The sequence below is a fragment of the Shewanella sp. SW1 genome (genome assembly GCF_025653545.1).
GTDB classification, from domain to species: domain Bacteria; phylum Pseudomonadota; class Gammaproteobacteria; order Enterobacterales; family Shewanellaceae; genus Shewanella; species Shewanella oncorhynchi.
The window spans coordinates 115,343-196,483 of record NZ_JAKKSG010000008.1 but is presented as its reverse complement, the minus strand read 5'-3'; the positions used below and the strand labels follow the sequence as shown (position 1 = coordinate 196,483).

At 44.7% G+C, this 81,141-nt stretch carries 69 protein-coding genes and 1 rRNA gene; 42 read left to right on the top strand and 28 right to left on the bottom strand.

Annotated features, from left to right (window positions below; all coding sequences use genetic code 11):
• Positions 1-206: ribosomal RNA gene (locus L5M71_RS09505) — 16S ribosomal RNA — on the bottom strand; the annotation flags it as partial.
• A 697-nt stretch (positions 207-903) separates the two neighbouring features.
• On the opposite strand from L5M71_RS09505, the gene L5M71_RS09500 reads away from it, so the two are divergent.
• Complete coding sequence (locus L5M71_RS09500; RefSeq protein ID WP_113941557.1) at positions 904-1,365, top strand: RNA-binding protein; 462 nt, start codon at positions 904-906, stop codon at positions 1,363-1,365.
• A 36-nt stretch (positions 1,366-1,401) separates the two neighbouring features.
• Here L5M71_RS09500 and murI read toward each other — a convergent pair whose 3' ends face one another.
• Positions 1,402-2,226, bottom strand: a complete 825-nt coding sequence (gene murI, locus L5M71_RS09495) for a glutamate racemase (protein ID WP_263207118.1) — start codon at positions 2,224-2,226, stop codon at positions 1,402-1,404.
• A 222-nt stretch (positions 2,227-2,448) separates the two neighbouring features.
• Here murI and trmA point away from each other — a divergent pair, with 222 nt between their 5' ends.
• The gene (trmA, locus tag L5M71_RS09490) at positions 2,449-3,546 is read left to right on the top strand and encodes a tRNA (uridine(54)-C5)-methyltransferase TrmA (RefSeq protein WP_263183154.1); all 1,098 of its coding nucleotides are present in this window, start codon (positions 2,449-2,451) and stop codon (positions 3,544-3,546) included.
• A 107-nt stretch (positions 3,547-3,653) separates the two neighbouring features.
• Here trmA and fabR read toward each other — a convergent pair whose 3' ends face one another.
• Positions 3,654-4,268 (bottom strand): HTH-type transcriptional repressor FabR, encoded by a 615-nt coding sequence (gene fabR / locus L5M71_RS09485; protein WP_105251021.1) that lies wholly within the window; start codon positions 4,266-4,268, stop codon positions 3,654-3,656.
• A gap of 144 nt (positions 4,269-4,412) precedes the next feature.
• Here fabR and L5M71_RS09480 point away from each other — a divergent pair, with 144 nt between their 5' ends.
• The 3 genes from L5M71_RS09480 to mnmH all read left to right on the top strand — a co-directional run bounded on the left by L5M71_RS09480 (position 4,413) and on the right by mnmH (position 7,779).
• On the top strand, positions 4,413-5,519 hold the full coding sequence (locus L5M71_RS09480; protein WP_263183156.1) for an acyl-CoA desaturase: 1,107 nt from the start codon (positions 4,413-4,415) through the stop codon (positions 5,517-5,519).
• 95 nt (positions 5,520-5,614) lie between these two features.
• Positions 5,615-6,673 (top strand): selenide, water dikinase SelD, encoded by a 1,059-nt coding sequence (gene selD, locus L5M71_RS09475; protein WP_198573330.1) that lies wholly within the window; start codon positions 5,615-5,617, stop codon positions 6,671-6,673.
• Positions 6,673-7,779 (top strand): tRNA 2-selenouridine(34) synthase MnmH, encoded by a 1,107-nt coding sequence (mnmH, locus tag L5M71_RS09470; protein ID WP_263207114.1) that lies wholly within the window; start codon positions 6,673-6,675, stop codon positions 7,777-7,779. The genes selD and mnmH overlap by 1 nt, the downstream gene beginning before the upstream one ends.
• A 79-nt stretch (positions 7,780-7,858) precedes the next feature.
• Here mnmH and L5M71_RS09465 read toward each other — a convergent pair whose 3' ends face one another.
• The 11 genes from L5M71_RS09465 to L5M71_RS09415 all read right to left on the bottom strand — a co-directional run bounded on the left by L5M71_RS09465 (position 7,859) and on the right by L5M71_RS09415 (position 26,323).
• Entirely contained in the window at positions 7,859-9,721 is a 1,863-nt protein-coding gene (locus L5M71_RS09465; RefSeq protein WP_263207112.1) for an MFS transporter, read from the bottom strand.
• Positions 9,712-10,323, bottom strand: a complete 612-nt coding sequence (locus L5M71_RS09460; protein ID WP_219251748.1) for a TetR/AcrR family transcriptional regulator — start codon at positions 10,321-10,323, stop codon at positions 9,712-9,714. The genes L5M71_RS09465 and L5M71_RS09460 overlap by 10 nt, the downstream gene beginning before the upstream one ends.
• A 316-nt stretch (positions 10,324-10,639) precedes the next feature.
• Complete coding sequence (locus L5M71_RS09455; protein WP_263170315.1) at positions 10,640-11,083, bottom strand: GNAT family N-acetyltransferase; 444 nt, start codon at positions 11,081-11,083, stop codon at positions 10,640-10,642.
• Between the two features lie 7 nt (positions 11,084-11,090).
• Complete coding sequence (gene cysQ / locus L5M71_RS09450; protein WP_011848162.1) at positions 11,091-11,903, bottom strand: 3'(2'),5'-bisphosphate nucleotidase CysQ; 813 nt, start codon at positions 11,901-11,903, stop codon at positions 11,091-11,093.
• 304 nt (positions 11,904-12,207) lie between these two features.
• Complete coding sequence (gene nudE / locus L5M71_RS09445) at positions 12,208-12,789, bottom strand: ADP compounds hydrolase NudE (protein WP_212601707.1); 582 nt, start codon at positions 12,787-12,789, stop codon at positions 12,208-12,210.
• A 235-nt stretch (positions 12,790-13,024) separates the two neighbouring features.
• Positions 13,025-21,004 (bottom strand): Ig-like domain-containing protein, encoded by a 7,980-nt coding sequence (locus tag L5M71_RS09440; RefSeq protein WP_263207109.1) that lies wholly within the window; start codon positions 21,002-21,004, stop codon positions 13,025-13,027.
• Positions 21,005-21,193: 189 nt separating this feature from the next.
• The gene (locus L5M71_RS09435; protein WP_263147043.1) at positions 21,194-21,844 is read right to left on the bottom strand and encodes a phage tail protein; all 651 of its coding nucleotides are present in this window, start codon (positions 21,842-21,844) and stop codon (positions 21,194-21,196) included.
• Between the two features lie 220 nt (positions 21,845-22,064).
• Positions 22,065-22,511 (bottom strand): GNAT family N-acetyltransferase, encoded by a 447-nt coding sequence (locus L5M71_RS09430; RefSeq protein WP_263207107.1) that lies wholly within the window; start codon positions 22,509-22,511, stop codon positions 22,065-22,067.
• Between the two features lie 41 nt (positions 22,512-22,552).
• Positions 22,553-23,713: a sulfotransferase domain-containing protein gene (locus tag L5M71_RS09425; RefSeq protein ID WP_261271933.1), complete on the bottom strand. Its 1,161-nt coding sequence runs from the start codon at positions 23,711-23,713 to the stop codon at positions 22,553-22,555.
• The gene (locus L5M71_RS09420; protein WP_263207104.1) at positions 23,713-25,758 is read right to left on the bottom strand and encodes a phytanoyl-CoA dioxygenase family protein; all 2,046 of its coding nucleotides are present in this window, start codon (positions 25,756-25,758) and stop codon (positions 23,713-23,715) included. Before L5M71_RS09420 ends, L5M71_RS09425 begins: the two co-directional genes overlap by 1 nt.
• Complete coding sequence (locus L5M71_RS09415) at positions 25,736-26,323, bottom strand: aspartyl/asparaginyl beta-hydroxylase domain-containing protein (RefSeq protein ID WP_263202613.1); 588 nt, start codon at positions 26,321-26,323, stop codon at positions 25,736-25,738. Before L5M71_RS09415 ends, L5M71_RS09420 begins: the two co-directional genes overlap by 23 nt.
• Before the next feature lie 160 nt (positions 26,324-26,483).
• Between L5M71_RS09415 and yrfG the strand changes: the two genes are divergently transcribed.
• A complete protein-coding gene (gene yrfG / locus L5M71_RS09410) occupies positions 26,484-27,146 on the top strand; it encodes a GMP/IMP nucleotidase (RefSeq protein WP_105251004.1) in 663 nt (220 codons plus the stop codon).
• 141 nt (positions 27,147-27,287) lie between these two features.
• Here yrfG and L5M71_RS09405 read toward each other — a convergent pair whose 3' ends face one another.
• From L5M71_RS09405 to gspC, 12 genes are all read right to left on the bottom strand, one after another.
• Entirely contained in the window at positions 27,288-28,049 is a 762-nt protein-coding gene (locus L5M71_RS09405; protein ID WP_263202612.1) for a type II secretion system protein N, read from the bottom strand.
• A 14-nt stretch (positions 28,050-28,063) separates the two neighbouring features.
• Positions 28,064-28,540 carry a type II secretion system protein M gene (locus tag L5M71_RS09400; RefSeq protein ID WP_105251002.1) on the bottom strand — a complete coding sequence of 159 codons (477 nt, stop codon included), beginning with the start codon at positions 28,538-28,540 and terminating at the stop codon, positions 28,064-28,066.
• Position 28,541: 1 nt separating this feature from the next.
• Positions 28,542-29,729: a type II secretion system protein GspL gene (gene gspL / locus L5M71_RS09395; protein WP_263179884.1), complete on the bottom strand. Its 1,188-nt coding sequence runs from the start codon at positions 29,727-29,729 to the stop codon at positions 28,542-28,544.
• Positions 29,730-29,866: 137 nt separating this feature from the next.
• Positions 29,867-30,865, bottom strand: a complete 999-nt coding sequence (gene gspK / locus L5M71_RS09390; protein WP_105251000.1) for a type II secretion system minor pseudopilin GspK — start codon at positions 30,863-30,865, stop codon at positions 29,867-29,869.
• On the bottom strand, positions 30,862-31,638 hold the full coding sequence (gspJ, locus tag L5M71_RS09385; RefSeq protein WP_131525235.1) for a type II secretion system minor pseudopilin GspJ: 777 nt from the start codon (positions 31,636-31,638) through the stop codon (positions 30,862-30,864). Before gspJ ends, gspK begins: the two co-directional genes overlap by 4 nt.
• Positions 31,619-31,987, bottom strand: coding sequence for a type II secretion system minor pseudopilin GspI (gene gspI / locus L5M71_RS09380; RefSeq protein WP_105250998.1), 369 nt, complete (start codon positions 31,985-31,987; stop codon positions 31,619-31,621). The genes gspJ and gspI overlap by 20 nt, the downstream gene beginning before the upstream one ends.
• On the bottom strand, positions 31,974-32,549 hold the full coding sequence (gene gspH, locus L5M71_RS09375; protein ID WP_113941577.1) for a type II secretion system minor pseudopilin GspH: 576 nt from the start codon (positions 32,547-32,549) through the stop codon (positions 31,974-31,976). Before gspH ends, gspI begins: the two co-directional genes overlap by 14 nt.
• Position 32,550: 1 nt before the next feature.
• A complete protein-coding gene (gene gspG / locus L5M71_RS09370) occupies positions 32,551-32,985 on the bottom strand; it encodes a type II secretion system major pseudopilin GspG (protein ID WP_105250996.1) in 435 nt (144 codons plus the stop codon).
• Between the two features lie 63 nt (positions 32,986-33,048).
• The gene (gene gspF, locus L5M71_RS09365; protein WP_105250995.1) at positions 33,049-34,272 is read right to left on the bottom strand and encodes a type II secretion system inner membrane protein GspF; all 1,224 of its coding nucleotides are present in this window, start codon (positions 34,270-34,272) and stop codon (positions 33,049-33,051) included.
• A gap of 3 nt (positions 34,273-34,275) precedes the next feature.
• On the bottom strand, positions 34,276-35,841 hold the full coding sequence (gene gspE, locus L5M71_RS09360; RefSeq protein ID WP_263173768.1) for a type II secretion system ATPase GspE: 1,566 nt from the start codon (positions 35,839-35,841) through the stop codon (positions 34,276-34,278).
• Positions 35,834-37,960 (bottom strand): type II secretion system secretin GspD, encoded by a 2,127-nt coding sequence (gene gspD, locus L5M71_RS09355; protein WP_263173767.1) that lies wholly within the window; start codon positions 37,958-37,960, stop codon positions 35,834-35,836. The genes gspE and gspD overlap by 8 nt, the downstream gene beginning before the upstream one ends.
• Positions 37,961-37,984: 24 nt before the next feature.
• Positions 37,985-38,914 (bottom strand): type II secretion system protein GspC, encoded by a 930-nt coding sequence (gspC, locus tag L5M71_RS09350; protein ID WP_131525237.1) that lies wholly within the window; start codon positions 38,912-38,914, stop codon positions 37,985-37,987.
• A 253-nt stretch (positions 38,915-39,167) separates the two neighbouring features.
• Between gspC and hslR the strand changes: the two genes are divergently transcribed.
• From hslR to L5M71_RS09330, 4 genes are all read left to right on the top strand, one after another.
• Positions 39,168-39,566, top strand: coding sequence for a ribosome-associated heat shock protein Hsp15 (gene hslR, locus L5M71_RS09345; protein ID WP_011848177.1), 399 nt, complete (start codon positions 39,168-39,170; stop codon positions 39,564-39,566).
• A gap of 14 nt (positions 39,567-39,580) precedes the next feature.
• Positions 39,581-40,441: an Hsp33 family molecular chaperone HslO gene (gene hslO / locus L5M71_RS09340; RefSeq protein WP_105250990.1), complete on the top strand. Its 861-nt coding sequence runs from the start codon at positions 39,581-39,583 to the stop codon at positions 40,439-40,441.
• A gap of 198 nt (positions 40,442-40,639) precedes the next feature.
• Entirely contained in the window at positions 40,640-42,181 is a 1,542-nt protein-coding gene (locus L5M71_RS09335) for a phosphoenolpyruvate carboxykinase (protein WP_263207102.1), read from the top strand.
• 254 nt (positions 42,182-42,435) lie between these two features.
• A complete protein-coding gene (locus L5M71_RS09330) occupies positions 42,436-43,995 on the top strand; it encodes an AbgT family transporter (RefSeq protein WP_263207100.1) in 1,560 nt (519 codons plus the stop codon).
• Between the two features lie 115 nt (positions 43,996-44,110).
• Here L5M71_RS09330 and L5M71_RS09325 read toward each other — a convergent pair whose 3' ends face one another.
• On the bottom strand, positions 44,111-45,580 hold the full coding sequence (locus L5M71_RS09325) for an OmpA family protein (RefSeq protein WP_263207098.1): 1,470 nt from the start codon (positions 45,578-45,580) through the stop codon (positions 44,111-44,113).
• A 628-nt stretch (positions 45,581-46,208) separates the two neighbouring features.
• On the opposite strand from L5M71_RS09325, the gene L5M71_RS09320 reads away from it, so the two are divergent.
• The 31 genes from L5M71_RS09320 to L5M71_RS09170 all read left to right on the top strand — a co-directional run bounded on the left by L5M71_RS09320 (position 46,209) and on the right by L5M71_RS09170 (position 78,557).
• A complete protein-coding gene (locus L5M71_RS09320) occupies positions 46,209-46,475 on the top strand; it encodes a Flp family type IVb pilin (RefSeq protein ID WP_263207095.1) in 267 nt (88 codons plus the stop codon).
• A gap of 90 nt (positions 46,476-46,565) precedes the next feature.
• A complete protein-coding gene (locus tag L5M71_RS09315; protein WP_263207093.1) occupies positions 46,566-46,877 on the top strand; it encodes a Flp family type IVb pilin in 312 nt (103 codons plus the stop codon).
• Positions 46,878-47,001: 124 nt separating this feature from the next.
• Positions 47,002-48,384 (top strand): hypothetical protein, encoded by a 1,383-nt coding sequence (locus tag L5M71_RS09310; protein ID WP_263207091.1) that lies wholly within the window; start codon positions 47,002-47,004, stop codon positions 48,382-48,384.
• Complete coding sequence (locus L5M71_RS09305) at positions 48,385-49,251, top strand: hypothetical protein (RefSeq protein WP_263207089.1); 867 nt, start codon at positions 48,385-48,387, stop codon at positions 49,249-49,251.
• A gap of 3 nt (positions 49,252-49,254) precedes the next feature.
• Positions 49,255-49,926, top strand: a complete 672-nt coding sequence (locus tag L5M71_RS09300) for a hypothetical protein (protein ID WP_263207087.1) — start codon at positions 49,255-49,257, stop codon at positions 49,924-49,926.
• Positions 49,927-50,118 carry a hypothetical protein gene (locus tag L5M71_RS09295; protein WP_263207085.1) on the top strand — a complete coding sequence of 64 codons (192 nt, stop codon included), beginning with the start codon at positions 49,927-49,929 and terminating at the stop codon, positions 50,116-50,118. It abuts the gene before it with no gap.
• A 14-nt stretch (positions 50,119-50,132) separates the two neighbouring features.
• Entirely contained in the window at positions 50,133-51,029 is an 897-nt protein-coding gene (gene cpaB / locus L5M71_RS09290) for a Flp pilus assembly protein CpaB (protein WP_131525714.1), read from the top strand.
• Positions 51,026-52,336 carry a type II and III secretion system protein family protein gene (locus tag L5M71_RS09285; RefSeq protein WP_131525713.1) on the top strand — a complete coding sequence of 437 codons (1,311 nt, stop codon included), beginning with the start codon at positions 51,026-51,028 and terminating at the stop codon, positions 52,334-52,336. Before cpaB ends, L5M71_RS09285 begins: the two co-directional genes overlap by 4 nt.
• Before the next feature lie 21 nt (positions 52,337-52,357).
• On the top strand, positions 52,358-54,085 hold the full coding sequence (locus tag L5M71_RS09280) for an ATPase, T2SS/T4P/T4SS family (RefSeq protein WP_263207081.1): 1,728 nt from the start codon (positions 52,358-52,360) through the stop codon (positions 54,083-54,085).
• Positions 54,078-54,929 carry a type II secretion system F family protein gene (locus L5M71_RS09275; RefSeq protein WP_263207079.1) on the top strand — a complete coding sequence of 284 codons (852 nt, stop codon included), beginning with the start codon at positions 54,078-54,080 and terminating at the stop codon, positions 54,927-54,929. Before L5M71_RS09280 ends, L5M71_RS09275 begins: the two co-directional genes overlap by 8 nt.
• 14 nt (positions 54,930-54,943) lie before the next feature.
• Positions 54,944-55,807 carry a type II secretion system F family protein gene (locus L5M71_RS09270; RefSeq protein WP_263207077.1) on the top strand — a complete coding sequence of 288 codons (864 nt, stop codon included), beginning with the start codon at positions 54,944-54,946 and terminating at the stop codon, positions 55,805-55,807.
• Positions 55,797-56,153 carry a DUF192 domain-containing protein gene (locus L5M71_RS09265; RefSeq protein WP_263207074.1) on the top strand — a complete coding sequence of 119 codons (357 nt, stop codon included), beginning with the start codon at positions 55,797-55,799 and terminating at the stop codon, positions 56,151-56,153. Before L5M71_RS09270 ends, L5M71_RS09265 begins: the two co-directional genes overlap by 11 nt.
• Positions 56,138-56,623 (top strand): tetratricopeptide repeat protein, encoded by a 486-nt coding sequence (locus L5M71_RS09260; protein ID WP_131525709.1) that lies wholly within the window; start codon positions 56,138-56,140, stop codon positions 56,621-56,623. The genes L5M71_RS09265 and L5M71_RS09260 overlap by 16 nt, the downstream gene beginning before the upstream one ends.
• Positions 56,620-57,303: a TadE family protein gene (locus L5M71_RS09255; RefSeq protein ID WP_263207071.1), complete on the top strand. Its 684-nt coding sequence runs from the start codon at positions 56,620-56,622 to the stop codon at positions 57,301-57,303. The genes L5M71_RS09260 and L5M71_RS09255 overlap by 4 nt, the downstream gene beginning before the upstream one ends.
• A gap of 77 nt (positions 57,304-57,380) precedes the next feature.
• The gene (locus L5M71_RS09250; RefSeq protein ID WP_263207069.1) at positions 57,381-61,346 is read left to right on the top strand and encodes a hypothetical protein; all 3,966 of its coding nucleotides are present in this window, start codon (positions 57,381-57,383) and stop codon (positions 61,344-61,346) included.
• Positions 61,339-61,782, top strand: coding sequence for a hypothetical protein (locus tag L5M71_RS09245; RefSeq protein ID WP_023265420.1), 444 nt, complete (start codon positions 61,339-61,341; stop codon positions 61,780-61,782). Before L5M71_RS09250 ends, L5M71_RS09245 begins: the two co-directional genes overlap by 8 nt.
• A gap of 149 nt (positions 61,783-61,931) precedes the next feature.
• Positions 61,932-62,621 (top strand): hypothetical protein, encoded by a 690-nt coding sequence (locus tag L5M71_RS09240; RefSeq protein WP_263207062.1) that lies wholly within the window; start codon positions 61,932-61,934, stop codon positions 62,619-62,621.
• Between the two features lie 245 nt (positions 62,622-62,866).
• On the top strand, positions 62,867-63,259 hold the full coding sequence (locus L5M71_RS09235; protein WP_263207060.1) for a hypothetical protein: 393 nt from the start codon (positions 62,867-62,869) through the stop codon (positions 63,257-63,259).
• A gap of 23 nt (positions 63,260-63,282) precedes the next feature.
• Positions 63,283-63,537: a hypothetical protein gene (locus L5M71_RS09230; RefSeq protein ID WP_263207058.1), complete on the top strand. Its 255-nt coding sequence runs from the start codon at positions 63,283-63,285 to the stop codon at positions 63,535-63,537.
• A gap of 166 nt (positions 63,538-63,703) precedes the next feature.
• A complete protein-coding gene (locus tag L5M71_RS09225; RefSeq protein ID WP_263207056.1) occupies positions 63,704-64,384 on the top strand; it encodes a hypothetical protein in 681 nt (226 codons plus the stop codon).
• Between the two features lie 84 nt (positions 64,385-64,468).
• Positions 64,469-64,975, top strand: a complete 507-nt coding sequence (locus tag L5M71_RS09220) for a hypothetical protein (protein ID WP_259544504.1) — start codon at positions 64,469-64,471, stop codon at positions 64,973-64,975.
• A gap of 284 nt (positions 64,976-65,259) precedes the next feature.
• Positions 65,260-67,737, top strand: coding sequence for a hypothetical protein (locus tag L5M71_RS09215; protein ID WP_263207053.1), 2,478 nt, complete (start codon positions 65,260-65,262; stop codon positions 67,735-67,737).
• A 19-nt stretch (positions 67,738-67,756) separates the two neighbouring features.
• Positions 67,757-69,286, top strand: coding sequence for an IPT/TIG domain-containing protein (locus tag L5M71_RS09210; RefSeq protein ID WP_263207051.1), 1,530 nt, complete (start codon positions 67,757-67,759; stop codon positions 69,284-69,286).
• A 51-nt stretch (positions 69,287-69,337) separates the two neighbouring features.
• Entirely contained in the window at positions 69,338-69,754 is a 417-nt protein-coding gene (locus L5M71_RS09205; protein WP_131525707.1) for a hypothetical protein, read from the top strand.
• A 39-nt stretch (positions 69,755-69,793) separates the two neighbouring features.
• Positions 69,794-70,582, top strand: coding sequence for a hypothetical protein (locus tag L5M71_RS09200; protein WP_263207049.1), 789 nt, complete (start codon positions 69,794-69,796; stop codon positions 70,580-70,582).
• 2 nt (positions 70,583-70,584) lie between these two features.
• Positions 70,585-71,049, top strand: a complete 465-nt coding sequence (locus L5M71_RS09195) for a hypothetical protein (protein WP_263207046.1) — start codon at positions 70,585-70,587, stop codon at positions 71,047-71,049.
• A gap of 83 nt (positions 71,050-71,132) precedes the next feature.
• Positions 71,133-73,268: an IPT/TIG domain-containing protein gene (locus L5M71_RS09190; protein WP_263207044.1), complete on the top strand. Its 2,136-nt coding sequence runs from the start codon at positions 71,133-71,135 to the stop codon at positions 73,266-73,268.
• Positions 73,269-73,315: 47 nt separating this feature from the next.
• Positions 73,316-73,789: a hypothetical protein gene (locus L5M71_RS09185; protein ID WP_263207042.1), complete on the top strand. Its 474-nt coding sequence runs from the start codon at positions 73,316-73,318 to the stop codon at positions 73,787-73,789.
• A gap of 228 nt (positions 73,790-74,017) precedes the next feature.
• Positions 74,018-74,977, top strand: a complete 960-nt coding sequence (locus L5M71_RS09180; RefSeq protein ID WP_263207040.1) for a hypothetical protein — start codon at positions 74,018-74,020, stop codon at positions 74,975-74,977.
• A gap of 143 nt (positions 74,978-75,120) precedes the next feature.
• Positions 75,121-76,443, top strand: coding sequence for a hypothetical protein (locus tag L5M71_RS09175; RefSeq protein WP_263207038.1), 1,323 nt, complete (start codon positions 75,121-75,123; stop codon positions 76,441-76,443).
• A 374-nt stretch (positions 76,444-76,817) separates the two neighbouring features.
• Positions 76,818-78,557, top strand: coding sequence for a hypothetical protein (locus L5M71_RS09170; protein WP_263207036.1), 1,740 nt, complete (start codon positions 76,818-76,820; stop codon positions 78,555-78,557).
• A 75-nt stretch (positions 78,558-78,632) separates the two neighbouring features.
• Here the strand turns inward: L5M71_RS09170 and L5M71_RS09165 are convergent, their stop codons facing one another.
• Positions 78,633-78,989, bottom strand: coding sequence for a hypothetical protein (locus tag L5M71_RS09165; protein ID WP_263207034.1), 357 nt, complete (start codon positions 78,987-78,989; stop codon positions 78,633-78,635).
• A gap of 531 nt (positions 78,990-79,520) precedes the next feature.
• Between L5M71_RS09165 and L5M71_RS09160 the strand changes: the two genes are divergently transcribed.
• Positions 79,521-80,771 carry a dicarboxylate/amino acid:cation symporter gene (locus tag L5M71_RS09160; RefSeq protein ID WP_105250986.1) on the top strand — a complete coding sequence of 417 codons (1,251 nt, stop codon included), beginning with the start codon at positions 79,521-79,523 and terminating at the stop codon, positions 80,769-80,771.
• The last annotated feature ends 370 nt before the right edge of the window (positions 80,772-81,141 follow it).

Below are 81,141 nucleotides of genomic sequence, written 5' to 3'. Positions count from 1 at the left end.
GTCCCCTCCTTTCCCCCGTAGGGCGTATGCGGTATTAGCAGTCGTTTCCAACTGTTATCCCCCTCGACTGGGCAGATCCCTAGGCATTACTCACCCGTCCGCCGCTCGCCACCTCAGAAGTAAACTCCCTTGTGCTGCCGCTCGACTTGCATGTGTTAGGCCTGCCGCCAGCGTTCAATCTGAGCCATGATCAAACTCTTCAATTAAAGTTTTGTTGTTTGACTGACGTCAAACGGCTCAATGAATTCTACTGTTTTGATTCGCTTTACTTACTAAGAAGCATCGCATTTCAATTCATACATTACTGTATGTACATATTACTATGAACACTCAATCACGCTTCTCGTTGAGGAGAATGACTTGAAAACATTGATTTAAATTTTTGACTGCCAACCCGAAGGCTAAGCAGTTTCGATTAACTCAACACCTGTGAGTGTCCACACAGATTTGCTTGATAAATTGTTAAAGAGCGTTGACCACACACTGAGTTTTCAGCGGGTCAGGGCTGCGTATTCTACGCATTCCCGTTAGTGCGTCAAGTAGTTTTTTCAACTTTCTCAACACTCATCGTTTAGCTCGCTAACCGATGAACTGCATCGCTTTCTTTGCTTAACTTACGTTTCGCTGTCTGCCGTGTCAGTGGATGCGCATTATAGGGAGATTGAGAAAGTCCGCAAGGGCTTTTTATCGATCATTGAATCGCACGTCGATATTTTAAACGTTATGACCATTTTTTAGCTTATAAGCTCTATTTATCGGAGATAAGTAAGGTTTTTTAGCTAATAATTGATAATTCACGCTCAATATTTCAGCAATGGTCTAGTGTAAAAGTAAATAATTCATTACCATATACTTGCTGTTAACAGTTATTTATCAATTTCCCATTCATCAGAGAGCATTCTTATGCAAAAGTCATTTCTTATTGTCTTGATTGTCGCCATTATTGGCGCAGTAGCACTATCTCAGTTCGCAACGCCATTATCAGCTATTGCTTTTGTCGCTGGCGCTATCATTGCAAGTCTTGTTTTTAAATTTGTTCCAGAGACTTCATCATCTCATGCTTCAGAAGAACAATATGTTGGCCCTACTATGACCTTATATGTAGGTAACCTGCCTTATCGTGTTCATGAGGGTGAAGTAAAAGTATTATTTGGCGAATTTGGTCCAGTAAACTCTGTGCGTTTAGTCAGAGATCGTAAGACGGGTCGTCGTAAAGGTTTTGGTTTTGTGGAGATGTCAGAATCAGGCGCTCAGAAAGCCATGGTTAAACTGAATGACTATAGTTTCCAAGAAAGAACCTTAAAAGTAAGAGAAGCAAAAACACAAGATTCGGAAGCTGCCGACCGTACAGGGACAGACGAGTAGCATTATCGCTTAAACTGTTTTGCTTTATTTTGTAATTTAGTTGGTTGTGGTGATTCGTTCGATAGTTGAAAAGCCACAATCAATTAATGTTGTTGTTAACCCTTCGCTGATTCCCACCTTAGTATAGAAAGCTTGCATCACTGACCCCCTTACTGCTGCTCTCTCATCTGTTACTCTGTGCTCTTCCACAATAAGATTCTGTTGCGTTAAAAGAGTAACAACTCGCTTTGCAATAGCAGCGCCAGAATCCATTAGTTTTACGCCAGCACCGAGCACTTGTTGTAATTCAGCTTTGATCATAGGGAAATGAGTGCAACCTAGTACCAGAACATCCAATTGTGCGGCAACGACTGGTGCCAGTAATTGTGCCAATCTATGCATATCCAACATTCCAGTCGCCACTTTTTGTTCTGCCATCATCACTAATTCAGAACACCCAAAGAGTTCGACATGGCAATCATCAGCAAATTGGCTGATGAGTTCATGGGTATAATGACGCTTAACTGTGCCTGGTGTAGCCAAGAGTCCAATACGTTTACTCTTAGACATTAGAGCGGCGGGTTTAATGGCGGGGACAACACCTACGACAGGGACTGTAAGATGTGCACGTAATGCCGGTAACACAACAGTACTTGCAGTATTGCAGGCAACGACCACTATCATTGCATTGGTACGAGCCACTAGATCGCATACTAATTCGACACAGCCAGAAATTAATACCTGCTCTTCCAGCTCACCATAGGGCAACCTAGCGTTGTCGAAAAGATAGCAATAGTCGCTATGGGGCAAACTCTTGCGGATTTCAGCCAGTACAGATAGACCACCAATCCCAGAATCAAACACTAATATAGGTCGCGACAAGCGAATCTCCAGTTTCGGATATATAAATAAACTATACAGATTGAACGCATTAACGATTCGATGGCTGCTTTACCGACGGAATCCAGCCAAATACCATAGAACCACATTCAAGTGCGCGGATTTTCCCATAGCTTTGCGAAAACCGCAAAAGCAAGATACTGGACATTCGTGTCACCTAGTATAATATTTGCGCCCCAATTTACAGCAACGGTGAATCAAACAATGAACTTAGCAGCAATGGACCCTCAGACTTATGATGCGCAGTTAGAACACAAGCGTATCAAGCTAGAACAAGCCTTTGCCCAATTTGAAACACCGAGTGTTGAAGTTTTTGCCTCAGAGCCAGCTAACTACCGTATGCGCGCCGAATTCCGCATGTGGCATGATGGTGACGACTTATACTATTACATGTTCGATAAAGTATTGAATGAGAAAGTACGTTGCGATCAATACTTACCAGCTAGCGTACTCATCAATCAAATGATGTCGGCCTTAATCGCCGAGCTGAAACCGAATCCGAGTCTAAGGCACAAATTGTTCCAAGTGGATTTTTTGTCGACTTTAAGCGGCGAGATTTTAGTGTCTTTGCTTTATCACAGGCAGCTTGATGACCTATGGCGCGCCGATGCGACTGCACTGAAAGCCAAGTTAAGTAGCCAGTTTAACGTCAATATCATCGGCCGTGCCCGTAAGCAAAAAATCGATTTAGATAAAGACTTTGTGGTCGAGTCATTACAAGTAAATGATAAAACCTTCTTATATAAGCAAATCGAAAACAGCTTTACTCAACCCAATGCCAAAGTTTCCGTAAAAATGCTGGAGTGGGCTATCGATGCGACTCAAAACAGTAAGGGGGATTTACTCGAGCTCTACTGTGGTAATGGCAACTTCTCTATCGCACTAGCGCAAAACTTTAATCGCGTATTGGCCACCGAACTCGCTAAGCCTTCAGTCGATGCGGCGCAATACAATATCGAAGTGAATGGTATTGATAATCTGCAGATTATTCGTATGTCAGCCGAAGACTTTAGCGATGCCATGGCGAAGAAACGCAGCTTTAGACGTTTAGAAGGTATCGATCTTGACAGCTATGTTTGCAACACCATTTTTGTTGACCCACCACGCGCGGGGATTGATCCTGATACGCTGGCGTTAGTCCAAGGTTATGAGCGGATTTTGTATATATCCTGCAACCCAGAAACCTTAAAAGATAACCTGCAACAACTGAACGAAACCCATAAGGTGACCCGCTTTGCCTTGTTTGATCAGTTCCCTTATACAGATCACATGGAAACGGGTGTACTACTCGAGCGTCGTTAATCACTTCAGATAAACTGAGCTCGACTGCAGAACACTTCAACGTAAATTCGCTAAAAATAATGGAGCCTTAGGCTCCATTATTTTAGTAAATCTGCATCTCACTCAGATTAGCGGTGTTCAACCTTATGCTGCAAAGCCTCGGCGCCTTTGGCGACCATGCGCAATTGCATGACTAATTGATCGGCAAGAATTTTGCGGTCAGCCCGTTTCATATCTAATGCGGAAGCGCCAGCATTAAACACCAGTGTCACTAACGCTTCAGCCTGTGCACGGGCTAGCAAGGGGGTTCGACCCGCTTTAGCTTCGGTATAATGAGCCAATTCAGAAATAAAATGTTCAATTTCGCGGGCAACTGCCGCACGGAATGCTGCCGAGGTTCCAGAGCGTTCATGCAACAAAATACGGAATACGTTTGGATTCGAATCAAGCACTTCCATAAAGGTATCAACGGAAATACGGATCACACTGCCACCCACTTCAGCTCGCTGACGGCCTTTACGCATCATCTGCCTTAGGGTTAACCCGCCCTCGTCCACCATAGTAAGACCGAGTTCGTTCATATCTTTAAAATGGCGATAAAAAGATGTCGGCGCGATATTAGCTTCCCGAGCAACCTCTCGTAAACTCAGACTTGAGAAACTGCGCTCAGCACTTAGCTGATTAAAGGCCGCATCGACTAAAGCTCGACGAGTTTTCTCTTTTTGCTGTGCTCGAATACCCATTCTTAAATCCGCTAACTGAATGTAATAACGCGATAATACCGCTTTTAGGCATTAAACACAGCCCCATCGTCCTTGACCAAACAATATAGCTAAGCTAAATTAGCTTACAGATGTACGCTCAAAAGCGAATTTTGGAAACCTATAATGAAAAAACCCCCTATCATCTGGCTTAATGTCAGTCTGTTTGCCATCACTTTTCTCAGTGCGGTAATTTTAGTTCCATGGCGCGGTATTGTTCATGGCTATGGTGCCAGTGAATGGATCGCTTTTATTGTTTTAGCCTTTGCCAGTGGCCTGTCAATCACCGCAGGTTATCACAGACTCTGGTCACACAAGGCCTATAAAGCCCATCCGGCGGTGCGTTTTATATATGCCCTTGGTGGTGCTTTAGCATTACAAAACAGTGCATTGCACTGGGCATCTGATCACAGAGTTCACCACAAACACGTAGATGATAACGACAAGGACCCGTACTCAGCCAAAATGGGATTCTGGTACAGCCATATCGGTTGGATGCTGCGTGAGTATCAGTCGCAACGCTATCACGATTATCAAAATGTGCGTGATCTGCAAAATGACCACATTGTCATGTGGCAACACAAACATTACCTCGCACTCGTGTTGCTGATGAACATTGGACTGCCTGCACTGCTTGGTTGGCTCAATGGTGACGTGCTGTCTATGTTATTGATGGCGGGGTTACTGCGTTTAGTGGTGGTGCATCACTGCACTTTCTTTATCAACTCTTTAGCCCACGTGTGGGGCAGTCAGCCTTATACCGATAAGAATACCGCCCGCGATAATGGCTTCTTGGCCATGTTGACCTACGGTGAGGGTTATCATAATTTCCATCATATTTTCGAAAATGACTATCGTAATGGCATTCGATGGTGGCACTACGATCCGACCAAATGGTTGATTAAGTCATTATCTTGGTTGGGATTAGCTAAGGATTTGCGTACGAGTCCACAGGAACGTATCGAGAGCGCACGCTTACAGATGCAGTTATTACGTACCAAACGGAAAGTTAATAACCTGCCTAATGCCGATGAAATTATTGAAAAAATCCAAGCAGAGTATGAGTTATTAAAGCTGCACTTAATGGATTACTATCAAGCACAGAAAACCTTGCTTGAGGCCAAGCGTAAGCAACTTGTCGATCAGCAACTATTGCAACAAGTTGAAGAGCTAAAGGCGCGTTTCTTAGTCCAGCAAAAACATTGGCGCAGCCTGACCGCAACTTATAGCTAAACCACAATTCTGCCCGAAAGTCATACGGCCACCTTGCATGGTGGCCGTATCTGATTATGATGATGCCTTAATCACTTAAATAGGCTGTTGAGATCATGTCAGATTCCCCAGTTACACTCCCAGAATCAATCAAGCTAACAGAATATAGTCATGGCGCAGGTTGTGGCTGCAAAATATCCCCTAAAGTGCTCAGCACTATCTTAGCCTCGCAATTACCTGTATTTACCGATCCAAATCTGCTGGTTGGTAATCAGAGCCGCGACGATGCTGCAGTGTACAAACTCAATGATGACATAGGCATCATTAGCACTACCGATTTTTTTATGCCAATTGTTGACGATCCATTCACCTTCGGTCGTATCGCAGCGACCAATGCGATCAGCGATATTTATGCCATGGGCGGCACGCCTATTATGGCGATTGCAATTTTAGGTTGGCCAATCAATAAACTACCCGCAGAAATCGCACAGCAAGTGGTCGATGGCGGCAGACAAGCCTGCATGGAAGCGGGGATCATGCTAGCCGGTGGTCATAGCATAGACGCACCCGAACCTATTTTTGGTCTCGCGGTTACCGGGCAAATTGCCTTAAGTGATTTAAAACAGAATGATACCGCTAAAGCCGGCGATCGTTTATATCTCACTAAACCTATCGGCATTGGTATTTTAACCACAGCGCAAAAACAGAAAAAACTCCGCGATGAAGATAGTCTCATTGCGGTAAATGCCATGTGCCAACTCAATACTATAGGCGCGACCATTGCAAAAATTAGCGGTGTAAATGCCCTGACCGATGTCACAGGTTTTGGACTGGCGGGACACTTACTCGAAATGTGCCAAGGCGCCAACCTCACTGCGAAGCTTAAATTTGATGCAGTGCCATTGTTACCACGCGCCTTAGATTATTTGGCCTTAGGTTGTGTTCCTGGCGGAACTCACCGTAATTACGACAGTTATGGCGAGCATCTCCCCGAGCTCAGCGAGCATCAAAAAGCGATACTGTGCGATCCGCAAACCAGTGGTGGTCTGTTAGTTGCTGTCTCGGCAGAAGCTGAAGCGGAATTAATCGCCCTACTCGATGCGAACCACATAGCCCCAATCTGCATTGGGTCACTGGAAACACCGACCACTGCAGCGAATGTGGTGTTGTGCTGATGCCAAGCGCTATTATAGCCGCAGAGCAATATCGGGAAATTTTCCTCAATCAACATCCGATGATGGATGTGCGAGCGCCCATAGAGTTCACTCGGGGCGCGTTTCCCAACTCGACCAACTTGCCCTTGATGCTGGATAGTGAAAGGGAAAAAGTCGGTACTTGTTATAAGCAATTTGGTCAGCAAACCGCGATTGCATTAGGTCATTCACTGGTGAATGGTCCCATCAAGCAACAGAGAATCGAGGCTTGGGCTAGCTATGTTAAAGCCAATCCTAATGCTTACCTTTATTGCTTTCGCGGCGGCCTGCGCTCGCAACTCACTCAGCAATGGCTCAAAGAAGCGGGTATCGAAGTCCCTTATATTCAGGGTGGCTATAAGGCCATGCGCCAATATCTGATTGGCGTGATTGAAGCGGCACCGACTCAACAGCCGTTATTGAGTTTGAGCGGGATGACGGGCTGCGGTAAAACCGATTTTCTACTACAGCGTAAAGAAGCGGTTGATCTTGAAGGAATAGCTAATCACAGAGGCTCTAGTTTTGGAAAGAATATCGACCCACAGCCAACGCAGATTAACTTTGAAAATCAACTCGCTATTGCCTTGCTACAGCACCAAACAAGTGGCGCTGCGTGTTTACTGCTCGAAGATGAAAGCTTCCTGATTGGGCGTTCGGCGCTGCCGCAGACATTTTACAATGCCATGCAAGCCGCTAATGTTTTAGTGCTAGAAGAGTCGGATGATGCGAGGCTCGAACGCTTACGCTATGAATATGTGCATAAAATGTATAGCGGCTTCTGTGAGCGCCTTGGGCCGGAAGCAGGTTTTGCGGCTTTCAGTGAATATCTATTACAGAGTTTAGTGAGCATTCGCAAACGTCTAGGCGGAAAACAACATCAAGAACTGCAAGATTTGATGCAACAAGCCCTCGATCAGCAAATTAACCAGAATGACACTTCGCAGCATTTAGTCTGGATAAACCTGTTATTGCACAAGTATTACGATCCTATGTATCAATACCAATTACAGAAAAAGTCCGAACGTGTTCTTTTTAAAGGCTCACATCAAGCGATGCATGAATGGTTGGATAGTTATCAAACTCGATAAATTGCCCACGCATAAATGAGATAACCGCGAACATTAGATCCGCGGTTATCACTTCACTTTATTTCATGCCTTAACGAATTTAAGACTTGCCCAGCAGGCTCGCCACTTGGACTCTCAAAGATTCCTTATTCGCAAGCTTACCATCGACGGCATCCGTTAAATCCACCGACACCCTTGACCAAAAACGCTTGGGCATTTTAGCCAAAGCATGTCCGCCCTTGTGGCTAAAGTAAGAACCCCATAATCCGTGCAGCGCCATAGGAATGACTGGCACTGGATCTCTGGCCAAAATCTTATCAATTCCGGGACGAAAATCGCCAAGTTCACCATCAGGTGTGAGTCGACCCTCAGGGAAAATACATACCAACTCGTCATTGGCGAGCGCTTCATGAATCGCCTCAAAGGCACGATTATAGGTCTCTTCACTTTGCTTAGGCGAACAGATAGGGATCACACCTGCATGGCGGAACAAATACTTCAACAGAGGAATTTCGCTGATGGATTTATCCATCACAAAGCGGATTGGCCGTGTCGACGCTCCCATAATAATCAATGCATCCACATAACTCACATGGTTACAGACTATGATGCCAGCCCCTTCCTTTGGAATTTTCTCTCGGCCTGTGACTGTCACTCGATACATAACATGACTGAGTAAGTAACTGATAAATCGTTGTGTAAATTCTGGTACTTGTGAATAAACATAGAGCGCGACTACAGCATTCATCACGGCGAGTAGCAGAAATAACTGTGGAATAGTCCAACCTGCAACGCCCAGCAACAGCATAGATAACAGTGCCGAAACCACCATAAACAATGAGTTCATAATGTTATTGGCGGCAATCGCCTGAGCACATTCACCCTTAGCCGAACGCGATTGAATAAAGGCATACAGAGGTACAATAAACAAACCGCCGCTAACGCCGATCATAAAGAAATCCAGCATCACCCGATAATGTTGCGACTCGCCAATAAAGGCCTTTAATCCATAGACAAAACCAGCATCTACGGGCGCTGGTGGAATAGCCCAAAGCAAATCGACACCAAAAATAGTTAACCCCAATACCCCAAATGGCAGTAAACCGAGTTCTACATGGCCGTAGGAGAAACGTTCACAAACGAAGGAGCCAACAGCAATCCCGATGGAAAACATGCCTAATAATAATGACACCACAGTCGCACCAGAATGCAAATGCAGCTTAGCAAAGTTAGGAAACTGAGTCAGATAGGTCGCACCTAAAAACCAAAACCAACTGATAGCGAGGATAGCCATCCAGATTGAAGGCGTTTGACGGGCTTTTTTGATGCTACGCCAAGTGCCCGATAACGGCCTGAAACGTATTTTTTCGATGACGCCCTGCGGGGGTAATGCAGGAATCGCTCGGCTCGATAAATATCCTGCAAAGGCTAATACAGCAACAGTAATCGCCGACCAAAGCGTACCGTTTTCATCAGAAACCAAGATCCCCGCACTCAAAGTGCCCACCAGAATAGAGAGAAAAGTGCCCATTTCAACCCAAGCGTTGCCTGTGACTAACTCGTCCTCTTTCAACGCTTGGGGCAACAAGGAATATTTAACCGGACCGAAGTATGCAGACTGGCTACCTGTTAAAAATAACAGTAATAACATCATCATGTAGCTCTCGCTCAGAATCGCAATCGCAGCGCTAAACATGATGATGACTTCGAGTAATTTCAATCGGCGAATGAGTTTAGCCTTATCCATATTATCGGCGACCACACCCGCATGGGCCGAAAAGAGGAAAAATGGCAAAATAAACACCCCAGCCGCCAAGTTCACAAACATATCGACGCTTATGGGTAGGTCTTTCACTTGGCTAAAGGTCACTAATAACAGCAACACATTTTTATAGATGTTGTCATTCAATGCGCCTAAGCACTGAGTCGCAAAATAGGGTAAAAAACGTTTTGTTAGCAGCATGATAGTTCCTTCTGGTAACCCATTCCTTGTAAATAAGCTTGTACGTGACTCTCGAGTAAATCCCGCAGTGATAACGACTCAGCGAAGAGCTTATTATCGAGTGACAGAGAGGTCAGCCCATGAATCCCCCCCCATAATACCCGGCTCATACTGAGATGCTGCACCGGCGTAACCTCGGGAAATAGTTGCGCCAATTCACGCTCAATCAGAGTAAATAACCCCGCAATCAATTGCCCTTGTGATTCAGGCAAGGGTTCAGAATCGAGTAATTGCAGCTCAAAAACCAGCTTGAAAGCTTGGCGCTGCTCATGGGCGAATTGACTATACTCCCAAGCCATTGCAATAATTTTACCTAAACTGTCGGCCGCACGAACACCCGTCAATCGGTCGTGCAAAGTCCTAAGCGTTGACTCAGAAACCGCCAGTAATAAATAGTTGTAGCTGCCGAAAATATTGATCAAGGTACTAGGGACATAACCAATTTGGCTGGCCACTTTGCGTAAGCTGAGCCCTATGGCACCTTGATCTATCAGTAACTCAGTTGCCGCTTGTATTGCCATCGCGCGAATTTCATCATGGCTGTGTTCTTTTCGTCTGGCCATAGGTCTCATCCCCTGTTGAATAGCAAGAGACTAACAGTAGTTAAAATAAAAAACAACGTTCAAAATAAGTTTGTTTTACGTACAGAAGAGGGTAAATAATGAAGGATATTATTGAAGATGATGGATAAAGATAGGCACTCGAATTAGATTCCCTCAGCAAGCCAAACTGGATCCGTGGGATGACATCACCTAAAAGAGCATAAAAAACGGCGCGCTCAGTCAGCACACCGTCCATTATCTTGATTTAAAAATCATTCTTAATTCAAAGGTGATTTTTATTTGAGGATAATCTTTGGTTCAAAGATAAGCACGCGATTTAAGGCCTGCGATAAGTCATCACAACCCTATCTGCGCCATCGCCAAAATAATCGGCCTCAAAAGTTGAATCAATGAAACCTAAATGCTGATATAAACCATGGGCAGGGTTACTCGGATCAACGGTTAAACACACCCGCTCAACTGACACGGGCAACTCGGCTAAACATTGTTGCATCAAACGTTTGCCGAATCCCTTCCCGCGAGCATTTTCACTCACTGCGACAGATAATATCCACATGCAGTTAGGATCGCTACTCTGGGCACTGAGCAAATAGCCTTGTAGCTGATTATCTGCATCCACGGCCACTAAAAATTGCTCTGGCCAACAATCAAATCCCTGACGGAAGAAGAAATCAGGATAGCTGTGCTCACCAAAAATGGCCTGTTCGAGCTGATAAACCGCGAATAACTCTGACTTTAATACCGGACGTATAGACTGCATTTGAAAATCATTCACCTATTAAAATCTTATCCCACTCTAAGTTGGGTGCACCAACTACGATGAAATTAGGGTTTTCTAAGCTCTCGCGCTCATTGTAGGTTAACGGTTGCAGCTCAGTATCCATCAACTGTCCACCCGCTTCCTCGACGATAATTTGCGCGGCTCCCGTGTCCCACTCACCCGTTGGTCCGACTCGTACATAACAATCAGCACGACCTTCGGCGACAAGACAACTCTTTAACGCTGCGCCACCCATCACGACTAACTCGCAGTGTTTGGGATGGTTGAATAGGGTCAACACAGATTGGGGGTCCTGACGGCGACTTACGGCCAATCTTAGGGATACCTTTTCACGGTGCTCAATTTGGCGACTGCTAATACGCACTTCTTGTTTATCCGTGCGTTTGTACGCCCCTAAACCAGCAATAGCGTAATAACACACTTGCGTCATAGGCACATAAACCACGCCCATCACAGGACGATTGTGTTCCACCAGCGCGATAATGACTGAAAAATCACCACTGCCTGCGATAAACTCCCCCGTACCATCGAGCGGATCCACCAACCAATAGCGCTTCCAAGATTCACGCACACTCAACGGAATGTCAGCGGCTTCTTCAGATAACACTGGAATATCAGGCGTTAAGGCGGTTAATCGGTCACAAATGATCTTGTTCGCCGCTAAATCTGCGGAAGTGACAGGGGTATTGTCAGACTTCATTTCTCGCTCAAAATTACCTTTGAGATAAATGTCACGGATAGTTATCCCTGCATCGGTCGCAATCGCAATAACTTCGTCGATCAACTCTTCTGGCTTCATAACAACTCCAATCGCCTGCTGAGCGAATGTTTTGCAAGCGTGCAAACTCTGAACGCTTAAAAGGAAAAAGATTATTTAAGTTATATACCCAAGCTACCTGAAGATACGAGTTTCAGAGCGCCTAGGGTGCTTCAATTCAAGGCGCATCAATGACAGAATGTCGGCCACCTTTTAAATTGATGCAACGCCGAAGTGGAGTGCCCTAGGCGCTCCGTCCCGGCGGGTTTTAACGCACTTTATGCTGTGTTGGTTATTTTTAACTTAGCCCGCTAGGTCTGCAAATAACCGCCTTGCCTAAAGTGCGTTAAACTCCCGCTGAATCCTGCATCTTCAGGTTGTTTGGGTATAAATATTTTTGCGCCAAAAACAACGCGCTCACACTACGGGATTCAGAAAAATCGACATCATCGAGCAAGGCTTCCCAATCGGCGAGCGCCCAAGGCACCACATCAATTGGCTCAGGCTCATCACCTTCAAGGCGACTCTCATACAGATCTTCTGCAAGAAAAATTTGCATCTTACTAGAGAAATAACCCGGAGCTAGGCTGAGTTCTTTCAGTAAGGTGAGCTTATTCGATCCAAAGCCAATTTCTTCCTGTAATTCACGATTAGCAGCTTCTATTGCTGTCTCACCGGGATCGATCAAACCTTTTGGGAAACCGAGTTCGTAATTATCAGTTCCTGCAGCATATTCGCGTGCCAGTAGCATTTTCCCTTGATGAATAGGCACTATCATCACAGCGCCACGACTACCGCCTTTCATGCGCTCATATTGGCGCTCTACACCATTGGAGAACTTAAGATGCACTTGCTCAATTTGAAATAATCGGCTTCTCGCGACAACTTCGGTATGCAATATTTCCGGCTTATTCTGCCGTTGCGACATAACTGCCTCTGGATAAAAAAGCGATAAATTAAATAAGGTAAGTGACAATCTTACTATCCTGTCTTTAATCTACAACCTGAATTTATTACATGCTCCTAATGGTAAGCCACAAATCCTTTGCGATATGCATCACAAACCCAGCCCAGCCTTAAGTGAACACCTTCAAAATATTCTCAAATACGATGTTTTATTGGATAGTAAAAAGGGGCGAATGCCCCTTTTGATATGCTAACGCTTAAAATTGATATCGTAGATTGAGCTGGTAACAGAGGAAATCATTAGGCTCGATATCCACATATTGATATCCCAAACCTACAGACCATGAATCACTAAATTGATAGCTAAAACGCACGCCCGCATACCAATCTGTACCCTCAAGCTCTGTAGTTAAACGGCTATTGCCCATAGTGCTACTGATATCCGCTTGCCACCTAAACAATCCGATGGGTACTTCGAACCGCCAAGCTTCATGTTGGAGTAAAGTGAAGCGTAATCCCAGCATGACACCATCGGCCAGAACTGGCGTCACGGCTTTGACCTGCTCATGATATTGCTCAGGGGTGAGACTTGCGCCCTCAATCCTCGCAGTCCCATTACCAAAGTCGGCATAGCCTAATTCGATGGCAACATAGGGAGTCCATTGATAACCGATACTCACACCCAAAGCAGTATCTTTATCATCAACCGATGTTACAAAGCCTGCCCCCGCTTGTGGCTGTAGATCTCGCCTGCTGCTATCAACCTGAGCTTGCCCGACAAATCCCTCGACATACCAGTTATCAGCCGCATTTGCTTGATTAACGGAGCCTACGAGCAACACAGTGCCCAAGACTAATTTATGTAATTCCTTACGGCGAATTAAACCCATTGTAAGAATCAAACCTAATGCCCATAAGGACATACTGCCTCCACCCGACTTGTTATCTATCACCACATCTTGGTATGCCTTAACTGTGATTAACGCTTGCCCAGTTGCTTCGCCGCCCAATCCATCACTAATCTGATAACTCACAGTATCTACTCCATCAAATCCAGTTTTAGGGATATAACGTAGTTTATTAGACTCAACAGAAACCATTCCTTGCTGCGCGGTTGCGCTGACTAAGGTTAAAACGTTGCCATCGGGATCACTGTCATTACTCAACACATCGAGTAACAAGCTCGTTCTGTCATCTATGGCAGCACTATCGTTCACTGTCGTAGGTGCCGTATTGCCATTAACAATCACAGTCAACTCACTACTCGCAGTACCACCTTTACCATCGGTAATGCTATACACCAGCACATCTGTACCGATGAAATCGGTTGCTGGCGTGTAACTTAACTGCTGATTAGCCAAGATAACTACGGTTCCGAACTCGCTGGTGACTTGTGTTACCGTCAAGGCATCACCATCGCTATCCGTATCATTGGCGAGCACATCGACATCGAGACTCTGATTCCAAGGTAAAGATACCGTATCTGGGTTCGCCACAGGTAAATGGTTACCATTGAGTATCACTGACACGCCACTTGGGTCGACAATGGTTCGGTTAGCGACGCCATCGTCATCGTTTGGTCCACCATCTTCTATGGTTAACTGCACACACCAATGGCCTTCAGTTAATCCAGAAGTCCAACGATTATCTCCAGGAGGGGGGCAGAAACCACGTTCGCCTTCACTACTGGCGACACTATTGCGCGCATCAATCACAAAATCCTTCCAACCATTTTGGGCTTGATACTTACGATATACCGCATTGGCAGGAACTGGCGAACGTTGTGGTATCACCAGACTGTAACTCTGCCCTTGTTGCGGTAGCCCTGTAGCAATGAAGTCAAAAACCCCCCCCACATTAGCCGCGATACTGTCTTCAGGAACCAGATTAGGTAATAGTTGAATACCACTTTGCTCTTGCATCAGTGCAATATTACCTAAGCGTAAGCACACGCCCGCTTGCCCCTCTGCCAAGAAGTATACAGGCTGCAACTCATCTTCAGGCATCACGTTACACTCATTGATTGCATCCAAGTAATCTGGAATGCCATCGCGGTCTGTATCGGTAAATCCCTCTTGGTTATCAGGGACCAAATCACCGTCGGTATCAGTCCCAGTCAGAGCCGGCAGAGATGGGCGCACAACAATATAAACTTTCTCTGTGGTAGACAGCGCGGGTAAACCGCTATCCGTCACAGTCAGGCTTACAGGATAAATGCCCGGCAAGACCTCTGTCGGCAAGAAGAACATCCCAGCATCATCGGACTGCAAGTTCAGCGCGCCACTCGACCATACAGATGTCAAAGTATCGTTCATGTTGGCATCGCTAATCTGCGCATGAATATGAACCTCGCCACCATTTTGTGCCACGATCAACTGACGTTCACCCGCTTGAGTCACCTCAAGAGTCACACTCGGGGCAATGTTAGCCTCAGTGATCGACACTTGTGTTTGCTTCTTACTGCCTAAATTCAAACTTGGATCTAGGCTGATCAACACCTCTTCTTCAGCCTCAACTTCCCCATCCTCTATGGTTCTAAAGTGAATATGGGCCAATGTACCTGAAGTAATCTCCACTACCGCATCGACTAAGTCATGATCATTGCTATCCGCGGAACCTGCAACCGTATAAGGAACTGATATTGGATACTCAGGCGCTACACCGTTTAAGTGAATACTAACAACAACCTCATTACCCTCACCCACGACTTGATCTTTACTCAAGGAAATTAATGGATGCACTTTTACTTTCTGAGCCTTAGTCGCTTTGTTGCCATCACGATCTACGGCTTGCCAGTAAGCAAGATAACTACCAGGGGCAAAGAATAAACGCTTATCGACCAAAGAAACGGGCAGTGGACGACCAGTACGATCGACGGCCTTCGCAAACCCTAGATCCACTCGAGTGAACAAGCCTGTTGCATTAACTTCAACATCATTAGGTACAGTAATAACAGGTAAATTGTCAGCCTCCCCACCTTCTACCAGTAAGTTGACTTTTGCACTTGCGCGCCCTTTCTGACCATCACTAATGGTATAACGAAGTGCGACCGGACCAACATAAGCTGCAGGGGCAGTAAATATGAGTCCATCAGCAGTAATCTGTACACTACCTATGTCTGCTGCCGCGCCATCGATAGTCAAAGTATCACCGTCCACATCAACATCATTCTCTAGCGCAGGTAGTGTGTATTTATCATCCGCGGTGCTGGCTAGAGTGTAATTATCATCTACAGCTTGTGGGTCATCATTCACTGGCGTGACATTCATGGTGATAGTCGCAGGCTCAGAACTCAGTTCAGCATCCTTAGCAATAAAGCTTATCTGATCTGCACCGTTGAAATCTTTCTCCGGTGTGTATAACCACACAGTTCCATGCTGCTCCAAAGTGCCCGATTCAGGTTGGCTCACCACTTCATAGGTAAGAGAATCACTATCTGCATCCTCCCCAGTAAGCGTGATCATCACAGAGCTATCTTCCTCTAAGGTCACACTTGCACTCGTCGCAACAGGCGCATCGTTAACGTTAGTCACTGTGATACCAAAGCTTTGCTCAGCCGTTAAGCCATCCGTGTCCGTCACACGTAAGGTGACCGGGTGACTGCCCACATCAGCATTGCCAGGCGTGCCGCTGAGTAAACCCGTCGCCGCGTTGAAACTCAACCAGCTCGGTATAGTCACTGCACTCAATGTCAGTACGTCGTCCACATCGACATCTGTAGCGGCAAAGGTATAGCTGTAAACAGCCTCTTGCACAGCGGCCGTAGTTGCTGTTGAAGTGATGGTAGGTGCGTCGTTGCTATTAGTGACTGTAATACTAAACGATTGATCTGCTGTTAATCCGTCAGCGTCCGTCACTCGCAGTAACACAGCATGACTGCCCACATCCGCATTGCTCGGCGTACCACTGAGTAAACCTGTCACCGAGTTGAAACTCAACCAGCTCGGTTTGGTCACTACACTGAGGGTTAACACAGCACCCACATCTAAGTCGGTAGCTATCACTGTGTAACTGTAAGCTATATCTTGAGTTGCTGTAGTGATGGCTGGAGAGCTAATCACAGGTGCATCGTTGACGTTGGTCACAATAACCATGAAGGATTGGTCAGCCGTTAAGCCATCAGTGTCTGTCACCCTCAGTGTCACTGGGTGAGAACCCACATCAGCATTTGTAGGCGTGCCGCTTAATACACCAGTCGCGGCGTTGAAGCTTAGCCAGCTAGGCTTAGTTATCGCGCTTAACGTAAGTACATCGCCCACATCAGTATCCGCAGCCGCAAAGATGTAGCTATACGCTGCATCTTGGGTCGCTGCAGTCATAGCCATAGAACTAATCGTCGGCGCATCGTTGACGTTCGTCACTGTGAGATTGAAAGCGGGCAGGCTCGCGGATAAAGCGCCATCAGAAACGCTGATAACAATTCCGTTAGTCACACCAACATCTTGATTTAATGGAATACCAGACAACATACCTGTCGCGGTATTAAACGTTGCCCACGTAGGTTTATTACTAATACTAAAGCTAAGTGTATCTCCCACAGAGTCAGACGCTGTTGGCGTAAACTGGTACGAAGCATCCTGATTCACTATTAATATCGGCGAACCACTAATAGTCGGTGCACCATTTGGCGTCACAGAGTTACTCGCACTTGAAGCATTACCACTTCCCACAGTATTCGCCGCAGTAACACTAAATGTATAGGCCGTACCATTTGAAAGCCCTGTAACTGTAATTGGAGATCCTGCTCCCGAACCCGTAAAACCACCGGGGCTAGATGTCACTGTATAAGCTGTAATTGATGAACCGCCATTAAATATCGGTGCAGTGAAGCTAACAACCGCTTGGCTATCCCCAGCGATTGCGGCTCCTATGGTTGGCGCTCCAGCCACGACAGCATTTACCGCAAAGGTTCTGCTCACCTGTGTAGCAGGTAAATAGCTACTATTACCTGCTTGATCTGCATTAATAGTACAGCTACCTGCCGTCACAAAGGTCAGTGCACCACCGGAGGTAATAGTACAAACGCCCGTAGTGAATGAAGTAAAGACAGGTGTTAAGCCTGAATCAGCTGTAGCCGTTAATGTTGGCGTAGTACCAAAGTTTTGCGCTCCAGGATTAGCAAAAGTAATGGTTTGGATTGCTGCCGGAGTAATCGAGTTGGATGCGCCCGATGCAGGGCCAGTACCCGCCACATTATCGGCAGTTACGGTAAAGGTGTACGCTTGGCCATTGGTTAAACCGGTCACCACAATCGGAGATGAACCACCGTGTACTGGAACGACATCTGCCGGGTTTACCGTCACGATATAACCGGTAATCGCCGAGCCACCAATATTCACTGGGGCAACAAAGGCAACACTTGCCTGGGTATCACCGGCGATTGCAGTCCCTATGGTTGGTGCACCGGGAACTACGGGGCTAACGCTGAAAGACTGGCTCACCTGCGGTGCAGCCAGGAAAGACAAATCGCCCGCTTGATCCGCATTGACCGTACAGGTTCCTGTCGTTATAAAGGTCAACACACCGCCACTGGTAATAGTACAAACACTGGTGGTAGATGAGGTGAAAGTGACAACATAACCACCACCTGCCGATGAGCTTGCGGTCAGCGTTGGCGAAGTACCAAAGTTCCGTGTTCCTGGATTAGCAAAGGTAATCGTCTGTGGTGATGCCGGAATGATCGAGTTGGAAGCTGCCGATGCTGCACCCGTCCCCGCCGAGTTGGTCGCGGTCACTGTAAAGGTATAGGCCACTCCGTTAGTCAACCCAGTCACAGTAATCGGCGAACTTGCTCCTGTACCCGTGAAGTTGCCTGGGTTAGCGGTGACTGTGTAGCCTCCGGCAAGGATCGGTGCGCCGCCAGTGCTTACCGGTGCCGAAAAGGTCACAGTGGCCTGAGTATCACCAGCAGTTGCAGAACCAATCGTTGGGGCACCGGGAACTATCGCATTCACAGTAAAAGTTTCGGTTGCAGTAGTGGCTGCATTGGTAGCCGAGTCACCCGCCTGATCTGCATCAATGGTACAGCTACCCGCTGTTACGAAGGTCAGTGCACCGCCGCTGGTGATAGTACAAACACCAGTGGTGGACGAGCTGAAAGTGACAGTTAAATTATCAGTTCCTGTGGCAGAGTCTGCTGTCGCTGTAAGGGTTGGCGTAGTGCCAAAGTTTTGTGCCCCGGGGTTCGGAAAGGTAATGGTTTGATTACCTTTAGGGGTTGCCTCGTTGGAGGCAACGGAAGCAACGCTGTCACCGACCCCATTGGTTGCTTTCACTGTAAAGGTATAGGCAGTACCGTTAGTTAAGCCAGTCACCACAATCGGCGATGTTGTAAAGCCATTGCCACCGGCAGTGATATTTCCCGGGTTAGAGGTCACGGTATAACCTGTGATTGCCGAACCACCATTATTCACAGGGGCCATAAAGGCTACAGAAACCTGCCCGTCTCCCGCTGTTGCCGTACCAATCGTTGGCGCATCAGCTACTGTTGGAATTGCAACTGTATGGGATGAGCCACTGGTAAACGCTGCCGGACCAATATTACCTGCCCCATCGGCAATATTGGTTGATGCATTGAGGTTTACTTTGATAGTACCGTTGCCAACAATACCACTCACAGTAACCGTGAAACTGGAACCAGACCCGGAGACACTGGCAATAGTGCCATTGGCTGTTCCGGTAATTCCTAACGCAAAGTCGTCGGTTGAAACGCCGGTCACCGATTCATTAAAGGTCACAGTGAAATTCACACTGGTAGCGGCCGCCGTTGGACTCCCGCTTACCACAATGCTGGATACCGAAGGTGCAACACCATCAATAACCAAGGCTTTATTGTTACCTAATGAATTGGCTGCACCCGGTGAAGCCAGGGTCAAGGTCGCGTCATTACCCGCAGCGTCCCTGATAGTTCCCCCGCCCAATGCCAGCGAACTGGTAGCTACATAATCAAGGTCACCGGAAATATCCCCAGCCTGAACGGTATAGTTAAATGTCAGCGTAGAGGTGCCACTACCGCTCGCATAGTTGATTGTCCGGTCGGTTGCACCCGTCTCCAATGTTAGTTGTGGAGTGCCGGTCACGGTTACGGCTTCACTGAAGTTGACCTGCACATCAATCGAATTCCCCGTGTTATAGGTTCCATTAGCTGTACTGGAATTTACTGATGTCACTGTGGGCACCACGCCATCAATAACCAGCGCTTTATTATTACCCAGTGAATTTGCAGCACCGGGGCTAGCAAGTGTGAGGATGGCATTGTTGCCTGCTGCATCGCGAATAGTACTGCCATTCAAAGCCAGGGCAGTGGTCGTGGTGTAATCCAAATCAGCAGTGACATCACCCGCCTGTACGGTATAGGTAAACGTCAGGGTGCTGCTGTTGGTGCCGCCGGTATAGTTGATCATTCTGTCGGTAGTACCTGTTTCCAGGGTTAATTGCGGAGTGCCGCTGGCCACAATCACGTTTTCACTGAAATTCACCTGGATGCTGATTGGATCACCCACTTTATAGGTGCCATCTGAAGTACTGGAGGTGACGGAAGTTACCGTGGGCGGTGTAGTATCAGGCATGCGTGGGCTGGTAATTTCTATGTCATCTACGGCAATCTGCCTACCAGTATTGACCGTAATTCGAACACCATATATGCCGTCAAAATCTGTATTACTGGATACACTGAAAATTCTTAAGTTGTTATACGCAACACTATTTAAAGTAACTGCAGCCCCTGTCGGAGCAAACGAACTGTCAAGCGCTTGCAAAGTGAAATTATAGGTGGCGTTGGCGTTGTCGTTGCTGCCGACTTTAATGGAAGTAAGATCAAATATTCCTTGATTGGCACGTAATTCGAGCCACTCTGGCGTATAACCGTTAACCGCCCCTATGCGCACAAAAGGAGCGCTGGTAGCACCTGTCATCCCTGTCGTCTGGTTGCGCATGGTAAAGTTCTGTGAACTGGGGTCAGAGTTGTTCTTCGCGTAGATGTCAAAGCCACTACTTAAATGGTTAGTTACGGAGATCAGACCACCAGGAGTCTGACCAGTGGTTGCACCTGCAATAATTCCGTTGCTTATGATTGCATCCCAACCGATAGTGCCGTCAACACCGTTATTTACCAGCGTCGCGAAAGCAGCTCGCGGCGTTAGTAACATCATCACGATGGCAAGCCAAAATAATTTATGCCATTTATTGTGGGAGGTGTTGGCAAATGGTTTGGTCTTATCAAGGTTGGTACGCAACATGGTATTTCCTTAAAATTCATTAACGATATTTACATTACAAAAATTTCCGAATCGCATTAAGCAGCTCACTTATCGATCCAGGAACTTACCTTCCGCACTCTTTAACCGTTTGCTTTAACAAATTGCACAAGCGCCTGTGCAAACACTCTAAAGAACATTTACACAGATGCTTTTAACTCATACTTTTACTTAATTACGCGATGGGAATATCCCCTCAACCGCAATAATGAAGCTAACACCCAAATAAGGCTGAGCGATTGAAAAGGGAAGACCGTTACCTGTTGCGCCCACAGTAACCGTACCTGCTGGCGTTACAGTACCACCGCCATGAACTCCACCCAAGCTACCTGTAGCACCACTTGCCGGCGCAGTGCTGGTAAATAGCCCATGGAAATCAACAGTATCACCAAGGTTGGTGGCGGCGGTTACGGCAGTTAGATAAGTGGTTGAACCATTGGTGGGATTAGCTAATGCGTTTGCGGATGATGTGCCCACATCAATCGTCGGGGCACCAACCTGGCTGGCACTTCCCTGGAAAACTGCCGAGTGGTTGTGAGTCGGCAACTGGTTGATGGTGAGCGTAGTAGAGGGAGTACCTGCAACTTCTCCCAGAACAACCGCAGGAAGACCAGGCCCTTGCCCTTGCCCTGTCGGCACACGGCCACGTAGATCCGGTAACCCAAAAGTCGCTTGACCATCACCACCATAGGTAGTGCCCAGAATTGCAAAAAGCGCAGAATTTTGCGAAATGGACAGTAATTGCCCATTGCAAAAGGCCCAACCACGGGGAGCGAAATTACCAGCGAACATAGAAATTTGACCGATAAATGGATCTGACATTGTTTTTCTCCTTAAAATAACGATTTTGTCTAGTTAACGATTTAATTACTCACGACATTTAATCGACAGCGAGTTCCTTTAGCTGATTGCAACATCATCCACATCAATAAGAGGACCACTTAGATTGTAAAAACAAGAATAAAACAAAATAATTACAATTAAACATACATTAAAAATTGATAAACACAATCGGGCCCCAAAAAAATCAAGGTAAATGCTTTCACGTCAGTCCATCCCATCGCATCAACTCGTGGGTCTCAGAACAACTTTCAAACTTGAATCCATGCTGTAGGTAAAGCTTCTTCGCTCGCGTATTTTCCGCCTCCACTGATAAACCGACAGGTAAATGGCGTTTAATCGCCTCTTGCTTAATGTTTGCTAGCGTTGCCGAGCCAAAACCTTGTCCTCTCATGCTAGGTATCATAATTAAATCAACAAGATGGATTCTATACTCACTGATATCAAGCATCACTTTCCCGATGGTTTGCTGTTGATAGAACAAGATATAAGTGTTGGCATTTGGATATTGTTCCCGATAAGAGGCTTGCTGCAGTTGATATTGTTGCGCCAACATAGTGTCAACCACTTCACGGGGTAAACCCAGTCCATAAAAGAAAGGTTTTTGTAGAATAAAAAAGCTGTGCCATAAATGGGTTGTCGTTTGCATTAGCGGCTTTAGCACTTAAACCTATTCGTGAATTGAACTCATCAAATATCATGCTTTTTATCCCAATATAAACGCTGCAACAGTTGGTTATAGGTCATAAATAATTGCTGCCACGATGGGCTTTGCAATTCACGAAGAGGGACTGGTTCATTTGATACAACAGGCGTAAATAGTTGCCCCTGCTGTTTTGCATCAAAACGCCAATGGTGTTGCCAGCGCTCAATCTCACCTTCAGATAATGGCCATCCTAAGATGGTAGAGAATGTTGTGGGTTTAAAATCTTTTAATTGATGATAATCAAGTAGAATAGCTCGAGAAGATTGGTATAAAGCGGCAGATAATTGCGCAAAATGCTGTAAGACGGTGGTACGAAATTCATCTAAGCTAGGCTCAGTATTTTCCATCTGTTGAGTATGCAGTTCAGTTGGAAGTAAACTTTGCCCTCCAGCCATATGTCTCCCTGCAACTCGTTGATGAGAAAACATAATATCCTTAGGATTGCGTATCAAGCATAACACTCGGCTCTTAGGGTAAAGTTCGAGTAACATGGGCCAGCAGGCCAGATCCCATGCATTCCACTTGATCACTAACTCACGCTCGCCCAGCCTCAATCGCCCCTGTAGTCTTAAGCATAAATCGACGAGCTGAGGTTTTAGTTCCAAAGGCCAATGGTCATCATGCATAACATCGCTGCATAGCATAGGTTCGGAGAGCACTCGGCAAGTTTCGAGCAGGGCAAAGCTGCTCGACACTAGTGTCGAACCACAACGGGACCAGTGAAAAATCATCAAACTTGGATTTACGATAGGCAAACTTTCGCGTTGGGATAATAGGGGTTCGAGCAAAGTTTTAGGTTGGATAAAACTGGCGAGCAAACAACGACGAGCATCACTGATATCGTCCTCTAAGAAGGGTTTAGATAGCCTATGAAATGCCGGAACCCAACTCACCGTTTTATGTTGTGAGTGATAACGACAAGGGAACCAGGCTTGACTGAAGCGATCTAAATCTGGAATAAAGCTATCTTGCTGCAAAGCAATAAATGCGAGCATGTGTTCCAAATTAAGCTCTGGCCAAGCAAGAAAATCCGTCATCAGCGCGATAAAATGCTCTACATCATTCGCTTGATGCAGTAAAAACAATGACTCAGGTTGATGCAACAATTGCCAATAGCGTTGCTGTTGTTCTTTAAAATCAACCATTAGGAAGCCATAGGGTAAAAGTTAATGTATTGCACCATACGCGGTAACGTCCCACGATTAGGACTGGCGCCGTGGGGCAAGGCATGGTGCCAAATGATTAAATCGCCCGCTTTAGCCGCTATAGGTTTTACTTGCCAGCGATGCCAATCCTGTTGCTGAAGCTCAATATCAGGCTTGTTCTGTTCGAGAAGCCACTCCTCTATCTTGAGATGAAATCCGGGGACACAACAGAATGCGCCTTGTTCGGCACTGGTATCGGTTAAATAAATTAACCCTTGAGTCGCAAACTCAACGGGGAGCTGTAGCGGCATATCCCAGTGCATATCCGGACCGGGGAAATGCCAAGTTGGCGTTTCAGGTGAATTAAAACTGACTCTATCGGTTGTCATAACTAAATCAGTTCGCTGCCACAACCGTTCAAACACTTGACGGATTTTGGGGACTTGTCGATTCGCGTCCAGTTGCGGATGGCGAAACAGTTGCAGCATGATTTTCTGCATAAACTCATGAGGTTGATACCAAGTGGTGGGATCTTGTTCATTGGCTCCTAACTGCTGCCAAATAAAATCTCGTGTTGCGGCGCATTGCTCTGCCGTGAGTACTTGCGGGATCACTAAGTAGCCTTCACTTTGCCAAAAATTGAGTTGTGACTCGCTGAGGACTGCCGCCGGATTTGAGTCTTCAACCTCTGTAGAATTTAAGTCTTCGACTTCTGGTACAGTGACCGATGGCGTTAATCCATGGGAAATAGCGCCTAATTGCTGATTAATCCCTGCAATATCCGCGGCTGTCAGCTTGGCTATTTGCTGAATGTAAGCGATAAAAGCTGACTGATGATCGTTTTGATATAAAGCTCTTAGACCCGGCTCTAGCCCTATTCCACAAAGATCCAGCAAGGTTTTATCTAAGTGCCATTCATTAGCCAGTTCAGTGAATGGCACTCCCCGTTTGCGTTGCTGTATCTTTTGCCAAAGCCGCTGCAAATGATAAATGCCTAAGCAGCTCAGATCGTCACTCGACACCAGCACTGGTTTTTGCTCTATAACATCAAACACAAAATCGGGATGAGTACCCTGCTCATATCGAAAAGCAAGGCATGAGAGTGGCTTAAGCCAATGCTCGCGTCGATATCGAGGTAACGTGAGTTGAGATTGGTTTTCGCTCAACTTCGATTCACCATAAACTTGAATGCTGGTAGTAAACTTAAGCGTTACTGCACTCGGGCTGAAATCGGGTAATAGTAATGTACCAGCCAAGAAACTGCGGTCTCCACTGGCAAGCAAGCGTGCTGTTTGTAGGTTGAGCGCGAATAACGGCCCTAAATAATGCGTCTCCACAAAATCCTGCACAGTACGACACTCAAGCCAAGCGTCTAACTCAATATTTTGCGGGATGAGCACACCATCATCGGCAAGATACGCCTGTAAATGGGTAAAAATTTGCACTTGCGGCTCCTGTTGCAACAAGTGCTTCATGGTTTCGGAAAGAATCACATCAAACTTTACGACTGTATTTGGCTGCCAAAGCGTGGCATCCGCACAGACACTCTCCACCATACGATCAGCTAAATCAAAGTGTTCAATAAGCTTGGTAACTTTATCTAACGAGGCTTGATGAATGTCGAGCAAGGTCACTTGAATTTGACTCGCAGAAAATAACGGCAGCAGAGGTAATAATAACCAAGCAAAAGGCCCAGTCCCCGCATATAAGATGTTCACAATCTGCCCGGGATGAGCCTTTAGACGATCTTGTATTGCTTGATAAATACCTTGTATAAAGACTCGGCCCCGCTCGGGATCTTCGGCACACTGCGCCGCGGTAGTGAGTGACACCGCCTTACCAAAAGGCGTATGGCTCGCCTCAGTATCCAAAAAAGACTCGGGGTGTAACTCCACTGCCGCTATTTGGCACAACTGCTTCAGCATGGGATCAATGAGCCGTTTAGACTCCCCTGCTGAGGTTGACAGCAGTAGCGCATTAGCAAACTGAGTTAATACAGCTATATCCAAACTATGCCCTAATTCAAGCGCTGATCTTTGCAGCATCGATTAACTCCCTTAACCAAGTATTGACCTCGCAATCAATCACTAAATTGATCCGCGCATCCTGCCCTTTATTTTCAACCCAATGGACTTGGTCGGCATTGATATACCAGAGCTCTCCGGCCTGCATGGGTACACGTTTATCGTCCACGTAAAAGTTGAGTTGCTCATTCGTTTGCAGTGGCAAATGTAATCTTGCCTCGCCTTGTTCTAGGCAGAGTCCTTGATCTCTATGGGGTTTGATTTCTGCCCCCGCATGTAAGCGCATCAAACGCACGGATTTCACTGGGCAGGCTAAAGATTGCAGAAAATGGCATAACGCAGGGCTCGATTCGAGTTGAGGCAAATCTTGCCAGTGCTGACCAGTAGAAATTGAGAAGGCTTGCAAGATAGGATGAGCACCGCGATACTCTGCAGCACAGCGTAAGACGAGAACATCCCAACCCCCCATATAATCACGCTGATTTACATGGGGTAACCAGTCTTGTTGCAGCAAAGCATTCAACTCTTGCTGTAAACTAAGGGAGTTTGAAACTTGAGCTAATAGGGCAAAAGAACAGATATCCATATCCAACCGCTTAATTTTCAGACTAAAAATAATTAATCATCCAAGACTAGCACAAAGATTTAAGCATACAAGTGACTCGAATCATCGTCATCACTGAGTATTACGCAGTGCAACAATCAATGCTAAGCGTGATTCAGTTTTGCAAAAATAGGAAATACCCATGTTTAACTGGAAGACTATCGATACGGTTCTGCTCGATATGGATGGCACCCTATTGGATTTGCACTTCGACAATCATTTTTGGCTGAATTTAGTACCGCAGGAATTGAGTCGACAGCAAGGTGTGAGCCACAACGAAGCGCAGCAATTAGTTGTGAACGCCTATGAGAAAGTCGTAGGCACGCTCGATTGGTACTGTCTCGATTATTGGCAGGAGCAACTGCAGCTCGACATTATGGGCTTGCACCGCACTTTAGTGGATCGCATTCAACTGCGCCAAGACAGCATGCCATTTTTAGCGGCCTTGGCCTCTGCAGGTAAACGGCGCATCTTAGTGACCAATGCGCATCCCAAGAGTCTTGCCCTAAAGCTTGAACATACCGAGCTGGCAGCAGGGCTCGATGACATGATTTCTAGCCACGAGACAGGTTACCCTAAGGAACACCCACAATTTTGGCTGACCTTGTTTAAGCAATTCAACCTTGAACCAAGTCGCTGTCTCTTTATCGACGATAGCGAACCCATACTCAAGGCCGCAAAACTTGCCGGTGTGGGTCATCAATTAGGAATTGCTAACCCTGACAGTAAAAAACCAATCAAAGTCTTTCACGATTTCCCCGCGATTACCGACTATCACTCACTACTGACTGATCTAACGCGATAAAAGGCTATAAAAAAGGCACCTTAGGTGCCTTCGTTTCTATTCATAGCGTGTTTTAGGATCGAACGTTTAATCGCAACTCTCGCATTACGGCCTTCACATCTGAGCACTCACATTAAGTTTAAGTGCTCATCTAAAACAGCGCTATAACCCAGGGATCCGCCCCTGATATACCACAGGGAAATAACCATCCGCACCACGCTTACCTAAAATATTCAGCGACTCACGCATATCTTCCGGTTGCTCTGCCGTTTCTTTAATCTTAGCCTCAACCTTCACCATATTGCCTTCATCTAACTGTAAGGTACCAACAATACCAAGCTGGTTCTTGGTTTCATCTGTGGCCAATTGCGCTTTGCCTTCGACACAACTCAGTCCGAGTTCAATATTACCTAGAGGATAGTTACCAAACTGATTCTTAACATTGGTTTGATTCAAAAACAGCTTACCAGACAACTGTTCACACCAAGGCTTACCTTGCTCTAGCGTCTCGACCAACAAACTGACTTCACCGGTGATTTCGGTTTTAAAAGGCAGTTTTGCATTGCCGAGTAAAAAACTATCCGGCGCTTCGAAACGTAGCCCCTGCGCACTTAAGCCTCCCATAGACCAAGAAATTAATCCCTTAGCACTGACAGGTGTTGCGCGGCTGCCCACTTGAAAATCCACTTTCACTTTACCTAAAAATAGCGCCCAAGGACTCAGACCCCAACGCACTTGCTCTACCTGACGCTGCGGCATACTTAAGGTTTCTATGCTGCCAGACCAAATACTGCCACTTACACCCGAAACACTGATATTCGCGGGCAATGGGGCTAACGCTATCGCAATCTTAGCGGGGAATAGAACGACTAAAAACATTAAATAAATCAGTACGCCTATGATGACTTTTTTTATCAAACTCACAGCTACACCTTAATTTATTGCGCTAATTGGATACGTCTCACTTTGACATAGCCAGGTACATCAGCCTCAGCCAAATCAACACTTTCGAGCGAAAGTCCTTTCTTCTGCACTAACTCACTCAAATAACCTAACAAGGCATCAAAAGGAACATCGTCCATCCACACTTGGATCTTATCGCCTTGGGGTTGCATGCGAGTAATCACTAACCCATAATTGCCCGCAGTTTGGTTAACCACTGAGCTTAAACTGCCCGACGTAGTTGGCTTAGCACCGTTCTGCTTAAGACTCGCTATTTTATTCGCCGTTTGTTTTACATAGTTCAACGTCTGTTGCTGTGCATTGAGGTTACGTAATGCATCGGCTTCAGCATTGGCAATCGGCGTCCAAACACCCCAATAAAAAATACCAATGACTAAAAATACCGAGCAAAAGCCTACTAACTGCTGCTCGCGCGATGCGAGCCCTTGCCACCAAGTCCGCAAATTATCCATCTTATTTGCTCCTCAAGGTTAATGTACTGGTGACTTGCTCTTCACCGCTATTCATAGTGCCGCCATCGAGTTGAAAACGACGACCGACAATCTCTTTAAACTTCTCGATCTGCGCGTAATTTTTCGCACTCACTTGCATACGGATCTCGTTACGCGCGCTTTCGAATCTTAGGCTATTAGGTTTAAGTTCAGGCACTTGCTTAAAGGCATCCTGTAAACCATCGAGCATGGCAAAAAACTCGGCACCACTGCCCTGTCCCTGCAATGCACGTAACTGACTTTCCATCTGCGAACGTAGGTTAACAATGCGCGAATTTCCCGGGATCACTTGCTGATAAATGGATTCACTCTGGGCTTTAAGATCGGCAACCTGACCATTGACTTGATGTATAGTCAGCCCTTTATTCACTAAGGCCAGCACGCACGCGATGGCGATAACGATGGCAGCGCTCTTCCACATCACCAACTGTTTGCTGTATTCACGCTTCGGCGTGTAAACGCCGCTCAGTAAATTCACTGGCGCATGCAAAATACCGCGGGCTAACACTAACATAGGTAGCTCGAGTGACTGCGGCTTAAGCTCGACACCCTCGAGTTGCATCTCGGTATAACTGGCGACAGAGACTTCGCCCTGTGCAGGCTTAAGTTGTTCTAACGCAATTGGCAACCAAGGCAGAGGTAAGCTCTGGCCCGAAGCTAATCCGGTACGCAGCAATAGCTCATTGCCAAAATTCATTGCCGCCCATTGGCACTCTTGCAATGGCAAGGCTAAACAGTCAGGCACAATGCGCTTCACTTTTAAACCCGCTTCAGTCAAACAACTCAGCCAAGTCTGCATTTGCTCATGGGCCACTGCGACCACACTTAAGGCGTCACCGTCACGTGGACCAACAGTAAAATGCATAGCATCGACATCATCGGCTAAGGCTTCTTCGAGCATAAAAGGCAAGGCTTTCAAGGCTTGGCGTTGGCCTTTTTCGGGCAAATGCACACTAGTGAGTGTCATTGCCGCGGCGGGCACTAACACATCGACGGGACGATTGCCCGCACGCTCAGTTAAGGTCGACAAACCTTGGGCATTGGCGAGCTCGCCAGAGGCGATAATTTCCTGTTCTTGCTCCGACCAAACGAGCCAAGAGCACGCTTGCTCTGCTGTTCTGCCTAAGCGAATAAATAGCCGTTCACTCACAGTTTTTCTCCACCAGTCCCAGTCAAGAAAGCGTGACTGAGCTCGTTGCTATTATTTTTGTCCACCAGATTCTGCCGGGTGAGCACTGCCATTATTTTTGCCCACCAACATCAAACCCTGACGGGTGAGCACTTCCATTATTTTTGGCCACCAAACTGACGGGTAAGCACTTCCATTTTATTGCCGCCGCTCTTTTTGAGCACACTTTCCATTCTAAATACGGCGTTATCAACCTTCGCCCCCGAGGCCAATAAAAAATATTGGCTATCGATGACAAAGCTCGACTTCATGGCACCTTCCCACTTGATCGATCCCATGGATGAGCTTTCATAAAAATCATCTATCTTGGCAAAGCCATCGCCGGGGCGTTGGTTGATGATACTTTCTGCTTCGCCTACCGAAATCTGATTTTCAAGCATGCCAGCTAACAGTGCCGCTTGCTCGACTTCCAAGGTATTCACATTCAGTAATTGCCTGTCATTACCAGGGATAACGCATACATAGGGCAAGAGTTTCAAATAGATATCTTGGGTGTATCCCATCACTGCCCGTAATTCACTGCGATGATTCATCAGCGTATTGGCCGCACGGTAAGGCACATTTCGCGCTTCGTATTCCGCATCTTCGGCACCATAAGGGCTAGCAGTAGTGTCTTCGTCGATATAATCTTTTAAGGTCTGGGTCAGACGGTCCGCACTAAAGTCGTCCATCCCTAAACTCACCAACAAGGCCTTATATTGCTTCGCCGCCAGCGGCAGCTTAGGTTGACTGTTTTCCACCTCTTTCGTGGTCACAGACAAGGCATTTAAGTTAAAACAGGCGCGCATATCAGTGATCTTGCCAGCAATTTCACCGTATTCAGCCGGAAACACAACATCGGCCATGGCCCAATATTGTTGCCTGTGGACCCGACCTTCCGAGTCGTCTAAATCTTGTTTTAAAATCTTCTTCGCCAGTTCTTCGGCAGAAATCGCGTACCAATAGGCTTGATCGTACTGGGCCAAGTTCAACGTTCGACGCATGGATAACTGATTACGGCCAGTGATATTTGTCGCGATGATCACCACCATGGCCACAATCAAGAGCACAACTATCAGTGCGACACCACGCTGTTTAGACCGAGATTGGGTTCTCATTCGCGGCCCTCATCTTCAGGGTCGCCATCACCTGGATCACCAGAACCGTCACCTGGATCGTTCCCCGAGCCATCATCGACTCCATCTTTGTCTTTATCTTTGTTCGTATCGTCCGGATTTTCGTCTTTATTATCGTCATCCTTAGACTTTTCTGGTGCAACAGCACCCAGCGGCAACAAGAACTTACGTTGGATCTTGCCTAAACCTTCAATCTCAATCTCCATGGCGATCGCTTTAGGCAACTTAGTCGCCTCGACTTTACGCTCCCACTTGTCTTCCATGAAGAAGGAATATTCCACCGACAGCACTTTGTCGATAATCACTGTCTTAATCGGCTCGGCGCCAAATTCAGGCTCAGGATAAGGAAAATACCAACGTTCCAGCCGCCCTTCATGCACCACATACGCCACCGACTGTAAGCTGCCTCGCGGTAATAAACCGTCGGGATTTAACCAGCCTAAACGGTAAAACACTAAGGCTTCTGATTCCGAATCTAAGATATCATTGCCCGTTTGGAAGACGGTCGAACCTCGACCACCTTCGAGTAATCTTGGCGTGCGCGCCACCATTTGCGCGAGATCACGCTCAATCGCACCAAAACCTTGCTGTAGAGCTTTAAGCCGAGTTGAAAACGCGCGCGTCACTTCATCGTTAGTCAGCACTGTGCTGAGTACCGCATTAGAAGCCAAACCTATCATGGCAAAAATCGCAATGGCGATCAGCATTTCCAGCAGGGTGAATCCCCGTTGCGCACTAGTTAGTTTTAAGGACATAACTGCTCACTTGTGCGGCAATACGCTGATAGCGTTCGTCTTCACTCACACTTATGCGGATCATACGAAAATTATCGTCCGTCGTTTTCACCACTTCTTTACGCCAATACCAATCTTTTCCTGCGAGCTCAACTTGACCTTCTTTTTTACCGATTTCAGGAAACTGTGGATCAAGTCTGGCATCGACCATCTGATTATCAGCCACCCACTGTGCCAAAGTGCGCGATTCCAGAATCGGCATGTTTGCCATCTGCTCGCCCAAACTTTTAGTGATAGACACAGCCGCAATCGAAAATACGGCAAGGGCCACAATCACTTCGAGTAGGGTCATGCCCTTAACGCGTTTCATCGGGGCGCCCTATGGTTAATCTGCCCAGCGCATCACCGACCACTAACGTTTCGGCCTGCTGGCCTTTGTTCGTTTTAGCGATAAACGTCAGCTCAAAAGCGCTCATTTCACCGCTCGGGAATAGCATGACCTGTGGCTCAGGGTGTTTCTTCTTATCATCGGCAGAGGGTTCAATCAGCGGTTCTTCAAACCAAGAATCGTCTTTCTCATCCTCTTGTACCAAAGGTAAACCATCGAGCACTAAGTTCAGTACAACCCCTGGCTCCATTTGCTTTTCAGATAAAAGTCTGTCTTTATCCAAAGGCTCCCACTTACCTTCTTTATAAAAAACAAACTGATAACTGGTTTTCTCAATCACAATACCAATAAACTGGCCACTTAAAACGGTTTCATCAAGCACCATTTCAGTGGCCGCAATAAACTGCCGCGCCGTTCTATCTAAGGCCTGTTGCGGCCCAGAATTGCCGATAGACATAGTCACAGCCGCAGCCGTGAGCCCCATCAACAAAATCACTAGCATCACCTCCATTAAGGTGAAACCAGCGTGACGCAGCTTTAGCATCTTATTGGAAATTCTGTAAATTCCAGTTACCGATGTCATCTTCGGTACCTGGTTGACCATCGGGGCCTGCACTGAAAATATCTAACTTGCCGTTTTCGCCAGGGCTTAACAACAGGTAGTTATTGCGCCATGGATCTTCTGGCAAACGTTTTACATAACCATCTTCACGGTAGTTACGTGGCTCAGGCGAAATCGTAGGCTTTTGCACTAATGCTTCTAAGCCTTGTTCGGTCGATGGATAGACACCGTTATCTAACTTATACATATCTAAGGCATTTTCGAGTGCAACAATGTCAGACACAGCTTTTTGTTGGTCAGCCTTGTCTTTGTTACCCATCAAGTTAGGCACAACCATAGAGGCTAAAATCCCTAAAATCACGATAACAACCATCACTTCGAGTAAGGTAAAACCTTGATGTTTCTTGTTCATTTGCATCGACTACTTCTCCTAAAAAAATCCTATGCCAATCGACTTGGTCATAATCCATAAATTCAAAAATTAACCGCTAATCAAGTTATTCAAGGCTAAAATTGGCTGCAAAATTGCCATCACGATAAAGAGCACAACACACGCCATACTGACCACCAGCATAGGCTCGAATACACCCAATGCTATGTTGACGTTACCTTCGAATTCCCTGTCTTGGTTATCGGCGGCCCGCTCTAACATCTGCTCAAGTTGACCACTCTTCTCGCCCGACGCAATCATGTATAACATCATAGCCGGAAACAACTTAGTATTAGTCAACGCTGCACCTAAGCTAGTTCCTTCCCGCACGCGTGCGGTCGCATCGTCAACTGCGGCCCGCACTCGCATATTCTGCAACACTTCACTGGCGATACGCATACCATCGAGCAAAGGCACTGAACTGGCGGATAAGATACTTAACGTCCGCGCAAAACGCGCCGTATTTAATCCCTTACTCACACGGCCAACAACTGGCATGCTCAATAAAAAATTATCGTACTTCATCCGAAACGCAGGTGACTTTAACATGCGCCGAAAGAGTGCGAACAGCAGCACTAAGGCGATGACCACAAACACACCATAGTTTTGAACAAAGTCAGAGGCAGAAATCAAGAAGCGGGTCGAAGCGGGTAACTCGGCGCCCATGTGCTCAAACTGTCCGACCACTTTAGGCACAACCGCTGCTAGCAGGATTGAAATCACCCCTATCGCCACTGTGGTCAAAACCGCGGGATAAATCATGGCTTGGGTCAGCTTAGATTTAAGCTGTTGGCGTCGCTCTGTGTAATCTGCTAACCGATTAAGCACCACTTCTAAGTGACCGGATTTTTCACCCGAGGCCACCATGGCACGGTATAAATCATCGAAAATATGCGGAAATTCAGCCAAGGAATCGGCCAGACTATAACCTTCTACCACCCGAGAACGTACCGCCATAATCATGCTCGCGAGACGATCTTTCTCGCACTGCTGACCAACGGCTTTAAGGGATTCTTCAATCGGTAAACCAGCGGCCACTAAGGTCGCAATTTGGCGGGTGATCAAAGCTAATTCAGCAACTGAAATGCCACGTTTGAAAAACGAAAAACTGCTGCTCTTAGCTTTGGCTTCTTTTTCAGTAACAGGCAGTATTTCCAAGGGCATCATGCGCTGATCGCGCAGTTGGCTGCGGGCGTGTCTGGCGGTATCCGCCTCAATCACACCCTTAAGCTGCTTTCCCTTGGCATCCAGTGCCTTATATTCAAATGCTGGCATAAATTACTCCTCGCGAGTCACACGTAGCACTTCTTCGAGAGTGGTGATGCCCGCGAGCACTTTGCTCATGCCATCGTGACGAATGCTCGGTACAAACTGACGAATATACTTTTCGATGGCTAACTCTCCGCGGCCGCCATGGATCAATTCACGCACATTATCGTCAACCAGTAACAGCTCATGAATACCGGTTCGACCACGGTAGCCATTGTTACCACAGGATTTACAGCCATTGGCACGGAAAATACGCCTGTCGTCATCGGCGGCTATGCCCAGCAACTCACGCTCACGCGCATCGGGCACATGCTCGATTTTACATTTAGGACAAAGGGTTCGGATCAAGCGTTGAGCCAACACGCCGAGTAAACTTGAAGACACGAGGAAAGGCTCTACGCCCATATCTTGCAAACGCGTTATCGCACCAGAGGCTGTATTGGTATGCAGGGTTGAAATTACCATGTGACCAGTGAGTGACGCTTGCACCGCAATTTGCGCGGTTTCGAGGTCACGGATCTCACCTATCATCACCACATCGGGATCTTGACGCAAAATAGCGCGCAGACCACGGGCGAAAGTCATGTCGGCCTTAGTGTTAACTTGGGTCTGACCGATACCGTCTAACTCGTATTCGATAGGGTCTTCTACTGTGAGTATGTTGGTGTCTTTGGAGTTGATCTCCGTCAGACCCGCATACAAAGTGGTACTTTTACCCGAGCCCGTAGGGCCAGTCACCAAAATGATCCCGTGAGGACGACGAATAAGATCTTCAAACTTAACGCGAATACTGTCTGTCATCCCCAATTGTTCTAAATCGAGGTTGCCAGTATTTTTATCCAGCAGACGCAGTACAACACGTTCACCGTGGCTCGATGGCATGGTCGATACCCGCACATCTACCGCACGACCTGCGATTCGCAGCGAAATACGGCCATCCTGTGGCACACGTTTTTCGGCGATATCGAGGCGAGCCATAACCTTAATCCGCGACACTAACAGCGACGACAGTTTACGGTTTGGCTTGAGGACTTCCTTGAGCACACCATCGATGCGGAAACGCACCACGAGCTGTTTCTCGTAGGTTTCGATATGGATATCCGACGCTTCTTCTTTAATCGCTTCAGATAACAAGGCATTAATCAATTTGATGATAGGCGCATCATCATCACCTTCAAGTAAGTCTTCGGTCTGCGGCAGCTCTTCGGCAAGGGTGAATAAATCCATCTCGTTGCCTATGTCTTCCATCAACTGCTGCGCTTCAGACGAGTTCGCCTGATATGCTTGAGTGAGTTTGGCCTCAAACTTTGCGACTTCGAGCTTAACCAAAGGCAAATCAACACCCGAATAACGCCGTGCTTCGAGCATAGCCGTTAACGGTGTTTTACTCGTATAAAACAAGCTTAACTCGCCCGTTTCACCCTGCGCGAGCACCACATCGTGGCGGTGTGCAAAGGCAAAAGGTAAACGCTCTTTACTGCTCGAACGAAATACCTCATCACCTTCAGCTTCAAGGCCTAGCTCATTAGAGACTTGGCTGAGGTCATCGACTTGGGATAGTTGAATTTCACTCATTGGTTTTATCTTTGTTTTTGTTTTCATCGAGCGTTTTGAGCGTTGGATCCGTTTTACGCATCTGGGTCTCTAAACCTTTACCTTCTTTATAACGCTCTAAAATCTCGTTAACTTCAGGTGGTAAATACTCAGACTGATTCCATTCATCTAGTACAGGCACTTTAGTATCAGGCATTAAGTTAACGCCACGCTCTTGCTGTTCAAGCTGTAATGCTCTGAAATAATTATATTTACGTCCAGCAATCCCTTCCATCGTGATGCCATCACGTATAATCGTTGGCTTGATGAAGATCATGAGGTTTTTCTTCGTTTTTTTGCTCGAAGAAGATTTAAACAAATGTCCTAGAATAGGGATATCACCCAAGAACGGTACTTTTTGTATACTTTCTTGTACTTCTTCGTTGATCAAACCACCGAGTACCACAATTTGACCAGAATCCGCCATAACGGTAGTGGTTAAACGACGAGTCGCGAAGGAAATATCCACGCCTGTATTACCGTTAACCCCAGAAACTTCCTGTTCAATCGTCAGCTTAACTGAGCTGCCTTCGTTGATCTGCGGCACCACTTTCAGTTTAACCCCAACCTCTTTACGCTCAACGGTTTGGAATGGGTTGCTGTTGCTCGAACTGGCGGTAGAACCTGTCAGAATAGGCACTTCGTCACCCACAATAAACGAGGCTTCTTGGTTATCTAAGGTCGTAATAGAAGGCGTTGCAAGTACGTTTGAGTTAGTGTCACTCGACACTGCTTGAATTAAGGCACCAAAGTCGCCCATGGCCACGCCCCAAGCCATACCGTTCACTTTACCTAAGGCTTGGGCGAGTAGCGTCACATCTCCGCGCTTATCTGGGTTGGTGGTCACTACGGGCTGCCCTGTATTCGGATCAATCGTCGTCACTGAAGAGCCTTTTTCCCCTTGTGCCTGCCATACACCCGCGCCAATCTCACCTATGGTTGGGCCTAAGTTATTAAACTGAGTGCCGCCGCCCGCTTTAGCCGCCCATTGCACCCCGAAGCCCACGTTATCGCCCTCAGCCACTTCCACGATAATCGCTTCAACTAACACTTGAGCACGGCGGATGTCGAGTTGATTAATCACGCTCTCGATAGTACGCATCTGATCGGGTTCAGCACTGATCACTAAGGCGTTGGTTTCAGTATGCGCCATGATATTAATTTCATTACGGCGTTTACCACCACCCGCAGCCTGAGCGCTCGGATCTTTCTCGCCTTCCAATTTTTGGGCAAAACCGGTCAGCACTTCAACTAAATCTTCTGCTTTGGCATAACGTAGATAACGGACTTTTGTGTTACCTGTACTGGCTTGTTCGGCATCGAGACGATGGATAAGCTCGACCACACGTTGGCGGCTCTTCTCATCACCGCTCACGACCACGGCATTAATACGTTCGTCAGCAACCACTTTTGGTGCTTGGCCTGGCAATTGAGATTGGTTAGCGGTAGCACGATAAAGGGTATCTATGATTCGTACCATTTCACCCGCAGAAGCAAATTCTAACGGCACCACTTGCACCGAGGTATCGCCTTGCTTATCCACTCGACGGATAATTTCGACTAACTTGTTCACTACAGCAGCACGGCCAGACAACATCAAGACATTGGAGGGGTCGTAGTTCACTACGTTGCCGCCACCCGCATTATCATTAAGTTGACGCAATAACGGCGCTAATTGCTTAGCCTCAGTGTTATACAGCGCCACGATACGCGTCACCATTTCATCACCAAGGCCGGGGTCGTTATCGTTAGCGACTCGAATTGCAGCGGTTTTGGCATCTTTGTCTTTAATGACTTTAATAACGTTATTTTCCATCTCAACGATGGCATAACCGTAAACTTGTAAAACGTTGAGGAAAAACTGGTAATACTGTTCATCGTTCAACAGATCATAACTGCGAACGTTGATTTTGCCGCGAATTGTCGGGTCAACTATGATGGTCTTATTCAGGTTTTTACCAACGATATTGATAAATTCTTGAATATCCGTGCCTTTAAAGTTGGCCGCATACTGTTCAGACCAAGCGAATTGGGAGGAGAACATGGCTGCACCCGCAACAACCCCAGCAATCAGCTTGCGTCGAATCCTTTTGTTATTCATTCTTTTTCTTTCCTCTAACGCGTGTTATTGCGGCAAACTAAACATGATTTCAACCAATTGTCCTTCCCGCTCAACCATAATAGAAACTTCGGTTAACTCGGGTAATTGGCTCATCATTTCTAACGCTTGACTCATTACGGTCAAGTCGTATCCATTAATCGATTTGGCTAAATCGTTAGCTTTAAAACCCGCCTGCTTAAACAAATTGGCGTCTTTCCCTGGATTCAAGCGATATCCCGCCACAGCATCACCCTGTCTGACAGGCGAAATGGCAATATAATCGGTGATCTTACTAGGGTCGGCTAACAATTCGGTGCGGGATTCGGCGAGTTCTTGGGAGATTTCGGCATTTTTACGTTGATCGACACGGCTCACTGCCGAGCCAGTCTTATTAGTCTTAGCTTGTTGTAACTGCTGATTAGCTGGGCTTTGGCTAGTATAAACTAAGCCATCGAGCATTAATGTCTCGTAACGGCCAGCGTTAGTGATGATAATACGGTCGGCATAGACTTCTTTCAGAGATGCCGAAGTGCCCTTGATTTTATCGCCTAAGCTGTAGGTCTCTTGGCTGCCGTTTGACTCAATGATCGCTAAGCCTTTCTGATCCGCGGTCGATGCAACAACGCCAGTGAGCTGAATAGAAAGCGTGGTCTTAGGCGCGTCGGTCACAGTCTCAACAACCTCAGTTTTTGGCTTTTCAGATTTAGCATCTGCCTTACCAAAGAGACCAAGCTGCTGTAAACCCGCAAGATCAACCTGCCCAGCACCTTTACCCGTCAGGTTAACGGGCGTTGGCGACCAAGCACTGGGTGATGAGCTAGTAGGCACTAATTTCCATGTAATTTGCGCGGCTAACAACATGATCACAATAAAACCCAACCAGAAGACTATCCGGCTTAAGGGCTTATGGGGCATGCCAATGGCTTTCGCGATAACTTTATCTAATAAATCCATATTTTATGTGGACCCTCGATACAGGTCTCTGTTCTGATTATAATAATTAGGCGATTACCGTGTCATGCTAACCTAGGCAGCATTTGGCAACAAGCCCATAACAGCATTCAAATTGGCGAAAATAGGCCAATTATGCTAACTTTGCCCGCCATAAAAGGGTGTGAAGCACGCCACCCTTTAACATAATAGAAATGCTCTTCACGCATTTTCTTGCTCGGCATGTGAACTCATCGATCTTTTAGCTGGAGACACTATGACTCAAGGTCAAAGCGATAAAACAGACATTCGACTCGATAAGTGGCTTTGGGCTGCACGTTTTTATAAAACCCGTGCCATCGCCAAAGAAATGATTAACGGCGGCAAAGTACATTACAACGGCCAGCGTGCCAAATCTAGTAGGAATGCCGAGATAGGCGCCGTCCTTAAGATACGCCAAGGATATGACGATAAAGAGATCGTCATAAAAAAATTATCGCAATTACGCCAAAGTGGTGCGATTGCACAAGAATTGTACGAAGAAACCGCGACAAGTCTGGCTAAACGGGCCATTAATGCTGAGCAACGACGCCTCCACATGCTCAATAACCCGATACCCGATCAGAAACCAGATAAAAAGCAACGACGCCAGCTCATGCGCTTTAAAGACCTTTAACAGTGAGATACACGATGAACCAAGATACTTTACACCGCTACTTGTTCGATAATGCCGATGTGCGCGGTGAACTGGTACAGTTACAAGACAGCTATCAACAAGTGATCAGCGCCCAAGAATACCCAGCCGTACTGCAAGTGCTACTGGGTGAATTAATGGCAGCCACCTCACTATTAACCGCTACATTGAAATTTAGCGGTGATATCAGCGTACAGTTACAAGGCAACGGTCCTGTTTCTTTAGCGGTGATCAACGGTAACAATTTACAAGAGTTACGCGGTGTGGCTCGCTGGAATGCTGAACTCGCCGATGATGCTAGCCTCACAGAACTCTTCGGCCAAGGCTATATGGTCATCACCTTAACACCCGACGAAGGTGAACGCTACCAAGGTGTTGTTGCACTAGACAAGCCAACGCTTGCGGCCTGTGTTGAAGAATACTTCAATCAATCTGAGCAGTTACCTACGGGAATTTGGTTATTTGCCGACGGCAAACAAGCGGCGGGCATGTTCCTACAAATTCTGCCAAGCCAGCAAGATCACAACGCCGACTTCGAACACTTGAGCCAACTGACGTCGACCATCAAGGCCGAAGAGCTATTTACTCTTGATGCAGAAAGCGTGTTACATCGCCTCTATCATCAGGAAGAAGTACGCTTATTTGATCCTATCGATGTGAGCTTTAAATGCACTTGTTCCCATGAACGCAGTGCTGGCGCGATCAAAACCTTAGATCAAGCAGAAATCGAAGCCATACTCGCCGAAGATGGCAAGATAGAAATGGGTTGCGAATATTGCCACGCTAAATACACCTTTGATGCCATAGACGTAGCAACCTTATTTGCTAACGGTCAAACATCAACAACCCAGCAGTAAAACGACTCCCCCTAAAAAATGGGCGCCCTATTTGGCGCCCATTTTTTATTCATACCTATAATCCCCTCACACATTGCACTCGGCTTAGGCTACAATCGCCCTCACTTTGTCACCTAGCACGACTCAGGCGATAAATAAAATTAAATCGGCAGACGATCGATATTAAAATAACCTTACAAATCAAATGGAGACCTCACTATGGCGGATGGATTAAACCGCGTTCACTTTAACCCCTCAACAGCACAACTTGTCGAATTTGCCCTGCTACGCGGCGAAGGTGAATTGACAGCCAATGGCGCATTAGTTGCTAAAACAGGCGCTCGCAGCGGTCGCTCACCTGGCGATCGTTTCATTGTAAGAGAACCCAGTTCAGAAGCTGATATCGAATGGGGCCCAGTCAATCAGGCTTTCGATCCAGGTGCTTTTGAAGGTTTATGGGCACGGGTTGAAGCTTACCTAGCCGATAAAGAACTGTTTGTATCTGATCTCGAAGTCGGTGCCGACACTGAACATTACCAACCAGTACGAGTCACCACGCAATACGCTTGGCACCAACTGTTCGCCCGCAATCTATTTATCATTCCTGAAGAATTTAATCGTAAAGACAAACCAGTGTGGCAGATCATCAATGCCCCTGACTTTATTTGCGTACCAGAACGTGATGGCACTAACTCAGATGCAACCGTGATTTTAAACTTCGCCGAACGTAAAGTGCTGCTTGCTGGCCTGAAATACGCTGGCGAAATGAAAAAGTCTATGTTCTCAGTGCAGAACTTCCTACTGCCAGCCCAAGGCGTGCTACCTATGCACTGCTCAGCCAACGTAGGTAAAGATGGCGACACTACGCTATTTTTCGGTTTATCTGGCACAGGTAAAACCACACTCTCTGCCGATCCAAAACGCTTCCTTATCGGTGACGATGAACACGGCTGGGCACCTGGCGGCGTATTCAATATTGAAGGCGGTTGCTACGCCAAATGTATCGATTTAAGCCAGAAGAATGAGCCCGTGATTTGGGATGCGATTCGTTTCGGCACTGTACTTGAAAACGTCGTTATGGACGAACACCGCGTACCTAACTACAAAGACAGCAGCCTAACGGAAAATACTCGCGCAGCCTATCCGCTGGAGCACATCGCCCAACGTAAAGAAGACAACTGCGGCGCTGAGCCACATGCGGTTGTATTCTTAACCTGCGACGTATCTGGCGTATTACCACCGGTTTCTATCCTGACCAAAGAACAAGCGGCATACCACTTCTTGTCTGGCTATACCGCCAAAGTAGGTTCGACTGAAATCGGCTCAACCTCGGCGATTCAATCCACCTTCTCAACGTGCTTCGGCGCACCTTTCTTCCCACGCCCTGCTGGCGTGTACGCAGAACTGTTGATGAAGCGCATTGAGTCCTTCGGCAGCCAAGTGTACTTAGTCAACACTGGTTGGACTGGTGGCCCACACGGTGTAGGTAAACGTTTTGACATCCCAACCACCCGCGCCATCGTCGATGCAATTGTCAGCGGTGAGCTGAAAGATGTGGAAACCGTCCACTTAGACACCTTGAACCTCGCCGTTCCTGTGGCAGTAAGTGGTGTAGACAGCAATTTACTCAACCCAATCAACACTTGGGGCGATAAAGCGCTATATGCCGAATACGCCCAGAAGCTAGCAGAAGCTTTCACTAAAAACTTCGCTAAGTATCAAGTGTCAGACGCTATCCGCAATGCAGGCCCAAAGGCTTAAGCACGTAGCGGCTCCATTCGGATAATGTAATCAAACACATTGTTGAGTAAAAAAGCGCAGGTTCAGTCATGAACCCGCGCTTTTTATTTGCGGCTAAATTGATTTAGTGACGATGAAATCCACCCGCACTAAAGTCACTGCGATAGATTTTTATGTGTTTTATTTCTTATCGATTAGTTAAACCAAGCTTAAATTAATGCTGCGTTTTTATAATCACCGATAACAATCATCATTTTTTAGGAAGCGGCACCCAAATGGAAAATCATAAACCTGTCACTGGATTCCAGCGATTTCTCAATGGCGTCGAAGTCGTCGGCAATAAACTGCCCGACCCAGCAGTATTATTTGCGATGTTTCTGGGCTTAGTCTGGTTGATCTCTTGGGGATTATCGGGTGTCAGTTTTGATGAAATCGACCCTCGTACTGGTAACCCGATTCAAGTCGTGAATATGCTCGAAGGCGGTGCACTGACCGCGTTTACCTCGGCGATGGTCACGACCTTTGTGACTTTCCCGCCGCTCGGTGTCGTGCTGGTTGCTATGTTGGGTCTAGGCGTTGCTGAACATACCGGCTTTATTAATGCAGGCCTGCGCTCCATTTTATCTGTCACTCCCAAGATGTTACTCACCCCGGTATTGATAGCCGTGGGTATTCTGAGCCATGTCGCGGTTGATGCGGGTTATGTACTCGTTATCCCACTCGGCGCGGTGATCTTCTATGCCGCTGGTCGCCATCCCTTAGCCGGTATAGCCGCCGCTTTCGCTGGCGTATCCGGCGGTTTTTCTGCAACCGTTGGCGTGCCATCGAGTCTTGATCCTATGTTAGCGGGCTTAACTCAGGCAGCAGCAAGATTATCAGCCGATCCCGCGGCCGCCACATTAACGATTAACCCACTGAATAACATCTTTTTTACTTCGGCTTCTGCCATTTTAATTATCTTAGTTGGCTGGTTCTTAACGGATAAAGTTATCGAGCCGCGCCTAAAAAACACTGCGGTGAATGGCGATCCCAGCACGCTCCCAACCCTAGATGAACTGCAACCCCATGAGCGCCGCGGACTCAAATTCGCCATGGCCGCCATGTTGTTGTGTGCCTTAGGACTGGTGTTTACTGCCTATGGGGACAACTCTGCTTGGCGTAGTACCGATGGCGCCTTAACCAGTGCTTCAGCGCCATTAATGCGCTCCATTGTGGCGATTATTTTTGTGTTCTTCCTCGTGCCCGGCATAGTGTATGGCTATGCCGCTGGCACGGCAAACAACCACAGAGCCATTATTCAGGGCATGAGTAAATCCATGAGTGGCATGGGTTATTACATCGTCATGGCTTTTTTCTGTGCCCAGTTTATTTATGCATTTGGTCAATCCAATTTAGGCGCATTAATGGCCATTAAAGGCGCGTTGGCGTTAAAGGAATTAGCCCTTCCTATGGGTGTGACTTTGGTGGGAATTGTGTTTCTCACTGCATTCGTCAATCTATTAGTGGGTTCCGCTTCAGCCAAATGGGCATTAATTGGTGCCATTATGGTGCCCATGTTAATGGAACTAGGTGTGTCACCGGATTTGACTCAAGCCGCTTACCGAGTGGGCGACTCATCCACTAATATCATCACCCCACTGATGCCTTACTTTCCGTTAATTGTGGTGTTTTGCCAAAAATACGTTAAGGAATCAGGCATCGGCACCTTAGTGGCACTGATGTTACCGTTTTCAATCAGTTTTCTTTTACTTTGGAGCGGTTTCTTACTGGCATATTGGACCTTAGGCTTGCCTCTAGGGATTGGCAGCTCGCTCTCCTTCCCGGCACTATCTTAGTGTGAATATCGCTTGGCTGAGATTTTCGGCTGAGCGATCACAGATAAACAAAAATGGCGCCCACTTAGTTAACTGTGAGCGCCATTTTTATATCTATTGAATCAAGCTATTGTGTTTACTTAGTATCCGATCTCAGCACTAACTCTACTCGACGATTCTGTTGTTGCCCCGCCTCATCATTATTGCTGGCAATGGGCGCATGCTCGCCAATACCCACAGCTTCAAGCTGTTGAGTTTTAATACCATGACTTGCGGTAAGCAACTTGACGACTGCAACAGCACGACGTTGTGACAAACCTTGGTTATAAGCTTGGTTGCCTTTGTCATCAGTGTGGCCAACCACATAAAATGCGCGGCTTGGGTTAGCGCTTAAATAACTCGCCAGCACTTCCACAACGGGCAGAGCTTCTGGTAATAACTTGTCGCTATCGTACTCAAATAACAGCCCTTCTAGGGTGACATGTCCTTTAGCTTCAATTTGATCAGTCAAAGCCGCAAGGTTGATACCGACACGGTCATCCTTAAGTTGAGTTTCTTCCAATACCCGTAACTCTGTCCATAAGCCGCCAATAAAGCCAATGGTATAAGTACTTACATGCACATTGCCCTCAGGGCGAGTTAAGGTATACCAGCCATAAAACTGGCTCTCTTCATTACCAATATTGACTAAAGAATCAATTGCCTCGACAAATTTTCTTTCAGGGCCACAGGCCTCTCCCTTACACTCAAATTGCGCCTCGAAGCCGAGTTTAGTCAGCGCTGCTTTATAGTTGCTAAACACCTCATAACTTGAGTATTCCTTTGGCAACTGATAACCATTCTGAGTCAGCTTACCTGCACGCTCCACCACCACAGGTTTGTTGGTAGCATCCATAGCAGATACGAAAGCTGTGCTAGCAAAACCCTGACGTTTAAATTCATGAATCACAGCGCCCTTTAAGCGACTTAGCAACGGATGATCTTCAGCACCTTCAGTGTCCTTTTGTACATTGTCATTAAACTCAATCTGCTTAGGTGCTTGTTGTAAAAATGCCGCATTAGCAGTGACTAAACCTAAAGGTTCAGGCACAACTTCTAAGGTCGTGATATGGATAGATGCATAAGAATTAGTCGTGCTTGCAGTTTGTATAGCAGTATAAAACTCTTTCTGCTCATGCTTAACTCGAGCGAATAAATAACCATTATCGACACCAATCACGCCATCCAACAAGGCAATATTCTCTTGCAATAGACGAGTATTACCGCACGTTTCAAGACGACACTCGAATAATACTTCACCGCCAAGCTTTTTCAATTGAGCCCGATAATTATCGAGTGTATGGTTAGGACTATATTCAGGTGCTAATTCGTATGTTTGCTGCTGTAACTGGCCAAATATTGGCTTAAAGCTAAAGTCCGCTCTACTCTCGCCAACGCTGATAATAAAAGGATACTCAACATAGTGGCGAGTCAGCTCTTCTTTTAACTTTGCCGTAGGAAACAGTGTAAATAATTCTTCATCCGCCGCCTGTAACGGTAACGACGTAAAAGTACCAATCGATAACGCCAATAAACCCACTAAGCAACCTGAGTTGAAAACACGCATTAATATTTACCCTCCATAGAAATACTGGTGAGTAAGTTAACACTAAATGCAGTATCAAATAATAAATCAGAAACAAGTTAATACTTTAGCGTGATTGTGATGATGGGTTCTAACAGCAAAAATGGCTAACGGAAAAACAGCAGCCTGGTGCAGATGTCAATCATTTAGCATGTCTGTTAGCCGAGATTCACCTTCATCACTAAGGACGTTTATTTGGCAATATGACTTTTCCACTCCGGCCACTTTTACATATGAATGACCTAGTACCTACCCTCATTTATAACGCCTACATAATATCAAAAATAAAAGCCATATTGTGACTTATGCCAAGTACCATAAAAGCCTTTTATTTTAATGATTTATTACCGAAATAATCTTTAATATCTAATTAACCCCTCCAATCCTCTCATAGACAAGAAAAACAATGCAAAGACATAAATCAGACTGCTTTGCTTAAACATCACCAACAATATCACATGCTCGATAGGCAAATATTCCACTCACAGCAAGAAACAAAAAAACAACACAAGAAACAACTAATAAACAACTTAATACTTATGATTGATTGTGATTATTTGTTGTACAAGGAAAAATAAAGTCCGTTTATTAATTTATCAAAGGAATGATTATGTTTAAAAGTAAAATCCGTGGTCAGGGTATGACTGAATATATCATCATAGTAGCTTTAATCGCCGTAGCTGCAATTGGTGTATATAGCTTCTTTGGTCAGACAATACGCAACCAAGTTTCTGGCTTGTCAGCAGAAATGTCAGGAAATAGTGCCTCAACACAAATTGGAGCAGCAAAGAAGTCGGCTACTGATGCAACTGCTGTAGCTAAAGAAAATTACAATTTAGGTAACTATGATAAAGCTGCAAATAGCAGCGCCAAATAAACGCTAATAGCAAGGAGATGACATTAACATACTTCTTGCTATTGTTTATTTACCTCAAGGTATTATCAAGATTGAAATGGAATTTAAATCATGTTCTCAAAAAAACAACTAGGTCAAGGCATGACCGAATACATCATCATAGTGGCATTAATTGCTGTTTCGGCAATTGGTGTTTATAGTTTTTTTGGCCAAACTATCCGTAATCAAGTTGCAGGATTATCAGCAGAAATGTCTGGAAATTCTGCGACTCAACAAATCAGCGATGCAAAAGGTTCCGCAGATTCCGCATCTGAAGTAGCTAATAAAAAATATAATCTAGGCAACTACGATCAAGGTGCTAATAACGCTAGCGATGGTGCTGGTACTGGTACTGGTACTGGCGGCAGTACTGATAAAGATTAGTTTTTAGTTTTTAGTTTTTAGTTTTTAGTTTTTAGTTTTTAGTTTTTAGTTTTTAGTTTTTAGTTTTTAGTTTTTAGTTTTTAGTTTTTGTAGAAAATATGCACTAGCAAAGGAACTGTGATAGATGCTGATTCAACAAAAGGGGCAAGCCATGGTGCTGTCCCTCATTCTCATGTCATTTGCGATTATGGTTGTGTTATTTAGCTTCAATTCTGCTCAATTGAATCTCAAAAGTACTAAACTACAAAATACCGCAGATAATACCGCTTACAGTGTAGCAACAATTGCTGCTCGCGATTTTAATTATAAAGCATATACCAATAGGGCTGCAGTAGCTAATCAAGTTGCTATTGCGCAGCTTGTTGGTCTGTCATCTTGGTTTAATATGACAGAACAATTTTCAGAAACAGCTTGCGATTATTTCTGCAGCGTCCCTTACATAGGTCAGGCTATTGCAGCGGTCAACAAGGTTATTACGGTCGTAAACACTGGCGTTCAACCTTTTCTAAGCGTAATGATTACTCTTGAAAACGCTATCCTACATGCATTGAGCATGTCACAAAAAATAATTCACTATGCTGGACTTATATCGACTATGTCAACAGCGCAGGAAATAGTGAGAGCGAATGACCCTAAAGCACAACTTGATCTCATGCAAAACCCACAAATGTTGGGAGATATAAAAGATCTTTGGGTTAACTTCCAAGAACAGCACACTCGAAATAATCAAAAAAATAAAACTCAATATGCTGATTTTATTACAGTGACACTGAAGTCTAGGGATGAATTCAGTACACGACGAACCTATGGGCTCGATAGCCCATGGCATGGGAATCTAGGGATAGTTAAGTGGAATACAATAAAAACAGGTGGAAGCGATTTAATTCCTAATGGAAAAAACAGAGCTGAAACTTGGACAGCAATGGACACGATTAGCACTCACTGGAAAAAATGGGGCTGTCGTCGTTTTAAATGTGGTTGGCGTACGTCGGAATATACACTTGGCTGGGCATCAACACGCGCAAATACAGAAGCCAAGATTAGGAATGCTGGTAACAACGTTTCATGGGGAGAGAGTCGACAATATAATAGGCAATCTTCCAATTACGCAGCCAGAGATGAACAAACTAGTGGTTCCTACAACGGAGTCCAACCATTCTTTGGTCTTTCGAATACTGTTAAGAGTATTAATCAAACAGGCAATATTGCTATTGTTGTCTCTAAACAACAAAAAGATATTGGCACCACGAGCTCTCTAGAAGCTGGAGACCAAAACACTGACCCAGCATTAAATGAAAAAATGCTCGGAACACGCTTAAATGCACTCTCTACAGCACAGGTTTATTATTCTCGCCCAAGAGATTTAATGCTTACATCTAGTGCTTGGAGTCGGTCAGATAATCTACATGAATACGGCAACCTATATAACCCCTTTTGGCAAACTCGATTAACTGATTCAACACACACAGAACGTAGTGTAGTGCTAGCATTAACGAGGGCTTTGTAAATGACTGCGCGCCAAAAACAAGCAGGGCAAGCCCTAGTTGAGTCTGTGATCGGCTTAACCTATGTTGCAGTACCGCTATTATTACTTTTGCCATTTATGGCAAAACTCACTGGCATCCAACATAGAGTAGAACAAGGATCGCACTATACCGCCTGGGAACGTACTGTCTGGAAAGAAAGTACACCAAGTCGCCTACCAAACCGCACGGATCTCTTCCTAGCAAAAAAGACCGAAATCGAGCTAGCTAAACAAATCCCTTGGCGGCTTTATCAACAAGATGGCGTCAAGTTAACCAGCAGCAGTAAACAAGCATGGGACTGGACTAAGCAAGTGCACCCAATGCTCAAGCACCAATTAAAACAAGATGGCACCCAGCAAGTAGCGATTAAATCTCATAACGGACCTCCTAAAAATAACAATGAGTTAGATAGACTTACTCAAGAGAATCGTGGTGAAAGATTGCCTGGTAATGTTGGTAACGCAGTTAACCAAGCAATAGGTTTGCTGTCGTATACAGGATTCGACCTTGAAACAGACCAGTTTTATCGCACTAAAGTTAGCCACAAAATAGAAAATTTCTACTTAGCACCATTTGATAAGTTGGATCTTAATGTTCAAGGCAATAATGCTCTGCTAGCTTCAGGGTGGAATGCTGCAGGCCCAAATCATATCAAAAATCTCGTAGAGCGATTAGTGCTAACTAAAACTATGGATATGGGAGTAATACAAGTTGCCCAAAAAGCACTCGCAATAATACCGTTCGGCAAAGAACTTAGTCCCAGCAAACTTAAGTTTGGATATGTCGAACCCAATATTTTGCCTCAAAACAGATTATGTACATATGGCACAGCTAACTGTGGAGGATAGATCATGAAATACTTATTCCTTACCACATTACTACTTTCTGGCATTGCACAATCTTCTGATTGGCCAGAGATCCAATTTCCTGATACTTCCAAAGTTGAAATTGTCGCAGATAACATGACACACAATGGTTATCCCATGAAAACATGGTTAATGACAGATAAACAAAGTCAAATGATGACGGCAAGTTATTTTAAAAATCAATGGCAAAACAAAAGCCTGCGTTTTGATGCAAGGATGTTTGATGGCGATTATATTATTAATAGTCTTCAACCTCCTTATCTGCTAACAGCGAGAATACAGAGTAATCTTGATGGTGTAATTGCTTATATTGGCATTACAAAAGATATGGATGAACAGTCACTGCATCAGGCAAGGAAACATAACTTTCCAACCTTAATTAATAGCGATGTGATTTCAGACATCCATTCCAATGATATTTACAAAAATGGACGCACTCTCACTATTGCTAGCAAACAAAGTGTCAGTGCCAACTATTACTTCTACCGAAATTATTTTCTGCAACAAGGCTGGATTGAAAATATTGGGCTACTAGAGACATCCATAGGTACCGCGGCACTTCAACTGAGTAAGGGAGCAGATGTCATAGACATAAGTTTCAATAAAGCAAACGACGTAACATATATTGTTGCAAATAAAGTCATGGAAAGACAGTAAATGAAGAATTTTAAAACCTTTAACCAAGGACAGGCCAGCATTGAATATTTAGTCGTTTGCGGAGCTTTAGTTGCAGCCTTGCTTATGCCTTTAGAAAATCAAAAAAGCATCATGGAAATATGCATTGAGGCACTTCGAGAGTGGTATACCGCCTTTGCTTATGCCAAATCATTATCTGCACTCCCTAATTAAAATCAGGTATTTTAATGAAACTTAAATCGTTAGACTTTAATTGGATTTTACTCCTTATTGCACTCATTCTTGGTGGTGTTAGCGCTTGGGCAACGAAAAACTATTTCATTGTTAAAGAACAAGAATTGAGATCTGAACTATCCAAAGATAATACTGACATGGTAGATGTCGTTGTCGCAACACAAGAGTTACGTAAAGGCGATATTATTTCGCAGCAAAATATGTCTGTTCGTAGCATTCAAGCTGACACTTTACCATTAGAGGCTATTCATCCAAGTCAATTTGGAGAAATTGAGGGGCAAATGTTACTCGAGCCAATGTCATCTGGTCGCCCACTATTAAAGACCTATCTCCCAGGACAACGAATCTCACAATTCTCCGATATGCTAAAAGACGGTGAAAGAGCCGTCACTATCAATATAGACGATATTAATTCAAATGCGGGCATGTTAGTTCCATCTGACCATATAGATTTACTGCTCTCTTACAAAGATGAATCCTCAAGTGAAGAACGTAATAAATTACATATCCTATTGGAAAATGTCACCGTACTAGCCACCGGAAGACAAAGTATTGATGTCAATCCCGAATTAGTAGATACCCTTTACGAAAATCCAAATGCTTATAACACAGTGACCTTAGCGCTATCCGTTGACGATGCAGCAAGAGTTTCCCTTGCAAAACTAAAAGGTAGCTTTGTGACATTATTGCGTAATCAAAATGAAGTTCGCCCCTTTGAATTTGTCTCCCTACATGAAGGGCAATTATTTCAAAATATAACCAGCTCTTTTAATCAAGAAGTTGAAGTCATTACTGGTGGCGGTGGCATCACTACCACCATTCAAGAATATCCCCTACCACAGACTCACTATAAACAATTCAGCCAACAAGAGCATAAAACCGCGCTATGAATATTAAAAAGATATTTATCCTTTTTTGGGTATTAGTTTCGGCCCCCTACATTTGCTATGCACACAACAACACCCCACTGAAACTCTATGTGGGAGCCGTTGAACTCTATAAAGCAACAGATGTAGAACGTATCGTAATTGGTAATGGCAAAATCATCAGCGCCAAAGTAGTCGATAATAAAGGAGTTTTACTTATTGGTGAGACAGCAGGGGAATCTGACCTGCAGTTGTGGCAAAAAAACGGCAAACTCGTGAAGTTAAGCATAGTTGTAACCCAAGACAATTCATTACGCACAATTAATACGGTTAAAACTATGCTCGCTGCGTTTCCCACACTTACGATCACTGAGTCTGACGGTCTTATCGTCGTTCAAGGCGAAGCTGATTTAGACCAAAAAGAACAATTAGAAAAAATAATTGAGGCAAGCCCCAATATTGTGTCCTTAGTTAAATATCTGAAATTTGCGAAGACATTAGCCCCTATGGTCAAAATGCAAGTGAAGATAGTTGAGTTCAACAAGTCAACCCTGAACAATATTGGTATCAAATGGGAAACCGCCATGTCAGGACCGGCTTATGGAGCAGCCAAAGCCTTCAGCGCTAATCCTATTTTCAGTGTAGCCTCACCGGGTCAATATTCTGGTGCGATCAGCGAAGCTATTTCAGACAGTATAGGCGTTCTGGATACTCGAGGCTGGAGCTCCTTTGGTATCGTTACAGGCATAGGATCACAAATCCAACTGCTATCAGAGAAAGGCGATGCCAGAATGCTAGCAGAACCGAATCTCACTACCCGCAGCGGCGAATCCGCAACATTTCTTGCCGGTGGAGAATTTCCTATTCGTAGCGTGAGCGGGCTCGGGGCTGTCGATGTACAGTTTAAAGAATACGGCATAAAACTGGACATAGAGCCTCTAGTTGATAGTGAACAGAATATCGTTTCCAGAGTCATGGCTGAAGTGAGCTCAATCGACCCTTCTATGTCAATCGACGGCGTCCCAGGCATGCTCACTCGACGCACCGAATCAGTTATTAACGTCAGAAATAACGAAACTATTGTTATTTCCGGCCTAGTTAATAGTGAGATGTCCAAAATAATTAATAAATTCCCCCTATTAGGAGACATTCCTATTTTAGGCGAACTATTTAAGTCTAGAGATTTTAAAGACAAGAAAACAGAGTTAGTAATATTCGTTACCCCTACCATCGTTTTCCCTGGAGAAGAGAGCCACGATAAACAACTAGCGAAAGGACTCGAGATGGCGCAAGACGCTACAAAACTTGAAGCGTTTTATATCTTAGATTAGGGACAGGATTAGGAGAAAGGCATGTTTAGCGTCATCGTCAGCACGACCAAAGGGACAAAAGTGGGTGAGTTCCAATGTATTCACTCCGAATGCCAAATAGGCAAAGACCCAAGCCAATTAATCGTACTCCGAGGGCTTAAAATTTCAAAAAACCATGCCACTCTAAGGCAAGATAAAAATGGTATTTTCATTGAAGATAATAAAAGTATTACGGGACTAAAAGTTAACGATCAAAGATATAAATCCTATGGACCGATTGCGACTACTGACAAAATACAAGTAGGTGACTATCAACTAAGAGTACATACCAGCGATCCACAATATGATGCACAATCAGCTCCACGTGAAGCTGCAGGAAACAGTGTTCATTCCGGAGTCCCAAGCCCACAGGAGCAGAGTGCGCTAGTTTCAATTGTCCCTCAGGCTGAAAAACAACAATCTTCGGTAATCGACCATGAGTTGATAAAGAAGATCAAAATAAGAAATGAATGGCGCCGTAAAGTGCATACTGAGCTGCTCAAGCTTATGGACTTGCGTAGGGTCAATGTCAACGAAATGAGTGATATAGAGTTACGCATTCAGAGTGAATCTCTAATCAATCAAATTATCGCAGGTTTTAGCTTACCCGCAGATATTGAAGTTAGCTCCCTAGTCAAAGAAGTTTTAGATGAAACTATAGGCTTAGGCCCACTAGAAGCCTTAATCGCCGATCCAGACGTTAGCGAAATCATGGTTAACAGCCACGATCAAATCTTTTACGAAAAGGCCGGTAAACTCTACCTGTCTGACATAGCCTTTTCCGATGATCAAGCAGTGCTTGGAGCCATTGAGCGCATCGTAACTCCAATAGGCAGGCGAATTGATGAAAGTTCACCTATGGTTGATGCTCGCTTGAAAGACGGCTCTCGAGTCAACGCAGTTATTCCGCCATTAGCATTAAAAGGGCCTTGCATTACAATACGAAAATTTATGCAACGGCGATTAGGCTGTGACGATCTAGTAAAATTCGGCTCAATGAACACCGCCATGGCAAGCTTTCTCGAAATAGCTGTCAAACAGAAACGCAACATTGTTATCTCCGGCGGCACAGGATCAGGCAAAACGACTTTACTCAATGTATTGTCGAACTTTATCCCAGATAACGAACGCATTGTTACTGTAGAAGATGCCGCCGAACTACAACTGTATCAACCTAACTTAGTGTCACTAGAGGCTCGACCTCCGAACCAAGAAGGTAAAGGCGCAGTAGAAATTCGAGATCTGGTAAAGAACTGCTTACGAATGCGCCCTGACAGAGTGGTGATCGGTGAGTGTCGTGGCGGTGAGGCTTTAGATATGTTGCAGGCAATGAACACTGGCCATGACGGCTCGCTCACAACGGCTCACTCAAATTCCCCTAGGGACTGTATATCACGTCTAGAAGTCATGGTTATGATGGCTGGAATGGATTTACCTGTGCTTGCTATCCGTGAACAAATCACCTCTGCGGTAAACATCATAGTACAACAATCTCGCTTTTCCGATGGATCAAGACGTGTCACTAGCATATGTGAAGTTACGGGCTTAGAAGGCTCTATAGTCCAACTATCAGAAATTTTTAAGTTTGAACAAACCGGATTTAATGAACAAGGTAAAGTTCAAGGTTACTACACTGCGACTGGCACTATGCCAGAGTTCTACGAGCAACTACGTAGGCAAGGCGTAAAAGTCCAGCTGGATATATTCGACAAGGAAGCTCGATATGAATAGTGCCCTCATTGCCGCAGCACTGGTCTTCCTGGCTGTCACACTCTTAGTTTGGTCATTGAAACATCTGTCGGAAAAGCTCGCCCACAGATATCAGGAAACCTTTACCACATCGGCCCGAACAAACCTGTTTGATATGTTCTTATTTATCGAACCTCATCAATTATTTTTACTCAACATGGCAACGCTAATATCGGTGCCAATACTACTAAAAATCTTTTTAGACTCATGGGTAATAGGTATAATAATCAGTATCATACTTGCGATGATTCCACGATTTGCTTACCAGTTTCTACGTAAGCGACGTCGTCGTAAATTTGTCCATCAACTACCTGACGGACTTAACATGATCGCCTCATCGATGCAGTCAGGCTCTAACGTCAGCAGCGCAATTGAATTTATGGCCGAGGAAATGGAGGCGCCTATGCGCCAAGAGTTTCAACTGTTTCTTCGGGAACAACGTCTTGGTGTCGAGTTCAACCAAGCATTAGACAACATGCTCAAGCGTATCCCAGAAGATGAGTTTCAATTGGTCGTCGCAGGGATGCAAATATCAAGAGAAGTCGGCGGTAATCTCGCAGAAGTATTACTCAGGCTATCTGCAACCTTGAGACGTAAGATTGAAATGGAAGGCAAAATTGATGCACTGACCTCCCAAGGGAAAATGCAGGGCGTGGTGATGACTCTCCTGCCTATCTTCATCGGTGTAGTGCTCTATCACATGGAGCCAGAATCAATGGGCAGAATTTTAACTGAACCTCTGGGATGGGCACTTATCGCTCTCATTACAATCATGCTCATTAGCGGATATATGTCTATCCGCAAAATTGTCGCCATTGATGTATAAGGAGGCAATGCAACATGGTTAACCTAATAATTTGCGTTTTTACTCTCTCTGTAGTCTTTCTGGCAGTCAGTTGCATCCGCATTTACCGAAGAGTTCCTGCAGATAACCGTGAGTTTATGGATCCGCTATCACCCGGTCTCAAGTTATTGTGGCCGCTCGTACGCCTATTTGCTTTCTATATCAGTGAAAATCTTAGCGTTGATTATCTCGAACGTGTCGCCAAAAAATTACAATTATCGGGCTTATCCTACATGATGACCGCAGAGCAGTATTTTGCTATCAGAATCATTAGTACACTGTTCTCCGTTAGTCTGACATTCTTGTGTTGCTTATTACTAGACAACATCAGTATCAACTACATACTGCTCTCAGCCCTATTTGGCTACTTTCTACCCGTTTTGACACTCAACGATCTTCGTAAGAAACGTCAAGGTCAAATAATCAAAGCCCTCCCCGTATACCTCGACTACTTAACAATGTCGATTGAAGCGGGATTGAACATGGCAGGTGCACTTAGCCAAGCCGTTGAACGCGGTCCTGCTGGGCCACTTAGAATTGAATTTGAAAAAGTCATCCGCGACATGCGCGCTGGCATGTCCCGTGCGCAGTCGTTCCGTAACATGGCAAATCGTATCCAAGTGACCGAAATCAACAGCCTAGTCAGTGCCCTCGCCCAAGCCGAAAAAACGGGTGCGAGCCTTGGCCATACACTGAGAATTCAGTCAGATCAACGACGGGTAGAAAGATTTCAACGAGCCGAGAAAAAGGCGTTAGAAGCACCAGTAAAATTAGTGTTTCCACTGATTATTTTCATTTTCCCAGTCACATTTATGATCCTAGCCTTCCCTATCGCGATGAAGTTTATGTATGAGTTATAAAATGCCACACGCCATATTAAAAACTGAAACAGGCGAGAAAGTTGATGTTTTTATCGCCAATACTCCATGGCTCCGTCTGCGTGGTTTATTAGGACGACAACAACTGACACAAGAGCAGGGCCTACTCATTGCACCTTGTAATTCTGTTCATACATTAGGCATGACTTACGCATTAGACATCGTCTACTTGGATAAGCATGACGTAGTAATCAAGATTGAACCACATCTCAAACCCTATCGGGCCAGTGCCTGTTTTGGCGCGACGAAGGTACTTGAGCTTCTTGCTGGCACAACAACACAAAAAAACATCATAGAGGGAAGGGTTCTGACATGGCACGTAAGTTAATCTTGTTACTTTGCTTTATGGGTCTGAGCAATATCGTAGGATGTGCATCGACCGCCGAGCAAGAAGAAGCGAAGAACAATACGCAAATAGTGGCAATACAAGCAGAGGCAGAGCATGCCTATAAAATGGCAATGCTAGATCAAGCTGAAAGCCTGTATTTACAAGTGCTGAACAGCGTCCCTAACTATGCCCCAGCATGGTTTAGATTGGGGAATATTTATACGCGAACAAGTCGCCATGAGGCCGCTATAGAAGCCTATATGCGCTGTTTGCAACTCGAACCAGAAAACCAAAAAGCCTGGTACAACATCAGCTTAGTCAGGCTCAAACAAGCCACTCAAGTCTTAGCATCAGCAAAACGTCAGGGCGATGGCAATACTCCAGTAGGACGACAAATAAACGCTTTACTAGACGCACTCAACGATCTGCAAAGTAATGATCGCTCGCCCGAGCCCCAGGAAGCACAATGAAGTTGGACAGACATAAACAACGGGGGCAGAGCATGGTTGAATTCAACCTTAGCCTGCCCTTCTTGATGCCAATCATATTGGTTGCAATGATGCTAATAGCCCAATGGGGATTTATCTATTCAGCCAAAAGCACATTAGATTCCGCCACAATTAAAGCAGTTCGAGCGGGCACCTTGTATAACGGCAACATAGTAGAGATCCGTAAAGGTTTAGCTGAAGGCATGATGCCGCTCTTTGCCCACGGCACTGACATGGCCGACATCATTAAAGCGCTTGCCAATGCAAAGATCGCCACCGCTATCCAAAGTGAGATACGCATCCTAAGCCCTGACAAAGTGGTATTCGATAAATTCAAGGTTCGGAGTAAATATCCTAAAGGGTATATATATGAAATACCGAATAATAACTTAATGTATCGCAACCCAAAGGTTGAAAACATTAGCAAGGACCGGAACCTAAATATCCAAGATGCCAATCTGTTGCAAATAGAAGTCAGGTGGTGTCAAAAACTAATAGTGCCATTCGCTAACTATGTAATAGAAAGCATAGTGACTTCACCACTATACCAACCAAACGGTGATCAAATTGCCTGTAATGCAATAGGCGTAGCAACTGGAGATATTTACCTCGCTCTTGTCTCACAAGGGCTTATGCGTATGCAAAGTCCCTTTAGGTACTAGGGTCATAAAAAGTAATCATTTAACTGAATATAAATTCAAGCTGAAACTAGGAAAATTGTTAAAAGGGAACTATGACAATGAAATATAAATCCGTCTGGCTGGCCATCCTCATCGCCAGCACTTTAAACCTCAGTGGCTGTAATGAAGATTTGCAACCAGGTGAAGGTCCTAATACACCCACAGATCCAATAATACCTCCAGATCCTATCGATCCAACAGATCCAACTGACCCTACGGATCCGAGTGATTTTGTTGGAACGTGGGTAAATAAAGATGAAGATGGTGATGGGGTACCAGATGAATTGGATGATTATCCATTTGATGCTAAAAAGCAAAGTTACAGCACAACTACTGAATCCTCATTCAACGACAATCCATCGGTAGCCACTGTGGTTTCAGATTCATTTCCTTTCAAATTGCAGGGTGTCTTAGAAGAAAGGGGAGATGGGGATGTTTATCGATTCCAAATTGATCAATCTCAGGTGAATGCTGCTCTTCCCGTCACTTTTGTTTTATTTATGAATGATTTCAGTTATAAGCCAACAATCAGTATATTGGATGAAACTGGGCGAGCAATATTCGAAATAAAAAACAATACAGAGGCAATCGGAAAGATCGGTGCGATAGCAACTGTATCATTTGAAAGGACTGGGGTTTATTACGTTGCTGTAGCGGAACAAAATCTTGCAGGGGGAGCCAATGCAACATACTCAGTAAAAGCATTCATTGATACTGATTATGATGGTTTACCTGCTGAGCTTGAAAACGCATTAGCTATGGATGCATCTAACCCCGACAATGATGGAGATGGGGTGTACGATGGTAACGAAGTCTATGTTCAAGCCTTTGGTGCATTACAACTTGACTTGGATAATGACAATATTCCCAATTGGCTTGATAGTGACTCTGACAATGATGGATTACCTGATAATTTAGAAAAACTTACAGATTTAGATCTAGATGGTGTAGGTGCATTCGCTGATACAGATTCGGATGGAAATGCCATAGCTGATAGCGAAGAAGCTGTGGATATAGCTAATCCATTAGATTCTGATGGCGATGGTATCTACGACTTTTTGGATCTTGATGATGATTCCGATGGCTTGCTTGATATAAATGATATTGAGAGGCTCTCAAAACTATCATTAACTGAACAATTCCAGGTTTTTGCTTTAAGATTTGATGACAAGCTTGGGGTGACAATGACTGATAGAGCTTTCCCTGGAGAAAGAGTATATATTCAAGGCCAAAATATTCCTGTTTCAGATTCATTCTTGGTAATAAAAGGTCAATCAAAACTTTATAACATTAAACTATCTGATGTCGCAGAAAGTGGATTCTCATTTTATTTACCTGACAACATTCTTGATGAAGCTGAATATGAATACTATTTAGCTAGTGGCAGTGTTAAAAGCAACTCTAGATATTTCACTGTTTCATCTCCTCTAACTCCAGTTATAAAAGATTTGGAGGATTCTTCTCTGAAAGCTGGAGACATTATAAAGATCTTTGGAAGAAACCTACAGCCAGGCATGACAGTGCATTTTGGGGATATTGTAGTTTCTCCTGATTCGGTTGTTGATGGTGAGGCAACAATAACAGTCCCTGCGAATGCAGTTTCTGGCTTTCTATACGTAGAGTCACTGCAACTAATCAGTAATAAGATTTATTTTGACATCGAGGAAACTATTACCCTTAAATCAGATAACATTGAAAATATAATCGGTTATTCAGAGGTATATGTAAAAGATAACAATGGAAAAAGTTATTTTCGCCTAACACAAAATGGTGTAAATGTAGATATAAATAAAAATGATATCAGCTATAAGGAACTGTATATTAAAAATTCAAATGATTATATTCCCACTTTCACTGTTGCTATTTTCAGGGAGGAAAAGTCTATCGTAATTAATGCTGAGAGACTGGCACTCTCGAACATCTTGTTGATGCCATCAATTAGTAAGATGGCGGCATCAGATCCTGACTTTATTGAAACAATTAAGTCTTACAAAAAACTAAAAAATATCTCTTTTGATAGCAACTTTCATAAAAGCATATCAAAGATTGCTGTCGATATTATGAATGAAAAAAGTCGCATAAAAGAGAATAAGGATCAATATTCACAGGAAAGAGTACAAATATCCAGTAATGGCTCAATAAAACCAAATGTTACACCAGAAGCAAGCTATTGGAATGAAATATCAATAAGTCCGACAATTGAGGCGTTCCCTGAAGAGTGGTATAAATTATTAGGCTATGATGGCAATATGGAGGTTCAGAATCGATCTCAATTATTATTGAGTATGGCAGTGCATCCTATGAATAAAGATCTGGAAAAGGGGGATGGTTTTGTAACAGATAAAAATGGAAAAACCTATCAGCACATTCAGGATATGTTCGACAGAGATATAATTGGTGCACAATATTTGCAACTTTTTGGCGTGGATTTGTGGTCTCAAGATGTAACATCTGAAGCGTGTCCATATACAGATTGTGTATATACTGTACTAAGCCCTGGATATTCAGAACCATTTGCCACTGAAGACGATCAAGTAAGAATCCGATCTCAGCTTTATTTAAGATCGCTTGTAGAACGTGGAATTTGGCCCGCGATGAAATTGATATTAGACGCGGCTAAATTATCCGGAAAGGTACCAGATGGTCCATTAACAAAGTTGAATAACGGCAAGAGCATTATTGAAATAATCCTCACTCACGGATTTAATGATATTGATTTTATTAGAGATACAATAGAGAAAGCGCAAGCAGATGGGAAATGGAATCAGGCAGTAGAAGCTATTGTCTGGGGACGTATAAAATTGATTCTTGACAACGAAAAAGCAGCTTTGCTTGAGGGAAAGTCAGGTCCACTGTTATCTGTATTGCTGGATCAAATGGGTATTGAGCCAATTAATGTAGCAGAAGCCCTGCTGAAGCAGGCCGCAATTCGTGTTATACCAGCCATCGGTGAAGTCGTCATAGTATGGGATATTCTGAAAGCTGTTGATTCTACTGCAGATATTGCCAAATTTTGGTGGGATCTCAATAAAGTTGGTGCCCAGTATGATTTTTATGTCAATTGGGGGATGAAGATTGTCACACTAAACCCAGGGCTTGTAAGTGCCGAGGATAAAGATGTCCTTCTCACCATTCGTGGTGCAGGCTTTAAACCGATAGATAACTGGTGGCCTTGGCCTGATGAGCATCCAGTAGTGGTACTCTACGATCAAGGAAATAATGATGAAAAACGAGAGATTTACAAGTATGAAGTGAATGATTCAGGTACTGAATTGAAAGTGGTAATTCCCGGCTCCTTTCTTAAAAATGCTAAGGGCGATCTGCGTGTGGAAGTCGAGCATAGAAACCAATTGACTAAATCGACCGACTATAGCGATCCTAAAACGATTAAAATTGGCAAAGGCTTTGCTATTGATAAGCTTTATCCCAATGCCGGCTATCCACAAGATGTTTTGGAACTCAAGGGAATAGGTTTTGACAATACGATCGAGGTCTGGTTTTCGGCCTCCAATGGCCAGGAACAGGCCAAAATTACGCAAGTGACTGCTGATACTTTAAAAGTGATAGTACCTGCACATGCGGTCAGCGGTAGTGTCACAGTCAGGAAGGGAACAGACTCTTTGTACACTCCCTTTACTTTACTTGAAAACCGGGTATTGGTGCGCTTTGGTGATAATGGCAACAGGGCGGACGATAAATATGCCCTGTGGTTGGACAACAAGCAGACAGGACTAATGACAACCGGCGCCAGAGTTGTAGATATTACTTCACAGTTGCAGCCGGGAAGTTACGTAGCTGAATTAAAAGGCATTGAGGCCCCCGATGGTGTTGGTACCTATTATGTGTGTTTTTCTGATAATGTAACCTTGGAAGCGGGCAGCAGCGCACTATCTGGACGGGATTTGGTTCGAGATGCAACCAAGTCATTCAGGATAAAAGTGGTTAAAGGGGCGAATCCCAAAATTACAAATTGTGCCTATGTTAATGCCACAACGAATCAAGCAAGGATGTTACAACATGAATAATAGATTATTGACGCTGTTTTTATTGCTCACGTCTGGTTTCGCCAATGCCTCAGCCCCGACACAGGATTTCAGCCAAGAGCCTTTAGTACAACGTTGTATGGGAATGTTAGACATATATAGAGATGAAGATTTTGATGCCTATGTAGCGGCATTTCCTGAACCTTGGCTGGGTATTTTTGGCGAGAAGGTGTTGAAAAATGAATTGTCCGCAAGGCACCAGAAATATATGAACACCTATCAGGGAAAGCCGGCCTCCATCGTTATTGAAGGAATAGACCCAGTGGAGCCGACCAAGATTGAAAAGGAACGTCTTGGTGCCGTGGAAGGAAAAGAAGTGTCAATTGAAATATCAAATGAGCGTGATACCAGTAGTTCAACTAGCTGCAAGTTCTTGCGGATTGGTGAGAACTGGTATTTTAGAGAGCTGAGACTCTGATAGTCGAGGATATCTGAGCTTAGATGGCGTATCGACAAATGAAAAAGGGGCGCAAGCCCCTTTTCCATTGATGATCTCAGATTGTCATACAATCAAATGCCAGTTCACGGCTGGCGATATAAGTTACACAAGAGGAAGGAACAGCAGGGATGAACTCATTGAAGTACATGCTCAATGACCTCAAATGGTTTGATATCAGCTTTAAAAGCAAGTATTTCAGGATCCGTCAGGAAGATGAATTCAGGTTGCCGGTTTCACTTGGGTTTACGGCACTGCCACTCAGGCAGGAGCTGTTATTATTGTCCTCTGCCATTCCCGTTCTCCTTCTGGGACTTGTACTGAGCCGTGTCGGTTCTGTTGCCGTATTGATTGCGGCCGGAGGCATTACACTGATTTGGTTGCTGACATATTTGAGCTGGCGCAAGCGCTGGGTGTGGCGTCAGTTGTCCATCAATAAGGCAGATCTCGACGCTAATACACAGTTCATTTTCAATCGCCACTGTATCAGGTTGCCCCAACATATCTGCGGCTGCAACAGCACTATACCTAGAGCTGAGATTGAAAAAATCACTTTCCATTGGGTTAGTTATTTCAGTGAAATGCAAAAGCGCAATCGGGTCCATGGTGTGACGATTCACTTGCACAACGGCAAGCATTACCAGCTTTCCGGTATGGCCTACCCCCATAGAAGCTTGCTCTATCTGGCAATATTTTTTGATTATCCCGTGGAGCTTATCGAGCAGCCGCCCCCAAGGGAACGGCTGGTTATTTTGGTTATCGCCTTGGCGGTCATCACATCGTTATTCAATCTAGTCATGATTGCAGCCCACTGGCATTGACCTTAAGCCCGCAGATAAAGCTATAAATGTCTGATTCGGCATTTGGGTTAATACTTAGGTGCTATTGTGATGACGGCAGCTTAAGGGAAAAATAGCGGGACAACATTCCGCTATAACATTGATGTTTAATGCTTTTAAATCATAAGGATATGTATGCCACGTTTTTTCCCGTTGCCATATTTACACTCGTATTATCCATTCTCACCTTGATGGCTTCATCGGCTGTAACAGCGGCAGAGGGCGCAATGTCAGCCACACGGAGCGATGGATTATTTCAAGGTACGGCCGATGCGAGCGAGGCCAATCTCACCGCCCTGTGTGACAGTTATATGCGCGAGGGTTTCATTCATAACGATGTCACACTCTACCTCAAACTGCTGCCGCCTGAGGCGGCAGAATATGAGGCGGATATCCGCAAAGGTATTGCCCGATCTTTCGAGAAGAAGTTCAAGGGACTGACCGAGCCAAGCTATCAGATATTGGAAGTAGGTCCGATGGAACAGGGAGAATATAAAGGTAAAGCTACCCGATCCATAAAACTGAAATATCAGGGGCGAGGCGTAAAAGGAGATAGACGAAGCCGCTGTTTTTTTGAGCAGCATGAGAATAGTCGTTGGTACCTGGGTCAGCATCCCTGACCCTTACCGCAAGAAGGCGTCCCATGGGCGCCTTTGACTTTAAGGCTGATGACAGTATTGCAACTTACTATATCGAATTTGCAGGTGATGTTATTAGTGTCAGCGGAGATGAGTTATCTGGACGAGATTTATGTCCTAATACACATAAGACGTATCAGCTAACGGTTAAAAGTGGCTCTAATGTTGTCAGCAAAAGTAAATCTAAGCTTTCTGTACCATTAGTATTACTGAATGAGTCTGCAACTGAGCCAACAGAGTGCCCTACGACTGGTAATTAATTTAACTCGCCTCGAAAGGGGCGCAGTTTTATGTATTAAACGCTTATTCGCATGATGTGGCATACTTTAACCGCTGTTTACTTATTGTCGTTTTATCTCTGCGATGGTCAGTGTAAAACAATTATGAGAATAAATTTATAGAAAGAAAAAATAATCAGAAGTAAATATGGCTAAGAAAATAGAGTTAGATGATAAATCTTGGTTTTATAACCTGCACATTAAAGGGATGCGTAGCTTTAATGCACAGAGTGATGTGAGTTTATATGTCGCTAATATAGCTTACCCTCTGCCTTTAGGTATTTCGCTGTCATTGCTTATTTTGATGGTCGGTTTGACTATGTTACCTCTTAACTTCCCTAATACTGAGCTTGCTCGTGTATTAGTATTAATCAACGTGGGATTATTACCTATCTATTTAATAGGGCGGTATTGGTTGGTGAGGCGGCATTACGGTATTAGCGGGACATTACGTTGCTATGTGAGCCAGCAGCGTCTAGCCATTCCAGCTAATGCAATAATCAAAAAACCATTGGGGACGTTGGAGTTACAACGCGATGACATTGCGCGCCTCACGGTAAAGTATAAATCTCAAATGCACCGTCTACATGTGCGCAATCATATTACCGCGTGTGATATTAAGCTAAAAAATGGTGAAGTCATTACCCTTAATGCGATGTATTTCCCGCTTAAGCAGATTGTTTACCTGCTGCGTTTTTTTGACTATCCAATGACAACGCAGCACGGCAATTGGTCATGGACTTTTTTGCCTAATATAATAGCCCTCACATTTCCTGTTTTAACCAATGTCGTTGTCACAGGCATGCTAGTGAAACACTATTTTTTTTAGTGTATATTCAACTGATTACATATATGATTGATTGTGAGTCTTTAAGAGTTAGTAAAGCAATAACGTAAAATTAAAAGGATGTTTATGTACAAATTGATCGCTATTATTTCATTTCTACTTATATCGACGCCTTCAATGGGTTCTCCTGATGATGAAGATTTAATTCAGTGGTTGGCAGCAGCAAAAAAAATTGATCAGTCAGTGCCGAATGCATTGTGTAAAGCGTCAGTCGATGTTGTTAGAAATCAAGATGTAAACTTATTCAGAAAGGTGTTTGCTGCAATACCAGCAACGGATGAGCAAGTAAAAGTATATTTATCTGAGTTACATGATAAATATTTTAAAATCTCATATTTAGGTATCGATAATTATCAAATAGATGAAAATGAGGCGTTAGCGTTTGAAGATGCTAAAAATTCTAGCAGCAGTTTAGTTAGCGAAAACGCTAAGCAGCGTGGACATGACTTAGAGTTGTGGGTTACATACCGTTTCGACACGATATCACCAAAGACTAACAAGGCTATACAAGGGTTTGGAACTTGCAAGCTAGCCTATTTACAAAACCAGTGGAAGGTTATTACGTTATTGTAGGTAATCATATGGTACCAGATTATGCTAATTGCTGATTACCGCGAGATTAATATGGCCATATATGGACGCTCCCGGTGAGTGAAGGCACCCACTATTAAAATAATCAAGTATTGACTTAGGTCTATCGCACCGAAGCACAGGCCTCTTTCAATTTGGTTACAAAGGGCCTTATAGCCATTAGGCTATTTATTCATTACGTTAGCCATTAGTTTACCTCTTAAGTGATAATACCTCTGCTATGCCAGTTTTGATAAAATAAGCCTCACTTAGATTTTTGGTACGATATGGAATTGATAAAAAAGGATTTTAATATCAAACAACAATCACTGCAGCTGGTACTTTTAATCGCACTCAGTCTAGGCTTAAGCGCCTGTGGCGGCGAGTTGGAACCCAGCGAGGGTGGCACGCCACCGACACCTCCAACAACCGATCCCATAACACCCCCCACCACAGATCCTGTGGAACATCTGGGCAGTTGGGAAAATAAAGATGAAGATGGTGATGGGGTGCCAGATGAATTGGATGATTATCCGTTTGATGCGTCAAAGTATCAGTTTCCTCAGTTTATAGAAGTGGAACCTAACGACAATCCCTCGATTGCCACGGCCACTAATATGACCCCTCCGTTCACTATTATTGGTGGGATCTCGCAAAAATCAGATAACGGTGATTTGTACTCTTTTACAGGGAAAGCTGGCCAGTTTTATACCTTGATACTCAAGTATCAACATCCTGACTTTAAACCCAATATCTATTTCTCTGATGCGCAAGGCAACGCGCTAAATTTCGGCGAAATTAAGATTGATCCTGTATTAAAAACCCTCGCTATCAGTGCCCAAATGACCAAAGATGGCCTTTATCACATCGGCGTCAATGATATTAACTTCGACGGCCGTGCGAGTTTTACCTATAGCGCGAACCTATTCACCGACATGGATAGCGATGGGATCTATGATCTACAAGAAATTGCCTTAGGGATGGACCCCTCCAGCGATGACACTGACGGTGACGGCATTTCTGATACCGCAGAATATCTCTTTGGCCGTAACACCCTAGGATTTGATCCAGACGGAGATGGTATTCCAAATTGGCGTGATTTAGACAGCGATGGTGATGGCCTAAGCGATACTATTGAGGGTGAGAATGATGCTGATAGCGATGGTTTAGGGAATTTTGTCGACCTTGATTCTGATGGTAATGATCTGCCCGATATTGATGAAGCGGGAAGCAACCCTAAACATCCGCTCGATCAGGATATCGACTCCATCCCAGATTTTCTGGATCTGGATGATGACAATGATGGGCTTCTGGATATAAACGATCTACAGCGCCTGAGAGCTGTCAACGTTAGCCCATCAAGTGTGCTTGGACAGCCTTATGGCGTCTACAACCAAGCCAAACTCCCGTTTCTGGTTGAAGGAGACATTGTTTATGTCGAGTTAGATGCCCCATTATCGACCCTAGCGCACTTTATTGTTGTGACTAGAGACCGCCTGCCACCAATCAACCTCCCCATAAGTAATTCTTCTGGGGCATTCAGAGCGTCACAGCCTGAAGGGGCGAAGACAATCTTCATCTCTGATGGGGAGCTTAGAAGCAATATCAGGCAACTAGAGCTTCACCCTAAAGGGACGCCTGTCATCAGCTCGGTTAATGCTGTGATGCTAACTGAAAATAAGCAAGTGACCTTAGCTGGAGTTGGTCTAGACAGCAATATCACCATAACGGCTAATGGTGTTCCGATGGAGTTAATCTCTTCAAGCGCAGACGCTGTCACTTTAAAGGTACCAGCAGAATTAACAGATGGAAAATTACAGGCCAACAATGCGTTAGGCCAGAGTAATCAAGTACAATATTTTGTCCTTAACGACATCGATATTACCGTGAAACCTGTCGGCACGACCCCCACGAATGATATTCGCATAGAAACCTTATTAAACACTTCTTATCAATCTGATAGCGAAGGCTATGTCGTCGCGACGCGTTTCAAACATCGTCTAACGCCAGTGACCGCCTTCCTCCCATCAGCAAACAGCCAAAGTACACAGTATCTCAGTAGCTATATACTGCCTCACGATCAAAGCCTAGAGCTAGACATCAGCAACACTACCTTTAAGTACGTGCTGGATTTCATTGGCGTCGATAAAATCCCACTTGCATCACTGGCAGATTTTCGAACCACTATCCGAAACTATGCTGAATTCACCGAGCTAGAAGAACACCTTAACGGCTTATTACTCAATTCACCCTCAGCGCTTGCGTCATTACCATCACAGACCAGCGCATTACTGCTCGTTAAGAGTCGCCAGATTTTCGAAAAATACGCGACTACACAGTCTTTAGTTAGCGCCAAAATCAGCGCTCAATTGACAAAAAACTTTAGCTCACAACTGGCAAAAGCCAATGCAACCAGTGGCAGCATCCAACCCACTATCACCAATTACGGTACAGATCATTTTGACTATGGACTCACGGCAACAAACTTTCTCGACAACTGGTTACCATCCGATCCCAGCTGTCCGAATAACACAGAGATCACCAATGAGCAGAAAGATAAGCTCAGCTACGATGGCTGCTCTGAGTTACAAAACCGCACACGGCTATACCTTAGCACCCTCATTATTCCTCTAGGAAAAGACGGCGAATACGATGAGTCACTGCTAGACACTCCATTGCGAAAACATGCCCAAACGGCATGGGACGGTAATATCATGGGGCCGCAATCTGGTACTTTTTTAGGACTGGAACTAATACTACACTGAATGTCCCTATCAGGATTGCTTGTACCAAGTATTAGCACCAGGCGTTGGTGCACCACTTGGTCCCTCGCCTTTTAGCTTCAGAAATAGCTCAGCCTACGACGATGCAAACCTGAAGGCACGCCGCTATTTAGCGATACGGACCATCATAGATGGCATTTTACTGAAGTTTTTTGACATCATTTTAGTGGGCGTCGGATATGATCCGACCAACTTTGATCCTGTGGTACTCACCAAATTAGTCATTCAATACTCACCCAAGTTAGTTGAAGAGGCTCAAAAGCTCTATGACGATGACGATGTCAGCAGTGACGATATTGAAAACTTTACCAAGCAAATCGCCCTCGAATTTTATAAAAATGAAGTTGAAATACTTGCCGATCCTGCGAATGCTGGAAAACTAGGTCCCATCACCACGGCCTTATTGCAGGAACTAGGAATAAGCCCCCAAGACATTGCGACCATGGCCGCTGGTGCAGCATTACGTAAATGGACGCCTTTTGTCGGTCAAATCGATGCGATTCTGACGGGGTCTAAAGTTGCGGACATTTTAATAGATCAAGTTAAAACGATAAAAGATATGGCATTTGTTCCGGTAAAGTCTGATTTTACATTGACATGGGGCATGAAAATTATCGATCTCGATCCAAGCATCATGAAGGCCGAAGCCGTTGATAAACCGCTGTCGATAATAGGGACGGGTTTTGGCATCAACAAACGTTGGTATTGGTACGATGAAGAGCCATTAACTCACCTAAAAGATGAGGGTAATGGCGTAAAAGCGAAACAGGAATATATTTCTGTATCTGAAGATGGCACCTTACTAAAGACAGCGGTGCCAGCCTCTATGCTGGCAAACGCAATCGGCCCAATAGCCGTCAGTGTTGAACACCGTGGTCAAATGGCACAGTCCCCGATAAAGATCAAAATAGGTCACAATTTAGAAATCGCCCGCCTAAAAGCGGATTCAGGTCAGCCTGGCGATCTCGTGGTTATTGAAGGTATAGGTTTTAGTAGCGTCAAGGCAGATAATAAAGTGACGTTTGCGGGTAAAAATAACCAACGAATTGTCGCCTTTATCACTAAAGTTGAAGCTGGAAAAATCACAGTTAAAGTGCCTAATAATGTGGTTTCTGGCACCGTTACGGTAGAAGTTGATAATCAACTTAGCAATAGCCTGATATTTTCGGTACCCTATTTGTTAGACATCACCTTCGGCGACAACGGTAACTTTAACGATGATATCTTCAAACTGGTAGTCAACGATAAAGTTGTTACCGATGGCAGCAGTCCTTCGCGTAAAGTCGGACCTATTTCGGTTCCACTTGCGGCAGGCATGCACACAATCAAACTGGTTGGCATACGTGCAGAAGATGAAATTGGCACCTATTACATCCAATTTGAAGGCGATGTCATCTCCGTCTCTGGTGACGAATTAGAAGGCCGAGACTTGCTGAAAGACAGTGTCAAATCATTTACAGTTAATGTCGGCGCTATTCAACAAAAGAGTCGTAGTCAGTATCAACCATTGCTGAATCTACAACAGGAATAAACACCTAAAGGAGAGCTGAAAAGCTCTCCTCACTTTTATAAGGACTTAAACATGAAAATGGCCTTTCTATCTCTCCCTTTTGCGGCACTCGTGTCTCACTCTGCGTTGGGCAATACACCAGCCGATGAACAATTAACTCAACGTTGCTTAGACAGTTTTACCATCATTAAAAATCAGGACTTGGACGCTTTTGTGGCACGAATGCCCTATCAACCTAGCGCAAAAGAACGGGAATATGCGGGCGAGATTTTGCAACGTTCCCATAAACGTTGGTATGTTGACCAAACTATGGATGAGATTATTCCTAAAGGCGTAAGCTATAACTCGGCAGACGAGTCGAAACGCCAAAAAGGCGCTATCCAAGAGGCAAGAGTTAAACTGCTGATCACCAGCCCCAATGAACAAGCCTCGGTCAGTTGCAAATTTGTCGAGACGCAAGAAGGTTGGTTCCTCTCCAAATTGCCGTAAGTGACCTAAAACAACCAAAGACATAAAGGCAAGGTAGTGATGCTGTATTCGCAATTATCTAAAAAAGCTCAAAGATTTATCAATCCTGATGGATTACCTGAACAGCTTCGCCTTGCAACTAAGGTCCATTATGTTCGTCGAGGGTTAGCATTATTGGGACTATTGCCACTTTCGGCGTCTCTTATCATGGCGATAACCCTCGACGGCGGTGAGCAGACTTTTTACCAGTTTATGGTGGCATTGTTGCTACCTGTAGTGCTCATTCTCTGGGCGCTCAAGCAGCATTTAGTGCTCGATAATCCGAGTCAGCAACGCTTTGTACAATCACAATTATTGGGGTATCACTTCGAAAAAGCCTACCTAGCACCACTGAAATCTACCGAGTTACTATTGCGCCACGATAGTTATAACAGAAACCAATATGAGCTTAAGTTGCATAATCTTGTGTACCCAATAGGCAGTTTAACCGATACCACTCAAGCTATGATGTTCTTTGCACAGACATTTAATCTTCCTGCCAAAGAGCAAATCACCCAATTTCCCAATATCCGTGAGCTAGACATACTCTCATCGAATGAACCACTTATCGCGTCACTCTCGCTAAATGATCAGAATAAACCGCTAGTGCAAGAGGTCGACACCATCAACACGGTCGATGGATATAGCGCACAAGCGATTGACGCTAAAGAGAATGACAATCCTACTCATCGTCCGCCTTCGGCAGATATCGAACCACTTTGGCACCCCAAATTAATACTTAAACTGTTTTATCCGCTGCCATTTATTATGGTGTTTGGCTTTGCGATGAAGTTTATTGGAAGCCTATAGCGATGCACTTTAAACAACTCTCACCGACCATAGCAATCATGGCTAAAACTCGAGCACAAAGCATTGGGCGCTGGATTTTTGCAAGCCTAGTCGCTTCAATCACCTTATTTAACGCACTAGGTTTTGAACATTGGTCCTATGGCGAAGTGATTATCTGGTCATTCATTGCACTTCTTAGTTGGCATCTGCTATTTGCTCGAAGGCGTATTCAGATTGATCTCGAACGACAACTGATCACCACTAAAGTCAGTTCGCTCTATCCGCTAACTCAACAAGTCATCCCCATCAACCACATCGCAGCATTTCAAATACGGCAACGTCTCGGCCAGCCCCATGGGTATGATTTGTTGATAGTGATGGATACTCAAATTGAACCATTGAAGTTTCAATATGGTAACTTGCCCCAAATAAAAAAGCTGGGGCAAGCACTCTCACAGTTTTGTGCAATTCCATTACTGAGTGATTAAAACCGGGAACGGGCAAGATGAATAAAGCGCAGATGGCTAATGGCTTATTCTTGTTGGCAAGTTAATACTTTAGCGTGATTGTGATGATGGACTCTACACGCAAAAATGGCTGGCTAAAAAAGAAACAGACTGACATAGATGTCAATCACTTAATCACTCTCTTCGCCAAGAGCCGCTTCATCACAAGGACGTTTATTTTGCGACTGCCTCACTCTGCCCGCGCTCTATCCTTAATCGCCCTTCTAGCCATGCCGCTATTTGTACAAGCAACAACTGTTACGCCAACAGAGCATCAGGGCACTTGGGAAAATAAAGATGAAGATGGTGATGGCGTACCCGACGAATTGGATGATTATCCGTTTGATGCAGGAAAAACATCTTTTGAAATATTCGAAGAGTCCGAAGAAAATAACCTTATTTCAAGTGCAGACGTTACCTCGCAGATACCGCTTAGGATTCATGGTGTCTTACCCAATAGCGGCGATACTGATGTATTTAAAATTGAGATACCAAATAGTGTTATCGAGTCAGGATCTCGTCTCAGCTTCATCATTAAAGGGAAAGGGCGTAATTTCTTCCCTACAGCTAATCTATTTGACGCTAATGGCAATGCCTTGGGTACTACTAGGCCAAGCGATTTTACTGCAACAGGATACTTAAAGTATCATTTTATCTATCAGCCAAGCGTATCTGGCAGTTTTTACTTAAGTGTTTCATCAACTTCTCAGGACACACCATCAGACTACGTAGCTGAAGTCTTTATTGATTCTGATTCTGATGGTGTTAGTGATCAATTAGAAGCTTCGCTTGGTGCAGACAAAAACAAAAAAGATACTGATGGGGATGGAATTAGTGATGCCATAGAAATATTTGTCCCTGATATTAATGACATGCTGCTTGTAGATATCGATCAAGACGGTATTCCAAACTTCATGGATGACGACTCTGATGCCGATGGGCTGAAGGATACTTCAGAAACAGGAACAGACTTAGATGGCGATATGCTCGGAAACTATGCTGACTTGGATGCTGATGGCAATGGTATTTTTGACTATGCTGAAGCCATAGACCCGTTACGGCCTATTGATACGGATTTGGATGGCGTAGCTGATTATTTGGATCTGGATGATGACTCAGACAACATCTTAGATATATATGACGCACAACGAACAGTAGCGATTATTCCTCCTGCATTCAACAACCAAAATCGCCTGTCTATCACTGCAGCAAAGACAAAAGTAAGTGAATCCTATTCGCTATATAAACAAGGGCTGAGAGGCTACAGTTTAGATGTAACAGGTAACTTCACACCCAATCAAAGGTATATTTTAATCATTGAGCTTGATTATGAAATATACAACATCAACATAAATACGACAAACGCAGGTGAAATTTCCGCGACCATTCCTCAGTCCACAAAGATTAAATTTGGCAATAAAGAGGCAACAATTTCTATTTATGATCCAATCGACAATATCTCTAATGGTTATTCGCTAACGGTATTGGATCCACAAGTACCAATTATCAGCAGTCTTGGTGGAGACACCTATGCTTCAGGTGATAGGATCAGCATTAAAGGTTGGAACTTTACTCCGGCGACGAAAGCATGGATCGGGGGCAGGCAACTTCAACTTGAAGAATTAGTCTCAAGTAATGAGGTTATTTTTGCTCTGCCAAATATTTTGGAGCAGCAAACGATTCAGCTTGAAAACGGATGGGGAAAAGGAAATGAATTCTCTTTGAGCATTGCAAATAAGTTTAGTGCCATACTGGATGTACCATCAACAATTTACAGTTCAATTCCTGAGATATTTTATATCGATGCCAGCGGAAATTTCTATGAATTTTCAAAGGTTTCAATAAACAAAGTATTAGCTCCTGCTCTATCAAACCCTGAGTTAATCTTATATATAAACAGAAACGGTAAATACATAAAATTTTTACGTTCTATATTCCAAGTGAACTCTCAATCAGATAACCAAATAGTCAGCATCGACAGTACCATCCATGCTTGGTCAAAAGCATACGGTTTTAGTGGAAACATATCTGAACTTAAAAACCGTCCTAAATACTCAGAAACTTATGATTTTCTTCTAAAGAAATTAGAAAATAATATTTATTATTTTGGTTTCGAAAGCGCTTCCGAATTAGATGAGTACACAAATAAAATCATTCACCTAACCGGCTTTCAAAATAATAAAGATAAAAAAATTAACTAAAACTTTATATCAGATAAAATATTAAAATCGAATACGGTAGGAGATAAATGATGCGAATTCTCATGTTAATGGCCTTATTACTGGCCTCACTAGGCTGGCCAACCGCTGCAACAGCGGCTGAAAGCGCAATGTCAGCCCCACGGAGCGATGGATTATTTCAAGGTACGGCCGATGCGAGCGAGGCCAATCTCACCGACCTATGTGAGAGCTATATGCGCGAGGGTTTCATTCATAACGATGTCACCCTCTACCTCAAACTGCTGCCGCCTGAGGCGGCAGAATATGAGGCGGATATCCGCAAAGGTATTGCCCGATCTTTCGAGAAGAAGTTCAAGGGACTGACCGAGCCAAGCTATCAGATATTGGAAGTAGGTCCGATGGAACAGGGAGAATATAAAGGTAAAGCTACCCGATCCATAAAATTGAAATATCAGGGGCGAGGCGTCAAAGGAGATAGACGAAGCCGCTGTTTTTTTGAGCAGCATGAGAATAGTCGTTGGTACCTGGGTCAGCATCCCTGACCCTTACCGCAAGAAGGCGTCCCATGGGCGCCTTTGACTTACGACAGACATAGGAATAACCGACCCAATTATCCACTGACAACCAAGGGTAATGGATGACAATGTAACATATTACCCAAAGCAAATATCACTACACACGATTGGACCCCTGCCAACATGAGCTATAGCATAAGTAAACACACGGATGACTCACTTATTTTAACAAATACTCGAGGCATGGCTGGGATCTTGGTAAGCATATTCTTTGTCTTTTTCGGTCTTATGTTGATGACGCTGGCGGTCGGTGAATGGCAGGAGAGCGGTGAATGGCCCGTGGCTATGTGCCTGTTTGGCGCGGCGGCATTTTTGCCTGTGTTCCGGTTTAACAAGGTCGTGATAAGCGCCAAGAGCAAAGATCTAGTACAAACCCAATCTTGGTTTGGCGTTGTCTTTGGCAGTAAGCACATTCTCAATGAGCAACTATCCTTGATTGAAATATCGGGCTTAATCTCTGGCGAATTTGCGCATTTCCTAGATCCCAGCGAACATGTCAGACATAGCTATTCTCTGACCTTCTTCAGCCATCCCAAACTAACACTCACAATTGCGACCTTTTCCGACCTACTCAAAACAATTGCGTTTTTTGAAGCCCATTTTGATACGAACATCGCCTTGCTAATCGGTAATAACAGACACAAATTCACTCCAGCAGGACTCATGGAGAAAGGTAAGCCCACACCTCTGCCACAGGATGGCCTAGTGCGCCAGACTGGAGTTGCGCAACTCAGTGTTAAAGGACATCCATTGGTCATCTGGATGATCAACATCCCCATTTTATCTGTAGCACTGCTGGGTATCTGGATGCTGCACTTCCAAGAAGAAATGTTTCGTCAAGTCTATATCCCACCTTTCTACCAATATGCCTTGTCAGCCTGCTTGATAGCTTTAAGCCTTGGGTTTGTGGCATTCATCAGAGGTGCTTGTCTGTTAACGGTCGAGAATGACATGTTAACCATCAGCAAGAAGGGCTGCAGGACCAAACACTTTAAACTTGCCGATGTCTGGGGCGTCTCACAGGTAACAAATGTTACCTATCTATTGACGAAAAAGGGTGCTGTAAAATTAGCCTATAAACTACCCGATAAGCATAACTTTGCGATCCACAGCTGGTTAACACAATTTATCCGAGACTCATCCAACTCAATCTAAAACAAGTTAATACTTTAGCGTGATTGTGATGACGAACTCTACACGCAAAAATAACTGACTAAAAAAACGACACACTGACATAGGTGTCAATTACTTAGCCTGTCTATTCGCCGAGATTCGCTTTCATCACAAGGACGTTTATTTTGCCATCAGCCCACTTCCCTCGGTTTCTCTCTTTAATTGCCCTATATAGTTTACTTGCCTGCAGTATTTTTCCTGCTAGCGCCGCGCTGGATAGAGATCAGGCTTTGGCGACTTTTGACAGCCAAACAGTACCACTCATAGAGCAAGCCATTGCATTAGGGGAAACAGCACCAGAGGACAGAATTGACGATGCGTTAGATCGCCACCAAGGTGATGCACTTGCCGTTATAAGGGAAGGCATTCCTCAACGTCTGGCGATTAAGGCAAAGCAGCAACTCATGTTAGCGAATGAGTACCTTAGGTATTTTAAAGAATTACAGCAGCAAGTTCCGCATGCGAGTCAATGCCATCAACCAGAACTTGTGGCAGATTTCAGAGTACAAATCAAAGAGCTCAACGCCTATGTGGATAGGCTCAACACTTACCCTAAACTCCAAAACCTAGGCGACGCTTTTCCAGCCTTAATGGACATGAATATTAATCAGGCACGGGTAAACACCTTAACGAGTCTATTTCATCGATTTCGGCTCTGTGTTTTAGGCGATGATACACCGGCTATTGTCGATGGACTCACAGGCGAGAAAGGGGATGCAATAGCCAACGCCTTGATCAATGCATTTGCTGCTAAACAGGGCTTGCCCCACCCAACTGCATCACAAAATATGGCAGATGAAATGGCTGAAGATGATGCGCCAATACTCGATGATATGGGAGATGAACAAGCCCTCGAAGAGGATATTGGGCCAGACAATAGCGAGTCTGATGAGCCTGAAACGGTGCTCGCTACTGAAATTTCACAACCGATATCCGCCGTTAAATTCAGCAATATGCCACTTAATGACTGCATCCAAAAACAAACTAAACTCTTCACTATTCAGCAGAGCCAAGAACTCAGCCTGCTTAACTGCCAATTTAACCCCACAGACATAGTGACGTTGCAAGATCTCAGCGCCTTTACCCATCTCGACACCCTAAGCTTAAAAGGTGGCACGCTCAGCACACTCGGTAATCTGAACAGTAATAATCTTAAAACCTTAATGCTGACCGATATGAAGGTCACTGACTTTTCGGGTAAAAACATAAAACTCGATAGCCTGTTCCTCAGCCGCATTAGCTCAAATAATTGGCCAAGCTTAATCGAACTTAACGTAAAGACCATCAGCATTGACAAAACTGTAAATTGCGCTGAACTCAAACCATTATTGGCATCAAAAAAGCTTATTCCTATCCATCCTGGCCTGAGTCCAACAGACATGGCTGAACGTATGCAACAAGCAGAAACCAATGGTATACCACTGTTAATGCTGGAATGTGCGATCTAACCAGCTCAAGTCTCTCATTAAAATCTTCAAGCTAAGTATGCACCTTTCATACTTTTGCATACTTGTTTGATTTTTAAACAGAAAGGAAAATACACAAGCAATTAACACTAGCACAACAGTCGCCTGAGGTAATTACAGGATTGGATGTTAAGTCGTAGCGAAAGGGATTTATCTAAAAAATGGTAAACGTCTCATCAAAAGCGTTCTCAATTACTATCCGCTATTGCCTACCCCGTCATCGTACCCAATGTAAAGCTAATCAGATTTGAACAATAGAAAAACGCTCCAAGATATTGATTCATATTAAAATAAAATAGACACAGCTTAAATAATGGCGATGGAAGTTGCCGAGTATATTCACGTAAGGATACAAGATGTTTAAACCTAAACTGCTCTCTTTGCTTATCGCCACCAGTTTGCTGACGGCATGTTCTGGCTCGGACGATAAAGATGATACAACACCGATCCCAGAGCCGACGCCACCCACAGAATACGCACATAAAGTCACAGGTCAGGTCACTTATATCGGCGCTATCGCGGGGGCCAACGTGTGCGTCGATCTTAACCAGGATTTAAGCTGCTCTGAGGGCGAACCTAGCACAACGACGGATACCGATGGTAAATATCAAATAGATTGGAAAAGCGAGACCGAAAAACCTAACTATTACCTGTTGGCCAATTGGATTGATAACGCGGCGTCATCTGCACGCTCAGCATTGGCGATGAGCTCCGCCGCAGCTAACACCAACGCCACCACTGGCGGCATGAATATCGTTGCCCTGCCCGATCATGCCGGTCATATCAATGCGCTGACTAATATTGAATTTTCACGCTATCGCAAGATGATTGAGGCCGACTTAACGCCACAGCAAGTGATTGAGTTCCGAGCAAAACTAAAAACCTTATACGCCAGTGGATTTAAACAAGTTGAAGCCGATTTATTTAGTCTTTCGCCCGAAATCACCCTGCAACCGACATTTATCGACACGCTGCTGTTACACGATTATCTGCTAAATCTCACCAATGAGCGCACAGTGGAAATTTTGGCAGCCATCGAAGTGTTAATCGCCGCATTTGAAGCCTTCGAGAATTTAATCCTAGGGTATGGATTTGGCACTGATGCTTATCTGCAAACCAATCCTGTTGCCGTCACTAATAAGGTGGAAAGCACCTTAGTGTCCTTCGGTTATATGGAAGCGCCGGTTGATGACAAAGCCATGAACAGTGTTGACTGGGATAATGTGTATAGCAGTATGCACAATCAAGCAGGCGAATTACACGTACTCAGTATACAAACCGTACGCAACAGTCATTTTATCACCTTGGATTATGGTGTTGATAAGCAAAGCCTTACTGGCGTAATCTCAGGTAAAGTCGCTATGCTCATCGAAAAAACATCTCAAGAGGATACTGAAACCGAATGTTGGAATGAGCCGATGCAAAAATGGATTAATTCCACACGTAACGATCAAGGTTATGCCAGTAAAGAGCCGATCATTGAGGGCAACCTTTTAAAAACCGTCTACGCTGGGACTGAAGTCCCTGTCGAAATGAATTTCCACAAGTATCAGAACACGGCCACTGACTGGCAGGATTTGCTGGCAAATCTCCCTTCAGATCTTAAGCTGGGATCACTCAGTTGGCCTTCGCAAATATATCGCATGGATATTAAGCAAACAGACGACGTGTTATGCCGCAATGAAGCCCCCATCAAACATGAAACTGATGTTGCAACAGCAAGTCAGATGTACTCTAAGCTGCTAGTGCAACTCTTCTGGTCGTACGCTTACCCTGACGGGTATATTCAAGATACACCCAATAAGTTCACTCTTCTCGACAGTTTCGGCCAACCCGAAGCGCAATATGAATGGGGCATTAGTACCAGTCCAAGTAATGAGCAGCTGTTAACCATAACTCAAATAGTTGAAGACCCTATTGAGCGCGAAATGGTTAGAGCACACTACTACCTAGTCAGCCCTTACTTGCTGACCGAAGTTGAGCTAAACAAGGCTTTTGATACATCAGTAAATAAACAATTTTATCGATTTACCTACGACAGCAGCTTCAGCAACACGCTATACAACCATTTTAAATCCCTAGCAACCCAACCTTAATCAGCTAACGCCCCTGAAGTGATACCTCAGGGGCGCTTATCTCAACTCAGCTTAGCCATAGGTAAAAAGAGCCGATTACAGACAGATAAACGCATCTCGCTCATAGTAAAAGATAATAGCTTCAAGTAGTTCCTGTTCACTTGGCTGGGCTTTTTGCTGCTTGAGGTTATCGATCACATCCTCGATTTGATCCATATTGAGCAGATAGCAATAACCATTGTTTATCAGACTATCTTCAAACTCATCGATTTCTTCATTTGACCAACCCCTCATATCATCGACAATTGGCAGTAGCTGCGTGGTCAGTTGGAGAACTTCATTTCCCGCAGTATCTTGATAAACAAGCCAATATTGTAAGCCTCGCTGAGTAATACACTTATTAATCCAGTTTTTTAACGGCTCTGATTCGCCAAGGAATGATCCTATATCCACCAATGTCTCCTTCATATTAACGTCAGAGTGACATGTTAACTTGCTTAAAAAACATAAGTCTATGGCTTTGAGTTAATCCGATCCTTCCAGTCATTTCATCCATAAATAATGGAAAAAACGGGTTGTATGCCACAGAAAAAACTACGCAAAGGTTAAAATTGATACTTTCAACAGTCGTTATATCCGCAACTCTGCAACCCAACGCAAAATCACAATTCATCAATCCGGCAGTTAAAATCCCATAATTAAATAAGCTTTATTCATTTTTAGGTGCATAAATTTAAGCATTTCTCATTTAACGTTAACGTGATTTAGACTTTGGTTATTTTGAAACCAAGGTTAGTGATGTTTCACAATCCCCTGCTATGCAATTGTGGTACTTTACTCGGTCAAAAATGTCGGGCATTTGCCTTTAACATAGAGTGAACCTTTAGCCTAGATTAAGCCTTAATCACTAAGCCTTGAGTCGTCTAGGTTCAAATCGTCTGTGCATGACACAAAATGCTGCGGCAACTGGGGAGTTTCGCAAGAATGAAGAGCAAGAGTTTATTAGGTAACATTGGTGTGCAAGTGGTTATTGCCATGATTATCGGCGCACTGGTGGGTTTTATCATGGGCGAGAGTGCAAGTGTGTTTGCACCACTCGGAACCATTTTCATCCATTTAATCAAAATGCTAGTGATACCACTGGTATTGGTTTCTATCATCAGCGGCGCGGCGAGCTTAGGTGACAGCCCATCGGCGGGTAAGATTGGCATTGGCACTTTCGGCTTTTTTATTGTCACGTCGGGCTTTGCCGTTGTGCTTGCACTCTTGATGGGTAATCTGTTCCAACCGGGTGCAGGCGTTGATTTTACCGCCCACAGCAGCACAGACTTGATGGAAGTAACCAAGGAACATGGCGCATTACCCGGGGTAATGGATACCTTTATCGGCATGATCCCAACCAATGTGTTCGAGTCGCTGAACGGCGGTAACATATTACAAATCTTAGTCTTTAGTATCTTCTTCGGCATCGCACTGACTAAAGTTAAAGGCGATGGCGCTAAACCTATTTTGGCCGCACTTAACACAGTCGTCGATGCCTTTGTGTGGATGATCAACTGCGTGATGATCATTGCCCCTATCGGTGTATTTGGTTTGATGGCCGATTCTGTCGGCACCTTCGGTTTTGATGCACTAGAAGTCGTGTTTAAGTTATTCGCCGTGTTTGTTGCCGCGATTCTGATCTACGGCTTTATCTTCTTCCCATTAGTGGTACAACTCTTCTCAAGAGTGTCTGCGCGCCAATTTATTTCGGCAATGAAGAAGCCGCAGGTGATGGCCTTATCGACCGCCTCTTCAATGGCGACTCTGCCAGTGAATATGGAAACCTGCGAGGAAGATCTTAAAGTCTCTAAGGCAACCACGGCTTTTGTACTGCCGTTAGGCGCCACCATTAATATGAGCGGCAACGCGATTTATTATGGTTTAGTGGCCATGTTCTTCGCCCAAATGTATAACGTTGATCTGTCGATGACAGCCTATGCGGCCATCATTTTCACCTCAACCTTAGGCGCAATTGGTCAAGCAGGTGTGCCGGGCCCATCCTTCTTAGTAGTGGCAGTGCTGTTAGCTGCAGGAATTCCTATCGATGGTTTACCTTTGCTGTTTGCGTTAGACAGGGTTTTTGACATGATCCGTACCGCACTCAATATCACTGGCGATGCTGCTTGTGCCTTGATCATGGATAAATACACAGAAGTTGACGTTAAAGCGGATAGTGAGCGCAGCTTAAGCTAACTCAAACACTTTGAATATAGGCTTGAATAGGCAACGCTTATTCAAGCCTTTTTTATCTGCAGCACGGTATAATGGCCTGCCTCTACACGCATCAGTTAAGCCTATTTAACCTGAACTCGGGATAACGAGTGTCGAAAAATCTAAATTTAACAAATAAAATCAATGGTATAAAATTATTCGTTTAAAGCGAAAAATCTATTTCCTGACTGAATGCGCAGATTTTTGCGCATATCAAGGCGCTCTGTCGTACGCCATAGCGAGCTATGGTTAGACAGAGCAACGCAGAGAGGCCCGAAAAGATGCCTATTCAGCGGCTCTGCTTATCCCGAGCTCAGGTTATTTAATCTGAGTGTTAATGTGATCTCTCCCG

Bases quoted from the DNA above. Each gene is read 5' to 3' on its own strand.
- gspH (WP_113941577.1), bottom strand. From the start codon at position 32,549: ATGCTAAAGCTGCGTCACGCTGGTTTCACCTTAATGGAGGTGATGCTA.
- L5M71_RS09295 (WP_263207085.1), top strand. From the start codon at position 49,927: ATGAAGAATTTTAAAACCTTTAACCAAGGACAGGCCAGCATTGAATAT.
- L5M71_RS09430 (WP_263207107.1), bottom strand. From the start codon at position 22,511: ATGCAAACGACAACCCATTTATGGCACAGCTTTTTTATTCTACAAAAA.
- L5M71_RS09480 (WP_263183156.1), top strand. From the start codon at position 4,413: ATGAAAAAACCCCCTATCATCTGGCTTAATGTCAGTCTGTTTGCCATC.
- yrfG (WP_105251004.1), top strand. From the start codon at position 26,484: ATGTTTAACTGGAAGACTATCGATACGGTTCTGCTCGATATGGATGGC.
- L5M71_RS09235 (WP_263207060.1), top strand. From the start codon at position 62,867: ATGTCAGCCACACGGAGCGATGGATTATTTCAAGGTACGGCCGATGCG.
- cysQ (WP_011848162.1), bottom strand. From the start codon at position 11,903: ATGAAGCCAGAAGAGTTGATCGACGAAGTTATTGCGATTGCGACCGAT.
- L5M71_RS09190 (WP_263207044.1), top strand. From the start codon at position 71,133: ATGATGGACTCTACACGCAAAAATGGCTGGCTAAAAAAGAAACAGACT.
- L5M71_RS09320 (WP_263207095.1), top strand. From the start codon at position 46,209: ATGTTTAAAAGTAAAATCCGTGGTCAGGGTATGACTGAATATATCATC.
- hslO (WP_105250990.1), top strand. From the start codon at position 39,581: ATGAACCAAGATACTTTACACCGCTACTTGTTCGATAATGCCGATGTG.
- L5M71_RS09415 (WP_263202613.1), bottom strand. From the start codon at position 26,323: ATGGATATCTGTTCTTTTGCCCTATTAGCTCAAGTTTCAAACTCCCTT.
- L5M71_RS09250 (WP_263207069.1), top strand. From the start codon at position 57,381: ATGAAATATAAATCCGTCTGGCTGGCCATCCTCATCGCCAGCACTTTA.
- L5M71_RS09200 (WP_263207049.1), top strand. From the start codon at position 69,794: ATGCTGTATTCGCAATTATCTAAAAAAGCTCAAAGATTTATCAATCCT.
- nudE (WP_212601707.1), bottom strand. From the start codon at position 12,789: ATGTCGCAACGGCAGAATAAGCCGGAAATATTGCATACCGAAGTTGTC.
- hslR (WP_011848177.1), top strand. From the start codon at position 39,168: ATGACTCAAGGTCAAAGCGATAAAACAGACATTCGACTCGATAAGTGG.
- L5M71_RS09465 (WP_263207112.1), bottom strand. From the start codon at position 9,721: ATGCTGCTAACAAAACGTTTTTTACCCTATTTTGCGACTCAGTGCTTA.
- gspK (WP_105251000.1), bottom strand. From the start codon at position 30,865: ATGAGAACCCAATCTCGGTCTAAACAGCGTGGTGTCGCACTGATAGTT.
- L5M71_RS09330 (WP_263207100.1), top strand. From the start codon at position 42,436: ATGGAAAATCATAAACCTGTCACTGGATTCCAGCGATTTCTCAATGGC.
- L5M71_RS09400 (WP_105251002.1), bottom strand. From the start codon at position 28,540: ATGGATAATTTGCGGACTTGGTGGCAAGGGCTCGCATCGCGCGAGCAG.
- L5M71_RS09285 (WP_131525713.1), top strand. From the start codon at position 51,026: ATGAATATTAAAAAGATATTTATCCTTTTTTGGGTATTAGTTTCGGCC.
- L5M71_RS09335 (WP_263207102.1), top strand. From the start codon at position 40,640: ATGGCGGATGGATTAAACCGCGTTCACTTTAACCCCTCAACAGCACAA.
- L5M71_RS09225 (WP_263207056.1), top strand. From the start codon at position 63,704: ATGGCTAAGAAAATAGAGTTAGATGATAAATCTTGGTTTTATAACCTG.
- L5M71_RS09220 (WP_259544504.1), top strand. From the start codon at position 64,469: ATGTACAAATTGATCGCTATTATTTCATTTCTACTTATATCGACGCCT.
- mnmH (WP_263207114.1), top strand. From the start codon at position 6,673: ATGCCAAGCGCTATTATAGCCGCAGAGCAATATCGGGAAATTTTCCTC.
- L5M71_RS09310 (WP_263207091.1), top strand. From the start codon at position 47,002: ATGCTGATTCAACAAAAGGGGCAAGCCATGGTGCTGTCCCTCATTCTC.
- L5M71_RS09160 (WP_105250986.1), top strand. From the start codon at position 79,521: ATGAAGAGCAAGAGTTTATTAGGTAACATTGGTGTGCAAGTGGTTATT.
- trmA (WP_263183154.1), top strand. From the start codon at position 2,449: ATGAACTTAGCAGCAATGGACCCTCAGACTTATGATGCGCAGTTAGAA.
- L5M71_RS09305 (WP_263207089.1), top strand. From the start codon at position 48,385: ATGACTGCGCGCCAAAAACAAGCAGGGCAAGCCCTAGTTGAGTCTGTG.
- L5M71_RS09170 (WP_263207036.1), top strand. From the start codon at position 76,818: ATGTTTAAACCTAAACTGCTCTCTTTGCTTATCGCCACCAGTTTGCTG.
- L5M71_RS09420 (WP_263207104.1), bottom strand. From the start codon at position 25,758: ATGCTGCAAAGATCAGCGCTTGAATTAGGGCATAGTTTGGATATAGCT.
- fabR (WP_105251021.1), bottom strand. From the start codon at position 4,268: ATGGGTATTCGAGCACAGCAAAAAGAGAAAACTCGTCGAGCTTTAGTC.
- selD (WP_198573330.1), top strand. From the start codon at position 5,615: ATGTCAGATTCCCCAGTTACACTCCCAGAATCAATCAAGCTAACAGAA.
- L5M71_RS09240 (WP_263207062.1), top strand. From the start codon at position 61,932: ATGAACTCATTGAAGTACATGCTCAATGACCTCAAATGGTTTGATATC.
- L5M71_RS09205 (WP_131525707.1), top strand. From the start codon at position 69,338: ATGAAAATGGCCTTTCTATCTCTCCCTTTTGCGGCACTCGTGTCTCAC.
- gspC (WP_131525237.1), bottom strand. From the start codon at position 38,914: ATGGATTTATTAGATAAAGTTATCGCGAAAGCCATTGGCATGCCCCAT.
- L5M71_RS09185 (WP_263207042.1), top strand. From the start codon at position 73,316: ATGATGCGAATTCTCATGTTAATGGCCTTATTACTGGCCTCACTAGGC.
- L5M71_RS09195 (WP_263207046.1), top strand. From the start codon at position 70,585: ATGCACTTTAAACAACTCTCACCGACCATAGCAATCATGGCTAAAACT.
- gspI (WP_105250998.1), bottom strand. From the start codon at position 31,987: ATGAAACGCGTTAAGGGCATGACCCTACTCGAAGTGATTGTGGCCCTT.
- L5M71_RS09265 (WP_263207074.1), top strand. From the start codon at position 55,797: ATGAGTTATAAAATGCCACACGCCATATTAAAAACTGAAACAGGCGAG.
- gspD (WP_263173767.1), bottom strand. From the start codon at position 37,960: ATGAATAACAAAAGGATTCGACGCAAGCTGATTGCTGGGGTTGTTGCG.
- L5M71_RS09230 (WP_263207058.1), top strand. From the start codon at position 63,283: ATGGGCGCCTTTGACTTTAAGGCTGATGACAGTATTGCAACTTACTAT.
- L5M71_RS09245 (WP_023265420.1), top strand. From the start codon at position 61,339: ATGAATAATAGATTATTGACGCTGTTTTTATTGCTCACGTCTGGTTTC.
- cpaB (WP_131525714.1), top strand. From the start codon at position 50,133: ATGAAACTTAAATCGTTAGACTTTAATTGGATTTTACTCCTTATTGCA.
- L5M71_RS09315 (WP_263207093.1), top strand. From the start codon at position 46,566: ATGTTCTCAAAAAAACAACTAGGTCAAGGCATGACCGAATACATCATC.
- L5M71_RS09255 (WP_263207071.1), top strand. From the start codon at position 56,620: ATGAAGTTGGACAGACATAAACAACGGGGGCAGAGCATGGTTGAATTC.
- L5M71_RS09215 (WP_263207053.1), top strand. From the start codon at position 65,260: ATGGAATTGATAAAAAAGGATTTTAATATCAAACAACAATCACTGCAG.
- gspF (WP_105250995.1), bottom strand. From the start codon at position 34,272: ATGCCAGCATTTGAATATAAGGCACTGGATGCCAAGGGAAAGCAGCTT.
- L5M71_RS09425 (WP_261271933.1), bottom strand. From the start codon at position 23,713: ATGGTTGATTTTAAAGAACAACAGCAACGCTATTGGCAATTGTTGCAT.
- L5M71_RS09440 (WP_263207109.1), bottom strand. From the start codon at position 21,004: ATGTTGCGTACCAACCTTGATAAGACCAAACCATTTGCCAACACCTCC.
- L5M71_RS09435 (WP_263147043.1), bottom strand. From the start codon at position 21,844: ATGTCAGATCCATTTATCGGTCAAATTTCTATGTTCGCTGGTAATTTC.
- gspE (WP_263173768.1), bottom strand. From the start codon at position 35,841: ATGAGTGAAATTCAACTATCCCAAGTCGATGACCTCAGCCAAGTCTCT.
- gspG (WP_105250996.1), bottom strand. From the start codon at position 32,985: ATGCAAATGAACAAGAAACATCAAGGTTTTACCTTACTCGAAGTGATG.
- L5M71_RS09300 (WP_263207087.1), top strand. From the start codon at position 49,255: ATGAAATACTTATTCCTTACCACATTACTACTTTCTGGCATTGCACAA.
- L5M71_RS09260 (WP_131525709.1), top strand. From the start codon at position 56,138: ATGGCACGTAAGTTAATCTTGTTACTTTGCTTTATGGGTCTGAGCAAT.
- L5M71_RS09280 (WP_263207081.1), top strand. From the start codon at position 52,358: ATGTTTAGCGTCATCGTCAGCACGACCAAAGGGACAAAAGTGGGTGAG.
- L5M71_RS09460 (WP_219251748.1), bottom strand. From the start codon at position 10,323: ATGGCCAGACGAAAAGAACACAGCCATGATGAAATTCGCGCGATGGCA.
- gspJ (WP_131525235.1), bottom strand. From the start codon at position 31,638: ATGTCCTTAAAACTAACTAGTGCGCAACGGGGATTCACCCTGCTGGAA.
- L5M71_RS09455 (WP_263170315.1), bottom strand. From the start codon at position 11,083: ATGCAGTCTATACGTCCGGTATTAAAGTCAGAGTTATTCGCGGTTTAT.
- L5M71_RS09325 (WP_263207098.1), bottom strand. From the start codon at position 45,580: ATGCGTGTTTTCAACTCAGGTTGCTTAGTGGGTTTATTGGCGTTATCG.
- L5M71_RS09275 (WP_263207079.1), top strand. From the start codon at position 54,078: ATGAATAGTGCCCTCATTGCCGCAGCACTGGTCTTCCTGGCTGTCACA.
- L5M71_RS09270 (WP_263207077.1), top strand. From the start codon at position 54,944: ATGGTTAACCTAATAATTTGCGTTTTTACTCTCTCTGTAGTCTTTCTG.
- L5M71_RS09500 (WP_113941557.1), top strand. From the start codon at position 904: ATGCAAAAGTCATTTCTTATTGTCTTGATTGTCGCCATTATTGGCGCA.